Source organism: Gillisella vitis (assembly GCF_001541345.2).
Taxonomy (GTDB): Bacteria; Pseudomonadota; Alphaproteobacteria; order Rhizobiales; family Rhizobiaceae; genus Allorhizobium; species Allorhizobium vitis.
The window spans coordinates 800,390-914,469 of the sequence record NZ_LMVL02000003.1 but is presented as its reverse complement, the minus strand read 5'-3'; the positions used below and the strand labels follow the sequence as shown (position 1 = coordinate 914,469).

The following is a 114,080-nucleotide window of genomic DNA, read 5'->3' as shown; positions in this document are numbered from 1 at the left end:
ACGACATCGGGTTCCGCATCCAGATGGTCCTGCCGGGCGATCAGCACGAAGCGCGCATGATCGAGGCGCAGATTGTCCATGACACGCTCGATCATCGTCTTGCCTTTTACATCGATGAACGGCTTTGGCTTGAGGTAACCAACTTGGGCAAACCGGCTGCCAAGGCCCGCCATCGGAATGACGACCTGGACCTGACGGGCAGGCTTGGTCATCGCGGCGACCTTGTCCCGGATCTCGTTCTGATAGAATTCGATGCGCTTGGGCGAATAGAACGAGATATAGCTGTCGGATGGAATCTCGTGCTGCACGATCTTGCCACCGGCGAGAATAACCTCGTTCAGAACCGGGGAGAGATAGTATTTTCCACCAAACGGGTCGGCTTTCAGCAAATAGTTCTGGGCAAATTCCACAAATAGGCTGCCGCTTCTAAAATAATAATATCCAGCAATCGCCTTGCGGCTGAGAACGCGCTTTTCCGCCGTTTCTATGACATATCCAGACTTATCCTCACGGATATAGGACCAGCGGGGGTGTACGGAATTGAAGGTCACGACACCTGCATCGGCCTGCGAGCGCGTAAAATCTCGTGCAATGCCCGCCAGATCCGCGTCGATGATCTGGTCGCCATTGCAGATCACCAGAGGGTCGTCGTCCACAATATGATCGACGGCCATCAGAGCGGAGCAGACAGCGCCCATGGTCGGATTGTTCAGTTTGATGACAACGGTGCTTTCGCCTGCCAGCAATTTCAAAATTGAATCGAGACTGTATTCAAGCGCATCCTGATTAAGAACGATAAAGATGAATTTCGCGGATGCATCGCGGTTGCGGATACTGTTGACGACGAGCGAGATCATCGGCGAACCGTCGACTTCGATCAGAGGTTTGGGGAAATGAAACTCGTCCTTTGGGAAAAGATCATCCTTCGACGCGATGGGGATAAGATATCTCATGTGCGGGCCGATTCGATCTTGGTGATTTCGTTCATGATACGCTCATAAGTGACGTCGTTGGTCGATCCCACCACCAGCACATGGGCGCCTGAGGAGCGTGCGGCCTGTATGCCGTGATCGTTATCCTCCAGGATCAGGCATTCCTCCGGCTGCAATTGCAGCCGGTCGATTGCCGTCAGGTAGATTTCGGGATCGGGCTTCGCTTTGCCGACATCCTGATTGGAGAGAAAGAAATCCAGGTATTTCAGCAGGTCAGCCTGGCGCATCATCGCCTCGACGCTCGACCTGACGGAGTTTGAGCAGACCACGATATGCTTTCCCTCCCGCTTCAGGCGCGCGAGGGCGTATTCGTGATGAAAGACCGGTTGGCATTTTTCGACGATGACCTGATAGGTCATCTTCTGTTTAAGCGTGTTGAGGAAATCGTGAAGCCTTGGCGGCAATCCCCGCGTCTTGGTCAGCATTTCCAGTTTTTTGCGTGTTGGCAGGCCGTCATAGACGGCGAGATGTTCGGTGCGGCTGATATTGAGCCCGAGAAGCGCCAGCGCGTCATTCAGCGTCTCGTAATGCCATTCCTTGGCATCAATCAGAACGCCGTCCATGTCGAAAAGCACTGCCTTGATCATAATGTCCTGTCCGTCTGGTTCATGGCTGGCTTATCCCCATTTCTCGGCCGCGAGGTGCGGCAAGTCGGTGCAGATTGAGATGTCGTCACCTGTCAGATCACCCCAAACATCCCAGGCGGCGGCATGATCACGCCCGTGCAGTTCTGGAGAGACGAGCGCCACCTTCTTGCCCGCATCGAGATGCTTGTGGATGACGTCAGGAGTGATCCAGTCGGAATAGAAGGCATCCAGCCACACGCCTTGGGCCTTGTCATAAAAGGGAGGCAGCGGTTCGAGTTCGGAATGGCGGGTATAGGTTATAAAGCCATTATTGAGATAGCCGATGGCATCAGGAACAGCCATATCGAAGCAGAACAGATCGGTCACCCCGGCACCATCCAACGAGGCGCGGAGCGCCTTGTGCAGGCCGTCTGCCTTGATGTTCATGGCAATCGTGCCCGATCCGGCATAGCTGTTGTGCAGATCCAGAAAATAGGCGAGATCCATCACTTTGTCGCCGACGGGCATATTATGCGCGATTTTCAGCACGCCATTCTGGTCCCGCGTGTCCGTTTCGACCCCGAAACCATTTTCAAAGGCACGCCTGAAAGCCGTTTCACTATTTTTTTCGGCAGCTTCCAACCACCAGCCCCTGTGGGCGAGAATTTTCATCGCTCTTTCCATTCAAACGTTGCGAAATAGGTGCTTCACCGACCACTGCAAATTCCCCGGAAACTAGCCGGGGTTGAATTGAGGAAAGCTCTTCCTGTCGATGTGATAGACGGCAAGATAGTTGTTCTCTCGGAAAAAGTTCGGGTCCTGCGTATAGGCAAAGGCATTCGTCCATCTCATTGGATGGATCTGTTGATGCACCTTGGAAACAATCCCGGCGTTGCAGAATTCCATCGCATGGGCGATGCCCTCGACCATCGTAAACGAGAAACCGCCATAAAGAGCCATGTAGAACTGGTAGGTGATATGGTCGAATACGCTGTGGACGAGCCTTTCCACAAATTGCAGGCTGGTATCCCAGCCAATCCACTCCAGAAAGCCCGGAACGCTCTTGGCCGAATAGACGGGAATATCCCACCACCAGGTATAGATGCCCCAATTGCCGGAAATGGCCTGAATTTTTTCATGATCGGCCGCCGGTGCCAGCTTGATGGCCGAGGCGTGCATGATCTGCCTTTCGGCTGAGTGGTTTACAGTCAGTGTGCCGCCGTACCATCGGGCTTCGGAAACAACGGCTGCGGCGGCCTCAGTCCAGCCCGTTCTATTGAGAATGAAGGTCTCGGCATCGACGCACAGGAGATAGTCGTAAAGCTTATGGGCGAGAGAAAGTGCCAGGAATTTCTTGACGGTCGGCCAGGTTCTACCCTCAGCGACGACCGACAGCGCACTGCCTGAGAAATAATCCGACAGCACGAGGGATGAATAGTTCAGGAAAGGGGAGGCCTGATGCATCTCTCTGAACTGCAGGCGATCGGCATCGGTGGAAAAGACGAAAATAATGTCGTAGTCGGCACCAATGCTCTGAAACAGCAGGTTGATGCCATAGATGAAATAGGCGTCGTGAATGGGCACGATAAGAGCGGTTCTGTTCTGAGGCTTCCGTGCCTCGCCGGCTTCCGTCAAGTGATGCACGCCACGCTCTCCCGGCAGACGGAACTGTCCCTCCATTTCGATACGTCCGTCGACAGACCTTACGGTATCGAATCGCGTGGTGACAGCAGCGTTCTGGCTCAGAAACTCAACCGCCCCGCCTTTCACGCGCCAGGAGTTTTCATTGGTATGGGAATATCCGCGCAGCCAACCGCCGCTCTCGAAGGAAATCTGCGATGCAAAAACCTGTTCGGCGCCAGCTTTACCGAAGGTCCACACACGCTCCTTCATCAGTCGCTCAAGCGACAAATCATCAAGGCCGATCGTCATTGTTGCACTCCTATCCGCATTTACAAGGCACGGTAGGAAGGCAAACTTGTATGAAGCTGGCGGTCTTCGTTTCGCTTGCCTGAGCGGTTGAAGCCGACAAGGTTTATGCGGGTCCCTATGCAACCAATAGCTAGCTATAGCTTACCTTTGAGCATTTCCAGGAAAATTGGGAACTGGTTTTGGCACCCGGAAATGGGCAAAAACAAAGAGCGTTGCTGCGATTCCATGAAAATCATAAACGCCCTCGTGGACCAAATATGGTGCACGAGGGCGTGTTGTAAAAGCCGGTAAGCTGTGGCGAATTATACTTACGCAGCAACCGCCGCCTTTGCCGTTGCCAGTTTGCGTTCGGCGCGTTCCTGCTGGGGCGAGCGATTGTAAAATTCGCGGTAGCATTTGGAAAAATGCGAGGCGGAGACGAAGCCGCAGGCGACGGCGACTTCCACCACCGGCATGGAGGATTGCACCAGCAGATGGCGGGCGCGGTCAAGGCGGATTTCCAGATAGTAGCGCGCCGGTGAGCGGCCCATTTCCTGGCGGAACAGCCGTTCGATCTGGCGGCGCGACAGATCCACCTTGTCGGCGATATCAAGCAGGGACAAGGGTTCGGCCAGGCTTGCTTCCATCAATTCTATGATCTGCAAGACCTTGTTGTTCTGCACACCAAGGCGGGCGCGCAGCGGCAGGCGCTGGCGGTCTCCGGCAGCCCGGACCCGGTCGGTCAGATGCTGTTCGCAGACCCGGTTGACGAGGCCCTCGCCAAAATCCTGGCCAATCAGGTTGAGCATCATGTCAAGCGAGGCGGTACCGCCCGCGCAGGTATAGAGATTGCTGTCGACTTCATAGAGATCGGCATAGACCTCGGCCTGGGGAAAGGCTTCGGAAAAGCCCGGCAGATTTTCCCAGTGGATCGCGCAGCGCTTGCCGTTCAAAAGCCCGGCCTGGGCCAGCACATGGGCGCCCGTGCAAAGGCTGCCGACCGCGACATTGCGGTTATAGGCTTCCCGCAGCCAGGCATTGACGGATTTGTTGTTGAATTCCTCGACAAAAACGCCGGAACAGACAATCGCCATATTGGGCCGGTTTTCACCGGCCAGGAAACGGCGCTCATCGGCAAGCGACGAATCCACCTCGATACTGATGCCCGATGACGACGATACCTTGTTGCCATCCACCGAACAGAGCCGCCACTCATAAGCCGCGTAGCCCAGCATCCTGTTGGCAATGCGCAATGTTTCGATAGCGCCTGCAAACGGCAATAGCGTGAAATTCGGAACAAGAAAAAAGACGATATTGCGTTTTTTAACAGGCGTTTTGCTCATGATGCCACCGTGCTGAGGAGATCTGCTAGAATTGACAGTTTTTAATTCCGCCAATAGCTCAAAAGCGACAATAGCACGATAGAAACCGACGACAAGAATTTGACATCATGATTGCCGGACCATTTGTGGGTGTTTCATCAGTCAGCCGTCATGGAGCGTGGTTGGGACAACTATGGCCAGCGGACTGAAAAAACACAATATTTCGCCTGAATGTCAGGAAAAACGAGGCCTGAAGCTGCTCTTTGGGGCGGCTTAAACCATGTCGCGACGGGTCTGCCACGTGTCGTGTGCAGGCCAGCCAAGATCCTTGCGCATATCGAAAGGGGCTTCTGCCAGCGCCTTTTCCATGGCGCGGTGTTGCCGCCAGGACTCGAGCTGACTGAACCACGTGGAAATCGCATGTAAAGCTGATTCGACGAGGACAGCAGTGCTGGTAAACAGCCGCGACGGGCTGGAATGAGATATATAAGCCATGGAAAGTTCCTTTCGTTGATCTCGCCTAAGGACTTTCTGGTCCTGAGGCGGCAGAAACATCATCTGCCTTGTTCACTGATCAATAAAGTGAATGTTTGTGATCTATCGCATCGCATATTGTGATCGGTTTGCTGTCTAGTCGTTCCGGCACGACGACCCCCACATCAAGGCGCAGGTATTCTGGCAACCGATTGAGATGGGTCAGCGCCTTTTCGTGCGCTTGACGCCGATAGCGTCTCTCTTGCCAATGCCGAAGGGCCTGCCACAGGCGCAGCACTGGGGAAATACTGCGGGGTGTTGTTTCGAAGACCATGCTTTTCACTCCTCCTGATGCCGATCGGTTTCGTTGCAAACAGTGTCAGGCGGAATTGACATTCAATCAAACGAAACGATATGATCTTTATGTTGAGAAAAATTGATGGTTGTCCGATGACCCTTTCCCAGTCTTCCACCATGCCCTCCACCGTTCTGGCGGCGGCCAGTTTGCCGCTTCTGGATAATGACGTGCTGCGCACTTTCGTGGCGATTTCCGAGGTCGGCAGTTTCACCGCCGCCGCCGATATGGTGTTTCGCACCCCCTCGGCGGTATCGATGCAGATCAAGAAGCTGGAGGATCAATTGGGGGTTTCGCTGTTTCGCCGCGATGCTCGTTCCGTCACGCTGACACCGCATGGGGCCTTGCTGGTCAGCTATGCCAAGCGCATTCTCGCCCTGAATAATGAGGCGGTGGCACGGTTTCTGGCGCCGGAGATGAATGGTGTGGTGCGGCTGGGGTCTCCTGATGATATCGGCGAACTGGTCCTGCCCGGTATTCTCACCCATCTGGCGCGCACATGGCCGCACCTGGCCATCGAGGTGACGATTGCCGGTTCTGTGGAGCTGCGCAAGGCGGTGAATGAGAAGCGGCTGGACGTAACACTGTTCAATTTTCTAAACGGTATAGCCGCCGATCCCACCATGACAGTGATGAGCGAAAAGCTGGTCTGGGCCGGAAAAAAACACGGTCAGGCCCATCTGAAAACGCCGCTGCCGCTGTCTGTTTGGGACGAGAGCTGTGTGTGGCGCAAGCGCGCCATGACCGAATTGACCCGCCAGGGCAAGGAATTCCGCATCGCCTATTTCTGCGGTCACCATGTCGGGCAATATGCGGCGATCCGGGCCGATATCGCCGTCGCGCCGCTTGCCCGCTTCCTGTTGCAGGACGATATGGTGGAACTGACCGAGCAGGATGGAATGCCGGATCTTGGCAGTTACGAGGTCGGTCTTGCCGTGTGTGAGGATGCCTCGCCGCCGGTCAAGGCTGTTGCCGATTACGTGCGGTGCGTGCTGGGAAATCGCGGCTGTGTCGGCACGGCGGTGGCCGCTTGACCGGATAAAGGCAATTTGGCGACGGGGCTTGGAACGGTGCTTTTCGATCTCTACATCCTGGATGCCGCCCAAAAGGGTCTACGCAAAGGAGATGGCAGATGAACATGCCGGTCTTGTCCGCTACCAGTGAAGGTGTTGTTGCCAGCCGTCGCTCGCCAGTTCGGGTGATTGCTGATTTGATCCGCAATCCGCTGGATGCCCTTCCGCCGCAGATCTATGATCATAAGCTGGTCTATGCGCAGTTTGGCGAAGAGGTGCGGCTGCATGTCATGGACCCGGAGCTGATCCACGAGGCTTTGGTCAAAAATGCAGCGGTGCTTGGCAAAGGTGAAGATGTGCGCCGGGCGCTGGGCCCGGCATTGGGGCAGGGGTTGTTGACAGCTGATGGCGCCCATTGGAAATGGCAGCGCCAATCGGTTGCCGCCGGTTTTCAATGGGAAAAGCTGAGAGGTTTCCTGCCGGCGATGGTGGCCGCCGCCGAGCGTCGCCGCGATTCCTGGCAGGTGGGTGCCACCATCGATATCGGCCATGAAATGATGCAGACGACATTCGACATCATTGTCGAGACGATGATGACAGGGCGTGACAGGATCGATGTCGCGCGGGTCGAGCAGAGCGTCACCGATTATCTCGAACCGACGGGCTGGATGTTTGCGCTCGGCATGTTGAAGGCGCCGGAATGGATACCCTATCCCGGCAAGGGAAAGGCAAGTCGCGCCGTGGACTATCTTCGGTCCACCATGGCCGAAATGATCGCCGAGCGCCGCGCGGACGGTGTGGAACGCGCCGATTTGATCTCGATGTTGCTATCGGCTCACGATCCGGAAACAGACCGCGAAATGAACGCCGAGCAGATCATCGACAACCTGCTGACCTTCATTTCCGCCGGGCATGAAACCACAGCCCTTGGGCTTGCCTGGACATTCCATCTTCTGGCAAAGCACCCGGCTATCGAGCAAAAGCTGCTGGACGAGTTGGGCCGTGTGGTGGGCGACGGTCCAGTTATGGCCGAGCATGTCGAGAAATTGACCTATACCAAACAGGTCTTCAACGAAGCCATGCGGCTCTATCCACCAGCGCCGGTCATTACCCGGACCGCGAACGAAGCGTTTACGTTGGGCCAACACCATATCGCGGCGGGTACGGTCCTGCTGGTGCCAATCCATGCCGTTCATCGCCACAGCCTGATCTGGGATAGGCCTGACGTGTTCGATCCCGATCGTTTTGCGCCCGAAGCGGTCAAGGCCCGGCATCGCTATGCCTTCATGCCGTTTGGAGCAGGCCCGCGTATCTGTATCGGCAGTGCGTTTGCAACCATGGAGGCCGTTGCTATTCTGGCGGTGCTGGCCAAGACCTTTCGCCTGCGCAACAAGAGCGAGGTGACCCCGGAGCCTACGATGCGCATTACCCTGAGGCCGAAGAAAAAACTGATCATGGAGATTGAGAACCGGCGGGAGGACGTGCCGGTTTCAGCCTGAACGAGAGTTCTCTTCGCTACCAGATGCCTTTGGTGAGGCCCGTCCACAGCCAGCGCCAGAGGCTCGGTGGAAAATAGAGGGCAGACGGCCCGGTTGGCGCGATAGGGTTGAGCTTGCCCTCCAGAGCATCGCCAACCGCCTGGCAGGTGATGGGAAGGGCGGCTGCCGTCAACAGCATTGGATACGTGGAGATGAAATCGCCCGAGCTTGGCTGCGCACGCACTTGGTAGAGGACCGCGCCGGTATCGGTGCCCTGATCGACCAGATGCACCGTTGCGCCAAAATTGCCGCGATCGCCTTTTGCTAGCGCCCAGTAGCCGCCCATCTGACCGCGATAGACGGGATTGATGCCAGCATGAAGATTAAGCACGGGGCAGGGCAGACTGGCCAGAACCTTGGCTGTCATCAGCCGCGTGCTGACCAATAGGATCACGCCCGGGGAAATCTGTTGGACCGCCTGCTGCGCCTCGGGACTGTTGATACTGCGAACCGTGGTGACTGCAATCTGCGGATCGAAGCGGGGATCGGCGGCAAAATCCTGGCAGATTGATTCAGTGCGTTTTTGGGCGGCGCGGCGCATGAATTTGCCTGCGGCCATGGTGGCGAGCTGACCAAGGGCGGCGATGGTTCCAACCCGGCGCTGACGGCGTCGAAAAATTTCCGCCTTGCTTTCCTGTTCTTCCAAGAGGACCTGCACGTCACCGAAACGAGCGTGCAGGGCGTTGACCACCATCCACGGGTTTGGGCCCCCGGCGGTCATCACCAGAATTGCGCCTTTGTCGTGCTGCTGCCCCATGATTGATCCCCTCAAACGCCGCTTTAGCCAATGTTATCTATTGCGCCCGCGAGCAGGTTGAACCAAACTTTCATAAGCGCGGATATCAGGTGGCGTAAATGTTTGGTTAAAAACGCCGAAATCTTTGGGTGCGAATGAACTTTTTTCGATTTGCCGCGTTCATGCCAATGCGAGGCACCTGTGGTGTCCGATTATCATAATAGGGGTTTATCCAATATGAACACGAAAAAGCTCGCTGCCGTTGCTGCTCTCTTTGTCGCCGCTGCCGCATTGTCGTCATGCGGTAACACGATCCGTGGTATGGGCAAAGACACAGCAAATACCGTGAATGCAACGCAGTCGGCGGGCAATTCTGTCGCAAAGGCCGCAAAATAACGCAACCTCACAGCAGTTTTGCTTCATGTCGTTCAACGGATGAAGCAAGACTGCCTCGGGAGAGGGAAGAGGGATTAGGTCCATGTCCATGCATCTGGTTGCCAAAGTGAGTGCTGCTTATATTCTGGCGGTTGTCGTTTCGGCCGCTGGGCATGTTGCCTTCCAGGGCCCGCCGATTAAATTTGCGGGCCAAACCCAGGAAGTGGGCATTTTGACCGCTTCCGCCCAGCAGTAAGAACGTCGTCAATCGCGGGATACAGTCAGCTTTTCGCTCGATTTCCTCGTGAAACCTGCGTATGGGCGCCCCTGCCAGAAGACGGACCCAAAGGGTAGCGCCTTCGAATATTTGATTTGAGAGTTCGCTTTTGAGAATTTGCTCGGAAAACGCATTGCGTTTGAACATAATCGTTTGGCTCTTTGCAATCCTGTTTCCGCTTGTCGTGTCTCCAGGGCGTTCTGAGGCAGCAGAAGATAATTGCCGTGACCAGACGGAAAACGGCGTTTCTTATCGTGTCTGCCGATTTGATCCCGCCACGCGCACCATCCGCATCTTCAACCGCAATGCCGAGGGCGATGCCTATGGTGGATTCGATGCGTTGCGAAACCAGCTTTGGCAGCAAAGGCTTATCCTCACCTTCGCCGTCAATGGCGGTATGTATCACTCCGATCTCAGTCCCGTTGGCCTGTTCATCGAATATGGCATGACGCGCAAGCCAGCCGAAACCGCCGATGGCTGGGGAAATTTTTACCTGAAGCCGAATGGGGTGTTCTTTCTCAAAGACGGCCATGCTGGCGTGCTTGAGACAGGGCAATTCGAGGCTCGCAAGATTGTTGCGGATTTCGCCACCCAATCCGGCCCGATGCTGGTCATTGATGGTGCTCTGCACCCAAAGTTTCTTCCCGCCAGCGACAGTTTGAAAATCCGCAATGGCGTCGGTATTGATACGAGCGGACAGGTGGTGTTTGTGTTGAGCAAAGACCCTGTGCGTTTCTTCGATTTGGCTGCGTTCTTTCGCGACCGGTTGGGCGCGGCCAATGCACTGTATTTGGACGGAACGATTTCAAGCCTTGCCGAGCCGATGGCTGGCCGGATCGACCGGGCCTATCCGCTCGGACCGATCATTGCCGTGGTAGACCCGCGCCCCAATTGATACATCTGGATTTTTGCGCCTACCAGTCAATATTCTGCCTGAACGGTTCCTGTCGGTTTGGCAGGGCTGGCACGTCGATGTGGTCCGGTTCCAGGCCAGCCTTTTCCCGCTCTACCATCATCTCAAAAGCGCGTTCCAGATGGCGGGTAAACCGTTGTGTATCAAAGAGTGGCGTGCGCAGCCGGTTGTCAGCAATCATTTGTCTGAGTGCGGCGAGCCGGGGGCGGTCCCGTGCCAGCTCTGCGGCCAGACGCACCATATCGTCTGGCGTCTCGGCCACCAGTTGTGGAACGCCAAGCGCGGTCAGCAGGCTTTCTGATACTCTTGAGGCGAAATTGTTGCCCTTGAAGGTGATGACCGGCAGGCCCGCCCAAAGCTTGTCCGAGGTCGTGGTGTGGCCGTTATAGGGATAGGTATCGAGGCCGAGATCGGCTGCCTGCATTCGGGCAATATGCGGCGCGTAACTTTCGGCTCCGGTAAAATGAAGGCGGGAACGATCGATACCGCATCCGGCCATGAATGCGGTCAGGCGCTCGCGCTGCTCGCGCCCGGCGCAGAGAACCCAGAGAATGGAGGAGGGAATGGCATCCAGAATTCTTGCCCAGAGACGGGCGGTTTGCGGGGAAATCTTGCGAACCATGTTGAAGGAAGCCAGGACGAAGGCATCCTGCGGCAGATCGAGCAGGGAGCGGGATGTGGCCGGTGGCAGCGGACGATAGCGGTTGTCGTTTGCCTGATAGGTTTCCGGCAATCGGCAGAGCTTCTCGTGATAATGGGATTTGGATGAATTGGGTGTGACGATTGGGTCGGAGATGACATAATCGCAATCGATCCCATAGGCGGAGCCGGGAAAACCGAGATAGGCGATCTGCAATCGGGCAAGGCCACTATTGATCAGATCTGCGCGGACATCTTTGGTATGCCCTTTGAGATCGACCAGAATATCAAGGTCGAAACTGCGGATGAAATCGCGTGCCGTACCATCGTCCATGGAGAGAATATCGTGAAGATTGGGGTAGGTCTGCCGCAGTCCCCGATCCAGCCCCCTGATATCCTCTGGCGTGTGACAGAACAGGTGGATGTCGAAGCGGGCGGCGTCGTGACCGAGCAAAACACTTTGCAACAGTCGCATGGTTGGATGCTGGTCGGAAAAATCCGAGGAAAGGTAACCGACGCGGATTTTTTCCACGAAACGATGGGGTAGGCTACGGCGTGCCTGGCGCGATTGCTCCGTAAACGGCTTTCCGCTGGCCATCCGGGTTTGTCGGCCATTGATCGCCTCGTCGTCACACCACAGCATGTGCTGGTAGGGGGCGTCGATATTGAAAAACGCCGGATTGGTGCCCTCTCGCATCGCGGCCATCAGCGCGGTGTCGCTGGCTTCGATTTCCTCGAGGCACAATTGTCCTCGCAGCAGCCGGCGATAGGTTCTCTGCTCTTCCGGGTCGAGGGATGCGAGATGTTGTGATGCGGGCACTTTGCGGATCAGGGAAAGCGCCTGTTCCCCCTGATCGACCTGCATATACAAACGCGCTGCCATCAGAAGAAACATCCGGCGATTTTGCGGCTGCAAATCCGCCACCCGGGCGTATAACTCGGCGGCCGGGAGTTTTTCCTCTAGCTTTGCATGGCATTGCGCCGCCACCAGCAGCATATTGGCATCCGGTGGACGTTTTTTCAAAAGCGGATGCAGGCGGTCGAGGCAGGCGCGAAAATCGCCCTGCTTATAGGCCTGCAAAGCCTGGATGAAGGCCGGGGATGGGCCCACGCTCACAGCGCTGATTTCGGATAGGCGCGCTCCAGGCCGCCGGAGCGGGTCAGCCCCTGACGAAAGGCCAGATAGGCACCATGCTGGCTGGACTTGGCAATTTCCATCAAGCGGATCTGCATTCTTGCCGGGCAGCTATTGCCAAGCCATTCACCACAGCGTTCCAGCTTCAGAGAGTTGAGGAAGCGCTGACCGGCGGATTGTTCAAGATAGGCGAACAGGCCTTCGGCAAAGGTCTCGTCCTGCTTGGGGTTTTCCAGCATCAGGGCCAGGAAGGCCTTGTCGTCATCAGAGAACCCGCTCAGCTTGATGGCAACGGTGTCTCGGTCGGTAACGGCGGTGGCGGACATGATCAAGGTCTCCTGCTGTCTTGGCCTTCTGTTCGGCGTATCTATTCTGAGTCTCTGCCGAGATTATCTGCATTGGTTCTTAATCAATCGTCGCTGGAGTAGAGCTTGCGATTTTATCAACCGAATAATTCACGGCCTTGTGTGGTGATCGACCATTTGACTCCGTTGAGCCTTGCGTGAGGCTTGCGGTCGGCTTCATCCGCTGGTTGACACAGGTGCCGCAACGTTTGACGGTAGGATATCGCTGTTCTTCAAAGGCGAACCAAATGCGGCAAAGCTTTGCGGATATTGTACAATTACCCATTTCGAGTCTGAGCCGGGGACATTGTCTGAGAGCTGATCCCGCCTGAATGCTATTTTCTGCAATGGGGGCTTGTCATGGGGCCCGCATTTTTCCGGAGTGTTTCTATGGCCGAACTGACTATCTGCATGCCCAGCCATCGCCCGCTCGACGGTTCGCGCGCTGCCATCGACAGTGCGCTTGCTTTTTGCGAGGCGCGGGACGCCCTGCTCGTGGTCAGCGACAATTCCGGCGATGCCGCCAAAAAAGCCTATTTGCAAGACCTGTCTCCCCGGCTGACCTATGTGGCAAGCGAGGCGCAAACCGTCTTTGCCAACATGTTCAGCGCTGTCGAGGAGGCCTCCACGCCCTTCATCATTCCCATGGGCGATGATGATGAGATCGTTGCCGAAGCGGATCAGGTGCCTTTCGATCTCGATGATCTACCCTTCGATTACGTTGGCGTCCTGCCGGTGACCGAAAGCTTCCTCCAGCGGTCCGAGGCCGGTTCGGTTCAGGCCTTTGCCTTGGAAGAGTATGACCCCGGCGAAAGAATGCTCGCCTATCTGCAGAACAGCCCGACCAACAATGGCGGTTTCTATTCTATCCTGCGCCGCGAAGTCTGGCTTGCGACGATGGACCTGTTTTTGCGATCCCATCCGACCCAGGCAGCGACATCCGACTGGGCCATCGCACTCTCGCTGTTTGCCACCGGAAAAATGGCTCATGATCCATCGATCCGCTACCGCTACAATGCCGAAAAATGGGCTGAAACGGCGAAGATCGAGGCTGAGCGCAAGGCTATGCTGCTCGAAGCCGGACTGCCGGAGAGCGCCGTTCATTATGAAATGCTTCTGCTGTTTCTCGATGTTTTCGTGCTGATCAACCGGGTCGGCTCGCCGCTTTCCATCGATGAGCGCCAACGTCTGGGCAAATTCACGGTCAATCGGTTTCTCGGCAGCTTTATCAAGGAGGTGGCCGATTCTCCCGAACTTTACGCCGAAGGCGTTACGGGGCTGGCGGAAATGGCGCTGGAAGAAACTGATAGTTTCACCCAATTCCAGATCGCCATGCTGATGGCCGAGCGGCTGCAACCCGGTCTCAAAGACAAATACGTCGCCTTCATCCAAGCCTCGATTGCCGGGGCGTAAGGGCAGGCGACGGCAATCCTGACCGATTCATGACGAGTTTGAGGAATGGCGGCAAGGCAATGGACAATCTCTCGCTTGCCGCCAGGATTGTTTATTCCGCTGCTAGCGCCGGTTGAACGCCCGGTTGGACGCTTTGTGCCGGTGAAACCATTGCCGAAAGGATGATCGACAGGTCGATGGCGCCGATCTGGTGCCCCGCCTTATCGGTGACTTGGGCTTCTGTGACGCCTTGCTCCACCATGGCCCGGGCAGCCGTTTCCAGCGTTGTGCGGGCGGTGAGTTTGAACTGGCCGGATTTGTCGTGCGCCGGCACCATCACCGTGCCGATGCGGATCACCCGGCCACGATTGACCTCGCGCACGAAGGCGGCAATGTAATCGTCCGCTGGGCGCAGCACGATATCCTGGCCGCTGCCCTGCTGCACCACCTCGCCATCGCGTAGAATGGCGATCTTGTCTCCCAGTCGCAAAGCCTCGTCGAGATCGTGGGTGATGAACACCACTGTCTTTTGCAATTCCTGCTGCAAATCGATCAGCATGGTCTGCATGTCGACCCGGATCAGTGGGTCCAGCGCGGAATAAGCCTCGTCCATCAAGAGGATATCGGCATCGGTTGCCAAGGCCCGCGCCAAGCCGACGCGCTGCTGCATGCCGCCGGAAAGCTGGTTCGGGTAATGGTTCTCAAAACCGGTAAGCCCGACCCGCTCGATCCAGTAGTGGCCCTTGGCAAGGCTTTGCTGCCGCGGCATGCCCTGGATATCGAGGCCGTAGAGGACATTTTCCATCACGGTTCGATGTGGCAGCAGGCCGAACTTCTGAAAGACCATCGCGGTTTTCTTGCGCCGGAAATCGCGCAGCTGCGCTGGCGACATGGCGCATATGTCGGTTCCGTCATAGAGCACTTCGCCCGCTGTCGGTTCGATCAACCGGTTGATATGGCGGATCAGCGTGGATTTGCCGGAGCCGGAAAGTCCCATGACCACGGTGATCTCACCGCCGGGCATGTCGATGCTGATGTCGCGCAGGCCAAGCACATGGTGATGCAGGTCGTTCAACTCGGCCTTGGTGATACCCTGGCGCACGGCGTCGATATGGGTTTTCTCGTCGGGACCGAAAATCTTGTAGAGATTGCGGATGTCTATGCCGTGACTAGCCATGCAGCACCTGTGTATGTTTCTGGAGGCGTTTGCCATAGGCCTGGCTTGCCCGGTCAAAAATGATGGCGATTGCCACAAGGGCAAAGCCGTTGAGCAGGCCGATGGTGAAGAACTGGTTGGTGATGGCCTGCAAGACATTCTTGCCGAGCCCGCCAACCCCGATCATCGAGGCAATGACCACCATGGCCAGCGACATCATGATCGTCTGGTTAATGCCCGCCATGATGTTGGGAAGCGCCAACGGGATCTGGACATTGAACAGTTTCTGCCGCTCCGACGACCCGAAAGCATCCGCCGCTTCGATGGCTTCGCGGCTGACAAGGCGGATACCGAGATTGGTAAGCCGGATAATCGGCGCGATGGCATAGATCACCACGGCGATCAGGCCCGGCACCTTGCCGATGCCGAAAATCATCACCACGGGGATCAGATAGACGAAGCTCGGCATTGTCTGCATCACGTCGAGTATCGGATTGAAGACCGATTGGGCGCGGTCGGACCGCGCCATCCAGATGCCGAGAGGGATACCGATGACGATGGCGCAGAGCGTGCATACCGTCACCATGGCCAGCGTTATCATGGTATCCTGCCAGAGACCGGCCATGCCGATCAATACCATGGCAAGGGCCGTGCCGAGCGTGATGCGCCAATTGCGGCTGACGCCGTAGACAATGGCGGCCAGTGCGACGATCATCACGATCCAGGGCGTATCGACGAACAACGCCTGAAGCCAGTTCAGGAACCATTGCAGCGGCATGGTCAGTCCGTCGAGAAAATCGCCGTAGGAGCGGACGAACGTCTTGAACCCGGTATCGACGGTCTTCTTGAAACTCCGCATGAGAGTGTCATCCACCGCCGGAAACCGGCAGAGGAGGGTGGGGATATAGCTACAGATAGCAGATGCCATATGTGCTCCTTATCGTACGGATCAATGCCAATGCCGGTGTATTCGGCTTTATCGACGCGGCTTGATCATTTGTAGTGTAGCGGGGCGTTGGCATGGCCAAGCCGCCGCAAGAATGACGGTGGAGACATGTCCACCGCCACCCGCGAGGGGTATTTCATCACTGACGAGAGATCGCCAAGGCGGCCTCCCGGGCGTTATTAAAGAGCTGCCTTGACCTTTTCAGCGACCTCGGGCGAGACCCACTGCGTCCAGACATCAGGGTATGTCTTCAGGAAGTATTCGGCTGCATCGGCATTGTCCGCCTGGTTTACACTCATCCAGGCGAGCACCTTACCGATGGTTTCATTGTCCCACTGGCGTTTGCCGACATAGTCCATCGTCACGCCGGCCTTCTCGGCAAAGCTCTTGGTGACGACACTATAGACATCCGTGACGGGATAATCGTTGACGCGGGGATCGGCACAATCGGCAACCGAGGTGCAGCGGTCCCATTCCGCCTTGTCGAAACTGGTATCCATGCCAAGCTTGACCATATCGTATTTGCCAAGAATGGCTGTTGGCGCCCAGTAATAGCCAAGCCATCCCTGCTTCTTTTCAATGGCATTGGCAATCGAGCCGTCCAGTGCGGCAGAGGAACCGCTGTCGACAAGCTGGAAGCCTGCGTCGTCACCCTTCAACGCCCTGTAGATATTCTCGGTGGTGACCTGACAGGCCCAACCGGATGGACAATTGGTAACGGCGCCCTTGGACGAATCTTCCGGCGCCGGGAAAAGCTCGGGATGTTTCAGTGCGTCCTGGACAGTCTTGATATCGGGATGCTCGTCGGTGATGTATTTCGGAACCCACCAGCCTTCAACGCCGCCATCCTTCAGAATACGTGCGGCTTTGAGCAGGCGACCGTCCTTGACGGCTTCCGCCAGCGGTTTTTGAATCGTGTTGACCCAAAGTTCAGGGGCCAGATCCGGCTCACCCTTTTCATTCATCGAGGTGAAGGTTGGCATGGTATCGCCAGTCACCAGATTGACGGAACACCCATAACCGCTTTCCAGAATGATCTTGTCGACATTGGCCGCAACGCCGGCCGAGGCCCAGTTCATTTCCGCAATGGAGACCGAGCCGCAATCGGCAGCCTCGGCAGAACCGGCCATGCCATACAATCCGGCGGCGAGTATCGTGGAAACGAGCAATGTCCTCATATCGTGGAGTTCTCCGTTTTATTGGCGCATGTTTAGCGCATGGGCGTGACAGTTTTCACGCATGACAGCCGATCCCGGCCGCATATTTCGCAACCCGGGTCGGGAATATTGGATGGAAGGACCGCTTGTCGGCAAGCCTAGCGGATTCTGAGTGCTGGGCAGTCCCGTAGCAGTCCTTGTCTGTTTACGACAGTGACAAGGGTAGGGGCTTGGCCGTATAAATCAACCGTCTTGCAGCTTTTTGTTCGAATAAATGTCGCATAAAAGCCATTAAGTGCCATGCAAACACCTGTGCCTTCATGGATGAATCCGAGTGCTCCTGCGTCCCTATAAGCCCCAATGGACTGAAAAAAGCACGGAATTCGGCGCTGTCAATCATGCCGGTCCCTGCTGGCTCTCTATGCTTTTCAGGAAAACCTGTGGAAAAACCAATCTTTGACCGCCATTGCCTTCCAGCGGGCCGCAGGCCATACCACAAACCATCGACATGAGATCTGGTAGAAAGACGCGTCGCCTATTCTGAACATGGCTGCGCTTTGAACCAAATTACAGGAGCTGGCAAACGTCATGACGCGGATGGTGATGCTCCAGGGCACCGGCTCGGATGTCGGCAAGACGGTGCTGGTGGCGGGGCTTTGCCGGTTGGCACGGCTGCATGGGCGTGTCGTGCGTCCGTTCAAGCCGCAGAACATGTCCAACAATGCTGCCGTGGCTGATGATGGCGGGGAAATCGGCAGGGCGCAATGGCTCCAGGCGTTGGCCTGTGGCGTGCCATCCTCGGTGCATATGAACCCGGTTTTGCTGAAGCCGCAAAGCGAGATCGGCAGCCAGATCATCGTGCAAGGCCGCGTGTTTGGCCAGGCGAAGGGCCGCGATTACCAGCGGCTGAAACCGCAATTGCTGGGTGCCGTACTTGACAGTTTTGAGGAGATAAAGGCTGGGGCTGATCTGGTGATTGTCGAGGGCGCGGGGTCGCCAGCCGAGATCAATCTGAGGGCAGGCGACATCGCCAATATGGGCTTTGCCACCCGCGCCAACGTGCCGGTGGTGCTGGTCGGCGATATTGACCGCGGCGGGGTGATTGCCTCGCTGGTCGGCACCCATGCCATCCTGCCGGAGGAAGACCGCCGGATGATCTGCGGCTATATCATCAACAAGTTTCGGGGTGAGCAGAGCCTGTTTGCCGACGGTATCGAAGCCATCGCCCGCTACACCGGCTGGCCGAGTTTCGGCATCGTGCCTTGGCTGAAGGCCGCTGGCCGCTTGCCGCCGGAAGACAGCGTGGCGCTGGAACGATTGAGCCGCAGGTCGACGGGTGCTTTGAAGATTGCCGTGCCGGTTTTGTCACGTATTGCCAATTTCGACGATTTCGATCCGCTGGCCACGGAACCTTCCGTTGATCTGGTCTATGTACGTCCTGGCGAACCCTTGCCCGTCGATGCGGCACTGGTGATCCTGCCGGGCTCGAAGGCAACGATTGGCGATCTGGCGGACCTGCGCGCGCAGGGATGGGACAAAGACCTCGCCCTGCATCGTCGGCGTGGTGGGCGGATCATTGGCATTTGCGGCGGCTATCAGATACTGGGCAATAGCGTCGCCGATCCGCTGGGGCTGGAGGGAGCACCTTGCCGCGTCGATGGCCTCGGTTTGCTTGAGATCGACACCGAGATGGCGCCGGAAAAGACCGTGCGCAACAGCGCCGCCCATTCGCTGGAATATGATGTGTCGTTGACTGGCTATGAAATCCACCTCGGCCAGACCGATGGCCCGGATTGCCAGCGTCCTGCCCTGACGATCCGTGGTCGCGCCGATGGGGCCGTTTCCGCCGATGGCAAGGTGATGGGGACTTATCTGCATGGGCTGTTTGCCAATGACGGCTACCGGGCCGCGCTGCTGCAAAGCTTCGGGATCAGCAACACGACCGAAAATTACCGGCAAAGCGTCGAACAGGCGCTGGACGATCTCGCGCATGAGCTGGAAAGCGTGCTGGACAAGGCCTGGCTGGACCGGCTGATCGGCTGATTACTGTTCCGGTTCCAGCGGAGTACGACGGCGGTTCAACGCATCGGCAATCATCCAGACGCACAGCGCCCAGGCACCACCGACCGTCCAGCCCGCTATGATATCCGTTGGCCAATGCACGCCGAGAAACACCCGGCTGACGCCGATCAACAGCGTCAGGAACAGGCCAGCACCAAAGGTGAAATAGCGCAATTGCCATGTCGGCTGGGCGCGGGCAAGCATAGCGCCTAGCGTCAAGTAGGTAATGGCCGACATCATGGCATGGCCGCTTGGAAAGCTCATTGTCTGCACACTGACCAGATGCGGAACCACATCAGGCCTGGCACGGGAAAACAGCAGTTTCAGACTGGATTCGGCTACAGCTCCGAGCGAAATCGCCAGTCCGACAATCACGGCATTGCGGGTCTTGCCCGCCGCAAGCAGATAGAACACCGTCAGCACGGTGACGAGGGTAATCACCGTGAAGCCGCCAAGACTGGTAATGTCGCGCACCGAATTGACCAGCCAGGGTGGGCCGATGGTCATGCCCGGATCGTCCTTGATCCTCAGCGCCAGCAATATGGCGCGATCGAAGGCATGGCTCTCCTGATCGAAGACGTCTTCCGCGATTTTTGCAAACAGCAACCCAAGCCCGGCCAACACGGTTAGACTGGCGAGAAGGCGCGGCTCGATCCGGTTGCGCAGACGTTCAGGCAGAAATTTCAAGGCATGCTCCTGATTTAGTCGTCCGCGTGTTGCTTCAGTAGATAATGCGGCAGATGTCTTTCACCAAGAGGCATTTACGGATGCAACAACAGCACCATGCATTGGCCGCCTTCCCGAAGGGCCGACGCATGTGGTGGGCGCACGATTAAAGCCCCGGCCTCGGCGAAAATCCGCATCATGGAAGAGTCCTGTTTAGGAAAGCTGGTCACCCAAAGGCCATCCGCTGAATCGACCCGCAATTGGGCGCGCAGATAGTCCTGTCGCTGATCGTTGGCGGCAAGGGCGGTTGCCGTGCGGGCGTGTTTGAGGCGCTGCGGCAGCGGGCGATGGCCGAGCTTGGCGATCAGCGGTTCGAGAAACAGCAGGCTACAGACCATGCTGGAGATGGGATTGCCGGGCAGGCCGAGCACATGCATCGGTCCGAGCTTGCCCACCATCAGCGGTTTGCCGGGGCGCATGGCAATTTTCCAGAAATCCAGCACCATGCCCGCATCGGTGAGCGCTGCCTGCACCAGGTCGTGGTCACCGACCGATGCGCCGCCAGTTGTCACCAGCACGTCCGCGCCTGCGGCTTCCGCCTTGCGGATGGCTGCGACGATGGCGTCCTGTTCATCAGGGACGATACCGAGATCCAGCACATCCGCGCCGAGATTTTCGGCAAGGGCGGCAATAGCAAATGTGTTAGAGGCGATGATTTGGCTTGGCCCTGGCGCAGTGCCAGGGGCAACCAGTTCGTCACCGGTGGTGATAAGAGCGATGAGCGGTTTTCGATAGACCGGCACTTTTGCATGATTGCCGCTCGCAGCCAGCATCAACTTTGCAAAATCCAAAACATTGCCCGCCTGAATCAAAACCGTGCCTTCGGCAAAATCCTGGCCACGAGGCCGGATATGGCGTCCCTGCACGGCGGCGAATGTGGTGCGGATACGAAGGTTGTTTTCCGCCGGCTCCGTGTCTTCCTGGATAAGGACGCTATCGGCACCATCAGGCACCGGAGCGCCGGTAAAGATCCGCACGCACTGCCCGACACCCACTCTGCCATCAAAGCCGTGTCCGGCCGCCGACTGGCCGATCACGGTCAATTCAGTCCCCGGCGTAAGGGCATCTTCGGCCCGCAGCGCGTAGCCGTCCATGGCCGAGGCATCGAAAGGCGGCTGCGTCAGCCGAGCGGTGATATCCTCTGCGAGGATGCGATTGCGGGCTTGGCGGAGCGGCAGAATTTCCGTGTCCTGCACCGGGGTTGCAGACGCCAGCAGTCTGGCTTGGGCCTCTTCCACGGGAAGCAGCGCCATTATTTAGCCTCCGGATGACGAAACGGGCCGGATTTTCCGCCGGTCTTTTCAACGACGCGAATTCCGCCGATCTCCATGGTCTTGTCGGCAGCTTTTGCCATATCGTAAATCGTCAGGCAGGCCACCGAAACGGCAGTCAGCGCTTCCATCTCGACGCCGGTCTTGCCAGTCAGTTTGACGGTTGCCGTGACGTGTAGGCCGGGCAGGGCGGCGTCCTCGGTGATGTCGACACTGACCTTGGTCAACATCAACGGATGACAGAGCGGGATCAGGTCTGCCGTGCGCTTGGCGGCCATGATGCCAGCGAGCCGCGCCGTGCCGATCACATCGCCCTTCTTGGCATTTCCATCGCGGATCAATACCAGTGTTTCCGGCGTCATGCGGATATGGCCCTCGGCTATGGCGACCCGCACGGTCTCAGCCTTATCGCCGACATCGACCATATGCGCTTCGCCCGCAGCATCGATATGGGTGAGGGCGCTCATTCGGCGGCTATGCGGTCGGATGCACCGGTCAACAAGGCCTTGGTTGCGCCAGTCACATCGTCTTTGCGCATCAGGCTTTCGCCGACCAGGAAAGTCGTGATGCCAGATTTTTGCAGGCGAAGGCAGTCTTCGTGGGTGAAAATTCCGCTTTCGCCGACCAGCAGCCGGTCGGCGGGAACCATAGTGGCCAGCCGTTCGCTGACAGCCAGATCGACCTCGAACGTGCGCAGATTGCGATTGTTGATGCCGACCAGCCGCGAGGTGAGTTTCAGCGCCCGCACCATTTCCTCTTCATCATGCACTTCGATCAGCACGTCCATGCCGAGCGCCAGGGCTTCCCCCTCCAGATCGGCGGCTTCGGAATCGGACAGGGACGCCATGATCAGCAGGATGCAATCCGCGCCCCAGGCACGAGCTTCATGCACCTGATAAGCCTCGAACATGAAATCCTTGCGCAGCGCCGGAAGTGTGCAGGCCGCACGGGCAGCGACCAAAAACTCCGGTGCGCCTTGAAAGCTTGGAGCGTCGGTCAGGACCGACAGACAGGCAGCCCCGCCCGCTTCATAGGCGCTCGCCAGCGCCGGTGGGTCAAAATCGGGACGGATCAGGCCTTTTGACGGGCTGGCCTTCTTGATCTCGGCAATCAGTCCGAAATTGCCGGCCGCCTGCTTTGCCCGCAATGCCTTGTAGAAGCCGCGCGCTGGCGGTTGGTCGGCGGCTCTTGCCTTGATCTCATCGAAGGGGATGGCACTTTTGGCTGCCGCAATTTCTTCGCGCTTATAGGCTTCGATTTTCTTCAGGATGTCACTCATGCCGAATGTTCTCCATTAGAGACAGAAATCAGTGTCTCAAGCCGTTTCAGGGCAGCGCCGCTGTCCAGCGCATGCGCGCCGAGCGCCATGCCCTCTGCCAATGTGGTGGCTTTTCCGGCAATCACCAGGGCTGCGGCGGCATTGCACAGCGCCACGTCGCGGTAGGCATTTTTCTCACCTTCAAGAACAGCGCGCAAGGCCTTGGCATTATATTCGCCGTCGCCGCCCTTCAGGGCGGCCAATTCAACCTGCTCCACGCCGAAGTCACCGGGCGTCAGCTCAAAACTCCGGATCTTGCCTTGTTCAAGGGCCGCCACCTGCGTCGTTCCGGTCGTGGTGATTTCATCAAGGCCATTGCCATGCACGACCCAGATGCTCTCACTGCCCAGGTCACGCAGGGTTTCGGCCAGCGGTATCACCCATTCGGGCGCATAGACGCCAAGCAACTGCTTTTTGACGCCAGCCGGATTGGCGAGCGGTCCCAGAAGATTGAAAATGGTGCGGGTGCCAAGCTCCACCCTCGCCGGGCCAACATGACGCATGGCGGAGTGGTGCAACTGGGCAAACATGAAGCCGACGCCAGCCTCCGATATGCAGCGGCCAATGATGGCAGGATCGATATCCAGCTTGACGCCGAGTGCGGTCAGGCTATCGGCTGCGCCGGATTTCGAACTGAGCGCCTTGTTGCCGTGCTTGGCGACCGGAACGCCGGCGCCTGCAACAATCAGGGCCGCCAGCGTCGAGATATTATAAGTCCCGGTTCCATCTCCGCCCGTTCCAACGATGTCGATGGCATCCGCGGGGGCGGTGACCGGCAGCATTTTTTGGCGCATGACGGTGACCGCGCCGACAATCTCCGGCACAGTTTCGCCGCGCATGCGCAGGGCGATCAGGAAGCCGCCGATCTGGGCGGGCGTTGCCTCTCCCGACATCAGGATGTTGAAGGCGTCTGCCGCCTCATCCCGTGTCAGTGCTTGCCCGCTGGCGACTTTTGCGATGAATGGCTTCAGCCCGTTCATATGCTTCGCCCTCCCGGCGGTTCAGCGTGTGATGGCCTGCTGGGCCAGCGCCTGATTGATAGTGACGCCATATTTGGTCTGCAACTGGTTGACCATCTGGTCGAGAATATCGTCACCAGCGGATTTGGCCAGCGCGGTAATCTGGCCCTCTTGCTGGTCGACGACATCGCCGGTTGGCTGGGTGTTGACATCCGTGACCTTCAACAGAATCTGGGTCATCGGATCGGCACCAACTGCCGAGCCAATCGTGCCGGAAGGTCCACGGAATGCGGCCTGGACGGCGGCAGGGCCGAGCACCGGATCTTCGGTATCGCGGCGAAGACCGGCCTTGGTCTCAACGCCGATGGCCAGTTCAGTTGCGAGGTCAGCCAGCGCCACCCCCGTATCGGCCTTGGCCTTCAACTGCTCTACTTTGGCGCCGAGCGCTTGTTTTTGCTGCTCGGTGGTCCAGTCGGAGATGGCCTTGTCCTTGACCTCATCCAGCGTTCTCTCGCGAGATGCATCAACGGCTGTCACGTCGAACCACAGATAGCCATTTCTGCCGATATTCAGCGGCAGGGGTTCCGCGCCCGCTTCGGTTTCGAAGACTGATTTCAATAGATTGGCTTTTTCAGGCAAGTTTTCTGCTTGCTTGCCGGTCTTGTCCTGTCCCTGGGCATCGATCCCGTCAACCTTGATGGCTTTCAGGCCAGCCTTGGTGGCGGCTTCCTCCAGGCTCGAACCGGAGGCGCGCATATCCTCGAACCGATCATGCACGTCATTGATCTGCTGGGCTGCGGCATTGGCGGCAAGATCGGCGCGAATCTGATCCTTGACTTCATCCAGCGTCTTCGTGCGGCTTGGCTTGATATTGCTGACCCGCAGAATAACCGGTCCGAAGGCGCCCTCAACGACAGGTGTCGTATCGCTGTCTTTTGCGACAGCAAATGCGGCATCGGCCAGCTTCTGGTCGGGAATATCAGCCCGGGTGAAATCACCCAGCAGCACATCTGTCGCCGTCTTGCCTTGGTCGGCGACCAACTGATCGAAGGTCTTGCCATTCTTCAGCGACTGAGCAGCGGTTTCGGCCAGTTCCTTGGTCGGGAAGGTCAACTGCTCCAGCGTCCGGGTGCCGGCCACTTCGAATTTCTTGAGGTTGGCGTCGTATTCCTGCTTCACCTGCTCGTCGGTCACCGCTTTCGCATCGGCGATATCGGCAGGCTCCAGTTTTACATAGGAAAAGCTGCGATATTCCGGCGCGCGGTAGCGCGATTTCATCGTGTTGAACCAGGTTTTCAGAACCGTTTCGTCCGGTGCCTTGATCGGGTCGATATTGGCAGTGGTCAGCAGCAGGTAGTCAATGCTGCGGCTTTCCTGGCGATAGAGTTTCAACGCATCGACCAGCACTTTCGGAGGCACGAACCCTTCCGCTGTCGCATCGACGATCTGGCTGCGAACAGCGACCTTGGAGCGCTCGGTGATATAATCCTGCTCGCGAATGCCGGAATTGCGCAGGCGAGAAGTGAACAATTGGCGGTCGAACTGGCCATTGGTGTTCTTGAAGGCCGGATCGTCGCCGATCAACTGCGCCAGGCGGTCCTGGGAAAGGCCGAGGTTCATGTCTGAAGCCAGCTGATCGAGGGCCGCTCCCGCGACCAGCTGCTGATAAACCTGCGACTCGATGCCGAGTGAACGGGCCTGCTCGCTTGTCAATTGCGTGCCGAAACGGCGGCTGAGATCGGAGATCTGCCGCTGATAGGCGAGGCGGAATTCGTTGGAATTGACGCTCTGGCTGCCGACCTTGATGACCTTGTCCGACGTATCGCTCATGATCGAGCTGGAAATGCCCCAGATCGCGAAGGATGCGACAAGCAAAAGAAGAAGCCCTTTTGCCACCCAGGTGCCGGCAGCTTTTCTCAGGATCACGAGCATCGGAACGAAAACCTCATCAATATTCTTCGCCGGATGCGAAGCAGTCGCCGTTGCTTAAAGCAATCCCTGAGCAAATTGAAGGCTTTCTTAGTGGAAAACCCCAATGCCGTGGCATGAAACCTGTCATTTGCAGGCAGGCGCACGAAAAAGCCCGGCGAATTGATCGCCGGGCTTTGCATGAGACAGGGTTTTGCCGATCAGCGCTTGGCGACGGGCAGGTAGTCGCGCTTTGGTGCGCCGGTGTAAAGCTGGCGCGGACGACCGATACGCTGCTGCGGATCCTCGATCATCTCGTTCCACTGAGCAATCCAGCCGACGGTACGAGCGAGCGCGAACAGAACGGTGAACATTTCCGTCGGGAAGCCGAGCGCACGAAGCGTAATGCCGGAATAGAAGTCGACATTCGGGTAGAGCTTCTTCTCGATGAAATATTCGTCGCTCAACGCGATCTTTTCCAGCTCAAGCGCAACCTGCATCAGCGGATCGCCAGCATTGCCGGTGGCTTCCAGCACTTCATACATGGTCTTCTGCATGATCTTGGCGCGCGGATCGTAGTTCTTGTAGACCCGGTGACCGAAGCCCATCAGACGGAACGGATCGTTCTTGTCCTTGGCGCGGGCGATATATTCCGGAATCCGGTCGACCGTGCCGATTTCCCGCAGCATGTTCAGAGCCGCTTCATTGGCGCCGCCATGAGCAGGACCCCAAAGGCAGGCGATACCAGCCGCGATGCAGGCAAACGGATTGGCACCCGAAGAGCCAGCCAGGCGCACCGTGGAGGTGGACGCGTTCTGCTCATGATCGGCATGCAGGATGAAGATCCGGTCCATGGCGCGGGCCAGAACCGGGTTGACCTTGTATTCCTCGCAAGGCACGGCAAAGCACATGTTGAGGAAGTTGGCGGCGTAATCCAGATCGTTCTTGGGATAAACGAAGGGCTGGCCGATGTGATACTTGTAAGCCATGGCGGCGATGGTCGGCATCTTGGCGATCATCCGCAGGCTGGCAACCATGCGCTGGTGCGGATCGGTGATGTCGGTCGAGTCGTGGTAGAAAGCCGACAGTGCGCCGACCGTACCGACCATGACGGCCATTGGATGGGCGTCGCGACGGTAGCCTGAGAAGAATTTCGACATCTGCTCATGCACCATGGTGTGATGCGTGACGCGGTGATCGAAGTCCTTCTTCTGGGCAACTGTCGGCAGTTCGCCGTAGAGCAGCAGGTAGCAGACTTCCAGGAAGTCGCCTTTTTCAGCCAGCTGTTCGATGGGATAGCCGCGGTGCAAAAGCACGCCTTCGTCGCCGTCGATATAGGTGATCTTCGATTCGCATGATGCCGTGGAGGTAAATCCGGGATCATAGGTAAACTTGCCAGTATGCTTATAAAGAGCGCCGATGTCGATAACATCGGGGCCGATCGTGCCGCTTCGCACGTCAAGATCGACGGCCTTGTCCTCAATCTTCAAGTTTGCGCTTTGTTCCGTCATGGTGATCCTCCGGATATAGGCGGGAGACGCAGCTTTCGCCTTGTCCCAGGTTAAGCGTTGCAATTAGCTATATGATCCAGAGGTTAATGCCAAGCTATCCAAAGGACAAAGTGTGCATTGCAATAAATCGGCACTTGCATTGCAGGCATGCGTTATCGCCAGAACTGCTTTTCTTGGTTTACACCCCCTTTCTCCTACAGCTTTTGATTGATAGTCTGCCGTTAGCGACAAGGTAAGATGTGTTGCCGAATTATCATAAAAGCAATTTTCAGGGGCCTCGCCGCTCGTTTTCAGCGCTTTGAAGGCGTGTGGCATTGCAGGGCACCAAGGCGACGGCAGGGTCGATGCCGGATACGGCGGAATGGGAACTGGTCAGGCAAAAAGAAGCGCGTCCCGCGCGCGGTTCGCCATGGGATAGGCGCGCTTCCAAAACCCTGTTTGACGAGGTCCTGCGGCGTGCGGACATCAAGCCGGAGGATGAGGCTGAAGCCCCTGATTTCGAGGGCCACTTCAGCGCATCGCCGCTTTTGGTGTCCCGCTGGCAGCGCCTTCTGCGCGCTCTTCATCAGGACGCTTTGCAAGAGCTTGCCTATGGCCGGACATTTCTGTTTTTACCCGTTCTGCTCGGGCTCGGTGCGATCTGGTGGTTTACCCGTCCGCAGGATCTTCCCCGCCTGCCGATCTTCCTGACTTTCTGTGCAGCCGGAGTGGTCTGGCTGCGGGTCCGCTACCGTCATCCTGTCCTGGCCGCTATCTGCGGCATTGCAACTCTCGGTCTTGCCGGCATGTTGCTGGCCGATGTGCAAACGGCGCGTCTGGATACGATCATCATCGACAGTGCAGTGACGACGGTGGTGCGCGGCAAAGTGGTTTCTGTAGAGCCAAATGCGGATGGCAATCAAAGATATGTGATTGCACTGCACCAAACCCGCTTCCCCAGCCTGAAGCGCATGCCGCAGCAGGTAGCGCTTCTGGCCCGCGGCGCGCATGTGCCCTTCAATCCCGGCGACTGGATTGAGGGCAGGGCGCGGCTCTCCCCGCCTTCGGGGCCTGCCTTGCCAGGCTTGAACGATTTTGCCTTTGCCTCCTATTTTGCTGGGACCGGGGCGATCGGTTACTTTTACCAGCCCCCCAAATCATTCATGCCGGGACCAGAGATCGCGCCGCCGGATTTTTGGGAGCGAGCCGGAATCAGGCTGGATGAAACGACACAGGAATTGCGCAATGGCATTTCCGACCGTATCCGGGCCATCGTGCCGGGCGATGCGGGCGCGTTTGCCGTAGCGATTGTGACCGGCGAGCGGCGCGGCCTTTCGGAGGAGGCCAATAACGATCTTCGCGTTTCCGGCCTTGCCCATATCATCTCGATTTCCGGTCTGCATATGGCGCTGGCCGGTGGGTTGTTCTTTGTGGGGATCCGGCGCCTCTTGAGCCTTGTGCCTGGTATGGCGGAGGCCCGCTCGATCAAGAAGATTGCCGCAGCAGGAGCGATAGCCACCACGACCGGCTATTTTTTGATTTCCGGCTATGACATTGCCGCCCAGCGCGCTTATCTGATGATGGTCATCATGCTGTCGGCGGCATTCTTCGATCGGCCAGTGCTCAGCCTGCGCAATGCGGCGCTGGCGGCTATCCTCGTGATTATCCTTTCGCCGTCGCAGGTGATGGGGCCGAGCCTGCAAATGTCCTTTGCGGCTACTTTTGCCCTGATCGCCGGTTTCGACCTCTGGCGCCAGCGCCCGCGATTGCCTCCCATTCTGCCGGCGATCCCGGCGCTGACAGTTTTGAAGCCGTTTATGACGCTGGTCAGCGGCATTCTGATGACCTCAGCACTTGGTGGTTTTTCCACCGCGATGTTCTCAGCTGCGCATTTCCACCGTGTCGGATTGCATGGGTTGGAGGCAAATCTCCTGGCGGCGCCCCTGATGTCGATGCTTGTCATGCCAGCCGCGATGATTGGTGTGTTGCTCATGCCGTTCGGTCTGGACCAGTGGCCGATCCAGTTGATGGGGCTTGGCCTTGAGGGCGTGTTGATGATTGCCAGCAAAGTCGCGAGCTGGGGTGCTGGCTTCACCTTCGGCCGGTTCGAGTGGTGGTTCCTTCCGGTCTCGGCAACCGGTCTGCTGATACTGACCCTGATGAAGACGCGGCTCAGGCTGATTGGTGCAGCGATGATGCTGACGGCGTTTGGCTATGAGGCGATAAAAACCGATCCACCACTGCCCGATCTCGCCATAACCGAGGATGGCCAGCTCTTTGCTCTGTTTCGGACCGACGACCGCCATGTCTTGACCGTTGCCACCAACAAGAGGCGTCCGCCGGGTTTCGTTTTCAACCAATGGCGCTCAGTGCTCGACATTGCCGATCCGATTGCGCCTGAAATATTGCCCAAGCTGACATCTGTCGAAATGGAGAAAGACCAACAGGGAGCGAGGCAAACAACGCGGGACGGAAAAACAAAAACAAAGACGGGTGGCCAAAAAGCCAAGGGAAGAGAGCCTGTAGAGCCACAACAGGCAATGGCCGAGATGATGGCGGCAAAGGAGAAGGCCGATAAAAAACCTGATCTTTTCCATTGCCGAACCGATGCTTTTTGATGATGTGGACACCCCCACCACTACCGCCGAGAATATCGGCAGGGACCAATCAAACGTTGGAAAGGAAACGGGATGTCCAGGCTGACAATCGGAATCGACCTTGCAAAGAATGTCTTCCAGGTTCACGGCATTGATGACAGCAGTCGTGTCGTGATCGCTCAGAAACTCCGGCGCACACACCTTCTTGCATTCTTTGCCAAGCTGGAGCCGAGTCTGATCGGCATGGAGGCGTGCGGCTCCGCGCATCACTGGGCTCGCGAACTGACAGGCATGGGCCATGAGGTCAAGCTGATGGCGCCGGCTTATGTGAAGCCGTACGTGAAGCGGGGGAAGAACGACATGGTGGATGCCGAGGCGATCTGCGAGGCTGTGACCCGGCCGACCATGCGGTTCGTTCCAATCAAAACCGCGTCGCAGCAGTCGATCCTGATGGTGCACAAGTCGCGTGCTCTCCTCATCCGGCAGAGGACCATGCTGGTGAACGCCTTACGAGGCCATCTCACCGAGATCGGCATCGTGGCGCCGGTCGGGATCGAAAGAACGGCAGAGCTCGTCGAGCGGGTGCTCGCACACGAGCCGACAGAGCTGGACGTTCCGCCGCTCGTGACTGACATTGTCGTATCCTTGGCCAGGCAAATCGACTCCCTGACCGCCGAGGTCAGGACACTTGAAGCCAAGATACGCGAATGGCAACGAACGAGCGAAGCAGGCCGCAGGCTTGCGACGATCCCGGGCGTCGGCGTCATCACTGCCACAGCACTGGCGGCGACGGTGCCTGATGCGTCAGTCTTCAGGTCGGGGCGAGAATTTGCCGCATGGCTCGGGCTGACGCCACGATCGAATTCGTCTGGAGGAAAAGAGCGCCTCGGCAGGATCACGAAGGCCGGGAACCGATATCTGCGAACGCTGCTGATCGTCGGCGCGACAGCCGTCCTCAGGCATGTCAGGCATAAGATGCACGGGCCGCTCATCGAGTGGGTCAGGAAATTGTTGTTAACGAAGCCCCCGCGCCTGACGACCGTGGCGCTGGCGAACAAGATGGCGCGGATCGCATGGGCCGTGATGACTCGGCAGACGGTATACACAAACGCCATCGCATAGAAACCGACGCACCAGCGTCACCGAGTTCGGAGGGCCTGCCAGACGATCGTGATGAATACCGGTTCCGCCGGGGATCAGGACAACCCGTTCGCGAGACTGCATCTGCAGAATGCGCTTTTTTGATTGGGACCATGATCCGCGGATTTCATCAAGGCCCGCGGCCGTTCGGCCGATCATCAGAGAGGCCGGACATATGCGAGCAGCCAGCCGGGTTCAAAAAGATCAGAAGAAAGGCTTGACCGAGGGGGTGTCCACATATGTCTCGCGAGGCTCAGCAATGGTTGGACCGTCAGCCTGGTGCAGAACCGCGACTATAGCGAGGCCGCCTGCGCCTTGTCCGACCTGATCGTCTCGACTGAGGCCAGTCGCGATGCCGTCTGTAAGGCGCCGATGGCATCCGCTGCTCCCACCGAAAATACCGGAGCGACCGTAATTCGGGACGCTACGGAAGACGGCACTGGGTTGGACGTTGAAAGTGAACGGATGATGGCCGATGGTGATGAGCTGGCATCTGACAACAGCAGCCCGTCCGTTCGCCCCCAAACAATCAACCGAACGCAAGCGGGAGGCACTTCCGCAGCCAGTGCAAGCCCGGCACCACGGCAGGGCGGTGAATTGCCCATGGATAGCCAAGTCTCAGACGGCGCCTCGAACTCGGCCCGGAGTTCCACACCCCTCATAGAACCGAGTGAAACCGTCGCCTTCTTACAAACCGAGAAGGCTGCAAACGCTGCACCGACACTGTCACACCCCCCGAAAGTCCTGACCCGCAACGATCTGCGACGATTCGGTGCAATGGAAATCACGCTTGGCGATCCCGCCACCCGAACGCTGCATATCGTTACGGCATTTCAAAATCAGTATCGGCCCTGGACTCGCCATCGTTACTTTGATTGGCGCAGCAATCGCTACGACCGGCCGGATGGCAGGACCCACGCCAACGTGCCATCTGCTGCCAACGACGACATCCAGTCAGGCGCTGGTGATGTCAGCGAGGTCAGTGATAACGACGAATAAGACCGACAAGCTTGCCTTGGATTTTTACCCGGTCCGGTCCAAAAATCCGCGTCTCATAGGCCGGATTGGCAGCTTCCAGCGCGATGGACGCCCCACGGCGGCGGAAGCGTTTCAAGGTCGCTTCCTCATCGTCTACCAATGCGACGACGATATCGCCCGGATTGGCCGTGGTTGCATTGCGGATGATCACCGTGTCGCCATCGAGAATGCCAGCCTCGATCATCGAATCGCCTTTGACTTCGAGGGCGTAATGTTCGCCACTGCCCAGCATTTCCATCGGCACGGAAATGTCATGGGTATTGTTCTGAATGGCGGAGATCGGAACGCCCGCCGCGATACGGCCCATGACTGGTATGGATGAGGAATTGCGCACTTCCTCAACCGGTTTGGCCGGAGCGGATGGCACCGCCTGCAACTTGCCTCGGCTGCCTTCGATGACGGATGGCGAAAATCCGGTCCGCCGCGGCGGTATGCTGGAGGTCATGGCCTCCGGCAGCTTGATAACTTCCAGCGCTCGTGCGCGATTTGGCAAGCGACGGATGAAACCGCGCTCTTCCAAAGCGGTGATCAGCCGGTGAATGCCTGATTTGGAGGCGAGGTCCAGAGCGTCCTTCATCTCATCGAAGGAGGGCGGCACCCCAGACTCCTTCATGCGCTCGTGTATAAACAGCAAAAGTTCCTGTTGCTTGCGAGTCAGCATTGGGACCTACCCTTTGAATTATGAAACAAATACAGAACATACGCTATCTGTTCCAGTTGTGTTCCGCAAGTCCTTCTTGCAAATTTCCTTCGATGACGCACCGATCGACGGTCTTGAGGAGGAGCGGGACCAGAAGCATCCTTTAAATATGGGAGCCTGAGAGGCTCGTATCGAAACAGTAAGTCTTTGCTTTCTTGACCTGACGCCTGTCAGATGGGAATTGGCAGAAAGAGAGAGAGATTGATACGATCGAAAACGTGAAATTGCAGAATGAATTTTGGTGGCCAGTCGGTGCAGCGCGGATGGCCAACGATAAATCGACAACAATAATCTGTCGCAGAGTCTGATCGGGGACATTATCGCCCCCGATCCACTTTGATATCAGTGGCTTACAGCATCGCGACGGCAATTTCCGCTGCAAGACGCGCGTTGTTTTCCACCAACGCGATATTGGTGGTCAGGCTGCGGCCGTCGGTGAGGTGATAGATTGCGTCTAGCAGGAAAGGCGTCACGGCTTTGCCGGTGATTTCCTCGCGTTCGGCAGCGGCCAGCGCCCGGCCAATATAGATTTCCATCTCCTCGCGCGCAATTTCGTCTGCTTCCGGCACGGGATTGGCGATCAACATGCCTCCATCAATGCCCAATTGGTCGCGTACCTTCTGGAAATTGGCAATTGCCGCTGGGCTTTCCAGTTTGAGTGGGCTTTTCAATCCCGATTCCCGCGACCAGAAGGCTGGAAACTCGTCGCTGTCGTAAGTCACGACCGGTACGCCACGGGTTTCCAAGACTTCGAGGGTCTTGGGAATATCAAGAATGGCTTTTGCTCCGGCGCAGACGACGATGACCGGAGTACGGGCCAGTTCTTCCAGGTCCGCTGAGATGTCGAAGCTTTCTTCTGCGCCACGATGCACGCCGCCGATGCCGCCTGTCGCAAAAACCGAGATGTTGGCGCGGGCGGCGGCGATCATCGTCGCGGCTACCGTGGTAGCGCCGGTGCGGCGCTCGGCGATGGCGTAGGCGAGGTCGGCACGAGAGACCTTCAGGACATCAGTCATTTGCGCCAGTTTTTGCAACTGATCTTCTTCCAGCCCGATATGCAAGACACCTTCAATCACGGCGATGGTCGCCGGGACAGCGCCACCGTCGCGAATGATTGCCTCCACGCTCTGCGCCATCTCGACATTTTTCGGATAGGGCATGCCATGGGTGATAATGGTGGATTCCAGCGCGACAATGGGAGCGTTGCGCGTCTTGGCCGCGGCCACTTCGCGGGAGTAAACGATAGGCAGGAGCGGAGAAATCGAACGGGTCATGATCAGGAACTCGTTTGGCGGGAAAGGGCGCGCGGCTCGCCAACAAGGTCAAGGCGCGCGGCGAGGCGGTCTGCGGTGAGGTCCTCGTCTGTTGCCCTGTCTGATAGCAGGGTCAGGCCAGCCAAGGCAACACCGTGCCGCAGCGCCAGCGGTAAGGAACTGTCATTCACTCTTTGCGAAAGCACCCCCGCACAAAGCGAATCGCCAGCTCCGGTCACATCGGCCAGTGCTTCCAGTGGGGGCGGGGTCAAGGCATAGTCACCGCTTGCATCAAAGGCCACGACCGGCCCCGCACCATTGGTGACCACACCGCCATGGAGGCCTTTGGCGCGAAGCAGGTCCGGCCAACCAGAAGGATCATCCGGCCTTGTTCCCGCCAGTGTCGCGGCTTCGGCGCTATTAAGAAACAGCATATCGAAGCTATCGACGCAGTTGGCGTATCGCACCACCTTGGCCGGTGAAATGCCGATCCCGGCCAGAGGTTTGGCAAGTTGGCGCGCCATGGCGGCTATGGCCTCAAGCGTGTCCTGTGGCAGGTTCGCATCGATGAGCAAAAGCCGTGCGGATTCGAAGGCTTCTCGAACCGCACGTACTTTCAGCCGGCGCGGCGAAAACAAACGGTAGAGCTCCATATCGGCCAGGCCGATGACCAGATTACCGTCCTTTTCTAAAATAGCAGTATAGCTTGGTGTGCTGCGATCCAGAAAGGTGAAAGGCCGGTCGTCGACACCTGCCGCTTCGGCGGCCAACGCCACCCGTTGGCCAAGCGCATCGCCGCCGCGGGGGCTGATCATGGCAACATTCAACCCAAGCCGGGCCAAGGCGCGTGCAGCGTTGAAGCCGCCACCGCCGGGTTCTTCCAGCCATCGTCCGGGATTGCTGGCGCCAGGAATGGTTTCCGCATCGATGCGTCCGCGCCGATCGATATGCGCGCCGCCCAGAACGAGAATGTCGAGACTCATACCTTCCAGCCTCCTGGAAACAGTGGAAATTCGAATCGCGAAGGCGTCATTCTGAGGGGTGTCACAGGCTGGAAACCAACTTCTCTTAACGGCCAACGACATGGAAACATTAAGAGAACACCCGCCAGATTAAAAAATGAACACAAAGACTTGGGCAAGACTTGCAAAAATGGAACAAATCATGTACATAGTCACTGTCTGCAGTTTCGTTGCCTACGCGGCTTCAATAACCTAAAGGTGGTTCAAATGTCACAAAATTCTTTGCGGCTCGTAGAGGACAAAACGGTGGATAAAAGCAAGGCATTGGAAGCGGCCCTGTCGCAGATCGAGCGATCGTTCGGCAAGGGCTCGATCATGAAGCTTGGTGCGAACGAAAAAATCGTAGAGGTTGAAACAGTATCAACGGGCTCTCTAAGCCTTGATATCGCGCTCGGCATTGGTGGTCTTCCCAAAGGCCGTATCATTGAAATTTATGGACCGGAAAGCTCCGGTAAAACAACGCTTGCGTTGCAAACCATTGCCGAGGCCCAGAAAAAGGGCGGCGTTTGCGCTTTCGTCGATGCCGAGCATGCGCTGGATCCGGTCTATGCTCGCAAACTGGGCGTCGATCTCCAGAATTTGCTGATCTCGCAGCCGGATACCGGCGAGCAGGCGCTGGAAATTACCGATACGCTGGTGCGTTCGGGCGCCATCGATGTGTTGGTGATCGACTCAGTCGCGGCCTTGACGCCGAAAGCTGAAATCGAAGGTGAAATGGGTGATAGCCTGCCGGGCATGCAGGCGCGGTTGATGAGCCAGGCGCTGCGCAAGCTGACGGGCTCGATTTCGCGTTCGAACTGCATGGTGGTTTTCATCAACCAGATTCGTATGAAGATCGGCGTGATGTTCGGTTCCCCGGAGACGACGACCGGTGGTAACGCCTTGAAGTTCTACGCTTCGGTTCGTCTTGATATTCGCCGTATCGGCGCCGTCAAGGACCGGGAAGAAATTGTTGGCAACCAGACCCGCGTCAAGGTGGTCAAGAACAAGATGGCGCCGCCCTTCAAGCAGGTGGAATTCGACATCATGTATGGCGAAGGCGTGTCGAAGACCGGCGAATTGGTCGATCTGGGCGTCAAGGCCGGGATCGTTGAGAAGGCAGGGGCCTGGTTTTCCTATAATAGCCAGCGCTTGGGGCAGGGCCGGGAAAACGCCAAGATCTTCCTGCGCGATAATCCTGCGGTTGCCGATGAAATCGAAACGGCGCTTCGCCAGAACGCTGGTCTGATCGCTGAGCGTTTTCTTGAAAATGGCGGTCCTGACGCCAATGACAGCGTCGGTCTTGACGACGCTTGATCAGCCAGGACCGCTTATCTGGCGGTTGGATCTGTTGATTGTTGCGGGCTGGGGATTTACATCTCCGGCCCTTTTCTTTCGATAGGCTGGACAGGCGTCATGGCGGACGATAAAAGCCGTTGTTTTCTGACGTCTGTCCGGCAACGGACACTTATTCCAAGGGCATCCCATGAGCGGCGTAAATGACATTCGGTCGACCTTCCTCGATTACTTCAAGACCAATGGTCATGAAGTCGTTGCGTCGAGCCCGCTCGTGCCTCGCAATGACCCGACCTTGATGTTCACCAACGCCGGTATGGTGCAGTTCAAGAATGTCTTCACCGGACTGGAACACCGGCCTTATTCCCGTGCGACCACGGCGCAGAAATGCGTTCGGGCCGGGGGCAAGCATAACGATCTCGACAATGTCGGTTACACCGCACGTCATCACACGTTTTTCGAAATGCTGGGCAACTTTTCCTTTGGCGATTATTTCAAGGAAAACGCCATCGAACTGGCCTGGAACCTGATTACCCGGGAATTCGGCATTGATCGCAACAAGCTTTGCGTTACCGTCTATCACACCGATGACGAAGCCTTTGGCTTGTGGAAGAAAATTGCCGGTCTGCCTGAAGAAAAGATCATCCGGATTGGCACCAGCGACAATTTCTGGGCAATGGGCGATACCGGTCCGTGCGGTCCGTGTTCGGAAATCTTTTATGACCACGGCGACCATATCTGGGGCGGACCTCCGGGTTCTGCCGATGAGGATGGCGACCGGTTCATTGAGATCTGGAACCTGGTTTTCATGCAATATGAACAGGTCACCAAAGAGCAACGGGTTGACCTGCCGCGTCCGTCCATCGATACAGGCATGGGCCTGGAGCGGGTTGCGGCCTTGTTGCAGGGCAAGCATGACAATTACGATATCGACCTGTTCCGTGCCCTGATCGATGCTTCCGTCGATCTCACCGGCGTTCCGGCTGAGGGCGAACGCCGGGCCAGCCACCGGGTGATTGCTGATCATCTGAGGTCTTCTGCATTCCTGATTGCAGACGGTGTGTTGCCATCGAACGAAGGCCGCGGCTATGTTCTGCGCCGGATCATGCGCCGCGCCATGCGGCACGCCGAACTGCTCGGTTCTCGCGATCCTATGATTTACAAGCTTCTGCCCGTGCTTGTGCAGCAGATGGGCCGTGCCTATCCGGAACTGGTCCGCGCTGAGGCGTTGATTTCCGAAACCTTGAAGCTCGAAGAAAACCGTTTCCGCAAGACTCTGGAGCGTGGCCTTTCGCTGCTGTCCGATGCCACCGCCACCCTGAACAAGGGCGATAGTATTGACGGCGAAACCGCGTTCAAGCTTTACGACACCTATGGTTTTCCGCTGGATTTGACGCAGGATGCTTTGCGCGCGCGTGGCATTGGCGTCGATATCACCGGCTTTAACGATGCTATGCAGCGTCAGAAGGCCGAAGCCCGTGCCAGTTGGTCCGGCTCCGGCGACAAGGCGACGGAAACCGTGTGGTTCGAATTGAAGGACAAGCACGGCGCAACCGAGTTTCTCGGTTATTCCGCAGAAAGCGCCGAGGGTGAAATTCAGTCGCTGGTGCGTGACGGTGCGGTGATCGAGCAAGCTGCCGCAGGCGAGAATGTCCAGGTTGTGGTCAACCAGACGCCATTCTATGGCGAATCTGGTGGTCAGGTTGGCGATACCGGTGAAATCGTTGGCGATGGATTCGTTCTTGAGGTGCGCGATACCCTAAAGAAGGGCGAGGGGCTGTTTGTCCACGTTGCCACTGTTCGTGAAGGGACTGTTCGCGCCGGTACGGTCGTCGCGCTCAATGTTGATCATGCTCGGCGCTCCAGATTGCGGGCCAACCACTCCGCGACACATTTGCTGCATGAAGCCTTGCGCGATGTGCTAGGCAGCCATGTGGCACAGAAGGGTTCGCTGGTTGCGCCGGAACGTCTTCGTTTCGATATTTCCCATCCTAAGCCTGTCACGGCGGAAGAGTTGAAGATCGTCGAAGAGATGGCCAATGAAATCATTGTCCAGAACGCTTCCGTCACCACCCGCTTGATGGCGGTGGATGATGCGATTGCCGAGGGTGCCATGGCACTGTTTGGCGAGAAATATGGCGATGAAGTGCGTGTTGTGTCTATGGGGACGGCGGTACGCGGTCCCAAAGCAGGCAAGCCCTATTCCATTGAGCTTTGCGGTGGAACGCATGTCTCGGCGACAGGTGATATCGGCTTGGTGCGGCTGGTCGCGGAAAGTGCTGTTGGTGCAGGCGTTCGCCGGATCGAGGCCCTGACTGGCGAATCCGCCCGTGCCTATCTGGCGGAACAGGATGAGCGTGTCAAAGCGCTGGCATCCGCCTTGAAGGTTCAGCCCGTCGATGTCGTTTCTCGCGTCGAAGCTTTGGTGGACGAACGCCGCAAGCTGGAACGCGAATTGGCTGATGCCAAGCGCAAGCTTGCTATGGGTGGCGGCTCAACCGGCGCTGCGGACGTGCCGCGCGACTTGGGCGGTATCAAGTTCATCGGCAAGCAACTTGCTGGGATCGATCCCAAGGATCTCAAGGGGATGGCCGACGAGGCCAAGTCCGCACTCGAGTCTGGCGTGGTCCTTCTGATCGCAGTGGCAGAGGATGGGAAAGCCAGTGCTGTTGCAAGTGTGACGGCTGATTTGACTGATAAGGTTTCCGCCGTCGATCTGGTCCGGATTGCCTCATCCGCCCTTGGTGGCAAGGGCGGCGGTGGACGGCCCGATATGGCCCAGGCAGGCGGCCCTGATGGTGCCAAGGCCGACGATGCCATCGAAGCCGTTGCCAAGGCCATTGAGGCGGCCTAATCTGAAGCCGTAAGATGGTCGGCCTTCCTCTTTTTGGTCCGATGCTGTAGCGCGGAGCATGCGGTTGATGGTTGTGGAGGATCAAGAGCCAACGCTGGGCTCGTCTGTCGCTCATGCGGAACGTTGCCTGGAAAACCTTCGGGTTTTCGAGCATCTTAATGCGTTCCTTTGCCTCAATCCATTGGTGTTGGATGAGGCGAAATCGGTTGACCGTCGGCATGAAAAGGGTGAGTACCTTCCGCTGCGGGGCATGATTGTTGCCGTCAAGGACAATATCGAAACCGCGGGGCTGAACACGACCGGCGGAGCCGTCGCCCTTAAAGACTATGTGCCGCGTCGCGATGCCTTTGCGCTGCGCCAGTTGAAACAGCATGGCGCGGTGGTGATCGGCAAGACCAATCTGGATGAACTGGCCGGGGCGGGAAGCACATTAAGCTCGCTTGGCGGCCAGTCACTCAATCCTTACGATCCGTCCCGTACGCCCGCTGGGTCTTCCGGCGGTTCGGCCATTGCTGTGGCGATCGGGGCTTGCACGGTTGCGTTGGGTACGGAAACGGTGAATTCAATCCGCAATCCCGCGCATATTTGCGGCGTTTTCGGATTGAGGCCAAGCGGGGGGCTGATCGCCCGAAGCGGTACGATTCCCGTATCACCCACCATGGACGTGCTGGGGCCGCTCGCGGGGACGCTCGAAGATCTGGCACTGGCATTTCGGATGATGATTGGCTTTGATCCGGATGACGCCGTGAGTTTGGCGGCCCGCGACTTCGATAGGGATGGTCTTAAGGTTTCACGGTGGCCGAAAGTCGAGGGCATGCGCATTGGCGTGCTGACGGGGCTGTTTGGCGCGGGCGAGGAGCATGTCGACATCAACCGTTGCCTGGATGCTGCTTTTGAGCGACTTCGCAGCAGGGATGTCGTTGTTGTCGAGATTGAGGAACCACGGTTTAATTCTCTATCGCTATATAATGATCTGGCGCTGCATGCTCACGAATTTGAAAGCGCATTCGATGGCTGGCTGAGCGGCTTGAACACCGATGCCCCGATCGCTAACTTCAGAGCCTATGTTGAAGATGGTCGCTGGCCGCATTCGACCATGCATATGCTGCTTAAAACAGCCTTGGAAGCGGATAGGGTTGAGGCGAAGCTGGATTATGCCCGCAAGATTGCTGCTGCGAAGACGATACGAATGCTTACCGAGCAGATTATGCTGGAGCATCGGCTCGATGCGCTGGCCTACCCTGCGCAACATCGTAACGCTCTTCTGATCGGTGAACAGTCTAGACCTGAACGCAATGGCGTATTGGCTTCAGCGCTTGGATGGCCGGCTATCAACGTGCCGGTCGGACAAGCTGACGGGCTGCCGGTTGGGTTGGATCTGATGGCAGTTCCGGCTCAGGAATTCCTGCTGTTTTCACTGGCCAAAGCCGTGCAAGGACCGCCTGTACGGCCCCCGATTCCATAGCGTGTCACGTCAATCTGGATTCATCTGACATTCTATGGCGTTCTCTTTCGCATGTCTTTTTGGGGAACAACGGTTTCCACTTGTCCCCGACAAACACGACAGCGCCGTGCACCATATATGGCGCACGGCGCTGTGCTCCAGGATATTAGCCAGATCCTAGTGCAGGATCTGGCTGAGGAACAGCTTGGTGCGCTCGTGCTGCGGATTGTCGAAGAACTCGGCGGGCGCGTTCTGTTCGACGATCTGGCCCTGGTCCATGAAGATAACCCGGTCGGCGACCTGGCGGGCAAAGCCCATTTCATGGGTAACGCAGAGCATGGTCATGCCTTCTTCCGCCAGACCCACCATGGTGTCCAGCACTTCCTTGACCATTTCCGGGTCAAGGGCCGAGGTGGGCTCATCGAACAGCATGATCTTCGGCTTCATGCAAAGGGCGCGGGCGATGGCGACGCGCTGCTGCTGGCCACCGGAGAGCTGGCCTGGATATTTATTGGCCTGTTCCGGGATCTTGACGCGCTTCAGATAGTGCATCGCGACTTCTTCGGCTTCCTTCTTTGGCATCTTGCGGACCCAAATCGGCGCCAGCGTGCAATTTTCAAGGATCGTCAGATGCGGGAACAGATTGAAGTGCTGGAACACCATGCCGACTTCTCGACGGACTTCATCGATCTTCTTGAGGTCGTTGGTCAACTCGATGTCGTCGACGATAATCTGTCCAGTCTGGTGTTCCTCCAACCGGTTGATGCAGCGGATCATCGTTGATTTGCCAGAGCCTGACGGACCCGCGATGACGATCCGCTCGCCGGTCGCTACCTTGAGGTTGATGTCACGAAGGACGTGAAATTCGCCATACCATTTGTTCATGGCAATCAATTCGATTGCGGTCTTGGTGGGGGCTTTCTCGATGGAGGTTTGAGCTTCAGCCATAATTGAGTTTCCTAGAAGTGGAGTTTGTCAGGAAAGCCGGACGTCGATCTTGTCCCTACAAACGAACGAAAGAATGAAGCAACTGCCGGATCAGGTTGAAACCGACAGATGCTAGTGCTTGTGGCCCGTGTCGAGGTGCCGTTCCATGAAATACGAGTAGCGCGACATGCTGAAGCAGAACAGCCAGTAGATGAAGCCTGCAAAGACCAGACCGGTTACGGCTGTCTCAGGCGTTGCCCAGTTGGAGTCCGACAGGTTGAGGATGACGATGCCCAGGAGGTCGAACATGCCAATGATCGAGACCAGCGACGTATCCTTGAACAACCCGATAAAGGTATTGACGATGCCTGGAATGACCAGCTTGATCGCCTGCGGCAGAACGATCAGGCGGATTTTCTGCCAGTAGCTCAGGCCAAGAGAATCGGCACCTTCGAACTGTCCCTTCGGGATGGCCTGCAGGCCGCCGCGAATGACTTCCGCCATATAAGCCGATGAGAAGATTGAGACACCGACCAAAGCGCGCAGCAATTTGTCGAAACTCCAGCCATCAGGCAGGAATAACGGCAGCATGACGCTGGCCATGAACAATACGGTGATCAAGGGGACGCCGCGCACCACTTCGATGAAGATTACGCAGAGCATCTTGATGACCGGCATGGTCGACCGGCGGCCAAGCGCCAACATGATGCCAACCGGCAGCGACACCGCAATCCCAAAGAAGGACAGAATCAGGGTCACCATCAAGCCGCCCCAGCGTGCCGTTTCCACATGCTGGAGGCCAAAGCCGCCGGCGAGCAAAAAGAAGGAAACCACCGGCAGCACCAGAAACAGCAGCACGGCATTTGTACCCTTGAATGGCGCCTTAGGGATCAACATGGGAGCCAGCAGGACGGCAAACAGCACCATGACGGTCAACGGACGCCAGATCTCTTCGCTCGGATAGCGCCCGAAGATGAATTGCTGGAATTTGGCGCCGACAAAGGCCCAGCAGGCCCCAGCGCTGCCATCCGGCAATGCCCCGCCCTGAGAGACGGTAAGGCAGGCGATGCGGCCTGCTCCCGACCAGACAGCGTGGACGAACAGCCAGTTGATCAAGCCGGGCAGGATATAGGCCAGAAAGGCCAATGCCAGCAGGGTCAGCACAACGTCTTTCGGGGTCGCAATCAGGTTCTTGCGGACCCAAGCCGTCGTGCCGATCTGGCCAGCGGGAGCCGGAGAGGCGGACACCATCTCCGTGCGTACGAATACAGGGGTGTGTAATGCCATGATATTACCTCTCGACCAGCGCCATCTTGGCATTAAACCAGTTCATGAAGACTGCAGTGCTGATGCTGATCGTCAGGTAGACGGCCAGCCAGACGGCAACGATTTCGACGGCCTGTCCGGTCTGATTGAGAATCGTACCCCCGACAGCGACGATATCGGCAAAGCCGATGGCGACAGCCAGGGAGGAGTTCTTCGCAAGGTTGAGATACTGGCTGGTCAGCGGCGGAATGATAATCCGCATCGCCTGCGGCACGACAATGAGCCGTGAGGTGTGGCTATGCTTGAGGCCGAGCGCGCTGGCCGCTTCCGTCTGCCCCTTGGAGACAGCTTTGATGCCACCACGAACGATTTCCGCTATGAAAGCGGCGGTGTAGAAGGACAGCGCCAGAAACAGCGAGGTGAACTCGGGTCCGACGACCGAACCGCCCTGCATGTTGAATCGACCGACAATTGGAAGATCGAAGGTCAGCGGCATGCCGATCGCCATAAACACCAGGACTGGAAGGCCGACGATCAACGCCAGCGACGACCATAGGATTGGAAATTGTTGGCCTGTCGCCATCTGGCGCTTGCGGGCCCATTTCCTGACGAGAATGGAAATAACGATCCCTATCGCGATGGCTGGCAACAGCAGCCAGGCCTCGTCGCCGAAAATCGCCTTTGGAAAGGTGACGCCGCGATTGTTCAGATAGATATCGAAAGGCAGCGCGATGGAATCGCGCGCCTGCGGCAGAATGGCAATGACGCCGCGGTACCAGAAGAAGATGACCAGCAGCGGCGGAATATTGCGGAAAATTTCGACATAGACCTGGCAGAGCTTGGCGATCAACCAGTTGTGCGACAATCGGCCGAGACCGACGGCAAAGCCGATGATCGAGGCGGTGATGATGCCAGCCACGGCGACTTGCAGCGTATTGAGCAGGCCGACGAGAAGTGCGCGACCATAGGTCGAATCGCTGCTGTAGCTGATCAATTGCTGGCCGATGTCGAAACCGGAGCGGCCTTGCAGGAAGCCGAAGCCGGAGGTGATATTGGCTTTTTGGAGATTGTGAATGGTATTGTTGGCGACCATCCAGATGAAGGCGACCAAAATTACTAAGGTAACCACCTGATAAAATATGCCACGGACCTTCGGGTCGTAGATGAGCGATGCCGCGCTGACCGATCCGGTTTTAGAGGAGCTCGAATCCTGTATTGCCATTGAGGCTTTTTCCCCCTTTTTCACCCTAGGTTTTGGGTGCGCATGTCCTTGCCCTTTTGCAATGGGGAGGCGGTGCGGACACCGCCTCCCCAGAAAGGCTTGGTTTGGGTTGCTTGTCGGACCCGGTTGCGGATCAGCGGATCGGCGGGCCGTACTGCAGACCGCCCTTGGTCCACAAAGCGTTGCCACCGCGGGCGATCTTCAGTGGGCTACCGGCGCCGACATTGCGATCGAAGACTTCGCCGTAATTGCCGACGAGCTTGATGACATTATAGGCCCAGTCTTCCTTGAGGCCGAGATCGGTACCCAGCTTGCTGCCGGATTCAGCGCCGAGCATGCGCTTGACGTCCGGACCGCCATTGGCCTTCATTTCGTCGATGTTCTTGGAGGTCACGCCAGCTTCTTCCGCGTTCACCATGGCATAGTGAACCCAGCTGACCACGTCGAACCACTTGTCGTCGCCCTGACGGACAGCCGGTCCGAGCGGCTCCTTGGAAATGACTTCCGGCAGAACCATGTTGTCATCGGGGTTCTTCAACTTCAGGCGGATGGCATAGAGGCCGGACTGGTCGGTGGTGTAGACGTCGCAACGACCGGCGTCGTAAGCCGAAGTTGCGTCGTCTTCCTTTTCGAACACGACCGGGTTGTATTTCAGGCCGTTGGCCTTGAAATAGTCGGCAAGGTTCAATTCGGTCGTGGTGCCAGTCTGAACGCAGACGGCAGCGCCGGACAGTTCCAGAGCCGATTTCACGTTGAGGCTCTTTTTCGCCATGAAGCCCTGGCCGTCATAATAGTTGACGGTGCGGAAGTTGAAGCCGAGTGAGGTGTCGCGGCTGATCGTCCAGGTGGTGTTACGCGTCAGCACATCGACTTCACCCGACTGCAATGCGGGGAATCGGTCTTTACTGGAAAGCGGCGTAAACTTGGCCTTGGAGGCGTCGCCGAAAACGGCGGCAGCAATGCCGCGGCAGTAATCGACATCCAGACCCGACCAGTCGCCCTTGTCATTCGGAGCGGAAAATCCCGGAATGCCCTGGCTGACGCCGCATTGAACAAAGCCTTTTGCCTTAACATCGCTCAGCGTGTCGGCCGAGGCTGCTGATGCGCCAAAACCAAATGCCGCAGCGCCAAGCGCAACTGACAGGAGCGTCTTTTTCATGTTTCCCAACCTTTTTTCTGTTTGTCTTCCCTCCGGTGCCTGACACGGCTCTTGCCCCTCTCCATGCACCGGTGCCCGGGTTGTGACCCTAGCAAGCCCATCACATTCATAAATGGGTTCATGGTCAAGTGTTGATGGGTGGAAATTGCGTCGAAAAGTGGCAATTCAATTTTTTTGCTCATAAAATAGGCCTACAACACAGGAAAGCCGCAGTTGATGATGAAAAATTAGTCTAAATGGCGCCGTTGAATTTCATTGTCCCGGTGACGCGGGAAGGCTTGACCATGCTTGGCTGGCCTGTTCAAAAAAAGAAGTGGAGAAGCGGCGGCGATAAACCCATAACGAGGTGGATTGCGCCGCTATTTTCGATAGTCATAACTCTTGGCAAGTTGCTCGATCAGGCAGGCGGCCAGCACGTGAAAAAGGCAGTTATAGCGGATGTCCGACAAAAAAGACTGGTTGACGAGCGCTGGCACCAATACAAAATTGTGCCATATCGGCCATGATCCCTCAAGCTACCATGGTTTTGTCAATCCGCCGATCGTCAAGGCATCGACGGTGCTGTTTCCGACTGCGGAAAGCATGGAAACACGGACGCAGAAATATACCTATGGCACCCGCGGCACACCGACGACGGACGCGCTTTGCGATGCGATCGACGTGCTGGAAGGGTCAGCTGGAACGATTATACTGCCCTCCGGCCTCGCTGCGATTACTGTCCCTTTTCTGGCCTTTCTATCGCCGGGCGATCATGCGCTGATCGTCGACTCGGTCTATGACCCGGCCCGGCATTTTTGCGATACAATGTTGAAGCGGATGGGTGTCGAGGTCGAATATTACGATCCCGCCATTGGTGCAGGTATAGCATCGCTGATGCGTGCCAATACAAAGCTGGTTCACGCCGAGGCTCCTGGCAGCAATACATTCGAAATGCAGGATATTCGCCTTCTGGCTGACATTGCTCATAGCCATGGCGCTGTGGTCAGCATGGACAATACCTGGGCTACGCCGCTTTACTTCCGGCCGCTGGATTTCGGTGTCGATATTTCCATGCAGGCATCAACCAAATATCCGGCTGGCCATTCTGATATTCTGATGGGGACGGTTTCGGCCAATGCGGCCTGCTGGCCGCGCCTTATAGCTGCCAATGGCGCCATGGGCCTCTGCGGTTCGGCAGAAGACAGCTATATGGTTCTGCGTGGTCTCAGAACCATGGCGGTCAGGCTTGCCCATCATGATCGCAGTGCTCGTGCCGTGGCCGAATGGCTGGAGACGAGAGATGATGTTGCGCGGGTCTTGCATCCGGCCCTGCCCAGTTTTCCCGGTCATGATATCTGGAAACGCGATTTTAAAGGCGCGTCGGGGATATTTTCCTTTGTGCTGGCGGAAAGCGATCCGGCGCAGTTCAAGCGGAAGGCGTATGCCTTTCTCGATGCCTTGCAGATTTTCGGTCTCGGATGGTCGTGGGGTGGTTACGAAAGCCTGGCGGTATTGGCCAATGTCGGCGACCGCGTCATCGCCAAGCCGCCCGCAGGCGGGCCATTGATTCGTCTTCAGATCGGACTTGAAGATGTTGCCGATCTCCAGGCGGATCTGGAGCGCGGTTTTGCGGCGGCCGCCACAGCCTAATCGCCTGACCCGGAATTGATTCCGGGTCAACACGATCGGAAAATCACTGACTTGCCGGGGAATTCACCGAGCCTGGACAGCAGGCCGGTAGCCGTAGAGCCAGTCGAGATCGCGGGCAAAGCGATCGGAAGACCGTAAGGACAAGAGGACGTCGCGCCCGATTTGCAGCGGCCCCTTGGCGTGATAGGCGAATTTGTTGATTGCCCCGCGTTTGCGCACGGCGCTGACCCGTTTTTGCCGACTGGCCTCATAAGCCGCGAGCGCCTGGGGGATGACCCGGCTGGAGACGAGGTCGGCAAGTTCGAAAGCGTCTTCGATGGCCATGGCTGCACCCTGGGCCGAGAAGGGGAGCATGGCATGGGCGGCATCACCGATCAGCACCAGATCCCTGTCATTGTGCCAACGGCCATTACCAGCCTGAAACAGCGGCCAGAAGGTCATGTTGCTCTTGGCATTCGCCAGCATGGTGCAGATATCGCTATTCCAGCCTTTGAAGGCCCGCTCCAGCAGCAGGGCTTGAGCATCCTGCGTTTGTGCCGCCCATCCTTCGCCGGGATCGACGCCTGCGCCGATGGCCACGATGTTGATACTGTCGGTATCGCGCAAGGGGTAGGTGACCATATGGGCATTCGGCCCCAGAAATGCCGTGACTGACTGGCGGTCTAGAAAGGCGGGGGCTTCGGCTTGAGGGAGAGTGATGCGCCAGGCAATGCTGCCGCTGAAGGACACGTCCGGGCCACCGGCGACGAAATTGCGCAGCCGGGACCAGACGCCATCGGCGGCGATCAGCAGGTCGGGACGTTCGCCAGTTTGCGGATCTCGCAGGATTTGCGCATCGGGGCTTTCGACCCTCTGGTCCAATGTCAGAGAGCAAAGCGGATTTTGCGCCACGGCATCCAGCAAAGCCTGTTGCAGCGTAGCGCGATGCAGAACACCGTAGGGTGCCTGCCAACGGGATTTCGCATGGGCGCCAACCGGCACGTTACAAAGGCGTTTCAAGCTGATGCCTGAGGCGAGCGCCACCACATCCGGCTCATGCCAGCGTACGCGCAGGTTTTCGAGAACACCGAGTTCGTCGAGAATCCAGGTGACGTTTGGCGTCAGTTGCAGGCCGGCGCCGACCTCAAGCAATTGCGGGCTTTTCTCAAAAATCCGGGTCGCAATACCCACGCGGGCAAAGCACAAGGACGCGGCGAGACCGGCTATGCCGCCGCCGACAATTGCCACGGTTTTCGTGGGCATGATGATAATCCGATCGCTGGCGCGTCGCTGAGAGCCGCTCAGGCTGCCTTGACGTGAAAGACGCAGCCTGCGGGGTTGGTTTCGGTTGCCTTCAGGCTGCTGTTATAACGATAGAGCGTTGAGCAGTAGGGGCAGACCTTCTCGGTGTCATGGCCAAGGTCGATGAAGATATGCGGATGATCGAAAGGAACGGACGCGCCGGTGCACATGAATTCCTTGACGCCGATTTCGACAAGCCGATGTCCGCCGTCGTTCTGGAAGTGGGGAATGGAATGACCGGCCATGTCTATGCTCCGAATGCCTTGTTGCCCAGTTTCCAAGGCCTGCAAGGCCGGGAAACTCAACTGAAGATGAAACGTTTATGGCGCGCGATCCGCATCTCTGCTAGCGCCATGCACCGCGATTGGGTTGCGACGGACATTAGCCGCCTTTTTTTGAAATGGGTAGAGCCAATGCAAGGCGCTGCCGATTGTTTTTACAGAATTGCTGTGCCTTTGCAGGGCTATGGGCAGATAAACTCTTGAACCCTACAGGGGTTACGACTTATGCAGCAGGGCTACTGCGTATCGCAACCCTTGCGGATGTCTGGCGTCTTCCTGCCCTTGTTGGCAGATTGGGGATGGCATGTTGTGGGGCGGCGGGCCGGGTCACGCCGCCTTGATCGACACTCAAACTGGACCGATTGTGATGAATTTGAACGCCCCCGCCTTTTCCCGCTTTCGTCATGACGGTCTGGAGATCGCCTATTTCGATGAGGGCGATCCGTCTGGCCCGGCGGTTCTGCTGATCCATGGGTTTGCCTCCAGCGCCCTGGTCAATTGGGTGCATCCTGGCTGGCTGAAGACGCTGGGCGATGCCGGCTACCGGGTGATTGCACTCGACAATCGCGGCCATGGCCAGAGTGACAAGCCGCATGAAGCGGAAGTCTATCACCCTGAAAACATGGCAGCGGATGCCGCAGCCCTGCTCGATCATCTTGGTGTGTCTGAAGCGCATGTCATGGGATATTCCATGGGCGCCCGGATCTCGGCTTTCATGGCGCTGGATTTTCCGCAGCGGGTCCGCTCACTGGTGTTTGGCGGGCTTGGTATCGGCATATCCACTGGGGTCGGCGATTGGGACCCGATTGCCGATGCGCTGCTGGCTCCTTCGCTTGATGATGTGACCCATGAGCGTGGCCGGATGTTTCGCGCCTTTGCCGAACAGACCCGCAGCGACCGGCTGGCGCTTGCCGCCTGTATTTCAACGTCGCGCGATCTGGTGTCCGCAGCCGAGCTTGCTACAATCACCATGCCTGTTCTGATCGGCGTCGGCACGGTGGATGATATCGCCGGATCGCCACACGAACTGGCGGCGCTGATGCCCAATGCCCGCGCACTCGATATTCCCAAGCGCGACCATATGCTGGCGGTTGGCGATAGGGTGTTTAAACAGGCCGTTCTGGAATTTTACGCAGAGCTGGATGGCCGGTAGACGTTTCTATTCTCCGGTAAAGATCGGTTGGCGTTTTTCGCGAAAGGCCGCGCGGCCTTCGCGGTAGTCGGCGCTTTCAAACGTGGTGGAGCCAAGAACAGCGGCCTCACTCAGCAGGCTGTCGTCCTGGCTTTCCGTTGCCCGCAGCGCCAGCTTGGCAGCGTGGATAGACAGTGGAGCATTGGCGGCAATGGTTTCTGCCAGCGAAAAGGCAGCACCGTCAAGAGCTTGAGGGGCGACGAGCTCGCCCAGAAAGCCGCAGCTCAACAGGGAGTCGGCAGGAAATGCCTGGCCGGTAAAAAGCGCACGCCGGGCGATCTGGCTGCCCAGCGTCCGGCTGAGGTCGGCAACGGCATCTGCCGGATAGGCCAGGCCAAGCCGGGCGGCGGGTATGGCGAAGATTGCGGTGTCGTCGGCGATCCTGATATCGGCGGCGGCGGCAAGCCCGAAGGCCCCACCATAGCAAACCCCGCGAAGCGAAGCGATGACCGGCACCCGCGCCTCACGGATGGCTGCGAAAGCGGCACTATTGTCAGCCTCGTAGATCCGCGCCTGACGGCTGTCATTGCGCACGGCGTCGAATTCGGAAATGTCGGCACCGGCGCTGAAATCGGTTTGGCCACCGCCTGTCATGACGATGCAATGAACCCCGGCCTCGGCAATCAGCCAGTCCAGTGCCGGGGGAATGGCGCGCCACATGGCCTGGGTAATCGCATTCTTGCGGGTTGGATTATCGATAATCAGCGCGCCAATGCCATTTTGTCCGGCCACCCTTATGCCGTTATCCGCAAAGGTCCGCGCTTTTTTCATCTCATGCCCCCATCTGGTCTGATCGATAGATCATCTATATAATGGAAGATGAACGTCAATGAGGAGATTGCAATGGCTGTCATGCACGATCTTGCGGTGCGCGAGATGATCAAGCCTATGGACCCGATCTGGGACAGCATGCGCCAGGAGGCGCGCAGCGCCGCCGAGCATGATCCGCTTCTGGCGGCCTTCCTCTATTCAACCGTGCTGAACCACCGTTCACTGGAAGACAGCGTCATCTACCGGATTTGTGAACGGCTCGACCATGCCGACCTGCAATCCAGTCTCTTGCGTCAGACCTTCGAGGAAATGCTGAGCGATTGGCCGGAATGGGGTGCGGTGCTGCGCGTCGATATTCAGGCCTATTATGACCGTGACCCTGCATGTCTGCGCTTTATCGAGCCCGTGCTGTATTTCAAAGGGTTTCACGCGATCCAGACCCATCGGCTGGCAAACTGGCTTTGGAACAAGGGCAGGCGCGATTTTGCGCTCTATTTGCAAAGCCGGTCCTCCAGTGTCTTTCAGACGGATATCAATCCGGCTGCACCGATGGGCAGGGGAATATTCCTGGATCATGCCACCGGGCTTGTGGTTGGTTCCACTGCCGTGATCGGTAATAATGTCTCGATCCTTCAGGGGGTTACATTGGGAGGCACGGGCAAGGAAACCGGAGATCGCCATCCAAAGATCGGTGACGGAGTGCTCATCGGGGCGGGTGCCAAGGTGCTCGGCAATATCGAGATCGGCTGCTGTTCGCGCGTAGCAGCTGGTTCTGTGGTGCTGAAGCCAGTACCGGCTGGCAAGACTGTGGCAGGCGTACCGGCCCGGGTGGTCGGCGAAGCCGGCTGTGCGGAACCGGCCCGGTCGATGAACCAGTTGGTGTCCGAGGACGGCTGAAGGACTGTGGGGTGCCCACATGAGCGGGGCCGTCGATGGATTTGTAGATTCTGGCGCCTGAAGCAGATGACATCCGGGACTGCTTTGGTTGGCGGTCACGGATGGATCCGCCTGATGATTTTTTAGTGAACCGATTCCGCTTCCAGCAATTATCCCTTAAAAGCAGGGGCGGATCGATATTCGCGGCTTTACACAGCTGTTTGGCCCATGCGACAAGCAGGCCGCCGAAGCATGGTTCGTGCGGTTTGTCAGTCACCGCCATGCTGGAATTTTGAGAGCGCTGCGGCATCATGGCCGGATCGAAGGTTCGTGCTGCGCAGACAATCCATGGAGATTTTTGTGAAAGCAGACGAAATCAAGAAGCTTGACGCTTATTTCAAGCGGACTTTCAACCCGACGATGGCTGTAAAGGCGCGCCCGCGCAAGGATGACTCGGCAGAAGTTTATGTTGGCGATGAGTTTCTCGGCGTTGTCTTCAAGGATGACGAGGATGGCGATCTGTCCTACAATTTCTCGATGGCCATTCTGGATGTCGATCTTTGATCACAGGTTGCATTCATAAGGAATGCATTTATCGATATTTGATAATGAAGGGCGGCCTTGTAAGGGGTCGCCTTTTTTCGTTCTTGACAAAATGCAACCTTTTGGCGATGCCGCACTGCACAAATTGACTTGACCAAATTTAGCAATCTGTCCTATGGTTTGGGACAGCAGAGGAAAAAGGAGTGCTGTTATGTTGAATTTCGAAGACGTGAACAAAAAGAGCAAAGAAGCCGTCGATTCGATGGTGAAGAATTATTCCGAGGTTGCCAAGGGCATGCAGTCGATCGCTGCTGAAGCCCAGGATTACTCGAAAAAGTCCTTCCAGGATCTGGCCGGTTTCATGGAGCAGCTGACCGCTGCCCGCAGCATCGAAACCGTTTTCGAACTGCAGACGAAATACGCCAAGAGCTCCTACGAAGCTTTCGTCTCGGAAGCGACCAAGATCACTGAAATGTATGCTGATCTGGCCAAGACGGCGTACAAGCCTTACGAGGCTCCTATTGCCAAGGCTTCGAAAGCCGCGTCCGCCGCTGCGGCTGCCTGATCATTTTTTATTGATGTCGCTGCAAACGGCCGTCCTGTGGGATGGCCGTTTTTCGTTGTTACTTCCCGTGCAGCCCAGGTTTGGCAGCTCATGTCCATGCTCTTTCTTATGGTCAGCCTGGAGCATTGCTGGGGAGACAATATGATTATCTGGTGGTAATCTCAGCTGGAATTGAACGTGCTGCGATTGCTGGTCTGGAAAACGCGGGTAAGGCACTTATCTTTAGGTCTGTTGCGTTGGCATCGGGACTTGTCCGGGGTGCCTTTTTAAGGCCGGACACGCAATTCTCTTTGCAGTGCGTATCTATGGGCTTAAAATCGATGAGAAATGGACTACCTTAATGAATCTGTGAGGTCTGGCGGGATTCGCCTTTTGCGATGAAGCGGCCGGAACTCGGGAGAATGGATGGAAATGATCGCGCAACCGATCGTCATGCAAGCGCAAGGTAACAACGACGGACCAAACAGGGGCACGTCGGTTATCACGCGCACGAAGCCGAAAACCAAGAAGCCCAATTTATATCGCGTTCTGCTGCTAAATGATGACTATACGCCGATGGAGTTCGTCATCCATATTCTGGAGCGTTTCTTCCAAAAGGACAGGGAAGCGGCAACCCTCGTCATGCTGCACGTACACAACCACGGGGTAGGGGAATGCGGCGTCTTCACCTATGAGGTCGCCGAAACCAAGGTAAGCCAAGTTATGGACTTCGCGCGGCAGCACGAGCATCCGCTGCAATGCGTCATGGAAAAGAAATGAGGATCTGACCGTGCCAACATTTTCTCCGAGCCTGGAAAAGGCGCTGCATCAGGCACTGACTTTTGCCAATGAGCGCCACCACGAATACGCGACGCTTGAACATTTGCTGATGGCACTGATCGATGATGCCGATGCCGCCGCCGTGATGGGCGCCTGCAATGTGAACCTCGATACGCTGCGCAAGACGGTGAGCGATTACGTCGATAATGAGTTGGCCAATCTGGTGACCGGCTATGATGAGGATTCCAAACCCACCTCCGGCTTCCAGCGGGTCATCCAGCGGGCTGTCATCCATGTCCAGTCTTCCGGTCGGGAAGAAGTGACGGGTGCCAATGTGCTTGTGGCGATCTTTGCCGAGCGTGAAAGCCATGCGGCTTACTTCCTGCAAGAACAGGAAATGACCCGCTATGACGCGGTCAACTATATTTCTCATGGTATCGGCAAGCGTCCCGGCACATCCCAGCCTCGTCCGCCCCGCGGTGTCGAGGAAGAGAGCGAAGCCAGCCAGAAGCCGCCGCGTGAGCAGGAGGAAGGTCCGGCCAAGAAGCAGCCGGAAGCCCTCAAGGCCTATTGCGTCAACCTCAACGAAAAGGCCAAGACGGGACGCATCGATCCGCTGATCGGCCGTCACGACGAGGTCAACCGTACAATTCAGGTCCTGTGCCGCCGCTCAAAAAACAATCCGCTTTACGTCGGCGATCCCGGTGTGGGCAAGACGGCGATTGCCGAGGGCCTGGCCAAGCGGATCGTCGAAGGGAAAGTGCCTGAGGCGCTGGCCGATGCGACGATCTTTTCGCTCGATATGGGCACGCTTCTGGCCGGTACGCGCTATCGCGGTGATTTCGAAGAACGCCTGAAGCAAGTGGTCAAGGAGCTGGAAGACTATCCGGGCGCCGTGCTGTTCATCGATGAAATTCATACGGTGATTGGCGCAGGGGCCACCTCCGGCGGGGCGATGGACGCCTCCAACCTGTTGAAGCCTGCTTTGTCGTCTGGCGCCATCCGCTGCATCGGTTCGACCACCTATAAGGAATATCGGCAGTTCTTCGAGAAGGACCGGGCGCTGGTGCGCCGGTTCCAGAAGATTGATGTCAACGAGCCTTCCATCGATGATGCCATCGAGATCATGAAGGGCCTGAAGCCCTATTTCGAGGAATATCACAAGCTGCGTTATACCAACGAGGCGATCAAGACGGCTGTCGAGCTTTCGGCCCGCTATATCAGCGACCGCAAGCTGCCAGACAAGGCGATCGACGTGATCGACGAGACGGGGGCCGCGCAAATGCTGCTGCCTGCCTCGCGGCGCCGCAAGCTGATCACCGAGAAGGAAATCGAAGTCACCATCGCCACAATGGCGCGCATTCCGGCCAAGACCGTATCCAAGGACGATGAATTGGTTCTGGCCAATCTCGACAAGGAACTGCGCTCTGTCGTTTACGGTCAGGACGATGCCATCGACGCCTTGTCTACGGCGATCAAGCTGGCACGGGCAGGGCTGCGTGAACCCAACAAGCCGATTGGCTCCTACGTCTTCTCCGGCCCAACAGGCGTCGGCAAGACTGAGGTTGCCAAGCAATTGGCTGCGTCGCTCGGCGTCGAAATGCTGCGCTTCGATATGTCTGAATATATGGAGCGTCATACGGTGTCGCGTCTGCTGGGTGCGCCTCCCGGCTATGTCGGCTTCGATCAGGGTGGCTTGCTGACTGATGGTGTCGATCAGCATCCGCATTGCGTCGTGCTGCTGGACGAAATCGAAAAGGCCCATCCTGACATCTACAACATCCTGTTGCAGGTCATGGACCACGGCTCGCTGACCGACCATAATGGCAAGAAGATCGACTTCCGCAATGTGATCCTGATCATGACCACCAATGCGGGCGCATCGGAAATGGCCAAGTCGGCGATCGGCTTTGGCTCTTCCAAGCGCAGCGGTGAGGATGAAGAGGCGATCAATCGTCTGTTCACACCGGAATTCCGCAATCGTCTGGATGCGATCATTCCGTTCGCCCCGCTGCCAAGCGAGGTCATCCACAAGGTCGTGCAGAAGTTTGTCATGCAGCTGGAAGCTCAGCTTTCGGAACGTGGCATCACGTTCGACCTGTCGGAACCGGCTGTTGCCTGGTTGGCGACGCGTGGCTATGACGAGAAAATGGGTGCTCGGCCGCTTGGCCGCGTCATTCAGGAACATATCAAAAAGCCCTTGGCCAATGAGATCCTGTTTGGCAAGCTCAAGAAGGGCGGGATCGTCAAGGTCGGCACTGTCACCAAGGATGGCGACGAGCAATTGACGCTGGACTGCGTTGCCGATGCAGCGCCGGTCAAGCCGAAGAAGGAAGCTGAAATTGCCGCCGTGGTGCCCGATGATGGCGAGGTCATCGCCAAGCCGCGTTCCAAGGCTAAAAAAGTCGCCAAGGCTGAGCCGGAAGTTGAAGCCTTGAAAGAGGCTAAGCCGGTTGCCAAGAAAACCACGGTGCCAAAGGTGCCGAAAAAGAAGTAATTCTTTTGGAAGAACGGTCAAATTTTTGACAGCATCAATGCCGGGCAGTTTGCCCGGCATTGTCATGAGCGGAAGCGCTGATTTTTCAACGCAATGCGCTGTAACGCTTCGACTTTTGCTGGAAATCTTATGTCATCTCTCCTTCTTGCCGACCGTAGCCAGTTGCGCTGGTTCTTCACGGGCATGCGCGGCCTTTTCAGCCTGCCGGCGATTATCCTCATGGTCTCGTTTGTCGGTTTCAGCGCCTTCGCGTTGCAAAGCGGCGTCAGCCGCAATGAAGCGATGTTCATGACGGTGATCATCTGGGCCTTGCCGGCCAAGATGATACTGATCGGCATGATGTCGAGCGGCGCCAATCTGCTGGCCTGTTTTCTGGCCGTGTCGCTCTCCTCGATCCGGATGATGCCGATGGTTGCCTCGCTGGTGCCGGAAATGCGCAGCCAACGCACCCCGACCTGGCTCCTGCTGTTCCTTTCGCATTTCGTCGCCATTACCGCCTGGGTCTATGCGATGGGCAATCTGAAGACCGTGCCACGGGAAGGGCGGGTGGCGTTTTTCGCAGGCTTCGGCCTGACTTTGGTCGCGGTCAACACCATTCTGGTCGGTGCGTGCTATGGCCTTGTCTCCAGCCTGCCGCCGCTTGTCGCCGGTCTGCTGTTTTTTCTCACGCCGGTCTATTTCGTCGCCTCGATCTGGGCGACCGGCAAGCAGCGGGTGGTGAAGATCGCCTTCGTGATCGGCATCGTCTCCGGCCCGCTGCTGGCATTGGCAGCCCCAGGTTTCGACATCCTGATCGCAGGCCTGGGTGGGGGCAGCATTGCCTATCTGATCGACCGGCAAATCCGCCGCCGAAGCCATGAACCCTCGGATATTCAGCCAGTTGAAACCCTGTCGGAGGAGCTATGATGGCGGAGTTCTGGCCCTATCTGGTTATCATCGTCGCGGGCTGGCTGGCGACCGATCTCTGGCGCTGGCTGGGCGTGCTGGCCGGAAACCGCCTTCAGGAAGGTTCCGAGCCGCTCTATTGGGTGAGGGCGGTTGCCACGGCCTTGGTCATGGCCGTGACGGCTAAGCTGATCGTCTTTCCGACCGGCACACTCGAACATTCGCCGCTCTGGCTGCGGCTCACGGCCACAGGCGTCGGTTTTGTAGCCTTCCTGCTCGCCGGTCAGCGGATCATCGTTGGCGTTCTGGTGTCGCTCGGTGTTTTGGCGGCAGGTTTGTTTGTCTTATAATGCTGCGATAATCTTCGCGGCATTGGCCTTCAGCACGTCGATATTTTCCATGCCACCCACATGCGGCTTCAACGGCTGACCGTCATGGCGGGGAATGACGTGGAAATGCAGGTGAAACACGGTCTGGCCTGCGGCAGGCTCGTTGAATTGTGCCACATAGACACCGTCGGCATCGAAGGCCTGTTTGACGGCAACGGCCAGTTTCTGCACGACTGCAATGAGTTTCGCCAGCACAGCCGGATCGGCGTCAAGCAGATTGCGCGATCCCTGCTTTGGAATCACCAGGCAATGGCCCGGCGCTTGCGGCATTACATCCATGAAGCCCAGCGCGTCGTCATCCTCATAGAACTTGATTGAGGGGATGTCGCCCTTGAGAATCTTGGCGAAAATATTGTCTGGATCATAGGCCGAAATGGTCATCATCTGTCTCCGTTACCGGGTCCTGTCTATTCTGCTTCTCACCTCTCAAGCAAGGTCAGCCATCAATTTCCTCGCCGTCGCGCGGCTGGCGCTCGCCCTTGCGAAACGGCGTATGTTCGCCGAGATAGGCACCGATGTGCTCCACCTCTTCGCGTTCGCGTTCCAAATAGTCGGCGATGGCCCGGCGCAGGCCCGGATGGGCGATGTAATGGGCGGAATGGGTGGTAACCGGCTGGTAGCCGCGCGCCAGCTTATGCTCGCCCTGCGCGCCCGCTTCGACCTTTTTCAGCCCCTTGGCCAGGGCAAAGTCGATGGCCTGATGGTAGCAGACCTCGAAATGCAGGAAGGGGTGATCTTCGCTACAGCCCCAATGACGACCGAACAGCGTATCCTCGCCGATAAAGTTGATGGCGCCCGCCACATAGTGGCCATCACGTTTGGCCATCACCAGCAGAATGTCCTCAGCCATGCGCTCGCCGATCAGCGAGTAGAATTGCCGGGTCAGGTAGGGCTTGCCCCATTTTCGGCTGCCGGTATCCATGTAGAAGGTGAAAAACTGATCCCAGATTGCTTCGGTCAGGTCGCTGCCGGTCAGCCAATCGATGGTAATGCCGTTTTCCAGCGCCGCCCGCCGCTCTTTCTTCAGGGCCTTGCGTTTGCGCGACGCCAACGTTTCCAGAAAGGCGTCGTGATTGGCGTAGCCCTGGTTGATGAAGTGGAATTGCTGATCCAGCCGGTGCAGGAAATCCGCATCCTCGAAATGCTCGAGCTCGTTTTCCGGCAGGAAGGTCGCATGGGCCGAGGAGACGCCGAGCTTGCGGGATATTTCCGCAAAACTGGCGGCCAGCGATGCTCGGGCGCTTTCCGGCTCGACGCCATCTGCAACCATTAGCCTCGGGCCGGTCGCTGGCGTAAACGGAATTGAGGCTTGCAATTTCGGATAATATTGCCCGCCCGCCCGCTCGAATGCATCGGCCCAGCCCTGGTCGAACACATATTCACCCCGGCTATGGCTCTTGAGATAGCAGGGCATGGCACCAAGCAATAGCCCGTCGCCATCCTCCATCAGCAGATGATGACCAAGCCAGCCGGTTTTGGCGGTGGCAGAGCCCGATTCTTCCAAAGCCGAAAGATAGGCCCAACTGTTGAAAGGATTATAGGCTTCGCCTCCCGATGCCTTGGCGGCACCGGAAAGCCTGTTCCATGCGCTTTGGTTGATGGCCTTGAAGGACTGCTCAACCCGAATGATGACCTCTTGTGTCATGCCACTCCATTACAAGGTTATGATGCCACGGTCTCGCGTGGGTCAAAGCCTTCAAACGTCATCTGATCTGCATAAGTATAGGTGTGAGCGCGCATGATTTCATCCCGCACCGTCCAGGTGATCACTGGAATGTTTTTCTGCCGCTGTGCTTCGATGAAGCTGTTGGGCAGATGGGCGACGCAATAGGAGATGAAATCCAGACCCAGATGCATGGCCTCGTCATGGACAAAGAAGTTTTCCGGCTTGGCGCCCTCGGCGGTCAGTCCGACCGGGTAGGGGCAATCATTGGCCTTCAACTCTTTCAAAAGATGATGGTCGAAGCTCATCAGCGCGACTTTGCCCTGGTAGCTGGTGAGAACCTCCAGCACATCTTCGACAAAGCCCTCGTCGTCGCCGAGCCGGCCTTTCAGCTCGATGACCAGTGGCACCTGGCCCTTGACCAGATCGAGCAATTGCCGCAACGTCGGCACCTTGTCGGCTGTACCGCCGACCGACATCATTTTCAGTTCTGCCGAGGTACGGGCGCGCACGTCGCCGGTCATGTTGCACAGACGCTGCATGTCGTCGTCGTGAAACACCACCGGTACGCTGTCCGTGGTGTATTGCAGGTCGCATTCGATGGCGAAGCCGGCCTCTATGGCGCGGGCGGCGGCCGACAGGGTGTTTTCCCAGACCAGCTTGTTCTGGTCGTGAAAGCCGCGATGGGCAACCGGCGTTTCTTTGATCCAGCTGGCATCCGTCACAGGCGGATCTCCAGGATGGCATCGATCTCGACAGCGGCGTTCATCGGCAGGGCGGCCATGCCTACGGCGGCGCGCGCATGTTTGCCAGCCTCACCCAGCACCGAGGCGATCAGGTTGGAAGCGCCGTTGATCACCAGATGCTGATCGGTAAAGCCGGGGCCTGAGGCCACGAAGCCGTTGAGCTTGATGACTCGGACAATGCGGGAAAGGTCGCCGTCCAGCGCCGATTTTGCCTGGGCCAGAATATTGATGGCGCACAGTTCTGCGGCGCGCTGGGCCGAAGCCAGGTCCACATCGCTGCCGACCAGGCCGGTCACGGCAATTTTGCCGGCTTCCATTGGCAATTGGCCGGAGAGATAAAGCAGGTTGCCGCTGATGACATAGGGTACATAATTGGCAGCAGGTGCTGCGGCCTGGGGCAGGGTAATGCCAAGGGCGGCAAGGCGGCTGTCGATAGTGTCGGACATGATCAAATCCCAGCTAGCATGAAAACGGAAACGTGGTGATAAACTCAGGCAAGTTGCGTAAGCGCCTCGCTTTTGACAACTCAGTTCTTATAGCATCAAGCCAGACCGCAACAGGAGAATATCGATGCCGCAGTTGACCTTGGCCCTTGTTATGGCATTGACGGCAAACACCGCGGTGACATCCGTGAAGGTCGATCCGCAGGCTGTAGGCGATCTTGCGCCACATCGCGCCACCTATGATATCCAGCTGAAAAAGGCGACAGACCAGTCCGGCGTCGACAATATGAGCGGCCGGATGGTCTATGAGTTCAACGGTTCGGCCTGTGACGGTTATTCCACCAGCTTCCGATTCGTCACCAAAATCGAGACCGGCGATCAGGTCAGCGTCACCGACCAGCAGGTTCGGACTTTCGAGGACATGGCAGCCAGACGGTTCGATTTCGAATCGAAAAGTTTCACCGACGATAAGCTGGACAAGGATGTCAAAGGGGCCGCTGCGGCAAAAACCGATGGTCTGCGTATCGAGTTGAAAGAGCCGCAGAAGAAGGAGCTGGAAATGGCCTCGGCGCGATTCCCGGCGCAACATATGCTCGATATGATCGACAGGGCCAGGAAGGGCAATCGCTTCTTCGAGGCTCGTGTGTTTGATGGCACGGAAGACGGCGACAAGAGCTATTTGACCACAACGGTGCTGGGCACATCGAAAAAGCTGACGAGCGATACCAAGGACCCCCTGTCGGGCCGTACCTATTGGCCGGTCGCTATCGCCTATTACGACGACAAGTCGAATGGCGATCAATTGCCAGTCTATACCCAGTCCTTCGATCTCTATGACAATGGGGTGACGCGGGATCTGACGCTGGATTACGGTGATGTTGTCCTGACAGGCAAGCTTTCCAAGTTGGAATTGCTGCCACCGACAGCCTGCAAGGCGCAAAAGTAGCAATTGCAGGCTTTTTCTTGGCCCTACACTTGCCTTGGCCATCAAATCGTTCTATGGCGACCGGCATTCCACACGTGAAGCTTGGGATAGGCCGGGAGACATCCGGTCCGTTCCGCCCGGTGGCGTTTTGAAAAAGACGCTGTTTGCTTCACGGGGGTTCAACCGGAAAAGGAGAAAAGGCATGGCATTGCCTGATTTTAGCATGCGTCAGCTTCTGGAAGCTGGCGTTCACTTCGGCCACCAGACACATCGCTGGAACCCGAAGATGAAGCCGTATATCTTCGGCGATCGTAACAACATTCACATCATCGACTTGGCTCAGACCGTACCGATGCTGTCGCGCGCCCTGCAGGTCGTCTCTGACACGGTTGCCCGTGGCGGTCGCGTTCTGTTCGTCGGCACCAAGCGTCAGGCCTCTGACCTGATCGCCGATGCTGCCAAGCGTTCGGCCCAGTATTACGTCAATTCCCGCTGGCTCGGCGGCATGATGACCAACTGGAAGACCATTTCAAACTCGATCCAGCGCCTGCGCAAGCTCGACGAAATCCTGAATTCGGAAGCCCAGGGCTTCACGAAGAAGGAACGTCTGAACCTTGAGCGCGAACGCGAAAAGCTTGACAAGGCTCTCGGCGGTATCCGCGACATGGGCGGCACCCCTGACCTGATGGTGATCGTTGACACCAACAAGGAAAAGATCGCTATCGATGAAGCCAAGCGCCTGGGCATTCCGGTCGTTGCCATCATCGACTCGAACTGCGATCCGGACCTGATCGATTACCCGATCCCGGGCAATGACGACGCTTCGCGCGCCATCGCTCTCTACTGCGACCTGATCTCGCGCGCTGCCATCGATGGTATCGCTCGTCAGCAGGGTTCGTCTGGCCGTGATATCGGCGCCATGGTCGAAGCTCCTATCGAGCCGGCTCTGGAAGGCTCTGCCGAGGCTTGATGCCATCGGATGCAGGAAGGCGGGCTTGCCCCGCCTTCGACAAAAGATTGATGGGCCGCCCGTCAGCGTCAGGCTGTGCGGCGGCCCGCTCTTTTGGATGGCTTCCCTTTTGCGGGAGCCGCCTTGCGGTTTCCCCGTTTGCGTGATGACCCAATTTCATCACGCTGTAACATTTCCGGGTACAAGTCGTGCCCAATCCGGGCGCCGGTTTCAGGCATCTGTCCTTTGGCCCGCCCCTGAACAGACAAAGAGGCAAACAATGACCGAGATCACTGCTGCAATGGTGAAGGAACTGCGCGAAAAGACCGGCGCAGGCATGATGGATTGCAAAAAGGCGCTGGCTGAAAACGGCGGCGACATGGAAGCATCCATCGACTGGCTGCGCGCCAAGGGCATTGCCAAGGCCGACAAGAAGTCCGGCCGTACCGCAGCCGAAGGCCTGATCGGTATTGCCAGCGCCGGCACCACCGCCGTTGTCGTCGAAGTGAATTCCGAAACCGACTTCGTTGCCCGCAACGACGCCTTCCAGGACATGGTTCGCGGCATTTCTGCCGTAGCACTTTCCACCGACGGCACTGTCGACGCAATCAATGCTGCAAACTATGCAGCCACCGGCAAGACGGTTGCTGATTCGATCAAGGATGCGATTGCGACGATCGGTGAGAACATGGCGCTTCGCCGTGCAACCCAGTTGAAGGTTGAGGACGGCGTGGTCGCCACCTACGTTCACAACGCTGTATCGGACGGCCTCGGCAAACTCGGCGTGCTGGTTGCCCTGAAGTCGACCGGCAACAAGGACGCTCTCAACACCATCGGCCGTCAGATCGCCATGCATGTTGCCGCCACCAATCCGCTGGCCGTGCGCGCTGAAGAAGTAGATGCCGCTGTTGCCGAACGCGAGCGCAATGTGTTCATCGAGCAGTCGCGCGAATCGGGCAAGCCGGACAACATCATCGAAAAGATGGTTGAAGGCCGGATGCGCAAGTTCTTCGAAGACGTTGCCCTGCTGTCGCAGGCTTTCGTCATCAACCCCGACCTGACCGTTGCTGCTGCCCTCAAGGAAGCCGAAAAGGACGTCGGCGCGCCGATCGAAATCACCGGCATCGCCCGCCTGCTGCTGGGTGAAGGCATCGAGAAGGAAGAAAGCGATTTCGCCGCTGAAGTGGCGGCTGTCGCCAAGGGCTGATCGCTCTTTACCGTAAAACATTCCAATCATGGGAAAACGAAGGGCATCGCGTGACAACGCGGTGCCCTTCGTGTATCCGGCATTGCTGGCGCCCGCGCTTCTTGTCCGCTGCGGCACATTTCGTGACGTTTTTCACCATTGCGGCCTCTGTTTCATCGTCCGCCGGTCTTCAAGCCGGGGTGTTTCATCAGGCGGCAGGTTCAATTCCAGGAGAGACCATGACCTCCAAGCCCATTTATCAACGAGTTCTTCTCAAAGCCTCCGGTGAAGCCCTGATGGGCAGCCAGGGATTCGGCATTGATGTCGCGGTTGCCGACCGGATCGCCGGCGATATCGCAGAGGCGCGCGCCATGGGCGTCGAAGTCGGCGTCGTGGTCGGCGGCGGCAACATCTTTCGCGGCGTGGCCGTTGCCTCCAAGGGCGGCGACCGGGTAACCGGCGACCATATGGGCATGCTCGGCACGGTCATCAATGCGCTGGCGCTGGCAACCTCGCTGCGCAAGCTGGACATCGATACCGTGGTGCTTTCAGCCATTGCTATGCCGGAAATCTGTGAGAGTTTTTCGCAGCGCGTCGCAGTTCATCACCTGTCGCAGGGCAGGGTGGTGATTTTCGCTGGCGGCACCGGCAATCCATTCTTCACCACCGATTCTGCCGCTGCATTGCGGGCTGCCGAAATGGGTGCGCAGGCGATTTTCAAGGGCACCCAAGTGGATGGAATCTATTCCGCCGACCCGAAAAAGGACCCGACAGCCACCCGTTTCGACCACATTACCCATGCTGAAGTGCTCGAAAAGGGCTTGGCAGTGATGGATGTGACCGCCGTTGCCCTGGCGCGGGAAAACCGGATCCCGATCATCGTCTTCTCCATCCACGAAAAAGGTGGCTTCAGCGCCATCCTGCAAGGCGGCGGTGTGAAAACAGTCGTTAATGACGATTGACGGAGGCGAATGGCAGCCGGGACCGATTGACAGACGGATCGTTTCACGTTTTCAAGGCGTCACTGAAGAATTGTCGGAGACTGTAAGATGACAGCAGGTATTGATCTCAACGATATCAAGCGCCGCATGGATGGCGCGATCAACGCATTCAAGAGCGACCTCGCCTCGCTGCGTACTGGCCGCGCCTCGGCCAATATTCTCGACCCGGTCATGGTTGAAGCCTATGGTTCGCGCGTAGCGCTGAACACCGTGGCCAATATCACCGTGCCGGAACCGCGCATGCTGGGCGTGTCTATTTGGGACAAGAGCATGGTCGGTGCAGTCGACAGGGCAATTCGGGAATCCAATCTTGGCCTCAATCCGATTGTCGACGGGCAGAACCTGCGCATTCCTTTGCCGGAACTGAATGAAGAGCGCCGCAAGTCGCTGGTCAAAGTGGCGCATGGTTATGCCGAAAACTCGAAAGTCGCGATCCGCCATGTTCGCCGCGACGGCATGGACAGCCTGAAGAAGGCGGAAAAGGATGGCGAAATCGGCAAGGACGATGCGCGAAGCCTTTCGGAAAAGCTGCAAAAGATGACGGATGACACGATTTCCGATATCGATCGCTTGCTTGCTGAAAAGGAAAAGGAAATCATGCAGGTCTAATCTGCACATTTCGCCTTCTCTGCGACGCCAATGCAGGACCTGATATGACGACTTTGGATAGTTCCGCCGTTCCCGAGCACGTTGCCATCATAATGGATGGCAACGGACGCTGGGCCAATCAGCGCGGCATGCCGCGCGCTTATGGCCATCGGCAGGGAATGGAAGCCTTGCAGACAGTGGTTCGTACGGCAGGCGAAATCGGCGTGCGCTACCTGACCCTATTTGCGTTTTCGTCGGAAAACTGGCGCAGGCCGGAAACCGAGATCACCGACCTGTTCGGTTTGCTCAAGACCTTCGTGCGCCGCGATCTTGCCGAGCTTCGTGCCAACAACGTACGGGTAAGGATCATTGGTGAGCGCAGTACGCTGAAGAGCGATATTCTCAAGCTGCTCATCGAGGCAGAGGAGACCACCCGCACCAATACCGGCATGACCATGGTGATTGCCTTCAATTATGGTGCGCGCGATGAGATGACCAGGGCGGTTTCAGCCCTGGTACGCGATGTACAGGCAGGACTTTTACCTGCCAGCGCCATTACACCAGAGGCGATTTCCGCCAGATTGGATACGGCGGGAATACCCGATCCCGATCTGATCATTCGCACCAGCGGCGAGGAACGCCTGTCGAATTTCCTGCTTTGGCAGGCCGCCTATTCCGAATTGATCTTCGTGCCGGAATATTGGCCCGATTTTAGCCGCGAGAGCTTTCTGGCGACCTTGGAACTCTATGCCTCCCGCAATCGGCGGTTCGGCGGCCTGGCATCTGCCGGCGCCGTTGTTGCTGGATCGTAGCCGGCCATGACCAGAGAACTCAGGCTCCGTATCTTGTCTTCCATCGTCATGGTCGTGGTGGTGCTCGCCGCAACCTGGACCGGTGGTCTGCCTTTCCGGGGGCTCGCCGCTTTGATCGGCCTTGCCGTGTTCTGGGAATGGTCGACGATGACTCGGCTTGGCGAGGTCAGTATCCGTGGCCTTGCCATCGGCTGGCTTTCTGTTGCCGTCATTGCCGGCAATGTCGTGGCGGGCGATACCTCTTTGAGCCTACCCTTGCTTTCCGGTTTCACTCTGACGCTGGTTTTCCTTACATTTTTGCGTCGCTGGTCCTGGTGGCTTGCTGGTGGCGTATTTTATGCCGGAGCCTGTATCGTGACGTTGGCGGCCATTCGCGATGATGATGCGATCGGCTTTGTCGCTATGCTTTTTGTCTTCGTTATTGTCTGGAGCACGGATATTTTCGCCTATTTCGTCGGGCGCACGCTCGGTGGCCCAAAGCTGGCGCCCCGCATATCGCCGGGCAAGACCTGGTCCGGTGCCATCGGTGGCACCGTGGCGGCCATCATCGGCGGGTACGCGGTCACGGCATCCTATTTCACGGTCTATGGCTGGTGGATACCTGCGTTGGCGCTGGTCTTGTCCATTTGTAGTCAAATGGGAGACCTGTTCGAATCCTTCGTCAAGCGCCGTTGCGGGGCCAAGGATTCCAGTCATCTGATTCCCGGCCACGGCGGCGTGATGGATCGCGTCGACGGGCTGGCGACCGCAAGCTTCGCGGCATTTCTGATTGCTATGATCGTTGCTGCAATCAACAACGGAGTGACCGATTCGGTTGGCGGTCTATTGTTCGATTTCGCCGGTCACTGACTAACGTTTGACTGTCTGTCGGTTTCCGCCATCGCTGATGGTGATGTGTATCCTTTACGGCGGTGCCAATCTGGCGCATAGGTAAAGCGAGTATATGAGAAGGGCGTCCTATGGCTGTTATCGGTTTCCTGACGGGTTATATCATTCCCTTCGTTCTGGTCCTGTCACTGATCGTTTTCGTGCATGAAATGGGCCATTATCTGGTTGGGCGCTGGTCGGGTATCAGGATTCTCGCATTCTCGCTGGGGTTCGGCCCGGAGCTGATCGGTTTCAATGACCGCCATGGCACGCGCTGGAAGCTGAGCGCCATTCCGCTGGGTGGTTATGTGCGCTTCTTCGGTGATGCCGATGCGTCCAGCAAGACCGATGCCGCCGAGTTTGAGGCGTTGAGCCCAGAGGACCGCGCCCGCACGTTGAACGGTGCAAAATTGTGGAAAAGAGCCGCCACCGTAGCCGCGGGGCCAATCGCTAATTTCCTGCTGGCAATTTTAATTTTTTCGGTAACCTTCAGCCTTTATGGAAAACCCGTTTCCGATCCTGTCGTGGCAGAGGTCAAGCCGCTTAGTGCTGCTGCCGAAGCCGGTGTGCAGCCAGGAGATGTGCTGGTTGCGCTTGATGGTAGCAGCGTCAAGACCTTCGATGATGTGGTGCGCTATGTGAGCGTTCGCCCGCTTGTGCCAATCGTCGTCACGGTCAAGCGTGGTGAGTCCCAGTTAGATCTGTCGATGACCCCGCGCCGGACCGAGACCACCGACCGCTTTGGCAACAAGATGGAAGTCGGTCAGATCGGTATCATGACCACGGCTGCCAGCGGCAATTTTCGCGTTGAAAAGCTTGGGGCGATCGATTCGGTCCGTGCTGGCGTCGAGCAGACCTGGAATATCGTAACCGGCACCTATGATTATCTCGCTAACCTGTTTGCCGGGCGGATGAATGCCGATCAGCTGGGGGGGCCTATCAGGGTTGCGCAGGCATCTGGTCAGGTTGCCACCTTGGGTGCTGTTGCTTTGCTGCAATTGGCGGCAGTTTTGTCGGTTTCCATTGGGTTACTGAACCTTATGCCGGTTCCGGTGCTTGATGGCGGCCATTTAATCCTCTATGCGCTAGAGGCAGTACGTGGAAAACCAGTCAGTGCCGGTGCGCAGGAAATCGCGTTCAAGGTAGGGATGGTCATGATTCTGTCGCTGATGGTGTTCGCTACATGGAACGATATCAGCCGGTTGATTGGCTGAGTGGTTCTTGCATTGATGATAAGGATTTGTTTACGATGTTTCAACTTGGTAGTGGCGAATACGCCACGTGTTGAAACGAAGTAAATGGAAATTAACCACTGGTCTTGCTTGTAGAGCAAAAGCGGTTAAAACCACCAACGGACCGGAGTCGGTTTAAAGACCGAGGGACAACGGAAAAAAGGTTAGAAGTTCACATGAAGGCTGGTTCAAAGTTTTTGAACGCGGTGTCAGCGATTGCGCTGTCTGCTGGTGTAGTTTCGTTAAGTGCAGGCCTCGCCGTTGTGGCATCTGCCTCTGTTGCCAATGCGGCGTTGATCCAGCGGATCGATGTGCGTGGCGCGACGCGTGTCGGGACGGAGGCTGTTCGTTCCAACTTGACGATCCAGCCTGGAAAGGCCTTTTCCAATTCCGACATCGATGATTCGGTGAAGCGTCTTTACGCTACGGGTTATTTTTCCGATGTGAAGATTTCGGTTTCCGGTAGTGCGCTTGTGGTGACGGTCAACGAGAACCAGTTGGTCAACCAGGTCGTGTTCAACGGCAACCGCAAGATCAAAGACGACAAGCTGTCGACTGTTGTCCAGACACAGCCGCTCGGTCCTTATAGCCAGGAACTCATCCAGGCCGATATTACCCGTATCAAGCAGGCCTATGCCGCCATCGGCCGCAGCGAAGTTGAAGTGACGACACAGACCTCGCCAGTTGGCCAGGGTCGCGTCAATCTCGCCTTTGTCGTCAACGAAGGTGACCGTACCAAAATCGGTGCCATCAACTTCGTCGGCAATCACGCTTATGGCGATAGCCGTCTTGCGGCTGTTATCAGCACCAAGAAGTCCAATCCTCTGTCGTTCCTGACCCGTAAGGATGTCTATAACGACGACAAGTTGAAGGCTGACGAGGAAGCGCTGCGTCAGTTCTACTACAATCATGGTTATGCCGATTTCCGGATCATTTCTTCGGATGCGTCGCTCAACGAGCAGACCAACGAATACACCGTGAACATCACGGTTGACGAAGGTCAGCGTTACAAATTCTCCGACATCAATGTCGAAAGCTCTGTGGAGGGCGTTGACCCGGCTGAGTTGAAGGGTCTTGTGACGACGTCTCCGGGCGGCGTCTACAGTGCTCGCGAAATTCAGAAGTCGATGGAAGCAATTTCCCAGCGCGTCTCTGCCAAGGGCTATCCTTTTGCCCGCGTCGTTCCGCGTGGCAATCGCGATATGGGCAATGGCACGATCGGTGTCACCTATATGGTCGATCAGGGCGAGCGTGCTTATGTCGAGCGTATCGAGGTAAAGGGCAATACACGGACACGCGATTACGTTATTCGTCGCGAATTCGACATCAGCGAAGGCGATGCTTTCAACCAGGAAGTCATTACCCGCGCCAAGCGTCGTCTTGAAGCGCTGGGCTATTTCAGCTCGGTCAACATCACGACGGCTCAGGGCAGTTCGCCTGACCGCGTCATCATTGTCGTCAATGTTGAAGATCAGTCGACTGGCTCCTTCGGTATCGGCGCTGGCTATTCCGTTGGTGGCGATGGCCTGATCCTGGAAGCTTCGGTGGAAGAAAAGAACTTCCTCGGTCGCGGTCAGTATATCCGTATTGCGGCTGGTGCCGGTACGGACGACAGCCAGACCTACAACCTGTCGTTTACCGAGCCCTATTTCCTAGGCTATCGCCTTGCTGTTGGTTTCGATCTGTTCAAGAGCAGCACGAGCAGCAACGATTATTACGATTACAACGAACAGGGTGGCACCCTGCGCGTCACAGCGCCGATTACCGAAAATCTGGCAACGACGTTCCGCTATACCTACAAGCAGATCAAGTATGAGGGCGTCGATGCCTGGAGAACTGCGCTTTCGGAGCCTTATAAGGATCTGATCAACGGCAGCCCATGGGTCGTGTCTTCGGTTTCGCAGACCTTGACCTATAATACGCTGGACGATCGCAATCTGCCGCATGAAGGTATTTACGCGACGTTCACCCAAGAGTTTGCTGGTCTCGGCGGCGATTCCGATTACTACAAGGTCTATGGTAAGGCTCGTATCTTCAAGAGCCTGTCGGACGAACATGATATTATCGGTTCGCTTTCTGCCGGCGCCGGCCATGTTATGGCTACAGGCGACAACCTGAATGTCTTCGACCAGTTCCAAATTGGCGGTAAGGAAATCCGCGGCTTTGAGAACAATGGTATCGGTGTTCGCATGCCGAACAGCAACGACGACTCCTTGGGTGGCACCACCTACTTCACCGCCTCTGCTGAAGCGAGCATGCCTATTCCGGGCGTTCCGCAGGATGCAGGCTTCCGTATCGCAGTCTTCTCGGATGCTGGTACGCTTTACGGCAATGAAGTGAAGAACAGCGCTGGCGCACAGGGCACAGACATGGCTTGGCGTGCGTCTGTTGGTGCCGGTATCGTCTGGGCATCTCCTTTCGGTCCGCTGCGCTTCGATTACGCACAGCCTATCCTCAAGGAAGATTACGACAAGGTGCAGCAGTTCCGATTCTCCATTGCGAACCAGTTCTGATTTCTATAGTCCGAACCTCAGACAAATTCACTCGTCTGGGACATTGGTGTGATGGAGCATGAAACTTTTTATCCGCCCCACGCGGGCGTCAGTTTGAAAGAACTGGCGGACCGTCTTGGGGCGGAACTGTTACAGGATGAGGCGGGCGACCGCGTCATTCGTTCGGTGGCACCGGTCTATCGGGCAAAGCCGAGCGATATTTGCTATATCCTGTCGAGGCGCAACAAAGCCGAACTCGAAACCTGTGACGCTGGGGCAATCCTTTGCGATGCCGCGCTGCGCTCGCTGATCCCTGAGCATATTCCGGTCCTGTTGATCAAAAACCCCCATGCGGCTTTTGCCCTGGCAGGGCAGTTCCTGCATCCGGAGGGCAAACAGCCCTTGCCTGTGGCCCGGCCAGGCGCTCTTGACATTTCCCCTGCGGCCTTTGTCGATCCGACGGCCCGTCTTGAGGACGGGGTTGTGGTCGAGCCAATGGCGGTGATCGGTGCGGATGTGGAAATCGGCGCAGGCAGTCTGATTGGCGCGGGCGCAGTGATTGGCCGTGGTGTCAAGATCGGCCGCGATTGTTCGATTGCAGCAGGCACCAGTATTATTGCTAGCTATATCGGCAATGGCGTTATCATCCATAACGGGGCACGCATCGGCCAGGACGGTTTTGGTTATGCGCCAGGCCCGCGTGGCATGGTGAAAATTGTGCAGATCGGCCGGGTGATCATCCAGGACAATGTGGAAATCGGCGCCAATACGACGATTGACCGTGGAACGATGGATGACACGGTGATCGGTGAAGGAACCAAGATCGATAATCAGGTCCAGATCGCTCACAACGTCCGCATTGGTCGCCATTGTGGCATCGTTGCGCAAGTTGGCATTGCCGGCAGCACGGTGATTGGTGATGGCGTATTGATTGGTGGTGGCTCTGGCGTTAATGGCCATATCAAGATAGGTGACGGTGTTCAAATTGCCGCGATGAGCGGTGTTATTGGCGATCTTCCGCCGGGCGAGAAATTCGGTGGTATTCCGGCACGTCCGCTTGGGGATTTTCTCAGGGATTGCGCCCAGATCATGGGACGGTCTGAAGGCAAGTCGAAGGTTGGAAAGGGGCAGAAATGACCGTTGAGCAGAAAGAGTTGGGACGCGCGGATATTCTGGAGATCATGAAGCTCCTGCCGCATCGCTATCCCTTCCTGCTGGTGGATCGCATCATCGACATCGATGGCGACAATGCGGCCATCGGTATCAAGAATGTAACCGCAAACGAACCACAGTTTACCGGACATTTTCCCGAGCAGCCGATCATGCCAGGGGTGCTGCTGATCGAAGGCATGGCGCAGACGGCTGGGGCGATCTGTGCCCGCAAGGCTGGCACAGCTGGCGATCTCGTTTATTTCATGACGATCGACAACGCCAGGTTCCGCAAGCCTGTGGTGCCGGGCGACCGTGTGGAGTTCCATGTCACCAAGCAGAAACAGCGCGGTAATGTGTGGAAGTTCCACTGCGATGCCAAGGTGGATGGCGCGCTTGTGGCAGAAGCTGATATCGGGGCAATGATCGTCAATAAGGAAGCCCAATGACTGTTATTCCAGCCAGTGCCCGCATTCATCCCTCCAGCGTCATCGAAGATGGCGCGGTGATCGGGGAAAATGTCACGATAGGACCGTTCTGCCATATCGGTCCCAAGGTCGTGTTGGGCGATGGTGCTGAGTTTTTGTCGCATGTGGTGCTGACGGGGAAAACCACTGTCGGCAAGAATAGCCGGATATTTCCCAATGCGGTGATTGGCGGAGAGCCACAGAGCATCCATCATGCAGGCGAAGAAACAACCCTGACCATTGGCGACAATTGCACGATACGTGAAGGCGTGACGATCAACTGCGGCACGGTGGAAGGCGGAGGGCACACAGTGGTCGGCAGCAATAATCTGTTCCTGGCCAATTCGCACGTGGCACATGATTGTCAGCTCGGCAATCATATCATTCTGTCCAACAACGTGATGCTGGCTGGCCATGTGAAAATCGGCGACCGGGCCATTCTCGGCGGCGGTTCCGCCGTTCACCAGTTCACCCGTATCGGACGGCAGGCCTTTATCGGCGGTCTGTCGGCTTGTAGCTATGATGTCATTCCCTATGGCATGCTGAACGGCAATCCCGGCCTGCTGGGTGGATTGAATGTGGTCGGCATGACCCGGGCCGGGGTGGAACGCGCCACCATTCACCGCGTCCGTAAGGCCTATAAGGCATTGTTCGATGAAGAAGGTGCTATTCGTGAAAAGGCTGCGGCCATTCGCGAAGAGTTTGCCGATTGCGCCGAGGTGATTGAAATCCTGGATTTCATTGTTGCCGAAAGCGACCGGGCGCTCTCGTCGCCGTTTCGTGGCAAGAGCTGAGGGATGAGCGGCCCGCAGGGGCGTCTCGCCATCATTGCCGGCAGCGGCATGCTGCCGGTCTATGTCGCCGAAGCGGCGCGGACGGCGGGTGAAGATCCCTTCATCCTGCCGCTGAAAAACGAGGCGGACCAGCGCTGGGAGGGTTTCCAGTCTGCCGTGATCGGGGTCGGCGACATGGCAGGCCTGTCGAGCCTGATAAAGCGACATGGCATCAAACGGGTGGTGATGTCTGGTGGTGTTAAAAAGCGTCCGAATTTCAAAGAGATCCACGTTAATCTTCGTTTTTTGGTGAAGCTGCCTTTTGCGGTCAAAACCCTGCTGTCGGGTGGGGATGATGCCGTGTTGAAAATGGTCATTCAACTGATCGAGTCGCAGGGCTGCCGGGTGGTCGGTGCGCATGAGATTGCGCCGCAACTGCTGGCGGAGCTTGGGCCACTCGGTGCGTCCCGACCGACAGATGATGATAGGCGCGACATTGCCGCCGCTGCAAAGGCCGCTGATGCCTTGGGCCGGTTGGATGTTGGCCAGGGCGCCGTTAGCGTCGGCGGTCGCATCGTTGCTCTTGAAGGTGTTGAAGGAACGGACCGCATGTTACAGCGGGTCGCCGAGCTTCGGGCCGAAGGGCGAATTTCATCGCGTCGGCGCGGTGTGCTGGTCAAGCTGTGTAAGCCGCAGCAGGATATTCGCGCCGACCTGCCGACCATCGGACAGTCGACCATCGAAAATGCCGCTCGTGCTGGGCTTTCCGGCATTGCGGTTCAGGCCGGACGGGCGCTGCTTTTGCAACGCCAGGAAACCTTGAGACAGGCAGATGCGGCGGGTATTTTTATCTCCGGTATTGAATTGGGACCTGAGGGCGAAGCCCGATTAGACTAACATGAGGGTGAAGCCTGATTAGGCCTGGCCTGAGGGAGATGGATCATGGAAAACCGGCCACTGAAGATCGCGGTCATTGCCGGTGAAGTCTCCGGCGATTTGCTGGGTGCTGACCTGATTGCGGCGCTGAAGCAGCGCTATGATGGGGAGATCACGCTTATCGGCGTCGGTGGACCGGCACTTGAATCCCAGGGCCTGACCTCACTGTTTGATTTTTCGGAATTGTCGGTCATGGGCATTACCCAGGTCCTGGCAAAGCTGCCGCGTTTCCTGACATTGATCGGCAGGACCGCCAAAGCGATTGTGTCAGCCAAGCCAGATTTGCTGCTGATCGTCGACAGCCCGGATTTTACCCATCGCGTGGCGAAAAAGGTGAGGGCGGCCTGCCCGACAATGCCGGTGGTCAATTATGTCTGCCCGAGTGTCTGGGCATGGAAGGAATATCGGGCCAAGGCCATGCTGGCCTATGTCGATAGCGTTCTGGCCGTCCTGCCGTTCGAGCCAGCCGTGATGCAGCGACTTGGCGGGCCGGAAACGCATTTTGTCGGTCATCGACTGGTCACTAGTCCCGCTATGCTCGTCTGTCGGGCAGACCGGCTGCTGCGTCCGCTCGCCGCCGCAGAGGAGCCGAAAACCATCATGCTGCTGCCGGGGTCGCGCGGCGCGGAAGTCTCAGCATTGGCGCCGGTGTTTCGGGATGCAGCCCGGATTTTCGTTGAGCGCAACGGGCCGACGCGGTTTGTGCTGCCGACCGTGCCACGGCGGGAGCGTCAGGTGCGTGAAGCTGTAGCCAATTGGGAAGAAAAGCCTGACGTGGTTGTTGGGGAGGACGCCAAGTGGCGAGCCTTTGCTGAGGCGGATGCGGCCATTGCTGCTTCAGGTACGGTGCTGCTGGAGCTTTGCCTGGCTGGCGTGCCTGTTGTCTCGACCTACAAGACCGATTGGTTGATCAAGCTGCTGCACAGCCGGATCAAGACCTGGACCGGTGCCTTGCCAAGCATCATTGCCGATTATGTCGTGGTGCCGGAATATCTGAACGAGCAATTGCGCGGTGCATCGCTGGCCCGCTGGATGGAGCGCCTGTCTACCGACACGCGAGAGCGTCAAGCCATGGTGGAGGGCTTCGATCTGGTCTGGCAGAAAATGCAGACGGAAATCCCCGCCGGAGAGGCGGGGGCGAAGATCGTGCTGGATCTTTTGAAGACCCGCTCAATTATCTGAGTGTTAGCCTAGCCGCTCGCCATGCCAGCGCAGATGGTCTTCCATAAATGTCGAGATGAAATAATAGGAATGGTCGTAGCGCTCGTGCAGCCGCAGCGTCAGGCCGATATCGGTATTTTTCACCGCCTCTTCCAGCAGCCAGGGCTGTAGCCCGGTTTCGAGGAAACTATCGGCCTTGCCCTGGTCCACCAGGAATTCCGGAAAGCGCGCTCCATCCTCGATCAGAGCGCAGGCATCATACTGACGCCAGAGGGCACGGTCTGGACCGAGATATTTCTCAAAAGCGTCCTGCGTCCAGTCAGCTTTCAGCGGGCTGACAATTGGGGCAAAAGCAGAGCAGCTCTTGAAGCGGTCGGGATGTTTCAGCGCGATGGTCAATGCGCCATGGCCGCCCATCGAATGGCCGAAAATGCCCTGGCGGCTCATGTCAGCGCGGAACTGTTCAGCAATCAGCGCGGGCAATTCCTCTGTGATGTAGCTGTACATCTGGAAATGTTCGGCCCACGGCGTTTCGGTGGCATTCAGATACATAGCAGCACCCTTGCCCATCTTCCAGTTGGTCAGCTCATCCGGCACGTCATTGCCGCGCGGGCTGGTATCGGGGCAGACGACGATCAAGCCGAGTTCTGCGGCCAACCGGCGGTACTCACCCTTTTCCATCACATTGGCATGGCTGCAGGTCAGGCCGGACAGATACCAGAGCACCGGGCGCTTTTCTGTGATGGCCTGGGGTGGCACGAAGACCGCGAAGGTCATTTCGCAGCCTGTGACATCAGACTGGTGCGAAAACACGCCCTGCATGCCGCCAAATGCTGTGTTTTGCGACAGGATATTCATGAAATTTGGCTCCTGCTGATCAATTGGCTATCGAGACGACGGCGTTGACGGCTGCCGCGACCAGGATTGTGTTGAAGAAGAACGAGACGATAGAATGGGCGAGGTTCAGCCGCCGCATGGCCGTGCTGGTGATGGCGACATCGGAGGTTTGGGCGGTCATGCCGATGACGAAGGCGAAATACAGAAATTCATAGCCGCCCGGCTCCGGCGTGTCGGGAAAGTCCAGGCCGCCGGAGGGGCCGGTGTCGGGTACATCCGTCAGATGTCGCCAGTAGTCATGGGCGTAATGCATGGCAAACATCGTATGGATGGTGAACCAGCCGCTGATGACCGACACAAACGCCAGCGACACTTCCAGCAGGCTGGGAGAACCGGCCCGGTTCAAGGCATTGAACAAAGCGGCGACCGCAGCCACCACCGCCAGCAGGCTGACCAGCGGGATGACGATGGTCGGGGCATCGTCGCGTTGCGGGCTGTTTTTCAGGCGCTCGGCGGTGATGCCAGGCATGCGTTTGATCATCAACGCGACATAGAGCACGAAAAACACGATGGCCGAAGACTCGACGGCCAAGGCAGGGCGGATCCACAGAAAGACCGGCAAAGTCAAAAGGCCGAGGAGACCGGACGCATAGAACGGGCTGTGCCTGTGGCGTCTCAATGCATAGAAACGAGGCTTTTTCTTCGAGGTCATAATGGGGGTGTGTCCTGACGGAAGGATTTGCAGCGGCGGCAAAGCCTATCCAGTGTTTCCAGAAACTGCGAGCGGTCGCGGGGGCTGAAGGCGCGGTTATAGCCTTTGCTTTCGCCTGTCTCGCGCAAATGGGCGCCGAGATCGCGCATGGCGGTTGCCATGCCGATATTGGTCTCATCGAACATCCGTCCGGTCGGCCCGGTGACGAAAGCACCCGCCGCGACGCAGCGCCCCGCCAGCGGCACATCGGCGGTAATGACGATATCGCCTGGTCCAGCCCGTTCGGCGATCCAGTCGTCAGCGGCATCAAAACCATTGGAGACGATAACATTCGTCACCATCGGGTCACGCGAAGGACGCAGGCCGGAATTGGCAACGAAGGTCACTGGCATGTCGTGGCGTTCGGCCACTTTCAGCACCTCGGCTTTCACCGGGCAGGCATCGGCATCCACATAGATCATTGGTTTCAGGCCCTCCCAATGGAGACGGCACGGACCATATCGACATGGGCAATGCCGTCTTCCAGGTATTCCGCCGAGACCGGAAGAAAACCAAAGGACTGATAGAAAAGTTGCAGATGGCTTTGGGCGGAAAGTTCTATCGGACTTGATGGAAAACGCTGTTCACAGGCCGCAATGGCTTCGCGCATCAAGGCATCGCCAAGCCGCTTGCCGCGATGCGAAGGCGAGACGACGACGCGCCCGATCTTGACGGAGGAGGAAGGCTCCTCCGGCGTTAAAATCCGAGCGCTTGCGATGAGATCGTCCCCGTCTGCCAGCCGCAAATGCAGGGCATCTATATCCTTGCCATCAAGCTCGGGATAAGGGCATTTCTGCTCGACGACAAAGACGTCGACGCGCAATTTCAGGAGGTCATAAAGGTCCCGTGCGGAGAATTCATCCAGTCTCCGCACGTCAACCCGATAAGGCATATTTGCCATCAATACAGAACCACGCTGCGGATGCTTTCGCCGGAATGCATCAGCTCGAAGCCCTTGTTGATGTCCTCGAGCGGCATGGTGTGGGTGATCATCGGGTCGATCAGGATCTTGCCCTCCATGTACCATTCTACAATCTTCGGCACGTCGGTACGCCCACGCGCGCCGCCAAAGGCGGTCCCCATCCAGTTGCGACCGGTGACCAGCTGGAACGGACGGGTGGAGATTTCCTGGCCTGCACCCGCCACGCCAATGATGATCGATTTGCCCCAGCCGCGATGCGAGGATTCCAGCGCCTGGCGCATGACCTTGGTATTGCCGGTGCAGTCGAATGTGTAGTCGGCGCCACCGATCAGGTCGCCATTGCGCTTCGTCAGGTTGACCAGATAGGCCACGATGTCGCCATCGACTTCGGTCGGATTGACGAAATGCGTCATGCCGAATTTTTCGCCCCAGGCCTTGCGGTCATTGTTGATATCGACACCAATGATCATGTCGGCGCCGGCAAGACGCAGGCCCTGAAGCACGTTGAGACCAATGCCGCCTAGGCCAAAAACGATGGCGGTTGCGCCGATTTCCACCTTGGCGGTGTTGATGACAGCACCGATGCCTGTCGTGACGCCGCAGCCGATATAGCAGATCTTGTCGAAGGGCGCGTCAGGATTGACCTTGGCGAGCGCGATTTCTGGCAGAACGGTGAAATTGGCGAAGGTCGAGCAACCCATGTAATGATGGATCTTGTCCTTGCCGATGGAAAAGCGTGAGGTGCCATCCGGCATGAGGCCCTGGCCCTGGGTCGAGCGGATGGCGGTACACAGATTGGTCTTGCGTGACAGGCAGGAATAGCATTCGCGGCATTCGGGCGTGTACAGCGGAATGACGTGATCGCCCTTTTTCAGCGAGGTGACGCCCGGCCCGACATCGACGACGATGCCAGCCCCTTCATGGCCGAGAATGGCCGGAAACAGGCCTTCCGGATCGGCGCCGGACAAGGTGAAATCATCGGTATGGCAGATGCCTGTGGCCTTGACTTCAACCAGCACTTCGCCGGCCTTTGGGCCTTCCAACTGCACGGTCATGATTTCAAGCGGCTTGCCTGCCTGGGTGGCAACGGCGGCACGAACATCCATTAAGAAGTCTCCCTTGGTTTCTTGTCGGCGGAGTTTTGCACTGACTTGCGCAAAGCCTCAAGGTCCGGAAGGGGTTTTTCTCAAAACTCAGCCCAGCGCAAATCGTTTTTTGCGTTGCTGAATAGGCAAGGTCTTTTCCTCTTTGTGGCCGCGGTTTGCGGAACGGCTGCGCAGCTCTCTTCCCTGTCTTTTCAGCGGATGAACGCGGCTCACGACCGTCTTTTCATTGACACCATCCACGTCGGGCGTCTGGACGGACTCACTCTGCAAATCTGCCATCATCATGGAAATCTGTTGCAAAAGCCGCTGTTCGATTGGCGAGTTTGGCTTGCCATCGGTGGTGAAGGTGTTGATCAGCCATTGCAGCTTATATCGGTCGATGCGGTTTTCCGGCGGCTGTTTGCGCAAAATGTAGCAAGCCATGGAATCGATAAAGTAGCCCTGCCATTCAGCGCATTTATCGGGACAGCATCCGTTCAGCACCAGAAGCGTCATTGCGTCCTCATGGCTGCAAACCCCATGTGGTAGGCCATATGTCTGGAGAAGAACCACGTCATGGTGGTCCAATCTCTGTTTTCCGGCGATAACACATGCCGGAAACGAGAGACGAAATTCCCTCATAGTCGAAACCTCGTTTCATCATGAAACCGTAGATTGATCTAAATGCCAATTCTTTCTTTCGCCATAACGAACGGAGTTTACAAAAGGTTACAATGCGCTGAAACGATACGTTATATGCGCTGCGCTGCGGATAACCACTCAAAATGCCCTGGTTTCGCCCGCCAGAAGAATGAATATGGATTTGCTCTTTTTTGGGTGTATTCAGGTCGCAGCCAGGGCCTTGTCGGCAGAGGCGCTGCGGTGTTCGCGCCATAGAATGAACAGGCCGGAGGCGACGATGATGCCAATGCCCAGCCATTTCGACGGCGACGGAAAATCATCAAACAGCACATAGCCGAGAATAGTCGCCGCAATGATCTCGAAATATTGGAACGGTGCGAGCACGGAAAGCGGTGCCATGCGAAAGGCCTTCACCACGAGAAGGTGTATGTGGCCGGAGAGAACACCGAGCAGGACCAGCAGCAGCAGACCGGTCATGCTGGTGGGAAGCGACGGAATAAAATCGGCACTGCCTGCGGATTGACCAATCAGCATCGCGCAGCCCATGAAAACTGTGCCACCGACGCCCGACATGGTCTGCATGGTCATTGGCGAATCGGCATTGCCGATGGCACGGTTGAGAAACATATACAGCGCAAACAGGAAGGCGCAGAGCACCGGCAGCAGCGAGGTCGCGCCGAAAATCTCCCAGCTCGGCTGGATGACGATCATCGCGCCGCCAAAGCCGATCAGAATGGCAAGCCAGCGCCGCCATCCGACCTTGTCGCCCAGAAACAGCGCCGAGAGGGCTGTCAGGATGAACGGCTCGACAAAATAGATTGCGAACACATCGGCGAGCGGCATATATTTGACGGCGGCGAAAAAACATAGGCTTGCCGCGCCATGCAACGCGCCCCGCAGCAGGTTGAGAAACGGCCGCTTGGCGGTAAAGGCTTTGCTGCCTTGTAATGCGATGAGAAACGGCAGGGTGCAGGCAAGCTGGAAAAAGAAACGGTAGAAGGTGATCTGCCCCGGCGACATGGCTTCGATATTGGCCATGTATTTGGCAATCGCATCCATGCCCGGCAGCACAAGCATGCAGCCTGCCATCAGCGCCATGCCGCGCAACGGATTGGAAAGATTGGCGGAGACAGGTGTCATCGGAATATCCAGGTTTTCCGATGATGATCATGAGGCGGGGCCTTAATCAAGGCTCGGCTTGCAAAGGCAGGTTGAAAAAATTGTATGTAATGTTCAGGCGTGCGAATGCACGTGTGGCTCAGCTGCGGCTGTTGGTGCCGTTCTCGCAGGAAGTGTTGGCTGAATAGCGCGGCGGCCCTCAACGGTGGTTTGCAGCTGCGAGAGAAGAGCATAGCCTTCGCTCCACCGGCCAAACCCGCTTTGCGGATTGATATGGCCGACCGGGCCAAGATTGACCAGCCGACTGCCCCAGCAAGACGCGGTGCGCTGCACGGTTTCGGTATCCATATAGGGATCGTTACTACTGCCGATCATCAATGAGGGAAAGGGCAGGCGCTGGCAGGGCATGTCACCGAAACGGATGACATCGGGATGTTGGTTCTCGGCGGTTTTCAGGTCGCAGGGTGCGACCAGCAGCGCGCCACGGATCAGATGGCGAAGCGGACTATCGGCCATTTGGGCGGTCAGAAGGCAGCCCATGCTATGGGCGACGATCCAAGCGCCTGACCTACACGAAGCAATCTGCTGTTCCAGCCGGGCTTTCCAGGCACCAAGCTCGGGATGCGCCCAATCGTCCTGCTCGACCATGATGCTGGTGGGCTGGTCTTCAACCCAATGCTGCTGCCAATGCTCGGCGGCTGAACCGTTCAGTCCCGGAACGACAAGGGTATCGATGCTACAGGTCTGGCTTGGTATGGCTGATCCTTTCCGTAACTGTCAGGACATCGGGACATGTCGATCCCGCGTCGATCAATTCCGATATGGGTGATTATCGGTCCGAATCTGGCGGAGGACGAGAAAGCTCCATCTATTCTCTGGTTTTTTAGTAGAAAATTTGACCGGATAAATGAAATTTCATTCCAGATATCCGGTCTTTATGGTGTTTCGACAGGCTATTTCAGAGATTTTGCAGGACGGCGATCACGTCGCCCGCTTTGATCGTCTTTCCTGGAATGGCCCGTAACTCCCGCAGGATTCCCGGCGCATGGGCCGTCACCGTGATCTCCATCTTCATCGATTCGATGATGGCAATTGTCTCGCCGGCGGCAACGGACTGGCCTTCCTCCACCAGCACTTTCCAGAGATTGCCGGGAACGGCGCTTTCCACGCCGAAACAATTGTCGGGAATATCGCCGCCAGCACTGAGGCTCGCGTCCTCATCGGCGGTGAAGCTGTCGAGGCCTTGGTCCTTCCAGCGCTGACGCTCCGCCTCGAAGGCTGCCTGTTGCTGACGCTTGAACGCGCCGATGCTTTCAGCATTTTTAGCCAGGTCCGCCGCGTAGCTTGCATAGGAAAATGTGCCGTCCTCAATGCGGATTGGATAGCCTCCATGCGGAAAGGCCGCGCGAGCCTCCATCAGTTCATCGTGGCTGACGGGGAAGAAGCGGATCTGGTCGAAGAAATCCAGCAGCCAGGGCTTGTCGCGGGTAAAGACCGGCGTTTGCCGCCAAGTGTTCCACATCTGGATGGTGCGGCCAAACAGCTGGTAGCCCCCCGGGCCTTCCATGCCGTAGATGCACATATAGGCGCCACCGATACCAACGGCATTTTCCGGCGTCCAGGTGCGGGCCGGATTGTATTTTGTTGTCACCAGACGGTGGCGTGGGTCGAGCGGCGTGGCAACCGGCGCGCCGAGATAGACATCGCCAAGACCCATTACCAGATAGCGGGCGTTGAAAATGGTGTCCTTCACCGCCTGCTCGTCGGCAAGGCCGTTGATACGGCGGATGAACTCGATATTGGACGGGCACCAGGGGGCGTTGGGCCGCACCAACTCCTGGTATTTGCGCATCGCCAGTTCCGCCTCCGGGTCGTTCCAGGAGAGCGGCAGATAGACCGTGCGGCTTGGCACCGTCACGTCCTCCACCGGGGGCAGGCTGGCTTCGATTTCGCTGAGCAGGCCTAGCAGCCGGGTGCGCGACAGGCTGGCGCCATCATAATGGATTTGTAGCGACCGAATGCCGGGGGTGAGGTCGATCAAGCCCGGCAGCTTGGCCGCCTTGACCGCCTGCATCAGCAGGTGGACGCGCATGCGAATGGCGATGTCGAGCTGCATCTCGCCATATTCCACCAGCAAATTGTTATCACCCTGACGGCGATAGGTGACGGAGACGGGGCCGTTGGAATTGTGGCTGAGGATGGGTGAACCGGCGTCCGGTGAGAGGCGGATTTGAGCTGGCGTTGGAGGTACCCCGTGCTCTACGCTTCCTGAAGCCGCAGCAATATCCCCATCTCGCGCCACAGGATGAAAGCGAATGGTATCGCCCGGCTTGAACTGGCCCATCTTCCACTGTTCGTCACCGGCAATCACCGCCGGGCAGACGAAGCCGCCAAGGCTTGGGCCGTCAGGACCGAGAATGATCGGCATATCCCCGGTAAAATCGATGGCCCCAATCGCATAGGGGTTATCATGCAGGTTGGAGGGATGCAGCCCGGCCTCACCGCCATCCTGCCGCGCCCATGTCGGCGCAGGGCCGATCAGCCTAACCCCGGTGCGGGCGCTGTTGAAATGCACCTCATAATCAGTCGAAAACAGCGTTTCGATATCACTGTCCAGAAAGAAATCCGGCGCACCATGCGGGCCATAGACCACACCGACCGACCATTCGCGCGTTAGCTCCGGTGGCGCATCGGCCGGCGTGGCGATGGGTTGCGGTCTGCGGGCCAGCCGCAGCACATGGCCTGCCTTAAGGGTCCCCGTGGCATTGCCGCCGAATTGGCCAAGGCCGAAGGTGGCGCGCGATCCAAGCACCACAGGTGCCGCAAAACCACCCGAGACCGCCAGATAGGCGCGCTGGCCGGGACCGGAAATCCCTCCAATGGCGAGAACCTGCCCGGGTTCGACGGTAAAGGCCGTGTTATGCCTGACCGGCGCGCCATCCAATGTCATCGCCATCTCGGCCCCGGCCAGTGCAACGGTAACATTGGAGAAGAATTTCAGCACCGGCCCGGAGACAGTCAGTTCCAGCGCCGCCACATCATCGCCATTGCCGACCAGCCGGTTGGCGTGGCGGAAGGAGCGGGCGTCCATCGGCCCGCTTGGCGGCACACCGACATGCCAAAGCCCCAGCCGCCCCGGCAATTCCTGAAGGCTGGATTGGGCGCCGGGGGCGATGACCTCGACCACATCAGGCACAAAGGAAAAATCCTTCAGCGCCGTGGTTGCCACATCGCCGCTGGCAAAAAGATCAGAGGCGGCAATGGCAGCCAGATAATCGAGATTTGTCTCGATGCCGGAAATGGACGTTGCCGATAGCGCCGATTGCAAAGCGGCAATCGCCGCATCACGGTCTTTGCCTGACACGATCAGCTTGGCCAACATCGGGTCGTAATAGGGTGTCACCTCCGTGCCGGTCTCAATCCAGCCATCGACACGGGCCGTTTTCGGAAACACCACCTCCGTCAGCAGGCCCGCGCTGGGGCGAAAATCGGCATGGGGCATTTCGGCATAAATCCGGGCCTCGATGGCAGCCCCCTTCGGCACAAGATGTTCATGGCCGGTCAGCACATCCCCATCGGCGGCCTGGCGGATCATCCATTCCACCAGATCGATACCGAACACCGCCTCAGTGACGGGATGCTCGACCTGAAGCCGCGTGTTGACCTCCAGGAAGTAAAATTCTTGGCGGGCGGGATCGTAGATGAACTCCACCGTGCCTGCCGAGCGGTAGTTGACCGAGCGGCCAAGCGACACCGCTGCCGCATGCAGGCGCTGGCGCACCGCGTCCGACAGGCCGGGGGCCGGGGTTTCCTCAATGACTTTCTGGTTGCGGCGCTGGAGAGAGCAATCGCGCTCACCAAGTGCAATGACCCGGCCCTGTCCATCGCCAAAGATTTGCACTTCGACATGCCTTGCCTTGGAAACGAAGCGCTCCAGATAGACCCGCGCATCGCCGAAACTGGCCTTGGCGGTGCGCTGGACGGTGTCGAAGGCTGCTTGCAGGCTAGCTGCATCATGGCAAAGCTGCATGCCGATGCCGCCGCCGCCCGCCGTGGATTTCAGCATCACCGGGTAGCCGATCAATTCGGCTGCTGAAAGCGCGTCTTCGGCGCTGTCCAGCAAGCCACTACCGGGCAGCAGTGGCACGCCACTGTCTGCCGCCAGTTGCCGTGCCGTATGTTTCAGGCCGAAGCTGGCGATATTTTCCGGGGTCGGGCCGATAAAGGCGATGCCTTCGGCCTTTAGCCGCTCGGCAAAGCCGATATTTTCGGAGAGAAAGCCATAGCCGGGATGGACGGCCTCAGCCCCCGTTTCCTTGCAGGCGGCAATCACCGCCTCGACATTCAGATAGCTTTCGCTGGCCGCAGCCGGGCCAAGCCGGATGGCTTCATCAGCCAGCCGCACATGCAGCGCAAACCGGTCGGCATCGGAATAGACGGCGACGGAGGCAATGCCCAGACGCTGCAACGTCTTGATGATCCGGACGGCGATTTCGCCCCGGTTGGCAATCAGAACCTTTTTGAACATTGATCAGGCCTCGCTATCCCAGACCAGAACCCGGGCAGGCGTCGGATCAAAACCATTGCAGGGATTGTTGATCTGCGGGCAATTGGAAATCACCAGTAGAACATCCATTTCGGCTTGTAGCTCGACATAATCGCCGGGAGCGGAAATGCCATCGACAATGGTCATCTGGCCGCTCGGCTCAATCGGCACATTCATGAAGAAGTTGATATTGGCGACCACATCGCGCTTGCTCATGCCGTATTTCGCCACTTCCAGCACGAAATTATCGCGGCAGGCATGCAGATATTTGGTACCATGGCCAAAGCGCACCGTATTGCTTTCGCAGGAGCAGGCCCCGGCAGAGGTATCGTGCCGCCCGCAGCTATCGGCGGTCATGGTCAGCATGATCCGGCCTTCATTGGAGATGATTTTCGTGCCGGTGGAAATATAGGCGGCACCCTGTTCGCGCATCGTATCCTGATTGGAATAACGCTCGGAAAAATCCTCGGCATTGTAAAACAGCGTGTCGATGGCCTGCTGGCCATAGCTGTCCTCGATCCGCAGGATCTGACCTTTCTTGACCACCGTGGAAAAGGGCGCTTCCGCCGCAATGACGTGATCCTGCATCGCGGTATCAGGCGTGCGAAGGGGGGATGTGGTGTTGAATTCAGACATGGTTTCCTCCCTTACAGCGCTGCAAACGCATTATTTTCAAAGCCACGGACCGCTTCGGCTGTCGCCGTGCGGCAAAGATCGTCCGCTTGCGGTGGCTTGGCCTTTATCCGGCTAATGACAACGGGATTGGGCTGGTAGAGTGGATTGGGATCGAGCGGATGCGGGCAATTGGAAAAGCCGACAATCATCTCCATCTCGGCGCGAAGCTCGATATAATCGCCGCCATTGAGCAGTTCCGGCCTCCAGTGGAAGTGACCGTCCGCATCGACCCGCACCGGGGCAAACATGGCAAGGGCTGCTGGGATATCGCGCTTGTCGAGGCCGAGCTTGCTCACCATGATCAGAAGATTGTCGCGGGTATTGCGCAGGCCCTGGCTGTTGGCACTGGCATATTTGCGGGCGTTGGACGCGGCTGTGGAGCCGCCCATCAGGCAATCATGCGCGCCGCTGGTGTCTTCGGTGATCGAAAACATCACCTTGCCCATGTCGGAAAATATCACACGGCCTTTGCCAAGCCCGGTGGTCCATTGCATCTTGACGGTATCGGGCAGGTTCAGCCGTTCGGACGGGTCATCCGCGTTCCAGGCGACGAGCGTGACGGTTGAAAACCCGTGGGGCAGGGCGATGCGCAGTGTCTCATGGGGTTTCACCGGCGTGGACCAATACCAACCGCCGGGAATTGTCTCGCTATGGATAAGGTTGGTCGCATCAATGTCCGGTGCGGGCAGCGGGCTTTTGCCCGGCAAGGCCTTCGGGGAAAATTCCAGGCCGTTTTTCTGGTGTTCCTCATAGCGCGCCCGGTTGGCGGCAATCTCTTCGGCAGAGCGTCGGATATGCATGATTGGTCTCCTATCGACGATGTGCCGGGTCGTCCCGGTGAAGCCCGTTTCCTGCGACCGGGCCGTCCCGGTCAGGGCGAAAGATGGAAGGGGTACCCGCCTGGCGGGGCGGCCAGATGGAAATGTCCTTGGTGATGGTGGCGCCGTAGCGCTGTTTTTCCTCTGGCCGATCACGAGGACGCTCAAAAGCGACAACGCGGCTGGCCAGCGTAAAGGCTTCGCGCATGTCATGCGTGACCATGACGACGGTCATCGGGTTTTCGTGCCAGAGCTTTTTCATCAGCGTATGGATTTCGGCGCGAATGCCCGGATCGAGCGCCCCGAATGGTTCGTCCAGCAGCAGCACTTTCGGCTTCATGATCAGCGCCTGAGCCAAGGCCAGCCGCTGTTGCATGCCGCCGGAAAGCTGAGCTGGATATTTCGCCTCCGATCCGGCAAGGCCAACGGCGGCAATCATCGCGCGGGCCTCGTCTGTGGCGTTGCGCCGGGCAGAGCCGAACAGGCGACCAGCCAATGGCGAGGCGGGCAATTCCTTACCCAACAGCACATTGCCCAGCACGGTGAGGTGCGGAAATACCGAATAGCGCTGGAAGACCACGCCGCGGTCCGGCCCTGGCTCCTTCGGCAGTGGTTCGCCATCCAGCAAGATGGTGCCGCGGGTCGGTTGTTCCTGCCCCAGCAGCATCCGCAGAAACGTGCTCTTGCCGCAGCCGGATGGGCCGACCAATGCCACGAACGCGCGGGACTCAACCGTCAGTGAGACGCTTTCCAGCACGATCTGGTCGCCATATTCCTTCCAGATATTGTCGATCTTCAACCCGCTCATGCGCCCTTCTCCAGGTTGGACCAGGGAAATAGGGCAATGCGCAACCGGTCGAGCAGAACATCGGCCACAACGGCAATCAGCGTGATCCACAACACGTAAGGAAAGATCACATCCATGGACAGGTAGCGGCGCACCAGGAAGATCCGGTAGCCAAGACCGCTATCCGAAGAAATTGCTTCCGCTGCGATCAGAAACAGGAAAGCCGGGCCAAGCTGCAACCTGAGACAGGTGATCAGGCGTGGCAGGATCTGTGGCAGGACCACCCTGATGGCGATCTGCCAGGATGAGCCGCCTAGCGTTTCCGCCTTAATGATTTGTTCGCGCGGCAGGGCAAGGGCGGTGAGCGCCAGATCGCGGATCATGATCGGCGCAACGCCGATGACGATCAGGGTGATTTTCGAGACCTCACCCAGACCCATGGCGATGAACAGAATAGGCAGCAGCGCCAGTGGCGGCACCATGGAAATGGCGGCGACGAAGGGTGACAGCAATGCACGCAGATAGGGCAGCATGCCAATCGCCATGCCGATGGTGAGCGCGATCAGCAGCGAAATGCCAAGTCCGGAGGAAAGCCGTGTCAGACTGGCCAGTGTGTCGGTCCAGAGAATATAGTCGCCAGTGCGGGCATCGGCGGTAAAGGCTACACGGTTGATGGCATCGGCAAAGGCGGCAAAGCCCGGCAGCAGCTTGTCATTGGCGTTTTCCGCCAGCCGTGCCGCCGAACCTGCGGCGTAGGCCAGCAGCACCAGCGCAAAGGGCAGGGTGGCGAGGCCTAGTTTTGCACCATTGCTCGGTTTTTGATTGATCCAGCGCATCCTGTCGCTCCGAATTCTTAGGGAGGATAGGGTGGGCGATGGCCCACCCCCGAACATGCGTCAGAGTGCGCCTTTGGCGGCGGCATCCATATAGGTGGTGGTGAAGCGGAACTTCACATTACCCTTGTCGCCCAGCACCTTACCGTCAGGCATTTCGATACCGATCACGTCGGCAGACGGTGCGCCATTGCCCAGCAGGCCTTTTTCAAACAGGAAATTGCGCACCAGATCCATGGTTTTCGGCAGGCCGGGCGAGGTGGTGAAGGCGCTCGCATCTGCCGGTTTGTCGAACAGTTTGGTGGCGGCCAACTGGCTGTCGAAGCCTTTGAGGTCGGTGCCTGACGCATTGCCCATCTCCTCGCGGGCCGCCTTGCCTTCTGCTGTATCGGCCATCATCAGCTTGACCGTGTCATACCAGATACCGGCCAGCGCCTTGCCGAAATCCGGATTGTCCTTGAGGACCTCGGTGTTGGCGACCATCAGGTCCATGATTTCGCCGGGGATTTGCGAGCTGTCGAACACTTTCTTCGCCGTCGGCTCTTCCAGAATGGTCGAGACCAGCGGGTTCCAGGTGACCACCGAGGTCACATCGTCTGTCTTATAGGCGGCGACCATATCAGCATCTGACGTGTTGACCACCTTCACGTCTTTTTCCGTCAGTTTAAGGCTTTCCAGCGCCCGCACCAGCAGGTAATGCGAGACGGAAAATTCGACTAGATTGACGTTCTGGCCTTTGATATCGGCAAGCTTGTCCTTACCCTTGAGGATGACCGCGTCATTGCCGTTGGAAAAGTCGCCGACAATGACCGCCGTGGTATCGACGCCACCGGCGGCGGGAATGGAAAGACCGTCCATATTGGTCAGCGTGACCGCATCGAAGGCACCGGCGGTGTATTGGTTCATCGATTCCACGTAATCGTTGAACTGGGTGACATCGATCTTGATGCCGTATTTATCGGCCCATTTCTTGACGATGCCATGGTCGCTGGCATAGCCCCAGGGCATCCAGCCGACATAGATCGACCAGGCGACCTTGAACTCCTTCTTGGGCGCGGCATCGGCTGGGCCAAGTCCGCCCAGCGATAAAGCTGCGGATAGTGCGGAAACAGAGATAAGTTTTGAGAACAGGCGCATGAATTTCCCCTTTTGCTTTTTTCAAAAGGGATCGGCATAGACCAACGCCGCCAATCCCTTGGCTAACGAGGTCTCCCGGGCTTTTATCCCGCCGTGCACCCGACAGGGATGTCTCCCCCGCCGGTGGCTGCTCTCGGACCAGTCACGCTTCTCGCGCCGGAACCCTAGCTGCCAACTCTGGCTGTATACAAGCAACTCTTGTGCCAACTTGGCAATAACCTGGCATTTTGGGGCGTTTGGTCTGTTTATCCTTTGTTTTTCCAGCTTTTGCGTTCAGTCGCCGTCTCTTGAATGTGGTGAAATGTTAAATTTTAAGCAGGCAGCGGTGCAATTTTAAACACCTCAGATGATCAGATTGGCCAGGATGTCATTCTCGGTGATGTCTTCATAGCCGAGACCGTTGTCCTCGAACCGCTGTAACAGGCCAGAAAAATTCGAGGCATCTGTCGTTTCAATGCCGATCAGGATCGAGCCGAAATTGCGGGCGGATTTTTTTAGATATTCGAAGCGGGCGATATCGTCTTCCGGGCCGAGCAGGTTGAGAAAATCGCGCAATGCGCCGGGCCGCTGCGGCAGGCGCAGGATGAAATATTTCTTCAAACCGGCATAGCGCATGGCGCGCTCTTTCACGTCTGGAAGGCGCTCGAAATCGAAATTGCCGCCGGAGACGACGAGAACCACGGTCTTGCCCTTGATGGAGGAGCGCTCCAGCAGGCCGAGTGTGGCAATCGCCAAGGCGCCCGCTGGTTCCAGCACCAGGCCTTCGACATTCAGCATGTCGATGATCGTCCCGCAGATCGCGTTTTCCGGCACCAGCATGACCTGAGCGGGCGGGAACTGTTTCAGGGCGGCAAAATTGGCATCGCCGATCCGCGCCACGGCGGCGCCATCGACGAAATTATCGACCTTGGGCAGGGTAATGACTTCACCTGCTTCCAGTGAGCGTTTGAGGCTTGGCGCGCCGACCGGCTCGGCAAAGAGAAAGGCGGATGGAGGCAGGTCTTCGGCCAGATAGCCCGTCATGCCTGCACTCAAGCCGCCGCCGCCAACGGGCATGATCACCAGATCGGGTGTTACGTCTTCCGGTAGTTGTTCCAGAATTTCCGCCGCAACGGTTGCCTGGCCTTCGATGATGTCAGCATGGTCGAAGGGCGGCACCATCAGGCCGTCGGCTTCCTCCACATAGTCGCGGGCGGCCTTGTAGCATTGGTCGAAGATATCGCCGACCAGCCTTATCGAAATGTACTCGGCGCCGAACTTGCGGGTCTTGTCGATCTTCTGCTGCGGCGTGGTCACCGGCATGAACACCACGCCATGCACGCCGAAATGACGGCAGGCAAAGGCGAAACCTTGCGCATGATTGCCGGCTGAGGCGCAGACGAAGATCTTGTCGATCTGTCCCCTGGCAATAACCTTGCGGAAGAAGTTATAGGCGCCGCGCACCTTGTAAGAGCGCACCGGCGTCAGGTCTTCGCGCTTCAGATAAATATTGGCATTGAACAACGTGCTCAAGTGCTCGCTCAATTGCAGCGGTGTCGCGGGGAAAAGGTCGCGAAGGGCATGAACGGCATCTTGGACGGCAGTTTTGGTCATGGTCTGGTTTCCAGCATCGGCAATATCAGTGATATCTGCTAACGCATCGATCCCGAAGTTGGAACTGCTTTAAGCAATCCTGCAACAGATAGTGAAAAATACGGTTTTACCTCGGCAGGGTATAGGCGAACGACGTTGCTGACTCGCTCTACTGGAGCGAAAGCAGGAAGAGACGGGTTCTAAGCACCACTGCCAATCCATCGATCTATGTCTCGATATGGATCACAGGCCGATGCTATCAGGAAATTTACCATAAGTTCCGTTTTTTGCATTCAAGCATGCGATGATAATCGGTTGTGCCGTTTAGAATAAATCCACTTATGGTTTGTAAAAAATCCCCAACAATAAGGGGTAGGATACACATCAATCTCCCAAAATGTTGATTTAGAATAGTTTTTCTGAAATCTACTGCTTAAACAGTGCTGTCCCAATTCGGGAAATTCGCAAAAATACATGTGTAGCATAATGGTAATGCTGATTTCGTTCCCGCGATTCTTAAAAAAATAGACCCAATAAATGACGTTTCTAGATGTTGCTGGCTCGGCTAATGTTGTGTAGGCTTAATTTTGTATTAATGCTTTTTCCGTGAACGCTGCGGCATCAGTGATGGTGTCTGAACAGATCTTGGCTGCGCTTGGCTTGAAATCCGCGCGTGGCAAAGGGTGTCGTTGAAGCAACGTGAGGTGTATGATGAGTGTATCGGTTGCTGTCGTGATTCCCTTTTTCCAGAAAGAGAAGGGAATTTTATCCCGGGCTCTGGAATCGATTAAATCGCAGAAGTTAGACAGTGACGTTGAGATAAGCGTTGTTATCGTTGACGATAGCTCGCCAATTTCCGCCAAAGAGGAACTTGCTGATTTCGAAGCCGGTCCCAATCTGCGCATCGTTCTGCTTGAAAAAGACAATGGTGGACCAGGCGAAGCGCGCAATATGGCGCTGGATTATCTTGAAGCCGATCCCGTCAACTACGTGGCCTTTCTCGATTCCGATGACGTCTGGCACGACGACCACATTCAACGTGCCCTGGACGGGCTTGTCTTTGGCGATTTCTTCTTCTGCAACCACGTTCGCGGTAAGTATTATGCCGACTATTTCATTAGTCTTCCCGGCACGCGCCGCGCGCTTGCTTCCGATGAAGACCTGATCTGCGGTGACAATTACCATGCCTTCCGCAAGGGCCAGCTTGCGGAAGTGATGATCCGCGAATGCCCACCGCAGACATCGACCGTCGTTTACCGGTTCAAGAAAAATGCCGGCTTACGGTTCAATGGCGCGCTGCGCAGTGCCGGCGAGGATCATGTTTTCTGGATCGAGCTTTGCCTGTTCAACGACACGGTGATCGATCCGAAGATCAATGTCAGCTGCCTGGAAGGCGTCAATCTCTACTGGTCCAACGTTTCCTGGGCCAGCCCGAAATCCGTGGCAATCCAGGGCTGCCTGGCGCTTCAATATAATTATCTCAAGGATACGCCGGTTATCCTACTGGCCGATCCAGAGACTGTTCTGTTCCGCCAGAAGCTTTATGAAGGCGCCTATACCTATGCCTTGTTGCGTGGCCTGGCCAAGGGCTACCTGCCGGATTTCAAGGTTCTGATGCGGCTGGTTGCCGCCTATCCGGGCTATCTGATGCGGGCGCCAACCAGTTTCCAGTTTTTCCTGCGCAACCGTCGTGTGATGACCAATGAAACCGCAGTGAAATCTATGCCTGCTGAGGATGCGGTTGCCTGATGTCTCAAAGTACGTGAGTACCGGAAGCGCAGAAATTGCCATTTGCAGACGGCCAGCAGAGATTATTGGATAGATTGTGAGCAAAATCGCTTGATTTTACGATCATGCTTGCCGACAAACGCCATTGTCGTCGTGGCCGGGATGCGGAAGCATCCTTGTGCCATAACATTCGTTGGCAGGCAGAGGGCAGTTGCAATGGCATCCTTTCTTTCGAAGATTTTTTCGGCGTTTTCGGGTTCGTCCTCATCAGATGAGACAAAGCAGTCCGTTTCAGCCGAGCCGCAATTGCATGGCGATTGCCGGATCTATGCCGAGCCGATCAAGGAAGGCAGCCAGTTGCGTTTGGCCGGACGGATCGAAAAGGACGTCAACGGCGAGACGCTGACCCGCAGCTTCATTCGCGCCGACATGTTTACATCCAAGGAAGATGCGCTGGATTGCACCTTCCGCAAGGCGCGCCAGATTATCGACCAGAACGGACCTTCGCTGTTTGCTGATGGCGCCAAGGATCGCAGCGCCTGATATCTATCGAGCCACCGATAAATCATTCATAAAAAACGCCCGGATTTTTGTCCGGGCGTTTTGCGTTTCAGCTGGATCGTGGTTTTACAGAATCAGCCGATAATTGGCAAAACCGTCCGCGCCGTCACCGGCATCCTCGATCTTTGCGCCCTTGACCTCGGCTGCAAACGCCCGGCCCTTAGGGCCTGTCTGGAAGCTGGCGGTCGTGTCGGGGATTGCGGCAAAGCGCCAATTGCCATCGGCGGATGGGTTGATGGTGCCCTGCGCGACGATATAGCGGACGATGACATCGCGATTGGTATCCGGGCCGACGAAAATCACTTTGTCGGAGGCGATGTCAGGGAATTTTCCACCACCACCGGCGCGGTAATTGTTGGTGACGACCAGAAATTGCTGGGCGGGATCGATCGGCTTGCCGTTAAAGCTCAAGTTCTTGATCCGGTTTGCATCCGGATTGACCGGCTTGCCATCCTTGTCATATTTCGCGGGCTGCGACAGGTCGATCTCGTAGGTGACGCCATCGATCACATCGTAATTGTAGGATGGGAAGTCGAGATTGAGCAGGGCTGCATCCTTCGAGCCGGGCTTGATCTGGTTGAACATGCCAGCCGACATTTCCAGCCAGTTCTTGACTTGCGCGCCTGTTATCAGCACCGCCTGCACGGTATTCGGATAGAGATAAAGGTCCGAGACATTCTTGATGGCGATATCGCCTGCGGGAACATCGGTATAATAATCGGCGCCACCGCGGCCGCCAGCCTTGAAGGGGGCTGCGGCTGAGAGTACCGGGTAATCCTTGTACTTCGTCTCCTTCAGCATGTCCTTGATATACCAGGTCTGGGCATTGGACACGATCTGCACCGACGGGTCGTCGGCCACCAGCGCAAAATAGGAGTAAAGCGGTGCGGAGGTCTTGCCAACCGGGGTGCGCACGTAAGTCAAAGTCGCCTCATGCTCGTCTTTTACGGCTGCCACGACGTTTTGGTTGTCTCTGACGTCGGCAATGATTTTCTTGGCGTCATCGCGGTGATAGATCGGCCGTGCCTCGGCGGTAAAATCGACGATTTTCCAGCGATTGCCATCTTTTTCCAGCATGAAGTCGATCAGGCCCATATGTGAGCCCCAGAAACCAGCCATGACGGCGGGCTTGCCCATCAATGTTCCCTTCAGCGGATCAGCGCCCTGGACGCCATCCCAGGTCTTTGGGCCGGGAAAGACCAGATGTTGATGGCCGGTGAAAATCGCATCAATGCCGTCAACTGTCGCTAGGTAAAGCGAGGCGTTTTCCATTCTTTCCGTCTGGCCGCTGCCGTCGATACCGGAATGCGATAGCGCGATGACGATATCGGCACCTTGCTCCTTCATCACAGGTACCCAGGCGCGCGCTGCCTCGACGATGTCACGAGTCTGGGCCTTGCCTTCAAGGTTCTTGGCATCCCAGAGCATAATCTGCGGCGGAACGAACCCGATAAAGCCGACCTTGATGACGCTCTCGGCACCCGCACCGTCCTTGATCGTCTTTTCAATGATCGTAAAGGGCTTGAAGAACAGCGCGTCATTTTTCGGATCGGTTGCCAGCTGGCCCTTGGTCAGGTTGGCGCAGACGATGGGATATTTCGCCGCCGCCAGCGTGTTGAACATGAAGTCGAGGCCGTAATTGAATTCGTGATTGCCAAGCGTGCCGCAATCGTAACCCAGCGTGTTCATCGCCTTCATAACCGGATGCTGGTCGCCGGCCTTTATACCTTTCTTATAGGCCATGTAGTCGCCCATCGGGCTGCCTTGCAGCAAATCACCGTTGTCGATCAACATGGAGTTGCCAGCTTCGGCCCGGATTTCGTCGATCAGCGTCGCTGTGCGCGTCAGGCCCATCGTGTCATTGGGCTTGTCAGCGTAATAGTCGTAGGGCATCAGGTTGACGTGGATGTCGGTGGTTTCCATCAATCGCAAATGCGCCTGATTGGCTGCCGCCCGGGCGGCAAACGGATGCAGCACGACAAGAGCGCTGGCAGCGGCAAAACCTCCCAACAGCGAGCGGCGCGTAATAGGGTGCAGGTCGGAGGGGCGCAAGTGTGCGAGTGGCGACATGGGAAGGCTCCTGGCAAATGTCATCGTCGATGCGTAAGCATCGCAAACCAGTTGCCTTCATATCATGACAGGTTGATGATGCTAATCTGAAATACCGTGCGCGCCAGAAATTGGCCGGTGATATCTAGTTCGAGCGATCAAAGCTGTGGGGGAGCGATCGGGTCTATCGTTTCAAGACCGGGCGCACTTCCTGGTGGAAGTTGCGAAAGTAAGCGGCGACCTTCGCAATGGAATTGCTGTTCTGGCGAAACTGAATGCCCAGCCGTCCGCCGCGATTCCAGCGGACCATTCCCTCAAGTAGACCGATTTCCTCATTTTCGATGAGGACGGTGCTGCCAGCCGCTGCGTGGAAGGCAGTGTAGAGTTCAAGTGCCAAGCCTGAGCGTGAAATGTCGATGATCCGGCAATCGGCAACCTGGCGCATATAGCGCACGGCACTGTCCATACGGCAGCGGCTTCGGGGAGCGGTGCGAATATCCATTTTAAGGTTGTTTTGCATGTGAAAGTCTTTTTGCTAGGTTCCTTTCGATTTTAACGGCGATCATTGTAAATACTGTAAAAAATCTCGTTAAAATTCCCGCTTACATCGAGTGGATCAAAGCTGCCCGCCACGTCAGACGAACGGCTGTTTTTTTGCCACGCTGTGGTTCACATCTTCGAGTCGTGATACCTGGCGGATGGAAGCAAAAAAGTCTTGCTCCAGAGCGTTTGGCGGTGGCTGTAATCATAAACGCTCAAACACACGGTGTTTTCGTCTGACTGCCTAAGACGCAATTGTGAAGAGGCGCCTTCCTCACCGGTCTTGCTCTGCCACAAGGGCTGATTGTTGCGGTTATAGAAAACCAGATTTCCATCGTCGCGCATCTGCAATCGGCCGGGCAGGGCGGCTTTTTCATCGTCGTTCAGCATCGACTCCAGCATCGACCAAAGCGTGTTGCCGGAGCTGTCGCGCAGTTGCGGGCCGAATACCGGGTCGTTCACCAGGCTGGCGCTGCCGTTGAACGTGGTCAGCGATTGGCCGGGAAGAAGCACCGCGTTGCTGCGGCTGTCCAGCCGGGCAATATCGGCCATCTCGCCGACCAGCGGCGTCTGCATCAGATATTTGACATCGTCCAGTGACCAACCATTTGTATCGCTGGCCGCCAAAAGCACGGTCAGCTTGGCGAGGGAGGCCATGACGGTCATATCCACCGGGTTTAATGTGCCTATGGCGGGCAGCCAGGCCCCTGCGGCATAAGTATTATAGTCCACCGCGCCTTGCAGAACCTGGGTATTATCGACGACAACCACGCCCGCCCGGTTGGCCTCCTCCACGGCTTTGTAGATAGCACCCTGGTCCGGGTGTCTGGCATTGCCACTTGGGAAATTACCAGCACCATAGGCTTGCAGCACCAGTCCGCCAATGCCCTGGGCCACGCAGGCGCGGATCATATCGGCCAGCAGCGCCTTACCTTGGGCGGCATCGTACCAGGCGGGAAATGCCCCGAGAGTGATGACCGGGGCCTTGTTGATGTTGGAGGTGATGGCCTGCAATTGGGCGAGTGTTTCTGCCCTTGCGACCTCATCATCCAGGCTGACGGCAGATGATACGGGCGGCAGCGGGGCAAGCTCGGCATTGAGGCCGAGGCTGATGCCATACTGGCCGACAACCGGGAAATTCGGGCTGGAAAAGCCACGAAACTGGCTGGCATCGGCTTTCACCACCCGCGAACCGCGCATCAACTGGCTATCGAAAAACACACTGACACCGGCAAGGCCGGTCTGGGCGGCGGCGACCGCGCCACAGACGTTTTGAAAAGCGTCACTATTGAACGTCATACCGGAAATCACCCCCGGCGTCGGGGAGTGAAACAGCGGCACTTGCGAACCGGTCAGGATCACCGGCTTGCTGAGCTGCGCCAGCACAGTGCCATCGGCACTGAAGCGCGCCAGCAGCATGGCGAGCGCCGTGCCGCTGTAATCCATGGTATCCGTGCCATGCAATACGATCCAGCCGTCCACTGTGTCGTAGCGTTCCAGGATATGGCGGGCAATCAGGCACCAGTCGGAGGGTTGCAGATTGGTGCTGTCCAACATGCCACTTTCGCTTTCGGGAAAAGCGAGGTCGGTCACATAGTCCAGCACCAGATGGGCAAATTTCTGCTTGAGGATCGGGTCGAGATGGGACTGGCAGGCTGCCTTGAATTGCGCGCTGGTCATCGGAGCCAGTGGATTGCCGACGCAGCTGATCGTGCCGCCGGTATTGATGACGCCAATTTTCAAGACATGTCTCCTTGCAGTGCTTAGAGCCTGTCAGGTTTTTCCTGACTAACTCTAGGCAGTTTCCAATCCCTCCAGCAGATCTTCGCCCGCCGGGGTCCGCTCGATCCTGCATTGAAAGCAGTTGTTGCGAGCCGACCGGACATGCACATAGGCGATTTTTTCGTCCTGGAGAAGCTCTTGCGCGCGGGCCGCAATCCGCGATGTCTCGGTAACGGCGCCGGTGCCATAGACGATCCTGTCATCGTGGCCATAGCCACGCACGATATAATCGGGGCTGTCGAAGATCGGCGGCAAAGTATCGCCTTCATCGTAAGGCGCGCATTCCTCGGCATGAAGAAAGATCGGTCCTGTTTCGGCATAGGGCTGTAGATGCGGGAAAGGCCGATAGGCCAGGGTCAGATAAGGCGCACCTTCGGCAATTGACGCTAGGCAATGGCGGCATTGATAGCTGCCACCAGGCGAGGTCCGGCGTTCCGGCACGCATCCATAAGCATCCGGCGCACCGCGCCAGTAGGCTTCGGCAAGGGTGGACGGCATGGGGGCAAAGCGGATGGTCTGCATTGGCTGGCTCCTGTTTGACGTGAATGCGCCAAACACTTGCCTGGACGGTGGACTGAAACCACCCGGTTCTTGCCAGCGAGAAAATAAACTTAGAGGGGCCGTCCAATTTTTTCGTAAACGCCCATCAAAGCTTTCAGCCGCGCCTCATAGGCCTTCGCAATGCAATCGTTATCTGCATTGCAGGATTGGCGGGTTTTCAGCCAGGTGGTCTGCTGGTCCTGCAACTCGCCGCGATTGCCCATCGGCAGCAGGCCGGAAATCAGCTCGAATGTGGTGACCATCTTCACGTCGAGATCGTTCAAAGCACGATTGTCGCAAATTGCTTTTTCATCGGCCTTCAGATCGGTCTTGGTGCAATCGAAGCTCGCGGCCTCGCTGTGGCGGGGCATCATGCCTGCAATCACCAGGGTGCTGAGAAACAAAATCGAGGCGGTGGCAGATGCAGTTTTCATGGTCATGGCTTTCCCGTCATTCGACGCGGCAGGCTTTTCGCCGTCAAGGCTATAAATAATGCGCTTCACCAGCAAATGTTCCCCTTTGTGATGGGCCGGGTGATAGGCCGGGGCGTCTCGGTTTTCATTATTGTCGTTGTGCCGAACCGTCACTGCTTGAAATGACGATGCTTTGCCACAATTTTCACCCAAGAGCCTATTTTGCTTTGCCAAAACCTCCCATAAGACTTGACCGTCAAGTTTTGGGAGAATGAAGAGGAAATCCGTATGCGTGGCCTGAAATCGATGTCTCCCGCCGTCATCGTCCTTGCATGTCTGGCCGGTTCACCGGTACTGGCGCAGGACGCGAAAAGCCTGCCCCAAAGCCGCGCCGATATGCAAATGTCCTTTGCTCCTCTGGTCAAGCAGACCCATGGCGCCGTCGTCAATGTCTATGCCGAGCGGATTGTCCAGAGCCGCGTCAATCCTTTCGCCGGCGATCCGTTTTTCCAGCAGTTTTTCGGCCAGCGATTTCCCAACCGCACGGAACGCCAGACCTCGCTGGGCTCAGGGGTGATCGTCGAGGCGAATGGCACGGTAATGACCAATTTTCACGTCATTGCGGGGGCCGACGATATCAAGGTGTCGCTTTCCGATGGCCGGGAATATCCGGTGAAAGTGGTGTTGAAGGATGAACGGCTGGATCTCGCCGTGTTGAAAATCGACGCCAAGGAAAGCCTGCCGACGCTGAAAATCGCCGATTCGGACAAGATCGAGGTCGGTGATTTGGTGCTGGCAATCGGCAATCCCTTCGGTGTCGGCCAGACGGTGACCAGCGGCATTGTCTCCGGCCTGGCACGCAATCAGGTCTCGGAAGGCGATTTCGGCTTCTTTATCCAGACCGATGCGTCGATCAATCCCGGCAATTCCGGTGGCGCGCTGATGAATATGAATGGCGAGCTGATCGGCCTGAATACCGCGATCTTTTCCAAGGGCGGTGGGTCTAACGGTGTTGGTTTTGCCATTCCAGCCAATCTGGTCAAGGTGTTCCTGGAGGCGGCAGACAAGGGCGCATCATCGTTCGAGCGGCCTTACGTTGGCGCCACATTCGAGCCGGTCACATCAGATGTCGCCGATGCATTGGGCCTGAAGCAGGTTTTGGGTGCGCTGGTGACCAAGACGGTGGAAGGCGGCCCGGCGGACAAGGCCGGCATCAAGGCCGGGCAGGTCATTACAGCGGTGGACGGGGTCATTGTCGAGCATCCCGATGCCCTGAACTATCGCCTGACGACCATTGGGCTTGGCAAGTCGGTCACCTTGAACGTGATCGATAACGGCAAGCCAAAGGACATTACCCTGACGCTGGCTGGCGCACCTGAAACCCGTCCGCGCGACGAGCAGGTGATCAAGAACAACAGCCCATTCGAAGGGGCGACGGTCGGCAATCTGTCGCCGCGCCTTGCCTTTGAGTTGAAACTGAATACCCAGACGACTGGCGTCGCCATTACGGCTCTTGCTGATGGCTCGGTGGCGCAGCGGCTTGGCTTCCAGCTTGGCGATATCATCGTCTCCATCAACGGTACCGAGGTCACCTCGTCGCGGGACATGGTGCAGATTGCCAAAAGCTCGCCTGCCTATTGGCGGATTGAGATCGATCGCAACGGCCAGCGGATTCGGCAGATGTTTCGATGAGCGATCTGTTTGCTCCGAAACTGGATGAGGACATGGCGGCCCGACGGCCGCTGGCGGATCGGCTGAGGCCGAAAACCCTCTCCGATGTGACGGGGCAGGATCATCTGACCGGGCCGGATGGTGTTCTGGCCCGGATGATTGCGTCAGGCTCTCTGGGGTCGATGATCTTTTGGGGGCCACCCGGCACCGGCAAGACCACCGTTGCCCGGCTGCTGTCGGGGGAGGCGGATCTGGCCTTTGAGCAGATTTCGGCGATTTTTTCCGGCGTGGCGGATCTGAAACGGGTGTTTGAAGGCGCCCGCGCCCGGCGCATGTCCGGTCGCCAGACATTGCTGTTTGTCGATGAGATTCATCGCTTCAACCGGGCGCAGCAGGATAGTTTCCTGCCTGTCATGGAAGATGGCACCGTTATTCTGGTTGGGGCCACCACCGAAAATCCGTCTTTCGAACTGAATGCCGCGCTTTTGTCTCGCGCCCGCGTGCTGACCTTCAAGCCGCATGACGAAGACAGTATTCAGACGCTGCTAAAACGGGCCGAAGCCACCGAGGAAAAACCTCTGCCGCTGGATCAGCCCGCCCGTACCAGTCTGATTCGTATGGCCGATGGCGATGGCCGAGCGGCGCTGACGCTGGCCGAAGAAGTCTGGCGGGCGGCGCGGGAGGGAGAGGTCTTCGATACCGAGGGGCTGACACGAATCGTGCAGCGGCGCGCCCCGGTCTATGACAAGGGGCAGGACGGCCATTACAATCTGATCTCGGCGCTGCATAAATCCGTGCGAGGCTCGGACCCGGATGCAGCACTCTATTATCTCTGCCGGATGTTCGATGCAGGCGAAGACCCGCTTTATCTCGGTCGCAGGCTTGTCCGCATGGCCGTGGAGGACATCGGTCTCGCCGATCCGCAGGCGCTGGTGGTCTGCAATGCCGCCAAGGATGCCTATGATTATCTTGGCTCACCGGAGGGGGAGTTGGCGCTGGCGCAGGCCTGCGTCTATCTCGCCACCGCACCAAAATCCAACGCCGTTTATACCGCCTATAAATCCGCTATGCGCGCCGCCAAGGAAAATGGCTCGCTGCTGCCGCCGAAGCATATTCTCAACGCCCCCACCAAGTTGATGAAGGGCGAGGGCTATGGCGACGGCTATCGCTATGACCACGACGAGCCAGATGCGTTTTCCGGGCAAGACTATTTTCCGGAGAAAATGGGCCGCCAGACCTTTTACGATCCGCCGGAACGTGGTTTTGAGCGGGATATCCGCAAGCGGCTGGACTGGTGGGCAAAGTTAAGGCGGGAGCGCAGTTGACATGATGAAGGTTGAGGCGGTCAGCCTTTCGAAAGATCACCTGTTCAGTAAGCAGGGGCGCGACGAGATCGTACTTCTGGCAGGATTGGGTGTGGAAGGCGATGCTCATGTCGGTGTCACGGTCCAGCATCGCTCCCGGGTTGCCGCCGATCCGACCCAGCCGAACCTGCGTCAGGTTCATCTTATTCACGCCGAGCTGTTCGATGAGCTGGGGGATAAGGGGTTTAGCGTGACGCCGGGCGATCTCGGCGAGAATATTACCACCCGTGGAGTCGATCTTCTGGCGCTGCCGCAAGGAAGCCGCCTGCAGTTTGGCTCAGGTGCCGTGGTCGAAGTGACCGGCCTTCGCAATCCCTGCAAACAGATCAATGATTTTCAGCCGGGCCTGATGCAGGCGGTGCTTGACCGCGACCCGGACGGTGGCCTGATCCGCAAGGCAGGTGTGATGGCTGTGGTCATCGAGGGGGGCGTGGTTCATCCGGGTGATCGGATCCGCGTCGAGCAACCCGGCCCTCCGCATCGGCGTTTGCAGCCAGTCTAAACTCTCCGCCAACCCACGTTACGGGCTTTGTGGGAAGAACAGCCGCTTTTATTGCGGCTTTTCAGCGCCGTAGCCCGTATCTTTACCGAATAAAACAACAAAGCGCCGAACACCCTGAAGGGAATGTTCGACGCTTTATTGTAAATTCAAACGATCACTTGACCGGTAGATCAGCCAGCCTTGACGGCGTGGCGGGCAACGCGACGGATGTCGTCGCGGCCAATTCCGAGGTCGTGCAATTCGCGGTCCGACATGCGGCCAAGTTCAGTAATGGTCTGACGGTATTTGCGCCAGTTGTTCAGCGAGCGAGTGATGTTCATGGCCTTGCCTCTTTTCAGCGTTTGCTGGCAAATCGGCCAGCCCTTCATGTGTTGAGGAGAATATATGCGCTGCGGCATAACTTATGAAGTGCCATTCCAGCGGAGCACCTATGCCATGGGTGCATGGCGCCTCAATGATTTATTAAGGAATGTCTATTTTGCGAGCAAATTCGGCTCAAACCGGTCCGGCGGCTGAAAATCTGCGTTTGAGCGCTTTCAATCGTTCATGGATGGTGGGGAAAAAGAGGCTGAAAACAATAACGCCCACCGGGGGAGGAGATCCGGCGGGCGTCATTTGAGATGGGCGACAACTGGGAGGAGGAGGGTTGTCAGCCCGTTCGGCGCGCATTGGGAGGAGGAGTATGCTGCGCCGAAACTGAATTGCAGCTTACACTGCCTGCAGTCGTAAACACTGATGTTATCGTCTGCTGTTGGCAATTATCTAATCGTTTTTATGGGTTTTGTGCAGTGCGATATTGTCATGTGAGCTATGCGTTTGATGCATGAACTAACGATCGCTCGTCTAACACCCATGCCGACCTGTTCATTCTCGCGACTGCGAAGCTGAAAACGGGTTTTCGACATCGGTGAAAATGCGCCTATATAAAGAGCTGCCGCTACGGACGGAGTTATGATGTATCGAGCGAAACTGAAGAGAGATCTTGATCGCTGGACCGATATGGGCCTGATCAGCAAACAGGCCGCCGAGGCGATGATCGAGGATCACGACGGTCGGGCGGGCAATTTCAATATCGGCGGCGTGTTGCTCATGTTGTCGGCGGTGCTGGTCTCTGCTGCCATTCTGCTGCTTGTGGCCGCCAACTGGCAGGCCATTCCGCGCCTGGTGAAGGTTTCTTGTCTGATTCTGCTGATCTGGGGCTTTCATGGCGGTGCGGCCTTCTGCCTCGCTCAAGGGCGGCAGGCGTCGGGCCATGCCCTTCTGGTGCTGGGAGCGGCCAGTTTCGGCGCAGCACTGTCGCTGGTTGGCCAGCTGTATCACCTGTCGGGCGACCTTCTCGATCTGGTTTATCTGTGGATCGGCATGGCGAGCCTGTCCTGCCTGCTATTTCGCTCCGGCGCGATGGCGGCTTTCGTTGGTGTTCTGGCGCTGGGCTTGGCGGCAGCAACCCTTGACCAGTTTGACTTTTCCTGGACGCCGGAGACGGTGTGGACGCCGCCCCTGCTGGCTGCGCTCGTTACCGGCCTGGCGCTTTTCACCGGCAACATCCGGGTTCAGCATATATCCGGTTTGCTGATTCTCGGCTGGCTGGGATGGATCTATGCCGAGGTCATGCAGCCGGGCCTTGCAATGGCCTATGTGGCTTTAGGTATTGCCGTATTCGCGGCGTCGGCTTTGCCGGTGCTTGCACGATATATGTCCGTGCAGATCGCCGGTTTTCATGGCTTGCTGTTGGCCGCAATGGGCCTTGTCATCCTCAATATAGACTATGATCACGGTTTGCCGCTGGCTTTGGTGGCCGTCACGGCGGTTGGTATCTCCATTGCTGCCCTTGTGCTTCGCGGGCGTCACGATGGCGTGGTGCGGGCGTTGGCCTATCTGATTTTCGCAGGTGAGATCCTCTATCTGTCCTTTACAACGATTGATTCTTTGCTGGGCACATCGGGCTTTTTCCTGATCGCCGGTGTGATTGTCGCTTTGCTGGCCCTCGGCGTCAGCCAGATGGAAAAGCTGCTGGGCACGCGCAAGCGTTCGATGGCGGTTGAAGGACGGGGGCGGTCATGATGCAGCGCAATCATATTTTTCGTCTGGCTTCCGCGGCGATTCTTCTGGCTGCCCTGCAAACGGCGGCTATCGGTTACCAGATCGGCGAGCGGGCCAATATTTTGCGCAACGGCCAGGAGGTCCTGTTGCGGACTGAGGCCGTCGATCCGCGCGATCTGCTACGCGGCGATTATGTCGTGCTGAATTATCCGATTTCCCGCATTCCTGAGGACAAGATCGTCGGTCCTCGTCCCTCGCGCCGAGAGGATGTTCACCTGCATGTGCGCGTCACGCCGCAGGCCGATGGCTTTGCCACGGTCGAAGAGGCATCGGTCGCCGATATGCCGTCAAGGCCGGGAAGCGTGGTGCTGTTAAGCGAGCCGATTTCCTTTCCATCGCCTCTCGCGCCCGGGGACAGTTTGACCGTGCATTACGGGATCGAGCGATTCTATGTTCCTGAAGGTGAGGGCCGCGATATCGAGGCACAGCGCAATCAAGGTGCGGTCTCAATCGCCATACGGGTGTCTTCTGCGGGGCGGGCGCAGATCCGGCAATTGTTCGTTGCAGGCGAGCCAGTTTACCGTGAACCGGATTTTTGACCGATGCCTGCGCGGGGTGCGATTTCACGGTGAGGACATGTCGCTGTCATTTTTCCTTTGCGTGTTGAAAAACGGGTGTTATAGAGACCGCGCTCCGGCGGGGTCATGCAAAGTGCATGGCGTTCTGATGGATCGCGGGTATGGTGAAATTGGTAGACACGCCAGATTTAGGTTCTGGTGCCGCAAGGCGTGGGAGTTCAAGTCTCTCTACCCGCACCAGAACGTAAGGCAGCAAGGCAGAGGGCGGGAATGCGTGCATTCCGGCCCATTGTTTGTATGTTAGGGTCTATGTGATGAGGCCTGCACGCGTGGCCTTTAGAGCTGCTTTGCCTGGCAAGATGCTGAATGTTTGCCACACAGCCGCTTCTGGATCAGCGGAGAGCGTGCTGGCTGGATAATCCCTTGAACCAATATCGGTTCAAGGGATTATCCAGCGAACTTAAAGTATTACAGCGTTGCTTGTGCGTTTTATCAAACGCACGGCACTGTGGAGAACCACCGGCTGCCTCGCAGCCCAGACGATAAGAACCGGCTGTCCGGGCACGGGCGCCAACGAAACACATGGCTGTCCGAGCATGGCTGCCACGACACGAAGGTTAGAACATGCAGGTTATCGAAACGCTCGCTGAAGGGCTGAAGCGCGAACTCAAGGTCATCATTCCGGCCGCTGACATGGAAGCGCAGATGAATGAGCGCCTTGCCGACGTCAAGGACAAGGTTCGCATCAACGGTTTCCGTCCGGGCAAGGTACCGGCAGGTCACCTGAAGAAGATGTATGGCAAGTCGGTCATGGCCGAACTGGTCAACGAAATCGTTCGCGACCGTCCGTCCGCTATCCTGTCTGAGCGTGGCGAAAAGTCCGCGACCCAGCCGGAAGTGGCGATGACCGAGGACGAGGCAGAAGCCGACAAGATCCTCAATGCGCAGGCCGATTTCGAATTCACGCTTGCCTATGAAGTCATTCCCGCTATCGAATTGAAGCCGGTTGACGGCATCAAGATCGTTCGCGAAGTCGTTGAAGTGTCGGAAGACGAAGTCAACGAGCAGATCATGAAGATCGCCGAAAGCGCGCGGACCTTCGCCACCAAGGATGGTGCCGCTGCTGATGGCGACCGCGTCACCATGGATTACCTGGGCAAAGTCGACGGCGTTCCCTTCGACGGCGGCAAGGACGAAGATGCAGAGCTGGTCATCGGCTCCAATCGCTTCATTCCTGGCTTTGAAGAGCAGCTGGTTGGCCTGAAGGCTGGCGACGAAAAGGTCATCAACGTGACCTTCCCGACCGAATATCCGGCTGCAAACCTGGCTGGCAAGGACGCCACCTTCGACATCACCGTCAAGGAAGTTGCGGCTCCGGCTGAAACCGAGATTAATGACGAGCTCGCCACCAAGCTTGGCCTGGAATCGGTCGATAAGCTCAAGGAAATCGTCCGCGGCCAGATCGAAAGCCAGTACGGTAATGTCACGCGCCAGAAGATCAAGCGTCAGATCCTTGATCAGCTGGACGAGATGTACAAGTTCGAAGCGCCTTCGCGTCTGGTCGATGCCGAGTTCGACAATATCTGGCGCCAGATCAACACCGATCTGCAACAGTCCGGCAAGACCTTCGAAGATGAAGAGACCACGGAAGATGCAGCCCGCGAAGAATATCGTGCGCTTGCTGAACGTCGCGTTCGTCTCGGCCTGGTTCTTTCCGAAATCGGTGAAAAGGCCGCTATCGATGTGACAGAGGAAGAAATGCAGCGCGCACTTTACGCTCAGTTGCAGCAGTTCCCGGGTCAGGAAAAGCAGATCATCGACTTCTTCCGCAACACGCCCGGCGCTTCCGCTTCGCTGCGTGCTCCGATCTTTGAAGAAAAGGTCATGGACAAGCTGATTTCCGAGGTTAACGTTACGGATAAGACCGTGACCAAGGAAGAACTGCTGGCTGAAGACGAAGACGGCGACGACACCAAGCCTGCCAAGAAGTCGGCCAAGAAGAAGGCTGCCAAGGCTGAAGACGCTTCCGCTGAAGGCGAAGAAGCTGCTCCGAAGAAAAAGACTGCCGCGAAGAAGAAGGCTGCTGACGAAGGCGACGCTGAATAAGCGATCCTTCTGCGACTTCTGTCATGATAAAACCGCCCTTCGGGGCGGTTTTTTTATGCTGATCAGCGCTGTTCTGAAAGGCAGGTCGGAGGCCCAGTGAACTGGATCGGCACGTCAGAGAATCAATCGCCTTTGATAGAAGGCTATTGAGAAATCCGCATGGTTGGGAGAGCGGCATGCAGATAGAATTGATCCGCAGTGCCACGCTGCGGTTAAAGATGGCCGCGCAAACGCTGCTGATTGACCCTTGGCTGGCGGCGAAGGGGCAGGGCCGAAGCTATCGCGGTGCCTTGACCTCGCCACTGGTCGATCTGCCAATCCCCGTCGAGCAGGTGATTCACGGCATTGACGCGGTGCTGGTTTCGCATCTTCACTCCGATCATTTCGACGATGTTGCTATACGGTTATTGCCACCTGATATCTCGTTGTTTTGCCACCCACGTGATGTGGTGGCGATTCGTGCCCTGGGCTTTTCGCGGGTGATCGGGATTGAACATGCCACGCAGCTTGGCGACGTGCGCCTGGAAACGACAGATGGCCAGCATGGGCCGCCTGAGGTTTTGGCGGATATGGGAGACGTCAGTGGTTTCCTGCTGCGGGCCGCCGGGGAGCCTGTGCTTTATTGGGCTGGCGACACCATCCTGTGCGATTCGGTGCGCCAAGTTCTTGTCGATCACCGCCCGGATGTGATCGTGGTTCACGCCTGCGGTGCGGAATGGAACGGTCTTGGGCCGCTGGTGATGGATGCCGACATGGTGATGGAGGTCTTGCACCTTGCGCCGCAAGCTATGGTCATCGCCACTCATCTCGACGCTGTCGACCACGCCACCGTCAGTCGCACCGATCTTGCCGCCGCCGCACAGAGGCAAGCGCCAGAGGTGAGAGCAAGGCTTTATATCCCGACCGATGGCGCCAGCCTAGTTTTCTAGAATAGTCTAGCAAAAGCACGCAGAGTTTTATCTTTGGCGAATGCCGGTCTATCGAGCCTATTGCGCCGCATTTTTCACGGTTTTTTCGACCTTCAGTTCTCCCATCCGATTCCAGGCATCCAGTCCGGCAATCTTGTAGGCTTCGGCCAATGTCGGGTAATTAAAGGTATTCTCGACGAAATATTCCACTGTTCCCTTCAGGTTCAGCACGGCCTGGCCGATATGCACCAGTTCGGTTGCACCTTCGCCAACGATATGGACGCCGAGCAGGCGGCGGGTTTTCAGCGAGAAGATCATTTTCAACATGCCGCTATCGAGGCCCATGATATGGCCACGCGAGGTCTCGCGGAAATGAGCGATGCCGCATTCGTAGGGAATGGCGCGTTGCTTGACCTCTTCCTCGGTCAGCCCACAGGTGGAAATTTCCGGCACGGCATAAATGCCGTAGGGGAAATATTGCGGTGGCTCACCGGAAGGCGCGCCAACCGCATGACGGGCGGCAATACGGCCCTGTTCCATCGATGTGGAGGCCAGGCTTGGAAAGCCCACAACATCGCCAGCCGCATAGATATTGGGAACATCAGTCTGGAACGTATCCGGATTGACCTTCAACCGGCCACGGTTATCAGCTTCCAGCCCGCAGGCTGCAAGGTTCAGCGTATCGGTGGCGCCGACGCGGCCTGCGGCAAACAGCACCATTTCGGAATTCAACACCCGGCCATTCTTCAGCGTCACCCGACATTTGCCATCTTCCTTTTCGACCTTTTCCGCCGATTGTCCGAAGATCAGCTTCATGTTGCGGTCACGGAGTTGGTAGGAAAAGTCCTCGACGATTTCCTTGTCGATGAAATCCAGCATGCTGTCGCGCGGCTCGACCACTGTCACCTGCGTATCCAGAGCGCTGAAGATCGTCGCATATTCGATGCCGATAACACCTGCGCCGATCACCACCATGGAGCGCGGCACGTCCTTGATATGAACGATATCGTCGCTGTCGAGAATGCTGACGCCATCGAAAGCGATATGGGCAGGCCGGTGCGGGCGGGTTCCGACCGCCAGCAGGATCGACGCGGCCGTAACGCGCTGGATTTCCCCGTCTTCCTTGGTGACCTCAAGCGTATGCGCGTCGATGAAAATGGCATGCCCGCGCAACTGATGCACCCGGTTGCGGGAAAACTGATGTTCCAGCACGTCGACTTCGTGGTCCAGGGTGATCAGCAACCGGCGGCGCAGGTCGTCGGCGCTGATTTCCTGTTTGACGCGGTAGGAGCGGCCATAAAATCCACGCTCACGCCAACCGGTCAGGTTGAGAGCCGTTTCACGCAGCGTTTTGGAAGGGATGGTGCCGGTATGAACGGAGACACCGCCGACATGACCGCCGCGCTCGATGACCAGGACCTTCTTGGAAAGCTTGGCGGCCTGAATAGCAGCCCGGCGTCCTGCGGGACCGCTGCCGATTACCACGAGATCATACTGGTACATATCCGTTCTTCCTGTTTGCTACCGGCCTGCCTTGGCCGTTGCCTGGCTTGTCTCGCAACGCAATTGCGTATGCCAATGACGACAATGTAGCAGAGCATTCTAACTGTTTGGTTATCCCGCATTGCACTGCACACAAAAAATCCCCTTAAAAAAGCGGGTCTTTGATGGGCTCATAGTGAATGCTGTGCAGCCGTGAAAGAATCAGAATGCTTATAAAAAGAGTCCGGAAATGGTGCTATCTGATTGATATGTCGATGAGATGGCGATTTGCGGGCGCTGTAGTGCCTCAGTGATTGCGCCAGCCGGTCGGGACAGCCTATATATTTGGTGTTACTCCCGCCAATATGGATCTGCCCATGTCTCTTGCCTCCTTCAATCCGCGTGTCGCCCGGCTCGCGACGCCGCCCATTCCCTCGGTTTTCGGTTGGGGTCGGGCTTATGATGGAGCAGCGGGGCCGTTGATCGATCTGTCGCAGGCCGCACCGGGCCATCCACCGCATACCGATCTGCTGGCCTGGCTCGCACAAGCGGCGGGGTCTGCCGAAGCCTGCGGCTATGGGGCAATCGAAGGGGAGCTGGTTCTCAGGCAGGCTTATTGCACGCATCTGTCCGATCTTTACGGTGCAGCTTTTACGCCAAAGCAGATTCACATTACCGCTGGTGCAAACCAGGCCTTCATCTGTGCTGCCATGGCGCTGGCGGGGGCGGGCGAGCAGATCGCGCTGACCGATCCCTTCTATTTCAACCACGATACGACGCTTGCCATGCTGGGCATCGAAACGGTTGCCTTGCCCTGCGACAGCGACAACGGTTTCCTGCCGGATCTTTTCCGGGCGGAACAGGTGGTGAAAAACGGCATCAAGGCGCTGGCGCTGGTAACGCCCAACAATCCGACCGGCGCGGTCTATCCGAAGGAACTGCTTGCCGATCTCTACCGGCTCTGCCGCACCCATGGCGTCTGGCTGATTGTCGATGAAACCTACCGCGATTTTCTCAATCCTGATTTCGGCAGGCCGCATGAGCTGTTTTCGCAGCCGGATTGGCCGGAGGGTCTGATCCAGATTTACAGTTTTTCGAAATCCTTCGCCATTCCCGGTCATCGTCTGGCGGCGATTTGCGCTGGCGCACCTGTGGTGGAGCAAATCGCCAAGATCATGGACAATTTGCAGATCTGCGCGCCGCGCGCGGCCCAGATCGCGCTTGCCAAGGCTTTACCGGTTCTGGATGGTTGGCGGGCGGAAAACGCCGCTGAGATCGCACGGCGCACCTTGGCGCTACGCCAAGCCTTCGACCTGCTGCCGCAATGGCATTTGGCATCGATCGGCGCTTATTTCGCCTTTGCCAGACATCCGTTCGGACAGGCCGCATCCATTAATGTCGCCGAACAACTGGCGCGGCGTGCGGGCATTCTGGCGGTTCCCGGCGGATTTTTCGGGGCGCGGCAGGAGGGGTATCTTCGGCTTGCCTTCGCCAATGTCGATTGCCCGACCATCGCGACATTGCCGGACCGGCTCATGGCATTTAACTTGGCTGTTTGAACCCTGTCTGGAAAAGGTAACGCTTATGGCCTTCGACAATGAAAAGCTCGACGCGCTGCGACGTAAATATGGCGGCGAAACCGGCGGGGAAGTATTTGATCCTCGCTTCAAGCGCGTGGCGGAAAAGATCTTTGACAGCAAGGGAACAAGGCTTGCTCCTTATTCCGGCATTCCGACGTTTCTCTCGGCGCCCTATCGGCAGGTCGAGGCGGAGAGTCCGGATTTCGGCGGTCTGGACGTGGGCATTATCGGCGTGCCGATGGATCTGGGCGTCACCAACCGCCCCGGTTCCCGCTTCGGGCCGCGTGCCTTGCGCACCATCGAGCGGATCGGGCCGTATAACCATGTGCTGGATTGCGCGCCTGTCCATGAATTGAAGGTGGCGGATGTCGGTGATGTGCCGTTTGTCAGCCGCTATCGACTGGAACAAAGCCATGTCGATATTGAAAAACGCATCGGTCAGATGGTGGCTCAAGGGGTGGCGCCGCTCAGCGTCGGCGGCGATCACTCGATTACGCATCCGATCCTGAAGGCGGTTGGAAAAGATCGTCCGGTCGGGCTTATCCATATCGACGCCCATTGTGACACCAGCGGCCTGTTCGATCAGACCAAGTTTCACCATGGCGGTCCAGTTCGCAATGCGGTGCTGGATGGTGTGCTGGACCCGACGCGTACTGTGCAGATCGGCATTCGCGGACCGGCGGAATATCTCTGGGAATTCAGCTATGAAAGCGGCATGACGGTTATTCACGCCGAAGAGATTTCAGCGCTCGGCATTCCAGCGGTGATCGCCAAGGCTTTGCAGGTGGTCGGGGATGGCCCGACTTATCTGTCTTTCGATATCGACAGTCTCGATCCGGCCTTTGCGCCAGGAACCGGCACACCCGAGGTTGGCGGGTTGACCACGCGCGAGGTGCTGGAACTGCTGCGCGGTCTGAAAGGCGTCAACCTTGTCGGTGGCGATGTGGTGGAAGTCGCGCCGCAATATGACGCGACGACCAATACCGCCCAGGCAGGCGCCCAGGTTCTGTTCGAAATCCTCAGCCTGATGGTTTACAGTTCGTCCATCGGCAGGAAATAGGCGAGGGAGGTTCCCCCTCGCCATTTTCATTATGGCCGCTGAGGCTTGCAGGGAGCCTTGGAACCCACGCCGCAGGTCGTCATCGGATCGACCGACTTGCCGCGATGCTGTTTTGCCGCTTTTTGAGGAGGCAGCTTGTTTTGATGCGCGCGCTCGTGGTTGGCAGCTTTCTTCTGTACTGGTTTGCCAGGCTTCGATTGGCAATCGCTCATGCCGCCCTTGACGCAACGATCGCTGTTCGGTGCCTGGGCAAAGCCCTGGTTAGCAGAGAGGATCAGGGCAGAGGCAAGGGCAAGGCTGGTGAGAAAACGGGTCAATGGATCTTCCTATTCTGTCGCTTACACATAGAGACGCCGGCAGGCGGATGGTCGATGATACGAAGCGCTTACTATAACATAATTGGTAGGCATAACAGCTTATTTTTAAATCACGAACCGAAGGGGTGAATTCGAATTCGGTGAAAATAAGCTCAAAAACAACCAAAAATCGCATTTTTTGGCGGTAAACTCTGACTGCATAAAGCGTGGTTCCTGCCGCCCGCGAGTGTGGGCGGCAGGGTCGTTAAGCCACGTTAGGCCTTACTCGGCAGCTTCCGCATACTCGCTCATCGGCGGGCAGGTGCAGACCAGATTGCGGTCGCCGTAGACATTGTCCACGCGGTTGACTGAAGACCAGTATTTGTCCACCCGGAACGCGCCCGGTGGGTAGCAGGCCTGATCGCGGCTGTAGGGACGATCCCATTCGCCAACCAGATCTTCCACCGTGTGCGGTGCGTTTTTCAGCGGGTTGTTGGTCTTGTCCATCCGGCCTTCTTCGATGGCGCGGGCTTCCTCGCGGATGGCCAGCATGGCTGTGCAGAAGCGGTCCAGTTCGGCTTTGGTTTCCGATTCCGTTGGCTCGATCATCAGCGTGCCAGCCACTGGCCAGCTCATGGTGGGGGCGTGAAAGCCGCAGTCAATCAGGCGTTTGGCAACGTCATCCACCGTTACGCCAGCGCTGTCGGCCAGCGGGCGGGTGTCGATGATGCACTCGTGCGCCACCCGGCCAGAGGCCGAGGTGTAGAGCACATCATAGGCCCCGGTGAGGCGGGCGGCGATGTAGTTGGCGTTGAGGATGGCCACCTTGGTGGCTTGTGTCAGGCCTTCGCCACCCATCATCAGGCAGTAGGACCAGCTGATGGGAAGAATCGATGGCGAGCCGTAAGGGGCTGCTGACACAGCGCCGGGGCGACCATCACTTTCCACATGGCCGGGCAGATAAGGGGTGAGATGGGCTTTGACGCCAATCGGACCCATGCCCGGACCACCACCGCCGTGCGGAATGCAGAAGGTCTTGTGCAGGTTGAGGTGGGACACGTCCGAGCCAATATCACCGGGGCGGGCAATTCCGACCATGGCGTTCATATTGGCACCGTCGAGATAAACCTGCCCACCATGGGCGTGGGTGATCTCGCAGATTTCCCGCACGGTTTCTTCAAAAACGCCATGGGTGGAGGGGTAGGTGATCATGCAGCAAGACAGGTTTGCCGAATGCTGTTCTGCTTTGGCGCGGAAGTCAGCCAGATCCACGTCGCCATTGTCCAATGCCTTCACCGGAACCACCAACATGCCCGCCATCTGGGCCGAGGCAGGGTTGGTGCCATGGGCCGAGGTTGGAATGAGGCAGACGGTGCGGTGCGTATCGCCCTTGGCAAGGTGATAATTGCGGATGGTCAGAAGACCCGCATATTCGCCTTGCGCGCCGGAGTTTGGCTGCATCGAAATCGCGTCATAGCCGGTGACGGCGCAGAGTTTTTCCGAGAGATCGACGATCATTTCCTTATAGCCCAAAGCCTGATCGACTGGGGCAAAGGGGTGGATGTCGGAAAATTCCGGCCAGGTGATCGGCAGCATTTCGGCTGTGGCGTTCAGCTTCATGGTGCAGGAGCCGAGCGGAATCATCGCCCGGTCCAGTGCCAGATCGCGGTCTGACAGGCGGCGGATGTAGCGGGTCATTTCGCTTTCCGCGCGGTTCATGTGGAAGATCGGGTGGGTCAGATACTGGCTGGTACGCAGCAGGCTGGTGGGCAGGCGATAATCGGGCGTGAAATCACCCACCGCGAAACTGCCGCCAAAGGCGCGCCAAACGGCTTCCAGCGTGGCAGGGCGCGTGCGCTCATCCAGCGAGATGCCGATTTTTGTCGTGCCGACTTTGCGCAAGTTGACGCCTTCCGCCACAGCCGCGCGCAGGATCAGGCCCTGCATGTGGCCCACTTCCAGCGTGATGGTGTCAAAGAAGGTTTCCGGCTCAATGGTAAAACCAAGCTTTTCCAATCCCTTGGCCAGCAGCACGGTTTTCTGATGTACCTGCTGGGCAATGGCCTTCAAGCCTTGCGGACCATGGAACACGGCATACATCGAGGCCATTACCGCCAGCAGCACCTGTGCTGTGCAGATGTTGGAGGTGGCCTTTTCGCGGCGGATATGCTGTTCGCGCGTCTGGAGCGACAGGCGATAGGCGCGGTTGCCGCGCGAATCCACCGATACGCCGACCAGACGGCCCGGCATGGAGCGCTTGATGGCATCCTTCACCGCCATATAGGCGGCATGCGGGCCACCATAACCCACGGGAACGCCAAAGCGCTGGCTGCAGCCAATGGCGATATCGGCACCCATTTCACCGGGGGATTTCAGCAGCAGCAGCGCCAGCGGATCAGCGGCCACCGCAGCAATAGCCTGTGCATTGTGCAGGGCGTTGATCAGCGGGGTAAAGTCACTGACATGGCCGTGCGTGCCGGGATATTGAAACAGCGCACCAAACACTTCGCCGGGGTTGAGATCGGTGAAGGGATTACCAACCACGACCCCCCAGCCCAAAGGCTCGGCGCGGGTCTGGATGACGGCAATGGTCTGCGGATGGCAATTGGCATCGACAAAGAAGGCCTTGGCCTTGGATTTTGCCACGCGCTCTGCCATGGCCATGGCTTCGGCAGCAGCCGTTGCCTCATCCAGCAGCGAGGCGTTGGCAACGTCCAGACCGGTCAGATCGCAAATCATGGTCTGGAAATTGAGCAGCGCTTCCAATCGCCCTTGCGAGATTTCCGGCTGGTAAGGCGTATAGGCGGTGTACCACGCCGGGTTTTCCAGAATATTGCGCTGGATCACCGGCGGCGTGATGGTGCCGTAATAGCCCTGACCGATCAGTGAGGTCAAAGCCTTGTTCTTGTTAGCGGTTTCGCGCAGCTTGTCCAGCGCTTCGCGCTCGCTCATCGCCTTGCCCCACACCAGCGGCGCGGTTTGACGGATCGAGGCGGGGACGGTTGCGGCAATCAGCCCATCGAGGCTGTCATAGCCCACGACCTTCAGCATCTCATCCATTTCAGCCGGAGAGGGGCCGATGTGGCGACGATTGGCGAAATCGTAGGGCTGGTAATCGGTAAACTGGAACTCTGTGGGCGTGGTCATGCGGTCAGCTCGTTGTAAGCGGCTTCGTTCAGGAGGCCTTCGGCATCAGCGGGGTTGGCAAGCTTGAGCTTGAAGAA

The 114,080-nt window shown here is 57.5% G+C and carries 107 protein-coding genes, 1 tRNA gene and 1 riboswitch (2 of these 109 running past the window's edge); of the genes, 49 read left to right on the top strand and 59 right to left on the bottom strand.

Annotated elements, in window-relative coordinates; genetic code table 11:
• The 7 genes from ASB66_RS14420 to ASB66_RS14390 form a co-directional block, all read right to left on the bottom strand.
• A protein-coding gene (locus ASB66_RS14420; RefSeq protein ID WP_060716736.1) for a glycosyltransferase family 2 protein crosses the window boundary here: on the bottom strand, window positions 1–953 show its 5' portion. 532 nt of this gene lie to the left of the window's left edge; the window shows 953 of its 1,485 coding nt (coding positions 1–953); it begins with the start codon at window positions 951–953; its stop codon lies beyond the left edge, outside the window.
• Window positions 950–1,579, bottom strand: a complete 630-nt coding sequence (locus ASB66_RS14415; RefSeq protein WP_060716735.1) for an HAD family hydrolase — start codon at window positions 1,577–1,579, stop codon at window positions 950–952. The genes ASB66_RS14420 and ASB66_RS14415 overlap by 4 nt, the downstream gene beginning before the upstream one ends.
• A gap of 30 nt (window positions 1,580–1,609) precedes the next feature.
• A complete protein-coding gene (locus ASB66_RS14410; protein WP_234613504.1) occupies window positions 1,610–2,230 on the bottom strand; it encodes a phosphatidylinositol-specific phospholipase C/glycerophosphodiester phosphodiesterase family protein in 621 nt (206 codons plus the stop codon).
• Window positions 2,231–2,293: 63 nt separating this feature from the next.
• A complete protein-coding gene (locus ASB66_RS14405; protein WP_060716733.1) occupies window positions 2,294–3,490 on the bottom strand; it encodes a hypothetical protein in 1,197 nt (398 codons plus the stop codon).
• Window positions 3,491–3,798: 308 nt separating this feature from the next.
• The gene (locus ASB66_RS14400) at window positions 3,799–4,812 is read right to left on the bottom strand and encodes a GlxA family transcriptional regulator (RefSeq protein WP_015916280.1); all 1,014 of its coding nucleotides are present in this window, start codon (window positions 4,810–4,812) and stop codon (window positions 3,799–3,801) included.
• 252 nt (window positions 4,813–5,064) lie between these two features.
• Entirely contained in the window at window positions 5,065–5,286 is a 222-nt protein-coding gene (locus tag ASB66_RS14395) for a hypothetical protein (protein WP_147274040.1), read from the bottom strand.
• 79 nt (window positions 5,287–5,365) lie between these two features.
• The gene (locus ASB66_RS14390; protein WP_060716731.1) at window positions 5,366–5,599 is read right to left on the bottom strand and encodes a hypothetical protein; all 234 of its coding nucleotides are present in this window, start codon (window positions 5,597–5,599) and stop codon (window positions 5,366–5,368) included.
• A 116-nt stretch (window positions 5,600–5,715) separates the two neighbouring features.
• Between ASB66_RS14390 and ASB66_RS14385 the strand changes: the two genes are divergently transcribed.
• Entirely contained in the window at window positions 5,716–6,654 is a 939-nt protein-coding gene (locus tag ASB66_RS14385) for a LysR family transcriptional regulator (RefSeq protein WP_234613494.1), read from the top strand.
• A gap of 98 nt (window positions 6,655–6,752) precedes the next feature.
• Window positions 6,753–8,132: a cytochrome P450 gene (locus tag ASB66_RS14380; protein WP_060716730.1), complete on the top strand. Its 1,380-nt coding sequence runs from the start codon at window positions 6,753–6,755 to the stop codon at window positions 8,130–8,132.
• Between the two features lie 16 nt (window positions 8,133–8,148).
• Here ASB66_RS14380 and ASB66_RS14375 read toward each other — a convergent pair whose 3' ends face one another.
• The gene (locus tag ASB66_RS14375) at window positions 8,149–8,928 is read right to left on the bottom strand and encodes a formyl transferase (protein ID WP_060716729.1); all 780 of its coding nucleotides are present in this window, start codon (window positions 8,926–8,928) and stop codon (window positions 8,149–8,151) included.
• A gap of 216 nt (window positions 8,929–9,144) precedes the next feature.
• Here ASB66_RS14375 and ASB66_RS14370 point away from each other — a divergent pair, with 216 nt between their 5' ends.
• From ASB66_RS14370 to ASB66_RS14365, 3 genes are all read left to right on the top strand, one after another.
• Complete coding sequence (locus ASB66_RS14370) at window positions 9,145–9,303, top strand: entericidin domain-containing protein (protein ID WP_060716728.1); 159 nt, start codon at window positions 9,145–9,147, stop codon at window positions 9,301–9,303.
• A gap of 82 nt (window positions 9,304–9,385) precedes the next feature.
• The gene (locus ASB66_RS26245; protein WP_156544902.1) at window positions 9,386–9,538 is read left to right on the top strand and encodes a hypothetical protein; all 153 of its coding nucleotides are present in this window, start codon (window positions 9,386–9,388) and stop codon (window positions 9,536–9,538) included.
• Window positions 9,539–9,698: 160 nt separating this feature from the next.
• Window positions 9,699–10,454: a phosphodiester glycosidase family protein gene (locus ASB66_RS14365; protein WP_337442302.1), complete on the top strand. Its 756-nt coding sequence runs from the start codon at window positions 9,699–9,701 to the stop codon at window positions 10,452–10,454.
• Window positions 10,455–10,473: 19 nt separating this feature from the next.
• Here the strand turns inward: ASB66_RS14365 and ASB66_RS14360 are convergent, their stop codons facing one another.
• Both ASB66_RS14360 and ASB66_RS14355 read right to left on the bottom strand, forming a co-directional pair.
• On the bottom strand, window positions 10,474–12,228 hold the full coding sequence (locus ASB66_RS14360; protein ID WP_060716726.1) for an O-linked N-acetylglucosamine transferase, SPINDLY family protein: 1,755 nt from the start codon (window positions 12,226–12,228) through the stop codon (window positions 10,474–10,476).
• Window positions 12,225–12,572, bottom strand: a complete 348-nt coding sequence (locus ASB66_RS14355; protein WP_060716725.1) for a hypothetical protein — start codon at window positions 12,570–12,572, stop codon at window positions 12,225–12,227. Before ASB66_RS14355 ends, ASB66_RS14360 begins: the two co-directional genes overlap by 4 nt.
• 408 nt (window positions 12,573–12,980) lie before the next feature.
• Between ASB66_RS14355 and ASB66_RS14350 the strand changes: the two genes are divergently transcribed.
• Window positions 12,981–14,003 (top strand): glycosyltransferase family 2 protein, encoded by a 1,023-nt coding sequence (locus tag ASB66_RS14350; RefSeq protein ID WP_060716724.1) that lies wholly within the window; start codon window positions 12,981–12,983, stop codon window positions 14,001–14,003.
• Window positions 14,004–14,094: 91 nt separating this feature from the next.
• Here the strand turns inward: ASB66_RS14350 and ASB66_RS14345 are convergent, their stop codons facing one another.
• The 3 genes from ASB66_RS14345 to ASB66_RS14335 form a co-directional block, all read right to left on the bottom strand.
• A complete protein-coding gene (locus ASB66_RS14345; RefSeq protein ID WP_060716723.1) occupies window positions 14,095–15,159 on the bottom strand; it encodes a quaternary amine ABC transporter ATP-binding protein in 1,065 nt (354 codons plus the stop codon).
• Window positions 15,152–16,066, bottom strand: coding sequence for an ABC transporter permease (locus ASB66_RS14340; RefSeq protein ID WP_060716722.1), 915 nt, complete (start codon window positions 16,064–16,066; stop codon window positions 15,152–15,154). Before ASB66_RS14340 ends, ASB66_RS14345 begins: the two co-directional genes overlap by 8 nt.
• A 197-nt stretch (window positions 16,067–16,263) precedes the next feature.
• Window positions 16,264–17,262 (bottom strand): ABC transporter substrate-binding protein, encoded by a 999-nt coding sequence (locus tag ASB66_RS14335; protein WP_060716721.1) that lies wholly within the window; start codon window positions 17,260–17,262, stop codon window positions 16,264–16,266.
• Window positions 17,263–17,829: 567 nt separating this feature from the next.
• Between ASB66_RS14335 and ASB66_RS14325 the strand changes: the two genes are divergently transcribed.
• On the top strand, window positions 17,830–19,284 hold the full coding sequence (locus tag ASB66_RS14325) for a cobyric acid synthase (RefSeq protein WP_060716719.1): 1,455 nt from the start codon (window positions 17,830–17,832) through the stop codon (window positions 19,282–19,284).
• Here the strand turns inward: ASB66_RS14325 and ASB66_RS14320 are convergent, their stop codons facing one another.
• The 7 genes from ASB66_RS14320 to gltA all read right to left on the bottom strand — a co-directional run bounded on the left by ASB66_RS14320 (window position 19,285) and on the right by gltA (window position 26,995).
• Window positions 19,285–19,989: a phosphatase PAP2 family protein gene (locus ASB66_RS14320; protein WP_234613492.1), complete on the bottom strand. Its 705-nt coding sequence runs from the start codon at window positions 19,987–19,989 to the stop codon at window positions 19,285–19,287.
• Window positions 19,990–20,063: 74 nt separating this feature from the next.
• A complete protein-coding gene (locus ASB66_RS14315; protein ID WP_060716718.1) occupies window positions 20,064–21,281 on the bottom strand; it encodes a molybdopterin molybdotransferase MoeA in 1,218 nt (405 codons plus the stop codon).
• A complete protein-coding gene (gene moaC, locus ASB66_RS14310; RefSeq protein ID WP_060716717.1) occupies window positions 21,281–21,766 on the bottom strand; it encodes a cyclic pyranopterin monophosphate synthase MoaC in 486 nt (161 codons plus the stop codon). The genes ASB66_RS14315 and moaC overlap by 1 nt, the downstream gene beginning before the upstream one ends.
• Window positions 21,763–22,578 (bottom strand): indole-3-glycerol phosphate synthase TrpC, encoded by an 816-nt coding sequence (gene trpC / locus ASB66_RS14305; protein ID WP_060716716.1) that lies wholly within the window; start codon window positions 22,576–22,578, stop codon window positions 21,763–21,765. Before trpC ends, moaC begins: the two co-directional genes overlap by 4 nt.
• The gene (trpD, locus tag ASB66_RS14300) at window positions 22,575–23,597 is read right to left on the bottom strand and encodes an anthranilate phosphoribosyltransferase (protein ID WP_060716715.1); all 1,023 of its coding nucleotides are present in this window, start codon (window positions 23,595–23,597) and stop codon (window positions 22,575–22,577) included. The genes trpC and trpD overlap by 4 nt, the downstream gene beginning before the upstream one ends.
• 21 nt (window positions 23,598–23,618) lie before the next feature.
• On the bottom strand, window positions 23,619–25,508 hold the full coding sequence (locus tag ASB66_RS14295; RefSeq protein ID WP_060716714.1) for a peptidylprolyl isomerase: 1,890 nt from the start codon (window positions 25,506–25,508) through the stop codon (window positions 23,619–23,621).
• 197 nt (window positions 25,509–25,705) lie between these two features.
• On the bottom strand, window positions 25,706–26,995 hold the full coding sequence (gene gltA / locus ASB66_RS14290) for a citrate synthase (protein WP_015916260.1): 1,290 nt from the start codon (window positions 26,993–26,995) through the stop codon (window positions 25,706–25,708).
• Between the two features lie 314 nt (window positions 26,996–27,309).
• Between gltA and ASB66_RS14285 the strand changes: the two genes are divergently transcribed.
• The 3 genes from ASB66_RS14285 (at window position 27,310) to ASB66_RS14275 (ending at window position 31,710) form a co-directional block, all read left to right on the top strand.
• Window positions 27,310–29,592 (top strand): ComEC/Rec2 family competence protein, encoded by a 2,283-nt coding sequence (locus ASB66_RS14285; protein ID WP_149916833.1) that lies wholly within the window; start codon window positions 27,310–27,312, stop codon window positions 29,590–29,592.
• A 72-nt stretch (window positions 29,593–29,664) separates the two neighbouring features.
• On the top strand, window positions 29,665–30,693 hold the full coding sequence (locus tag ASB66_RS14280; RefSeq protein WP_060718548.1) for an IS110 family RNA-guided transposase: 1,029 nt from the start codon (window positions 29,665–29,667) through the stop codon (window positions 30,691–30,693).
• Window positions 30,694–30,990: 297 nt separating this feature from the next.
• Window positions 30,991–31,710 carry a hypothetical protein gene (locus ASB66_RS14275; protein WP_060717065.1) on the top strand — a complete coding sequence of 240 codons (720 nt, stop codon included), beginning with the start codon at window positions 30,991–30,993 and terminating at the stop codon, window positions 31,708–31,710.
• Here ASB66_RS14275 and lexA read toward each other — a convergent pair.
• The 3 genes from lexA to ASB66_RS14260 form a co-directional block, all read right to left on the bottom strand.
• Window positions 31,691–32,410 carry a transcriptional repressor LexA gene (gene lexA, locus ASB66_RS14270; protein WP_060717064.1) on the bottom strand — a complete coding sequence of 240 codons (720 nt, stop codon included), beginning with the start codon at window positions 32,408–32,410 and terminating at the stop codon, window positions 31,691–31,693. The two genes, ASB66_RS14275 and lexA, sit on opposite strands and share 20 nt — an antisense overlap.
• A 389-nt stretch (window positions 32,411–32,799) precedes the next feature.
• Window positions 32,800–33,723, bottom strand: coding sequence for a pseudouridine-5'-phosphate glycosidase (locus tag ASB66_RS14265; protein WP_060717063.1), 924 nt, complete (start codon window positions 33,721–33,723; stop codon window positions 32,800–32,802).
• A 2-nt stretch (window positions 33,724–33,725) separates the two neighbouring features.
• The gene (locus ASB66_RS14260) at window positions 33,726–34,685 is read right to left on the bottom strand and encodes a carbohydrate kinase family protein (protein WP_060717062.1); all 960 of its coding nucleotides are present in this window, start codon (window positions 34,683–34,685) and stop codon (window positions 33,726–33,728) included.
• 246 nt (window positions 34,686–34,931) lie between these two features.
• Between ASB66_RS14260 and recA the strand changes: the two genes are divergently transcribed.
• From recA to ASB66_RS14245, 3 genes are all read left to right on the top strand, one after another.
• Window positions 34,932–36,020 (top strand): recombinase RecA, encoded by a 1,089-nt coding sequence (gene recA, locus ASB66_RS14255; protein ID WP_015916255.1) that lies wholly within the window; start codon window positions 34,932–34,934, stop codon window positions 36,018–36,020.
• A 169-nt stretch (window positions 36,021–36,189) separates the two neighbouring features.
• The gene (gene alaS / locus ASB66_RS14250; RefSeq protein WP_060717061.1) at window positions 36,190–38,853 is read left to right on the top strand and encodes an alanine--tRNA ligase; all 2,664 of its coding nucleotides are present in this window, start codon (window positions 36,190–36,192) and stop codon (window positions 38,851–38,853) included.
• A 67-nt stretch (window positions 38,854–38,920) separates the two neighbouring features.
• On the top strand, window positions 38,921–40,318 hold the full coding sequence (locus ASB66_RS14245; protein ID WP_060717060.1) for an amidase: 1,398 nt from the start codon (window positions 38,921–38,923) through the stop codon (window positions 40,316–40,318).
• A 156-nt stretch (window positions 40,319–40,474) separates the two neighbouring features.
• On the opposite strand, the gene ASB66_RS14240 is transcribed toward ASB66_RS14245, so the two are convergent.
• The 4 genes from ASB66_RS14240 to ASB66_RS14225 form a co-directional block, all read right to left on the bottom strand.
• Window positions 40,475–41,245: an amino acid ABC transporter ATP-binding protein gene (locus ASB66_RS14240; RefSeq protein WP_015916253.1), complete on the bottom strand. Its 771-nt coding sequence runs from the start codon at window positions 41,243–41,245 to the stop codon at window positions 40,475–40,477.
• Window positions 41,246–41,356: 111 nt separating this feature from the next.
• Window positions 41,357–42,511: an amino acid ABC transporter permease gene (locus ASB66_RS14235; protein ID WP_060717059.1), complete on the bottom strand. Its 1,155-nt coding sequence runs from the start codon at window positions 42,509–42,511 to the stop codon at window positions 41,357–41,359.
• A gap of 4 nt (window positions 42,512–42,515) precedes the next feature.
• Window positions 42,516–43,712, bottom strand: coding sequence for an amino acid ABC transporter permease (locus tag ASB66_RS14230; protein WP_060717058.1), 1,197 nt, complete (start codon window positions 43,710–43,712; stop codon window positions 42,516–42,518).
• Between the two features lie 133 nt (window positions 43,713–43,845).
• Window positions 43,846–44,871, bottom strand: a complete 1,026-nt coding sequence (locus tag ASB66_RS14225) for an amino acid ABC transporter substrate-binding protein (RefSeq protein WP_060717057.1) — start codon at window positions 44,869–44,871, stop codon at window positions 43,846–43,848.
• Between the two features lie 438 nt (window positions 44,872–45,309).
• Between ASB66_RS14225 and ASB66_RS14220 the strand changes: the two genes are divergently transcribed.
• The gene (locus ASB66_RS14220; protein ID WP_060717056.1) at window positions 45,310–46,500 is read left to right on the top strand and encodes a cystathionine beta-lyase; all 1,191 of its coding nucleotides are present in this window, start codon (window positions 45,310–45,312) and stop codon (window positions 46,498–46,500) included.
• Window positions 46,501–46,563: 63 nt separating this feature from the next.
• Here ASB66_RS14220 and ASB66_RS14215 read toward each other — a convergent pair whose 3' ends face one another.
• Both ASB66_RS14215 and ASB66_RS14210 read right to left on the bottom strand, forming a co-directional pair.
• A complete protein-coding gene (locus ASB66_RS14215; RefSeq protein ID WP_060717055.1) occupies window positions 46,564–47,742 on the bottom strand; it encodes an FAD-dependent monooxygenase in 1,179 nt (392 codons plus the stop codon).
• Window positions 47,743–47,780: 38 nt separating this feature from the next.
• The gene (locus ASB66_RS14210; protein ID WP_015916247.1) at window positions 47,781–48,026 is read right to left on the bottom strand and encodes a zinc-finger domain-containing protein; all 246 of its coding nucleotides are present in this window, start codon (window positions 48,024–48,026) and stop codon (window positions 47,781–47,783) included.
• Here ASB66_RS14210 and ASB66_RS14205 point away from each other — a divergent pair.
• Window positions 48,015–48,266, top strand: a complete 252-nt coding sequence (locus ASB66_RS14205; RefSeq protein WP_060717054.1) for a hypothetical protein — start codon at window positions 48,015–48,017, stop codon at window positions 48,264–48,266. The genes ASB66_RS14210 and ASB66_RS14205 overlap by 12 nt on opposite strands.
• Window positions 48,267–48,429: 163 nt before the next feature.
• On the top strand, window positions 48,430–49,215 hold the full coding sequence (locus tag ASB66_RS14200; protein ID WP_060717076.1) for an alpha/beta fold hydrolase: 786 nt from the start codon (window positions 48,430–48,432) through the stop codon (window positions 49,213–49,215).
• A gap of 6 nt (window positions 49,216–49,221) precedes the next feature.
• On the opposite strand, the gene ASB66_RS14195 is transcribed toward ASB66_RS14200, so the two are convergent.
• Window positions 49,222–50,025, bottom strand: coding sequence for an enoyl-CoA hydratase-related protein (locus ASB66_RS14195; protein ID WP_060717053.1), 804 nt, complete (start codon window positions 50,023–50,025; stop codon window positions 49,222–49,224).
• Between the two features lie 72 nt (window positions 50,026–50,097).
• On the opposite strand from ASB66_RS14195, the gene cysE reads away from it, so the two are divergent.
• The 7 genes from cysE (at window position 50,098) to ASB66_RS14160 (ending at window position 56,500) form a co-directional block, all read left to right on the top strand.
• The gene (gene cysE, locus ASB66_RS14190) at window positions 50,098–50,922 is read left to right on the top strand and encodes a serine O-acetyltransferase (protein ID WP_060717052.1); all 825 of its coding nucleotides are present in this window, start codon (window positions 50,098–50,100) and stop codon (window positions 50,920–50,922) included.
• A gap of 339 nt (window positions 50,923–51,261) precedes the next feature.
• Window positions 51,262–51,465 (top strand): DUF3126 family protein, encoded by a 204-nt coding sequence (locus ASB66_RS14185; protein ID WP_060717075.1) that lies wholly within the window; start codon window positions 51,262–51,264, stop codon window positions 51,463–51,465.
• 190 nt (window positions 51,466–51,655) lie between these two features.
• Complete coding sequence (locus ASB66_RS14180; RefSeq protein ID WP_060717051.1) at window positions 51,656–52,009, top strand: phasin family protein; 354 nt, start codon at window positions 51,656–51,658, stop codon at window positions 52,007–52,009.
• 411 nt (window positions 52,010–52,420) lie between these two features.
• Window positions 52,421–52,768, top strand: coding sequence for an ATP-dependent Clp protease adapter ClpS (gene clpS / locus ASB66_RS14175; protein WP_041698048.1), 348 nt, complete (start codon window positions 52,421–52,423; stop codon window positions 52,766–52,768).
• A 10-nt stretch (window positions 52,769–52,778) separates the two neighbouring features.
• The gene (gene clpA, locus ASB66_RS14170; RefSeq protein WP_060717050.1) at window positions 52,779–55,265 is read left to right on the top strand and encodes an ATP-dependent Clp protease ATP-binding subunit ClpA; all 2,487 of its coding nucleotides are present in this window, start codon (window positions 52,779–52,781) and stop codon (window positions 55,263–55,265) included.
• A 129-nt stretch (window positions 55,266–55,394) separates the two neighbouring features.
• Window positions 55,395–56,171: an AzlC family ABC transporter permease gene (locus ASB66_RS14165; protein WP_060717049.1), complete on the top strand. Its 777-nt coding sequence runs from the start codon at window positions 55,395–55,397 to the stop codon at window positions 56,169–56,171.
• Window positions 56,168–56,500: an AzlD domain-containing protein gene (locus ASB66_RS14160; protein ID WP_060717048.1), complete on the top strand. Its 333-nt coding sequence runs from the start codon at window positions 56,168–56,170 to the stop codon at window positions 56,498–56,500. Before ASB66_RS14165 ends, ASB66_RS14160 begins: the two co-directional genes overlap by 4 nt.
• On the opposite strand, the gene ASB66_RS14155 is transcribed toward ASB66_RS14160, so the two are convergent.
• From ASB66_RS14155 to ASB66_RS14140, 4 genes are read right to left on the bottom strand one after another with little or no spacing between them, the layout of a single operon-like run.
• Window positions 56,495–56,920: an HIT family protein gene (locus ASB66_RS14155; RefSeq protein ID WP_060717074.1), complete on the bottom strand. Its 426-nt coding sequence runs from the start codon at window positions 56,918–56,920 to the stop codon at window positions 56,495–56,497. The genes ASB66_RS14160 and ASB66_RS14155 overlap by 6 nt on opposite strands.
• A 55-nt stretch (window positions 56,921–56,975) precedes the next feature.
• Window positions 56,976–58,184, bottom strand: a complete 1,209-nt coding sequence (locus tag ASB66_RS14150) for a GNAT family N-acetyltransferase (RefSeq protein ID WP_114386617.1) — start codon at window positions 58,182–58,184, stop codon at window positions 56,976–56,978.
• A gap of 17 nt (window positions 58,185–58,201) precedes the next feature.
• The gene (locus tag ASB66_RS14145) at window positions 58,202–58,927 is read right to left on the bottom strand and encodes a glycerophosphodiester phosphodiesterase (RefSeq protein ID WP_060717046.1); all 726 of its coding nucleotides are present in this window, start codon (window positions 58,925–58,927) and stop codon (window positions 58,202–58,204) included.
• Window positions 58,924–59,394: a RidA family protein gene (locus tag ASB66_RS14140; protein WP_060717045.1), complete on the bottom strand. Its 471-nt coding sequence runs from the start codon at window positions 59,392–59,394 to the stop codon at window positions 58,924–58,926. Before ASB66_RS14140 ends, ASB66_RS14145 begins: the two co-directional genes overlap by 4 nt.
• Before the next feature lie 124 nt (window positions 59,395–59,518).
• Between ASB66_RS14140 and ASB66_RS14135 the strand changes: the two genes are divergently transcribed.
• The 14 genes from ASB66_RS14135 to lpxB all read left to right on the top strand — a co-directional run bounded on the left by ASB66_RS14135 (window position 59,519) and on the right by lpxB (window position 73,950).
• Complete coding sequence (locus ASB66_RS14135) at window positions 59,519–60,337, top strand: cell envelope integrity EipB family protein (protein ID WP_060717044.1); 819 nt, start codon at window positions 59,519–59,521, stop codon at window positions 60,335–60,337.
• A 181-nt stretch (window positions 60,338–60,518) separates the two neighbouring features.
• A complete protein-coding gene (rpsB, locus tag ASB66_RS14130) occupies window positions 60,519–61,286 on the top strand; it encodes a 30S ribosomal protein S2 (protein ID WP_060717043.1) in 768 nt (255 codons plus the stop codon).
• A gap of 259 nt (window positions 61,287–61,545) precedes the next feature.
• On the top strand, window positions 61,546–62,472 hold the full coding sequence (tsf, locus tag ASB66_RS14125; protein WP_060717042.1) for a translation elongation factor Ts: 927 nt from the start codon (window positions 61,546–61,548) through the stop codon (window positions 62,470–62,472).
• A gap of 218 nt (window positions 62,473–62,690) precedes the next feature.
• Complete coding sequence (gene pyrH, locus ASB66_RS14120; protein WP_015916230.1) at window positions 62,691–63,413, top strand: UMP kinase; 723 nt, start codon at window positions 62,691–62,693, stop codon at window positions 63,411–63,413.
• An 87-nt stretch (window positions 63,414–63,500) separates the two neighbouring features.
• Entirely contained in the window at window positions 63,501–64,061 is a 561-nt protein-coding gene (frr, locus tag ASB66_RS14115) for a ribosome recycling factor (protein ID WP_015916229.1), read from the top strand.
• A 44-nt stretch (window positions 64,062–64,105) separates the two neighbouring features.
• A complete protein-coding gene (locus ASB66_RS14110) occupies window positions 64,106–64,852 on the top strand; it encodes an isoprenyl transferase (RefSeq protein ID WP_060717041.1) in 747 nt (248 codons plus the stop codon).
• Window positions 64,853–64,858: 6 nt separating this feature from the next.
• Window positions 64,859–65,701 carry a phosphatidate cytidylyltransferase gene (locus ASB66_RS14105; RefSeq protein WP_060717040.1) on the top strand — a complete coding sequence of 281 codons (843 nt, stop codon included), beginning with the start codon at window positions 64,859–64,861 and terminating at the stop codon, window positions 65,699–65,701.
• A 110-nt stretch (window positions 65,702–65,811) separates the two neighbouring features.
• Window positions 65,812–66,933: an RIP metalloprotease RseP gene (gene rseP, locus ASB66_RS14100; protein WP_060717039.1), complete on the top strand. Its 1,122-nt coding sequence runs from the start codon at window positions 65,812–65,814 to the stop codon at window positions 66,931–66,933.
• A gap of 194 nt (window positions 66,934–67,127) precedes the next feature.
• Window positions 67,128–69,464, top strand: a complete 2,337-nt coding sequence (gene bamA, locus ASB66_RS14095) for an outer membrane protein assembly factor BamA (RefSeq protein ID WP_060717038.1) — start codon at window positions 67,128–67,130, stop codon at window positions 69,462–69,464.
• Window positions 69,465–69,515: 51 nt separating this feature from the next.
• Window positions 69,516–70,580: a UDP-3-O-(3-hydroxymyristoyl)glucosamine N-acyltransferase gene (gene lpxD, locus ASB66_RS14090; RefSeq protein WP_060717037.1), complete on the top strand. Its 1,065-nt coding sequence runs from the start codon at window positions 69,516–69,518 to the stop codon at window positions 70,578–70,580.
• Window positions 70,577–71,041: a 3-hydroxyacyl-ACP dehydratase FabZ gene (fabZ, locus tag ASB66_RS14085; RefSeq protein ID WP_015916223.1), complete on the top strand. Its 465-nt coding sequence runs from the start codon at window positions 70,577–70,579 to the stop codon at window positions 71,039–71,041. Before lpxD ends, fabZ begins: the two co-directional genes overlap by 4 nt.
• The gene (gene lpxA, locus ASB66_RS14080; protein ID WP_060717036.1) at window positions 71,038–71,853 is read left to right on the top strand and encodes an acyl-ACP--UDP-N-acetylglucosamine O-acyltransferase; all 816 of its coding nucleotides are present in this window, start codon (window positions 71,038–71,040) and stop codon (window positions 71,851–71,853) included. The genes fabZ and lpxA overlap by 4 nt, the downstream gene beginning before the upstream one ends.
• Before the next feature lie 3 nt (window positions 71,854–71,856).
• Entirely contained in the window at window positions 71,857–72,729 is an 873-nt protein-coding gene (locus ASB66_RS14075) for an LpxI family protein (protein WP_060717035.1), read from the top strand.
• 45 nt (window positions 72,730–72,774) lie between these two features.
• Window positions 72,775–73,950: a lipid-A-disaccharide synthase gene (gene lpxB / locus ASB66_RS14070; protein WP_060717034.1), complete on the top strand. Its 1,176-nt coding sequence runs from the start codon at window positions 72,775–72,777 to the stop codon at window positions 73,948–73,950.
• 3 nt (window positions 73,951–73,953) lie between these two features.
• Here lpxB and fghA read toward each other — a convergent pair whose 3' ends face one another.
• The 15 genes from fghA to ilvA form a co-directional block, all read right to left on the bottom strand.
• A complete protein-coding gene (gene fghA, locus ASB66_RS14065; protein ID WP_060717033.1) occupies window positions 73,954–74,787 on the bottom strand; it encodes an S-formylglutathione hydrolase in 834 nt (277 codons plus the stop codon).
• Window positions 74,788–74,806: 19 nt separating this feature from the next.
• Window positions 74,807–75,478, bottom strand: coding sequence for a DUF1345 domain-containing protein (locus tag ASB66_RS14060; protein WP_060717032.1), 672 nt, complete (start codon window positions 75,476–75,478; stop codon window positions 74,807–74,809).
• The gene (locus tag ASB66_RS14055; protein ID WP_114386615.1) at window positions 75,475–75,939 is read right to left on the bottom strand and encodes a YaiI/YqxD family protein; all 465 of its coding nucleotides are present in this window, start codon (window positions 75,937–75,939) and stop codon (window positions 75,475–75,477) included. The genes ASB66_RS14060 and ASB66_RS14055 overlap by 4 nt, the downstream gene beginning before the upstream one ends.
• A gap of 5 nt (window positions 75,940–75,944) precedes the next feature.
• Window positions 75,945–76,418, bottom strand: a complete 474-nt coding sequence (locus tag ASB66_RS14050; protein WP_060717030.1) for a GNAT family N-acetyltransferase — start codon at window positions 76,416–76,418, stop codon at window positions 75,945–75,947.
• Window positions 76,418–77,545 carry an S-(hydroxymethyl)glutathione dehydrogenase/class III alcohol dehydrogenase gene (locus ASB66_RS14045; RefSeq protein ID WP_060717029.1) on the bottom strand — a complete coding sequence of 376 codons (1,128 nt, stop codon included), beginning with the start codon at window positions 77,543–77,545 and terminating at the stop codon, window positions 76,418–76,420. The genes ASB66_RS14050 and ASB66_RS14045 overlap by 1 nt, the downstream gene beginning before the upstream one ends.
• A gap of 87 nt (window positions 77,546–77,632) precedes the next feature.
• Window positions 77,633–78,040 carry a hypothetical protein gene (locus ASB66_RS14040; protein ID WP_060717028.1) on the bottom strand — a complete coding sequence of 136 codons (408 nt, stop codon included), beginning with the start codon at window positions 78,038–78,040 and terminating at the stop codon, window positions 77,633–77,635.
• Window positions 78,041–78,367: 327 nt separating this feature from the next.
• Entirely contained in the window at window positions 78,368–79,306 is a 939-nt protein-coding gene (locus ASB66_RS14035; protein WP_060717027.1) for a DMT family transporter, read from the bottom strand.
• Between the two features lie 93 nt (window positions 79,307–79,399).
• Window positions 79,400–80,020, bottom strand: coding sequence for an RBBP9/YdeN family alpha/beta hydrolase (locus ASB66_RS14030; RefSeq protein WP_272940006.1), 621 nt, complete (start codon window positions 80,018–80,020; stop codon window positions 79,400–79,402).
• Window positions 80,021–80,243: 223 nt separating this feature from the next.
• The gene (uca, locus tag ASB66_RS14025) at window positions 80,244–83,813 is read right to left on the bottom strand and encodes an urea carboxylase (protein ID WP_060717025.1); all 3,570 of its coding nucleotides are present in this window, start codon (window positions 83,811–83,813) and stop codon (window positions 80,244–80,246) included.
• 3 nt (window positions 83,814–83,816) lie between these two features.
• Entirely contained in the window at window positions 83,817–84,467 is a 651-nt protein-coding gene (locus ASB66_RS14020) for an urea amidolyase associated protein UAAP2 (RefSeq protein WP_060717024.1), read from the bottom strand.
• An 11-nt stretch (window positions 84,468–84,478) separates the two neighbouring features.
• The gene (locus ASB66_RS14015) at window positions 84,479–85,309 is read right to left on the bottom strand and encodes an urea amidolyase associated protein UAAP1 (RefSeq protein ID WP_060717073.1); all 831 of its coding nucleotides are present in this window, start codon (window positions 85,307–85,309) and stop codon (window positions 84,479–84,481) included.
• 7 nt (window positions 85,310–85,316) lie between these two features.
• On the bottom strand, window positions 85,317–86,132 hold the full coding sequence (locus ASB66_RS14010) for an ABC transporter ATP-binding protein (protein ID WP_060717023.1): 816 nt from the start codon (window positions 86,130–86,132) through the stop codon (window positions 85,317–85,319).
• A complete protein-coding gene (locus ASB66_RS14005; protein WP_060717022.1) occupies window positions 86,129–86,947 on the bottom strand; it encodes an ABC transporter permease in 819 nt (272 codons plus the stop codon). Before ASB66_RS14005 ends, ASB66_RS14010 begins: the two co-directional genes overlap by 4 nt.
• A gap of 60 nt (window positions 86,948–87,007) precedes the next feature.
• Window positions 87,008–88,081, bottom strand: a complete 1,074-nt coding sequence (locus ASB66_RS14000) for a putative urea ABC transporter substrate-binding protein (protein WP_060717021.1) — start codon at window positions 88,079–88,081, stop codon at window positions 87,008–87,010.
• Window positions 88,082–88,151: 70 nt separating this feature from the next.
• Window positions 88,152–88,260: riboswitch (guanidine-I (ykkC/yxkD leader) on the bottom strand.
• Window positions 88,261–88,423: 163 nt separating this feature from the next.
• Window positions 88,424–89,674 carry a threonine ammonia-lyase gene (gene ilvA, locus ASB66_RS13995; RefSeq protein ID WP_060717020.1) on the bottom strand — a complete coding sequence of 417 codons (1,251 nt, stop codon included), beginning with the start codon at window positions 89,672–89,674 and terminating at the stop codon, window positions 88,424–88,426.
• A gap of 690 nt (window positions 89,675–90,364) precedes the next feature.
• Here ilvA and ASB66_RS13990 point away from each other — a divergent pair.
• A complete protein-coding gene (locus ASB66_RS13990; protein ID WP_071202078.1) occupies window positions 90,365–91,402 on the top strand; it encodes a glycosyltransferase family A protein in 1,038 nt (345 codons plus the stop codon).
• 195 nt (window positions 91,403–91,597) lie between these two features.
• On the top strand, window positions 91,598–91,924 hold the full coding sequence (locus ASB66_RS13985) for an HlyU family transcriptional regulator (RefSeq protein WP_060717018.1): 327 nt from the start codon (window positions 91,598–91,600) through the stop codon (window positions 91,922–91,924).
• Between the two features lie 84 nt (window positions 91,925–92,008).
• Here ASB66_RS13985 and ASB66_RS13980 read toward each other — a convergent pair whose 3' ends face one another.
• From ASB66_RS13980 to ASB66_RS13960, 5 genes are all read right to left on the bottom strand, one after another.
• Window positions 92,009–94,012, bottom strand: a complete 2,004-nt coding sequence (locus tag ASB66_RS13980) for a bifunctional 2',3'-cyclic-nucleotide 2'-phosphodiesterase/3'-nucleotidase (RefSeq protein ID WP_060717072.1) — start codon at window positions 94,010–94,012, stop codon at window positions 92,009–92,011.
• Window positions 94,013–94,175: 163 nt separating this feature from the next.
• Entirely contained in the window at window positions 94,176–94,511 is a 336-nt protein-coding gene (locus ASB66_RS13975; protein ID WP_015916201.1) for a PilZ domain-containing protein, read from the bottom strand.
• A gap of 149 nt (window positions 94,512–94,660) precedes the next feature.
• On the bottom strand, window positions 94,661–96,274 hold the full coding sequence (locus tag ASB66_RS13970) for an asparaginase domain-containing protein (RefSeq protein WP_060717017.1): 1,614 nt from the start codon (window positions 96,272–96,274) through the stop codon (window positions 94,661–94,663).
• Window positions 96,275–96,325: 51 nt separating this feature from the next.
• Window positions 96,326–96,835 carry a DUF1203 domain-containing protein gene (locus tag ASB66_RS13965; protein ID WP_060717016.1) on the bottom strand — a complete coding sequence of 170 codons (510 nt, stop codon included), beginning with the start codon at window positions 96,833–96,835 and terminating at the stop codon, window positions 96,326–96,328.
• Between the two features lie 89 nt (window positions 96,836–96,924).
• Window positions 96,925–97,287, bottom strand: a complete 363-nt coding sequence (locus tag ASB66_RS13960) for a lysozyme inhibitor LprI family protein (protein ID WP_060717071.1) — start codon at window positions 97,285–97,287, stop codon at window positions 96,925–96,927.
• A gap of 267 nt (window positions 97,288–97,554) precedes the next feature.
• Between ASB66_RS13960 and ASB66_RS13955 the strand changes: the two genes are divergently transcribed.
• Genes ASB66_RS13955 through ASB66_RS13945 form a run of 3 tightly spaced genes read left to right on the top strand, consistent with a single transcriptional unit; the run spans window position 97,555 to window position 100,803 of the window.
• Complete coding sequence (locus ASB66_RS13955) at window positions 97,555–98,958, top strand: DegQ family serine endoprotease (RefSeq protein ID WP_060717015.1); 1,404 nt, start codon at window positions 97,555–97,557, stop codon at window positions 98,956–98,958.
• Window positions 98,955–100,262, top strand: coding sequence for a replication-associated recombination protein A (locus tag ASB66_RS13950; protein ID WP_060717014.1), 1,308 nt, complete (start codon window positions 98,955–98,957; stop codon window positions 100,260–100,262). The genes ASB66_RS13955 and ASB66_RS13950 overlap by 4 nt, the downstream gene beginning before the upstream one ends.
• A 1-nt stretch (window position 100,263) precedes the next feature.
• The gene (locus tag ASB66_RS13945; RefSeq protein WP_060717013.1) at window positions 100,264–100,803 is read left to right on the top strand and encodes an MOSC domain-containing protein; all 540 of its coding nucleotides are present in this window, start codon (window positions 100,264–100,266) and stop codon (window positions 100,801–100,803) included.
• Window positions 100,804–100,973: 170 nt separating this feature from the next.
• Here ASB66_RS13945 and ASB66_RS13940 read toward each other — a convergent pair whose 3' ends face one another.
• The gene (locus ASB66_RS13940; RefSeq protein WP_015916194.1) at window positions 100,974–101,123 is read right to left on the bottom strand and encodes a DUF1127 domain-containing protein; all 150 of its coding nucleotides are present in this window, start codon (window positions 101,121–101,123) and stop codon (window positions 100,974–100,976) included.
• Between the two features lie 631 nt (window positions 101,124–101,754).
• On the opposite strand from ASB66_RS13940, the gene ASB66_RS13935 reads away from it, so the two are divergent.
• The 5 genes from ASB66_RS13935 (at window position 101,755) to ASB66_RS13915 (ending at window position 106,459) form a co-directional block, all read left to right on the top strand.
• Entirely contained in the window at window positions 101,755–102,867 is a 1,113-nt protein-coding gene (locus ASB66_RS13935; RefSeq protein WP_081088958.1) for a DUF2157 domain-containing protein, read from the top strand.
• Window positions 102,864–103,445 (top strand): GDYXXLXY domain-containing protein, encoded by a 582-nt coding sequence (locus ASB66_RS13930; protein WP_060717010.1) that lies wholly within the window; start codon window positions 102,864–102,866, stop codon window positions 103,443–103,445. The genes ASB66_RS13935 and ASB66_RS13930 overlap by 4 nt, the downstream gene beginning before the upstream one ends.
• Before the next feature lie 134 nt (window positions 103,446–103,579).
• Window positions 103,580–103,664, top strand: a tRNA-Leu gene (locus ASB66_RS13925).
• Between the two features lie 384 nt (window positions 103,665–104,048).
• On the top strand, window positions 104,049–105,530 hold the full coding sequence (tig, locus tag ASB66_RS13920) for a trigger factor (RefSeq protein ID WP_060717009.1): 1,482 nt from the start codon (window positions 104,049–104,051) through the stop codon (window positions 105,528–105,530).
• 176 nt (window positions 105,531–105,706) lie between these two features.
• Window positions 105,707–106,459, top strand: a complete 753-nt coding sequence (locus ASB66_RS13915; RefSeq protein WP_060717008.1) for an MBL fold metallo-hydrolase — start codon at window positions 105,707–105,709, stop codon at window positions 106,457–106,459.
• A 57-nt stretch (window positions 106,460–106,516) separates the two neighbouring features.
• On the opposite strand, the gene sthA is transcribed toward ASB66_RS13915, so the two are convergent.
• On the bottom strand, window positions 106,517–107,941 hold the full coding sequence (sthA, locus tag ASB66_RS13910) for a Si-specific NAD(P)(+) transhydrogenase (protein WP_060717007.1): 1,425 nt from the start codon (window positions 107,939–107,941) through the stop codon (window positions 106,517–106,519).
• A 356-nt stretch (window positions 107,942–108,297) separates the two neighbouring features.
• On the opposite strand from sthA, the gene ASB66_RS13905 reads away from it, so the two are divergent.
• Window positions 108,298–109,479, top strand: a complete 1,182-nt coding sequence (locus ASB66_RS13905; RefSeq protein WP_114386683.1) for an aminotransferase — start codon at window positions 108,298–108,300, stop codon at window positions 109,477–109,479.
• A gap of 25 nt (window positions 109,480–109,504) precedes the next feature.
• A complete protein-coding gene (gene speB / locus ASB66_RS13900; RefSeq protein ID WP_060717006.1) occupies window positions 109,505–110,560 on the top strand; it encodes an agmatinase in 1,056 nt (351 codons plus the stop codon).
• Window positions 110,561–110,589: 29 nt separating this feature from the next.
• Here speB and ASB66_RS13895 read toward each other — a convergent pair whose 3' ends face one another.
• The 3 genes from ASB66_RS13895 to gcvH all read right to left on the bottom strand — a co-directional run.
• On the bottom strand, window positions 110,590–110,877 hold the full coding sequence (locus ASB66_RS13895) for a hypothetical protein (RefSeq protein WP_060717005.1): 288 nt from the start codon (window positions 110,875–110,877) through the stop codon (window positions 110,590–110,592).
• Between the two features lie 261 nt (window positions 110,878–111,138).
• The gene (gcvP, locus tag ASB66_RS13890; RefSeq protein ID WP_060717004.1) at window positions 111,139–114,003 is read right to left on the bottom strand and encodes an aminomethyl-transferring glycine dehydrogenase; all 2,865 of its coding nucleotides are present in this window, start codon (window positions 114,001–114,003) and stop codon (window positions 111,139–111,141) included.
• A protein-coding gene (gene gcvH, locus ASB66_RS13885) for a glycine cleavage system protein GcvH (protein ID WP_060717003.1) crosses the window boundary here: on the bottom strand, window positions 114,000–114,080 show its final stretch. The gene runs 282 nt beyond the window's last position; only the last 81 of its 363 coding nucleotides appear in the window; its start codon lies beyond the right edge, outside the window; its stop codon occupies window positions 114,000–114,002. Before gcvH ends, gcvP begins: the two co-directional genes overlap by 4 nt.

What these genes read in the sequence shown, in the direction of transcription:
- ASB66_RS13955 (WP_060717015.1), top strand. Translation starts at nt 97,555, where the DNA reads ATGCGTGGCCTGAAATCGATGTCTCCCGCCGTCATCGTCCTTGCATGT.
- ASB66_RS14180 (WP_060717051.1), top strand. Translation starts at nt 51,656, where the DNA reads ATGTTGAATTTCGAAGACGTGAACAAAAAGAGCAAAGAAGCCGTCGAT.
- tsf (WP_060717042.1), top strand. Translation starts at nt 61,546, where the DNA reads ATGACCGAGATCACTGCTGCAATGGTGAAGGAACTGCGCGAAAAGACC.
- ASB66_RS14075 (WP_060717035.1), top strand. Translation starts at nt 71,857, where the DNA reads ATGAGCGGCCCGCAGGGGCGTCTCGCCATCATTGCCGGCAGCGGCATG.
- ASB66_RS26245 (WP_156544902.1), top strand. Translation starts at nt 9,386, where the DNA reads ATGTCCATGCATCTGGTTGCCAAAGTGAGTGCTGCTTATATTCTGGCG.
- ASB66_RS14045 (WP_060717029.1), bottom strand. Translation starts at nt 77,545, where the DNA reads ATGGATGTTCGTGCCGCCGTTGCCACCCAGGCAGGCAAGCCGCTTGAA.
- ASB66_RS14370 (WP_060716728.1), top strand. Translation starts at nt 9,145, where the DNA reads ATGAACACGAAAAAGCTCGCTGCCGTTGCTGCTCTCTTTGTCGCCGCT.
- ASB66_RS14135 (WP_060717044.1), top strand. Translation starts at nt 59,519, where the DNA reads ATGCCGCAGTTGACCTTGGCCCTTGTTATGGCATTGACGGCAAACACC.
- ASB66_RS14005 (WP_060717022.1), bottom strand. Translation starts at nt 86,947, where the DNA reads ATGCGCTGGATCAATCAAAAACCGAGCAATGGTGCAAAACTAGGCCTC.
- lpxD (WP_060717037.1), top strand. Translation starts at nt 69,516, where the DNA reads ATGGAGCATGAAACTTTTTATCCGCCCCACGCGGGCGTCAGTTTGAAA.
- ASB66_RS14140 (WP_060717045.1), bottom strand. Translation starts at nt 59,394, where the DNA reads ATGTCCGACACTATCGACAGCCGCCTTGCCGCCCTTGGCATTACCCTG.
- ASB66_RS14350 (WP_060716724.1), top strand. Translation starts at nt 12,981, where the DNA reads ATGGCCGAACTGACTATCTGCATGCCCAGCCATCGCCCGCTCGACGGT.
- ASB66_RS14215 (WP_060717055.1), bottom strand. Translation starts at nt 47,742, where the DNA reads ATGCCCACGAAAACCGTGGCAATTGTCGGCGGCGGCATAGCCGGTCTC.
- ASB66_RS14265 (WP_060717063.1), bottom strand. Translation starts at nt 33,723, where the DNA reads ATGACCCGTTCGATTTCTCCGCTCCTGCCTATCGTTTACTCCCGCGAA.
- moaC (WP_060716717.1), bottom strand. Translation starts at nt 21,766, where the DNA reads ATGAGCGCCCTCACCCATATCGATGCTGCGGGCGAAGCGCATATGGTC.
- ASB66_RS14355 (WP_060716725.1), bottom strand. Translation starts at nt 12,572, where the DNA reads ATGTCCGCCACCGCCGTTACCGACCGAGACACCGTTGCCATCAAGCTG.
- ASB66_RS14335 (WP_060716721.1), bottom strand. Translation starts at nt 17,262, where the DNA reads ATGAGGACATTGCTCGTTTCCACGATACTCGCCGCCGGATTGTATGGC.
- ASB66_RS14165 (WP_060717049.1), top strand. Translation starts at nt 55,395, where the DNA reads ATGTCATCTCTCCTTCTTGCCGACCGTAGCCAGTTGCGCTGGTTCTTC.
- ASB66_RS13950 (WP_060717014.1), top strand. Translation starts at nt 98,955, where the DNA reads ATGAGCGATCTGTTTGCTCCGAAACTGGATGAGGACATGGCGGCCCGA.
- ASB66_RS14210 (WP_015916247.1), bottom strand. Translation starts at nt 48,026, where the DNA reads ATGGCCGGTCATTCCATTCCCCACTTCCAGAACGACGGCGGACATCGG.
- ASB66_RS14225 (WP_060717057.1), bottom strand. Translation starts at nt 44,871, where the DNA reads ATGAAAAAGACGCTCCTGTCAGTTGCGCTTGGCGCTGCGGCATTTGGT.
- ASB66_RS14390 (WP_060716731.1), bottom strand. Translation starts at nt 5,599, where the DNA reads ATGGTCTTCGAAACAACACCCCGCAGTATTTCCCCAGTGCTGCGCCTG.
- lexA (WP_060717064.1), bottom strand. Translation starts at nt 32,410, where the DNA reads ATGCTGACTCGCAAGCAACAGGAACTTTTGCTGTTTATACACGAGCGC.
- ASB66_RS14230 (WP_060717058.1), bottom strand. Translation starts at nt 43,712, where the DNA reads ATGGCAATACAGGATTCGAGCTCCTCTAAAACCGGATCGGTCAGCGCG.
- gcvP (WP_060717004.1), bottom strand. Translation starts at nt 114,003, where the DNA reads ATGACCACGCCCACAGAGTTCCAGTTTACCGATTACCAGCCCTACGAT.
- ASB66_RS14000 (WP_060717021.1), bottom strand. Translation starts at nt 88,081, where the DNA reads ATGCGCCTGTTCTCAAAACTTATCTCTGTTTCCGCACTATCCGCAGCT.
- ilvA (WP_060717020.1), bottom strand. Translation starts at nt 89,674, where the DNA reads ATGACCAAAACTGCCGTCCAAGATGCCGTTCATGCCCTTCGCGACCTT.
- lpxB (WP_060717034.1), top strand. Translation starts at nt 72,775, where the DNA reads ATGGAAAACCGGCCACTGAAGATCGCGGTCATTGCCGGTGAAGTCTCC.
- clpS (WP_041698048.1), top strand. Translation starts at nt 52,421, where the DNA reads ATGATCGCGCAACCGATCGTCATGCAAGCGCAAGGTAACAACGACGGA.
- ASB66_RS13985 (WP_060717018.1), top strand. Translation starts at nt 91,598, where the DNA reads ATGGCATCCTTTCTTTCGAAGATTTTTTCGGCGTTTTCGGGTTCGTCC.
- ASB66_RS14040 (WP_060717028.1), bottom strand. Translation starts at nt 78,040, where the DNA reads ATGACGCTTCTGGTGCTGAACGGATGCTGTCCCGATAAATGCGCTGAA.
- ASB66_RS14395 (WP_147274040.1), bottom strand. Translation starts at nt 5,286, where the DNA reads ATGGCTTATATATCTCATTCCAGCCCGTCGCGGCTGTTTACCAGCACT.
- ASB66_RS14410 (WP_234613504.1), bottom strand. Translation starts at nt 2,230, where the DNA reads ATGAAAATTCTCGCCCACAGGGGCTGGTGGTTGGAAGCTGCCGAAAAA.
- pyrH (WP_015916230.1), top strand. Translation starts at nt 62,691, where the DNA reads ATGACCTCCAAGCCCATTTATCAACGAGTTCTTCTCAAAGCCTCCGGT.
- ASB66_RS14150 (WP_114386617.1), bottom strand. Translation starts at nt 58,184, where the DNA reads ATGACACAAGAGGTCATCATTCGGGTTGAGCAGTCCTTCAAGGCCATC.
- ASB66_RS13965 (WP_060717016.1), bottom strand. Translation starts at nt 96,835, where the DNA reads ATGCAGACCATCCGCTTTGCCCCCATGCCGTCCACCCTTGCCGAAGCC.
- ASB66_RS13960 (WP_060717071.1), bottom strand. Translation starts at nt 97,287, where the DNA reads ATGAAAACTGCATCTGCCACCGCCTCGATTTTGTTTCTCAGCACCCTG.
- ASB66_RS13935 (WP_081088958.1), top strand. Translation starts at nt 101,755, where the DNA reads ATGATGTATCGAGCGAAACTGAAGAGAGATCTTGATCGCTGGACCGAT.
- ASB66_RS14385 (WP_234613494.1), top strand. Translation starts at nt 5,716, where the DNA reads ATGACCCTTTCCCAGTCTTCCACCATGCCCTCCACCGTTCTGGCGGCG.
- ASB66_RS14380 (WP_060716730.1), top strand. Translation starts at nt 6,753, where the DNA reads ATGAACATGCCGGTCTTGTCCGCTACCAGTGAAGGTGTTGTTGCCAGC.
- ASB66_RS14060 (WP_060717032.1), bottom strand. Translation starts at nt 75,478, where the DNA reads ATGACCTCGAAGAAAAAGCCTCGTTTCTATGCATTGAGACGCCACAGG.
- ASB66_RS14160 (WP_060717048.1), top strand. Translation starts at nt 56,168, where the DNA reads ATGATGGCGGAGTTCTGGCCCTATCTGGTTATCATCGTCGCGGGCTGG.
- sthA (WP_060717007.1), bottom strand. Translation starts at nt 107,941, where the DNA reads ATGTACCAGTATGATCTCGTGGTAATCGGCAGCGGTCCCGCAGGACGC.
- ASB66_RS13975 (WP_015916201.1), bottom strand. Translation starts at nt 94,511, where the DNA reads ATGCAAAACAACCTTAAAATGGATATTCGCACCGCTCCCCGAAGCCGC.
- ASB66_RS14280 (WP_060718548.1), top strand. Translation starts at nt 29,665, where the DNA reads ATGTCCAGGCTGACAATCGGAATCGACCTTGCAAAGAATGTCTTCCAG.
- ASB66_RS14245 (WP_060717060.1), top strand. Translation starts at nt 38,921, where the DNA reads ATGGTTGTGGAGGATCAAGAGCCAACGCTGGGCTCGTCTGTCGCTCAT.
- rpsB (WP_060717043.1), top strand. Translation starts at nt 60,519, where the DNA reads ATGGCATTGCCTGATTTTAGCATGCGTCAGCTTCTGGAAGCTGGCGTT.
- ASB66_RS14050 (WP_060717030.1), bottom strand. Translation starts at nt 76,418, where the DNA reads ATGGCAAATATGCCTTATCGGGTTGACGTGCGGAGACTGGATGAATTC.
- ASB66_RS14110 (WP_060717041.1), top strand. Translation starts at nt 64,106, where the DNA reads ATGACGACTTTGGATAGTTCCGCCGTTCCCGAGCACGTTGCCATCATA.
- ASB66_RS14315 (WP_060716718.1), bottom strand. Translation starts at nt 21,281, where the DNA reads ATGGCGCTGCTTCCCGTGGAAGAGGCCCAAGCCAGACTGCTGGCGTCT.
- ASB66_RS13915 (WP_060717008.1), top strand. Translation starts at nt 105,707, where the DNA reads ATGCAGATAGAATTGATCCGCAGTGCCACGCTGCGGTTAAAGATGGCC.
- bamA (WP_060717038.1), top strand. Translation starts at nt 67,128, where the DNA reads ATGAAGGCTGGTTCAAAGTTTTTGAACGCGGTGTCAGCGATTGCGCTG.
- ASB66_RS14155 (WP_060717074.1), bottom strand. Translation starts at nt 56,920, where the DNA reads ATGACCATTTCGGCCTATGATCCAGACAATATTTTCGCCAAGATTCTC.
- ASB66_RS14195 (WP_060717053.1), bottom strand. Translation starts at nt 50,025, where the DNA reads ATGAAAAAAGCGCGGACCTTTGCGGATAACGGCATAAGGGTGGCCGGA.
- ASB66_RS13930 (WP_060717010.1), top strand. Translation starts at nt 102,864, where the DNA reads ATGATGCAGCGCAATCATATTTTTCGTCTGGCTTCCGCGGCGATTCTT.
- ASB66_RS13945 (WP_060717013.1), top strand. Translation starts at nt 100,264, where the DNA reads ATGATGAAGGTTGAGGCGGTCAGCCTTTCGAAAGATCACCTGTTCAGT.
- ASB66_RS14415 (WP_060716735.1), bottom strand. Translation starts at nt 1,579, where the DNA reads ATGATCAAGGCAGTGCTTTTCGACATGGACGGCGTTCTGATTGATGCC.
- ASB66_RS14205 (WP_060717054.1), top strand. Translation starts at nt 48,015, where the DNA reads ATGACCGGCCATGTCTATGCTCCGAATGCCTTGTTGCCCAGTTTCCAA.
- fabZ (WP_015916223.1), top strand. Translation starts at nt 70,577, where the DNA reads ATGACCGTTGAGCAGAAAGAGTTGGGACGCGCGGATATTCTGGAGATC.
- ASB66_RS14035 (WP_060717027.1), bottom strand. Translation starts at nt 79,306, where the DNA reads ATGACACCTGTCTCCGCCAATCTTTCCAATCCGTTGCGCGGCATGGCG.
- trpC (WP_060716716.1), bottom strand. Translation starts at nt 22,578, where the DNA reads ATGAGTGACATCCTGAAGAAAATCGAAGCCTATAAGCGCGAAGAAATT.
- cysE (WP_060717052.1), top strand. Translation starts at nt 50,098, where the DNA reads ATGGCTGTCATGCACGATCTTGCGGTGCGCGAGATGATCAAGCCTATG.
- tig (WP_060717009.1), top strand. Translation starts at nt 104,049, where the DNA reads ATGCAGGTTATCGAAACGCTCGCTGAAGGGCTGAAGCGCGAACTCAAG.
- ASB66_RS14220 (WP_060717056.1), top strand. Translation starts at nt 45,310, where the DNA reads ATGTCCGACAAAAAAGACTGGTTGACGAGCGCTGGCACCAATACAAAA.
- ASB66_RS14055 (WP_114386615.1), bottom strand. Translation starts at nt 75,939, where the DNA reads ATGATCTATGTGGATGCCGATGCCTGCCCGGTGAAAGCCGAGGTGCTG.
- ASB66_RS14235 (WP_060717059.1), bottom strand. Translation starts at nt 42,511, where the DNA reads ATGGCATTACACACCCCTGTATTCGTACGCACGGAGATGGTGTCCGCC.
- trpD (WP_060716715.1), bottom strand. Translation starts at nt 23,597, where the DNA reads ATGAACGGGCTGAAGCCATTCATCGCAAAAGTCGCCAGCGGGCAAGCA.
- ASB66_RS14340 (WP_060716722.1), bottom strand. Translation starts at nt 16,066, where the DNA reads ATGGCATCTGCTATCTGTAGCTATATCCCCACCCTCCTCTGCCGGTTT.
- gltA (WP_015916260.1), bottom strand. Translation starts at nt 26,995, where the DNA reads ATGACGGAACAAAGCGCAAACTTGAAGATTGAGGACAAGGCCGTCGAT.
- ASB66_RS14405 (WP_060716733.1), bottom strand. Translation starts at nt 3,490, where the DNA reads ATGACGATCGGCCTTGATGATTTGTCGCTTGAGCGACTGATGAAGGAG.
- alaS (WP_060717061.1), top strand. Translation starts at nt 36,190, where the DNA reads ATGAGCGGCGTAAATGACATTCGGTCGACCTTCCTCGATTACTTCAAG.
- ASB66_RS14345 (WP_060716723.1), bottom strand. Translation starts at nt 15,159, where the DNA reads ATGGCTAGTCACGGCATAGACATCCGCAATCTCTACAAGATTTTCGGT.
- fghA (WP_060717033.1), bottom strand. Translation starts at nt 74,787, where the DNA reads ATGAATATCCTGTCGCAAAACACAGCATTTGGCGGCATGCAGGGCGTG.
- ASB66_RS13940 (WP_015916194.1), bottom strand. Translation starts at nt 101,123, where the DNA reads ATGAACATCACTCGCTCGCTGAACAACTGGCGCAAATACCGTCAGACC.
- ASB66_RS14020 (WP_060717024.1), bottom strand. Translation starts at nt 84,467, where the DNA reads ATGTCTGAATTCAACACCACATCCCCCCTTCGCACGCCTGATACCGCG.
- rseP (WP_060717039.1), top strand. Translation starts at nt 65,812, where the DNA reads ATGGCTGTTATCGGTTTCCTGACGGGTTATATCATTCCCTTCGTTCTG.
- ASB66_RS13990 (WP_071202078.1), top strand. Translation starts at nt 90,365, where the DNA reads ATGAGTGTATCGGTTGCTGTCGTGATTCCCTTTTTCCAGAAAGAGAAG.
- ASB66_RS14240 (WP_015916253.1), bottom strand. Translation starts at nt 41,245, where the DNA reads ATGGCTGAAGCTCAAACCTCCATCGAGAAAGCCCCCACCAAGACCGCA.
- recA (WP_015916255.1), top strand. Translation starts at nt 34,932, where the DNA reads ATGTCACAAAATTCTTTGCGGCTCGTAGAGGACAAAACGGTGGATAAA.
- frr (WP_015916229.1), top strand. Translation starts at nt 63,501, where the DNA reads ATGACAGCAGGTATTGATCTCAACGATATCAAGCGCCGCATGGATGGC.
- speB (WP_060717006.1), top strand. Translation starts at nt 109,505, where the DNA reads ATGGCCTTCGACAATGAAAAGCTCGACGCGCTGCGACGTAAATATGGC.
- ASB66_RS14375 (WP_060716729.1), bottom strand. Translation starts at nt 8,928, where the DNA reads ATGGGGCAGCAGCACGACAAAGGCGCAATTCTGGTGATGACCGCCGGG.
- ASB66_RS13905 (WP_114386683.1), top strand. Translation starts at nt 108,298, where the DNA reads ATGTCTCTTGCCTCCTTCAATCCGCGTGTCGCCCGGCTCGCGACGCCG.
- ASB66_RS14400 (WP_015916280.1), bottom strand. Translation starts at nt 4,812, where the DNA reads ATGAGCAAAACGCCTGTTAAAAAACGCAATATCGTCTTTTTTCTTGTT.
- ASB66_RS13980 (WP_060717072.1), bottom strand. Translation starts at nt 94,012, where the DNA reads ATGTCGCCACTCGCACACTTGCGCCCCTCCGACCTGCACCCTATTACG.
- lpxA (WP_060717036.1), top strand. Translation starts at nt 71,038, where the DNA reads ATGACTGTTATTCCAGCCAGTGCCCGCATTCATCCCTCCAGCGTCATC.
- ASB66_RS14325 (WP_060716719.1), top strand. Translation starts at nt 17,830, where the DNA reads ATGACGCGGATGGTGATGCTCCAGGGCACCGGCTCGGATGTCGGCAAG.
- ASB66_RS14200 (WP_060717076.1), top strand. Translation starts at nt 48,430, where the DNA reads ATGAATTTGAACGCCCCCGCCTTTTCCCGCTTTCGTCATGACGGTCTG.
- ASB66_RS14295 (WP_060716714.1), bottom strand. Translation starts at nt 25,508, where the DNA reads ATGCTCGTGATCCTGAGAAAAGCTGCCGGCACCTGGGTGGCAAAAGGG.
- uca (WP_060717025.1), bottom strand. Translation starts at nt 83,813, where the DNA reads ATGTTCAAAAAGGTTCTGATTGCCAACCGGGGCGAAATCGCCGTCCGG.
- ASB66_RS14010 (WP_060717023.1), bottom strand. Translation starts at nt 86,132, where the DNA reads ATGAGCGGGTTGAAGATCGACAATATCTGGAAGGAATATGGCGACCAG.
- ASB66_RS14105 (WP_060717040.1), top strand. Translation starts at nt 64,859, where the DNA reads ATGACCAGAGAACTCAGGCTCCGTATCTTGTCTTCCATCGTCATGGTC.
- ASB66_RS14260 (WP_060717062.1), bottom strand. Translation starts at nt 34,685, where the DNA reads ATGAGTCTCGACATTCTCGTTCTGGGCGGCGCGCATATCGATCGGCGC.